The sequence below is a fragment of the Vibrio sp. C8 genome (genome assembly GCF_054051265.1).
On record NZ_JBPAOE010000052.1, the window covers coordinates 57,672 to 173,014 of the forward strand.

Consider the following 115,343-nt stretch of genomic DNA (forward strand, 5'->3'; position numbering starts at 1 on the left):
GTAGGCCCTTGTTCTGTGCACGACACCGAAGCAGCTTTAGATTACGGTCAGCGTTTAAGTGCAATTCAGGAACAATATAGCAATGAATTGTTTATTGTTATGCGAACTTACTTTGAAAAACCGCGCACAGTTATTGGTTGGAAAGGTTTAATTACCGATCCAAACTTAGATGGCTCTTATGCATTAGAAACCGGTCTAAACAAAGCACGTAAACTTCTGTTAGATATCAATAAGCTTGGTCTTGCAACCGCGACTGAGTTCCTGGATATGATCACGGGTCAATATATCTCTGATTTGATTACTTGGGGAGCCATTGGCGCACGTACGACAGAATCTCAAATTCATAGAGAAATGGCTTCTGCCCTGTCTTGTCCAGTTGGTTTCAAGAACGCTACCAATGGCAATGTAAAAATTGCTATTGATGCTATTCGCGCTTCTCATGCCCAACACTACTTTTATTCACCAGATAAAAATGGTCGTATGACAGTGTATCGCACTGCGGGTAACCCATTCGGTCACGTTATCTTACGTGGTGGCGAATCTGGACCAAACTTTGACGCAGCATCCATTGATGAAGCGTGTAAGCAACTAACCCAATTTAATTTACCGGAACGTCTAGTGGTCGATTTCAGCCATGCGAACTGCGAAAAGCAACATCGTAAACAATTAGACGTTGCTCAAAACATTTGTGATCAAATCGAGTCCGGTAGTCATAAAATAGCGGGTATCATGGCTGAAAGTTTTATTGAGGAAGGAAACCAGTCTATGGTTGACCTTGATAATCTGACGTACGGCCAATCTATCACTGACCCTTGTTTGGGCTGGGAAGATACCAAGGCAATGCTGGCAATGCTGGCTGAGTCGATCAAAGTACGCCGCTCCAATCAACAATAAGGAAACTTAACATGCCTTCTTTTGATATCGTTTCTGAAGTCGATACTGTTGAAGTACGTAACTCTGTTGAGAACTCTGTACGTGATCTAGCAACACGTTTTGACTTCCGCAACGTTGAAGCCAGTTTTGAACTTAAAAATGAAACAGTAAAACTTACTGCCCCAGACGATTTCCAAATTACTCAGATGATGGACATCCTGCGTAACAACCTCGCGAAACGTGGTGTTGATCCTCGCTCAATGGAATCGAAAAAATCGGTACCGTCAGGTAAAACTTGGTCTAAAGAAGTGGTTTTCAGACAAGGTATTGAAACCGATTTAGCGAAGAAAGTCGTTAAAATGATTAAAGATGAGAAGCTAAAAGTTCAAGCATCCATTCAAGGCGACAAAGTACGTGTAACGGGTAAAAAGCGTGATGATTTACAAACAGTGATCGCTTTCCTACGTGGTTCTGAATTGGAACAACCATTCCAATACAACAATTTTCGCGATTAATCAGAATAGTTGTCCATACTAAGTTGATAAAAAAACCAGCCACTTGGCTGGTTTTTCTTTGTCCATTTCGATTCGAACTTAAAGTCCAATTTCTTCTGAAAGTGCTTTAATTTGCTCTAAGTCCATCTGATGAATTCTTAGCATTTGATCAATTTGGCTAATTCTAGAACTCGCAGCATCCTGTTTGTCACAAGAGTCAGAGGTCGCATCCCATGATTTGCCTTCTAGATATACATCACACTCTTTTTTTAGTGTTTTTAGCTTTGGTACCAACTCGTCACGTTCTTTCTGCAAGGCTTCAACTTCTTGCTTAATTTTCAGCTCTTGCTGGAATAACTCGCGTGAACGCTCAAGCATAGTTGTTTGCATATCTGACTGGCGATTTAGTTTGGCATTTTGCTGCGCAGTTTGCTCAAGTTGCGCTTTTTGTTCTGCGACTTGCGTTTCTAGAGACATATTCACTTTTTCAAGCTCAGTTAGCTGAGATTCAATATTCGCAATCGCTTGTTGATGTTTCTGTTCTTGCTCTTCCATCGCAGCAGCTAATTGCTTATCAAATTCTTCTTTAGCATTGGCCTTATTTTGCTCTTCAACCGCAACTTGTTCTGTTTTGATTTCTTGGTTCTTTTGATATTGACCTTCAAGAACTTGGTATGTCTTTTCCCACTTTGAAGCCGTTACTGAAGAGCCAATCAGGCCTCCAAGTGCCAACCCCAATACAGCGGTTACAGCTATGTATACAACACCCTTTTTATCACGCTGCTCGATAACGACAACATCATCATGATCATCATCTAAATCTGTTTGATTCATTTTTTACTCCTAGTTCAAACATCAGCGGATCAATTCAGCAACAACAACTGTCACAACGTAGATAACAAAAGCAGAAACCAAAGCTGTGACAATCCACTTCTGAAATTTTGCGTTAGTACCGTAACGGATTAACAGAAAAGCCAGCACCACCAGTACAGCGATAGCAATTAATCTGTTCATGGATTCCTCCAATTTGTTGACTAGCTTATATCACGTATTATTGCCCATAAAGTCATGGGAAAGTATATAAATCCGTAACTTGAACCACAATGTTACATTAAATTGATCTAGTGCGTGACATCACATTTTGATTTCGCTAATATCGCCAACGCAAATTATCCATTCACTTGGATAATTGTTCCGATGAAGACTGCAGGAGAGAGGTTATTAATCTAATAATAAATTGTTAGATTAGTGTTACCCGCCGAAGAAGTAAATCTTTCAGGTGCTTTATTCCGTATTTGGAATAAGCGAGGACTGTAGTTGGAGGAACCTCTGGAGAGAACCGTTAAATCGGTCGCCGAAGGAGCAAGTCCTGCGTTTAGCAGGGTGAAACTCTCAGGCAAAAGGACAGAGGAGTGAAAGGCACTATTGTGTTCGTTGCGTCTTGCGCGGCGGATCTATTTATATTTTTTATACCCTTTCTCTCTTCTCCTTATGTGTTATTTTTTAAGGGGAATTCATGACAAACCTTCAATCACTACTACAAACAATCGACAATTTTATTTGGGGTCCACCACTTCTGATATTACTTGTTGGTACAGGTATCTATTTTACATTTCGTTTAGGCTTACTTCAGTTTCGCCATCTACCAACTGCGTTAAAAATGGTCTTTTCCAAAGACAAAAGCTCAAACAAAGAAGGTGATGTATCCAGTTTTGCTGCCTTGTGCACTGCCCTGTCCGCGACGATAGGCACAGGTAACATCGTTGGTGTAGCGACAGCTATCAAAGTCGGTGGTCCAGGCGCACTATTCTGGATGTGGCTGGCAGCGGTATTTGGCATGGCAACTAAATACGCCGAATGTCTACTGGCTGTGAAATATCGTAAAACAGACGCAAACGGGCAAATGGTCGGCGGACCAATGTACTACTTACAATATGGTGTTGGTTCAAAAACTCTTGCCGTGTTGTTTGCAATTTTTGCTCTGGGTGTCGCGTGTTTTGGTATCGGTACTTTCCCTCAAGTAAACGCTATTTTAGATGCAACACAGATTTCATTTGGTGTATCACGTGAAGTGACTGCTGTGGTGCTTACTCTACTAGTGGCATTCGTCACTATCGGCGGTATTCAGTCGATTGCGAAAGTAGCGGGTAAAGTGGTACCAACGATGGCGGTGTTCTACATTGTTGCTTGTCTGAGTGTGATTATCACCAATTCAGATCAACTGCTGAATGCTATTGAGTTGGTTCTGGTCTCTGCTTTCACTTCAACCGCTGCAACAGGTGGTTTCCTTGGCGCAAGCATTATGCTTGCTATCCAATCTGGTATCGCACGTGGTGTATTCTCAAACGAATCTGGCCTAGGTAGTGCTCCAATGGCAGCAGCAGCAGCGAAAACGGACTCTTGTGTACGCCAAGGTTTGATTTCCATGACAGGTACATTCTTCGATACCATCATCATCTGTACCATGACGGGCTTAGCGTTGATTCTTACTGGCGCATGGCAAACAGATTTGGCTGGTGCCGCGATGACCACTCATGCATTCGCTGTTGGATTAAATGCAAATACGTTGGGCCCAATGCTTGTGTCTATCGGCTTAATGTTCTTCGCATTTACCACCATCTTAGGTTGGAACTATTACGGTGAGCGATGTGTTGTGTACTTATTGGGGACAAAAGCGGTTCTGCCTTATAAGCTAATCTTCATTGCTCTCGTAGCATCAGGCGCTTTTTTGCATTTGGATATGATCTGGATTTTGGCGGATATCGTGAATGGCCTGATGGCGATTCCAAACCTTATCGGTCTGATTGCCCTACGCCATGTTGTGGTCGAAGAGACAAAACGTTACTTTGAATCGCATATGACTTATTCAAAAGCCGTAGCTTAACCAACTATAATCTGACATAAAAAATAGCGCCTTTTTGGCGCTATTTCTCATTAAGTACAAATTAATCCAGACTAAACCGTTTCTTTTTCAAATAACAATTTAATACCTAAAGTCACTAGCACCACACCTGTTGTACCTTCCATCCAGCGCATAAAAGAGGCGTTTTTAAGTAGGTTCTTAGCTGAACTTAGCGCTGCCGCCAAACCGCATTGCCAAATCATCGCAATCACAAAATGAATCGCAGCCATCAATAGAGATTGAAGCAAAGGTGAATGTTCAGGATTAATAAACTGTGGCAAAAATGCTAAGTAAAATACTGCTGTTTTAGGGTTTAATACGTTCGATAAGAAACCTTCACGCAATGAACGTTTCAAATTCAAAGATGAATGCGTCGCCACAGCTACGTTAAGTCCTTGTCCTGAAGCCATAAGCGCTCGAAGACTCGATAAACCCAACCAAATTAAGTAAGCCGCACCAATCATTTTCACAAAATGAAACAGCTCTGCTGACTGAGCCAAGATCGCTGAAATACCGATTGCAGAAAAGGTAGCGTGGACAAATAGTCCCGTACAAATTCCCAAGCTCGTAGTACAACCATCCGCGAATCCCGCTCGAGAGGTGTTGCGAATAACCAGTGCGGTATCCAATCCAGGAGTGAGAGTCAGAATGGTAATAGCAATAAGAAAAGCTTCGAAATTTTGAATGTACATTATCAATCCCTGATGAATTATGAGATCTTCGTTATACAACAAAGATCTCACACTGTCTCTATGACTTTTAAGTTAAAGAATAATTATTTAGCCAGCTGTGCTAAGCGCTTAGCTGCCGCTGAGTGACGCTCTAGCAGTTGAGCCATATCAACGCCCACCACTTCACCATCTAAAACTCGCCATTGACCAGCCACCATCACTTTATCCGCTTGCTGGGCACCACACAGTAAAAGCGCAGCTAATGGATCGTGACTTCCTGAGAAACGAATATCATCAAGCTTGAACATGGATATATCGGCTTCTAAACCAACCTCTAACTCCCCAATATCACTGCGCCCCATTGCCGCTGCCGAACCTTTCGTCGCCCAACGTAATGCGTCGAAATGAGTTATTTTAGCGGAACCATACTGAAGCCGCTGTAAATACATAGCCATACGAACTTCGGCAATCATATTTGATCCGTCATTGGAAGCCGAACCATCTACACCCAGCCCTACTTTCACGCCAGCAGATTCCAGCTCTAAGTTCTTACACATACCAGAAGCCAGCATCATGTTCGAGGTCGGGCAATGTGAGATACCCACTCCAGCTTTACCGAGCCTGATAATTTCTTCTGAGTTGAAATGGATGCCGTGCGCCAACCAAGTTCTGTCATTAAGCCAACCCACATCTTCCAAGTAATCTACAGGCCTCATTCCGAAGCGTTGAATGCAAAAATTCTCTTCATCGATGGTTTCGCACAAGTGTGTATGCGTCATAACACCCTCGCGCTCCGCAATACGAGCGGTTTCCTTCATTAAGTCTGTAGTCACCGAGAACGGTGAACACGGCGCTAACGCAATTTGTGTCATTGATCCATCTTGAGTCTGGTGATAGCTACGAATTAATCGTTCGCTATCATCAATGATGGTTTGTTCTTTTTGTATGGTCTGTCTTGGCGGCAACCCTCCCTCATCCTCACCTAAGCTCATTGAACCACGGGTGAAAATAGTACGCACGCCGAGTTTACGTGCAGTTTCAACCTGTATATCAATGGCGTGTTCAAGTCCCGATGGCAGCAAATAATGGTGGTCAGATGCGGTTGTACAGCCTGAACGCATCAATTCCACCAGCGCCAGTTCGGTCGCAACACTGTGCATTTCATCGTCAAGATTCGCCCATACCGGATAAAGGCTTTTGAGCCAATGAAAAAGCTCTTTATTCAAAGCGGTTGGATAAGCACGAGTTAATGTTTGATAGAAGTGATGGTGAGCGTTGATGAGCCCGGGAGTGACGACGTGATGCGAAGCATCAACAGCATAGTCATAAGATATTGAAGGTGAAGCGTTTAACGCAATGAGTTCGATAATTTTGTTTCCGCGAATTACCACCCCACCACGAGCATCTTTGGTGTTCCCTGTATAAATCGCGAGAGGATTTTTAATCCAAATAGTTTGCATTCATAAATATCCTTAGCCGTTTCAACCATTTCAGGGGAAGCGGACTTTATTTGTCGACATAAGCAGTTCCAACACTTATCTAGGACAACGGTTTTATTGTTAATAAATAGCCAATGGAGTTGGCCCAATGTATTAAAACCTAAGAGGAGTGTTCCTTGTTTCCTGTTGGCATTATCCCTTTAGGCATAAATACCATAACCAATATTCCTGTTTTTAGGAACATTCTTACCGTTTATTATTCTGTGATATTAATGAGAATGAAAAACACTTCAGAAAATGCGCGACAACGACGACGTGTAACGATAAAGTATCGTTCTAATTCTGCTTTAAACTAAGTCACCTTTTACTATGCAAACCAACCCTTTGCTGGCAATTCCTGTCGGCGTACGTTTTATGTTTCTTTCTGCACTCGGCTTCTCCTTGATGACAGCCAGCGTAAAAGCGGTTCATGAATATGGCATTCCTGTTTTTGAAATCGTCGCGGCAAGGGCTCTAGTCTCTTTTGTCATTAGTTACGCTGACGTAAAACGTAAACGCATTTCGGTTTGGGGTAACAATCGCCCATTACTCTTGCTTAGAGGCGCTGTTGGTACGTTTTCACTTATCTGTGTCTACTACTCAGTAACGTCACTACCGCTAGCAGAAGCTACGATTCTTCAATACACGCACCCTATTTTCACAGCATTGCTAGCTGTGTTCTTTTTGAAGGAACGGATTCAACCAGCAACCTTGATCTGTATTGTGCTGTGCATATTGGGACTATATTGCATCCTATTACCAGAACTCGATGGTTCCAGTGAAGTCAACCTACCAACATTCAGCGTGATCGTTGCCCTCATTGGCGCTTTTGGCAGTTCTATCGCTTATGTCATTGTGCGTAAGCTAAGCCAAACGGAAGACAGTTCAGTCATCATTCTATACTTCCCAATGATTGCTACTCCCATTTCAATTCTACTGGTATGGAATGATTTTATATGGCCGGATCTTCATTTGACCTTTATGTTGATTATGATTGGTGTGTTTACACAAATTGGGCAATATGGCTTAACAAAAGCAATGAAAACTCAAGAAGCGGGTAAAGCTTCAGCGTTTTCATACGTTCAAATCGTCTTTTCGATTGTTATCGGATTGGTGTATTTCGATGAAATTCCAGCTGTGTCTACCTATATCGGTGGTGCTCTTATTGTTGTCGGCGCTTTGTTCAACGTGTTTGGACAACGAATTGCTCTACGTAGAGCCTAATCATTGATTGAGTTTATACAGATAAGAAAGTCGCCAAACTAGGCGACTTTTTTGTTGGTTTAACTTTAGGCTTACGCTTCAACGGGTTTTCGCCAATCGTCAGAGCCTGACGTACCTGCATTGACGTGGTCCCAAGTGATTTTACGGTAAGACATCGAAACCGTTAGATTTTGAGTGAAATCTGATTTTGCCGGATCTTGGCAGTGAGGCATTTCACAATGGATATCAACAATCGAAGCATTCTCTAGCTTGGTGACGAAGAAGTTCTCTTGTTTGCCTTCAATGGACGTACGGTACCATTTCAACTCAACAGACTTCATTTTCTCACCTGACGCCAAAGCGTTGTACAACAGAGGTACAGCTTTGTTTAACGCTACAGTGAATTTAAACGGTTTATGAACACGTTGCCCTGAAGGTTGACCCGACTGTGGATCCGTTGGGACAGTCACACTGTGGTCAAATTGCTGCACCAGCATTTCATCTTCATGGCCTTCAACAAATGAATCGCCAATTGAATCTGAAGTGCATGCTCCAGACGTAATCAAGCCCTGGGTTTGACCTTCTATCGAGATATAACATGGAGTTGGCATTTTACATTCCTCTTTATCGGTATAAATATCGCGTTATGCGCTAAGTCGCTGAATAAAGAGCAAGTCAAATGCCAAATAATTATCATCAAAAAATCAATAAGTTAAATTAAACTATTGAGATATAAAGCAATATCCTGCCTAAAAATAAGTAACTTTCTGCTCAATGAGCAACAAGATTACAACAACTTAATTTGGTGATTAGTTTTTCCCTTGATACACTTTCTGCAAATTTCTTTAAGGATAAAGGAACACTTTCTATGAGTGCATTCAACACCTTAGTTCAACACTTTAAAACCATTTCTCATTTCAGCCACCTATCTGCGATCTGTGGTTGGGACCAAGCTTCAATGATGCCAAACGGCGGCGCTCAGGCTCGCTCTGAAGCGATGGCTGAACTCTCTGTTCATATCCACAGTCTTATGACTAAACCACAGCTTGAAGAGTGGTTTGCGTCTGCCGCTTCTGAATCTCTTAATCATCAACAGCTATCTACATTAAGAGAGATGAAACGCCAATGGCAGCAAGCAAATGTGCTTCCGGAAAGCTTAGTTCAGGCGAAATCCCTTGCGGGTTCTAAATGTGAACACGCTTGGCGGACTCAACGTAAAGAGAACGACTGGGTTGGTTTTGAAAAGAATTGGGCAGAAGTCGTTAAGTTGTCACAAGAAGAAGCCGCAATCAGAGCAGACGCTACAGGCCTAACGCCATACGACGCGATGCTGGATATCTATGAACCGGGCACAACCACACAATCTTTGGACGTAGTATTTAATGATGTTAAAAGCTGGCTACCAGCCTTAATTGATGCCGCGATAGAAAAGCAGAAATCTGAACAGATCATTATGCCTAATGGTCACTATGCGACTGAGACACAAAAAGTTCTCGGTTTAGATGTAATGAAGTTACTTCAGTTTGACTTCAACCACGGCAGACTCGACGAAAGTGTTCACCCTTTCTGTGGTGGTGTACCAAGTGACGTTCGTATTACCACTCGCTACAGCGAAGAAGAATTTGTTCAGTCACTGATGGGCATAGTGCACGAAACCGGCCACGCACGATATGAACAAGGGCTTCCAAAGTCATTAGCTGGCAATCCTGTTGGCGAAGCGCGTTCCATGGGCATCCATGAATCTCAATCGCTATTTTTTGAAATGCAGGTTGGACGAAACGAAAACTTTATTCACCATCTAGCGGGCTTAGCTGCGACTCATTTTAAGGATAGTGATAAACACGTTCTTGAAGTGGAGAACATGAAGAAGCTCTACACCCGAGTGAAAAGAGATTTTATTCGCGTTGATGCTGACGAACTCACCTATCCTAGCCATGTCATTTTGCGTTATGAAATTGAACGCGATTTAATGAATGGCAAGATCAAACACACTGATGTGCCAGAGCTTTGGGATACAAAAATGCAAGCCTACATAGGTCTAAGCACCAAAGACAACTACAGAAATGGCTGCATGCAAGATATCCACTGGACAGATGGAAGCTTCGGGTATTTCCCGAGTTACACACTGGGCGCAATGTATGCTGCTCAATTTATGGCTGCTATGAAGAAAACAGTAGATGTAGACAGCGTTATACGCAGCGGTGACTTAACACCAATCTTCACTTGGTTGTCAGATAATATCTGGAGTAAAGGCAGCTTGTTCACTACTGACGAGTTGGTGACACAGGCCACTGGTGAAACACTGAATGCGGAACACTTTAAGAAACACCTGACTTCACGTTACTTAGGTTAAGTTTCCTAATCGCAAACGTAAAAAAGCCAGCCTTACTAGGCTGGCTTTTGCGTATCTGCACTATCAGACTTTTTAAAACTATAAGACTTATAGGAAGTGGAAAGTCGCGTTTAGTGTGAACGAGTCAATATTGTCATTGTCCAGTTCATAGTTGTTGTAGCTTGCGCCTACAGAGAATGGACCCATGATGAAGTACTCAGCACCGAAGCCGTACATTAGGTCAATACCGTCATCAACTTTACTGCCATTGATCTCTTTATCCCAAGAGTGAGCACCAGCACGTGCGTAAACATGCAGCGGACCAAAGTCGATGCTAGGTTTAAGTGCAAAGTATACAGAGCTTGCTGATAATTCTTGGTTTGCAGCAATATCAAAATCACCGTGATCGGTATAACCCGCTTCAACACCGATAAACGGAAGAATACCTGTACCTGCATGCACAGTCATAGACGTAGATGTTTTACCATTAAGGTCAGACTGTCCAACAGACGCACCACCGTAGATCCATGAATCAGCGAAAGCTGTTGTAGACGCTCCGATAAGAGCGAGTGCTAATAGAGTCTTTTTCATAATAAACCTTCTTAAATAACGTGAGGCAACAGTCCCAAATTCGGCGATCCGTTGCCACGTGGCGCCAAATTATAGTGATTTCATTCAGCTATGCAAATCTTATACCGAACATGCATCAATAGCGTTCTTAACACGCTTATCCGAGACAGGGTAAGGCGTGCCGAGTTGTTGTGCGAAGAAACTTACGCGAAGTTCCTCAATCATCCAGCGAACTTCTTTGATATTTTCCGGCAATGCCATTCCCTTCGGAACTTTATTTAACAGCTCTTTGTAGTCATTGCGAATCGATTCCACCTTAAGCATATGCAGACGATCTTTATTCGGATCGATCGGCAATTTCTCTAGGCGGCGTTCTATTGCCTTCATGTATCGCAGGATATCCGGCAGTCGTTTCCAACCACATTCCGTTGCAAAGCCCTTAAATATCAAGCCTTCGATTTGTGCTTTCACATCGGATAATGCAAATGCCATCGTGAAGTCAACCTTACCTTTCAATCGTTTATTGATATTGAATGCCATTGTTAGAATCGCTTCAACTTGCTTCGCAATATCAACCACTGTGTCACCCAGTTCGGCTCTTACATACTCTTTCAGAGACTCAAACTCTTCTGGCGTCCACGCAAGTCGACCACGTTCTTCAAGTAGCTTATCGATACCACATGCAATGCAGTCATCAATTAAGTCCATCACTTTACCGAACGGGTTGAAATATAATCCAAGTTTAGACTTGTTCGGCAAGTTGGTATGCAGATATTTAATCGGTGAAGGCACGTTCAGTAAAACCAAACGACGTTGACCTTCGCGCATCGCACTGATTTGCTCTTGCTCCGTTTCAAACAGCTTAATTTCAACGCTGTCTTTTTTGTCTACCAGCGCAGGGTATGCCTTAACGTCAAAACCACCACGTTTCTGCTGATACACTTTTGGCAGTTCACCAAACGACCAAGTGTGTAAACCCGATTGCTCGATGTCGTCATCAGCAACCTGAGAAAGGGTTTCTTGTACTTTCTCTTTTAAGCTCTCTTTCAGCTCGTAGAGATCTTTGTTCTCTTTAAGCTTGCGGTTTCGGTGGTCTACCGCTCTAAAGGTGACTTTCAAGTGATCCGCCACCTGCGACATATTCCAATCATCACGGGATACTGTAACGCCCGTCATGCGACGTAATTCTTTCTCTAAAGCGTCAAGCAGAGGCAGTTCCATCGCATTTACTCGCGCCAAGAATGCATCTGCATAGTTAGGTGCAGGTACGAAATTCTTACGCAAGGTTTTCGGTAGAGACTTAATCAAACTGACGATAAGTTCATGACGTAAACCCGGTATCTGCCATTCGAAACCTTGTGGTTCAACTTGGTTTAAGATCGGCAGAGGAATATGAACAGTGACACCGTCACTATCTTCACCCGGTTCAAACTGATAGCTGAGTTTTAGCTTGAGGCCATTTTGATACCAGAAGTTCGGGTAATCTAAATCGGTAACATGGCTAGCATCGCCTTTGAAAAGCATCTCTTTTTCAAAGTTCAGTAGCTCAGGTGTCTTCTTGCTAGTTGCTTTCCACCACGTATCAAAATGGCGACCAGAAACCACTTCTGTACCAACTCGTTGGTCATAGAATTGGAACAAGTCTTCATCATCAACCAAGATGTCGCGACGACGTGACTTGTGCTCAAGCTCTTCCACTTCTTGCAGTAGCGAACGATTAAGTTTGAAGAAGCTGTGTTTGGTTTCCCATTCACCTTCAACAAGTGCACTGCGAATAAAGATTTCACGGCTCAATACCGGATCAATATTGCCGTAGTTCACTAAGCGCTTAGGTACAATCGCAATGCCGTAGATCATTACTTTCTCGTACGCCATTACCGCTGCACGTTTCTTCGACCAATGCGGCTCACTGTAGCTACGTTTGATTAAGTGTTTCGCCAGCGGTTCAATCCATTCCGGCTGAATCTTCGCCACGATACGCGCCCAGAGTTTGGATGTTTCAACTAACTCAGCAGACATTACCCACTTAGGTTGCTTCTTAAACAGGCCAGAGGCAGGGAAAATATTGAAGCGAGCGTTGCGAGCACCTTGATACTCGTTCTTCTCTGGATCTTTGATACCAATGTGCGATAACAAACCAACAAGAATAGCGGTGTGAACGCCTTCATAGCTGCCCGGTTCGTCGTTGAGCTTATAATCCATTTCGCGCATTGACTGATGCAACTGAAAGTAAACATCCTGCCACTCACGAATGCGCAAATAGTTAAGATAGTCTTGCTTACATTGACGGCGGAATTGGTTACCAGTGAGCGCTTTCTGCTGTTGCTTGATGTATTCCCAAAGGTTGACGAAAGTAAGGAAATCAGACTCTTCATGCTGGAAACGGCGATGTTTATCATCTGAAGACTGCTGCTTATCACTTGGTCTCTCACGAGGATCTTGAATAGAGAGCGCAGAAGCAATGATCATCACTTCTTTTAAACAACCCATGCGTGGCGCTTCCAACACCATACGAGCTAAACGAGGGTCAATTGGCAAGCGAGCCAGTTTACGCCCCACTTCGGTAAGTTGTTTATTGCTGTTTTTCGATTCTTCTTTAACCGCTCCGAGCTCTTCAAGCAAACGCACACCGTCTTGAATGTTGCGTTTATCTGGCGCTTCGACAAATGGGAAGGCTTCAATATCCCCCAGACCAAGTGCCGTCATTTGCAGAATAACCGACGCTAAGTTGGTACGTAGAATTTCAGGATCGGTGAACTCCGGACGGGAATTAAAATCTTCCTCGGAGTACAGGCGGATACAGATACCCTCTTCCACACGACCACATCGGCCTTTACGCTGGTTGGCGCTCGCCTGAGAAATGGGTTCAATAGGAAGACGCTGAACTTTAGTTCGGTAGCTGTAACGGCTGATGCGCGCTGTACCAGGGTCGATCACATATTTGATACCCGGAACGGTAAGCGATGTTTCCGCCACGTTGGTCGCCAATACAATTCGACGTCCAGCATGCGGTTGGAAGATCTTGTTTTGTTCACCTGCTGAAAGGCGAGCATACAAAGGAACGATTTCAGTATCACGAAGGTTACGTTTCGACAACGCATCCGCCGTATCGCGAATTTCGCGCTCACCGTTCATAAAGATCAGAATATCGCCTAAGCCTTCATCGCAAAGCTCGTCTACTGCTTCAAAAATGCCTTCAAGCTGATCACGTTCGCTATCTTCGTCGCTCGACAACGGGCGGTAACGAGTATCCACCGGATAGGTACGTCCAGACACTTCAATGATAGGTGCATTGTTAAAGTGGTTTGAGAAACGTTCAGGGTCAATCGTTGCCGAAGTAATAATGACTTTCAGATCAGGACGACGCGGCAATAACTGTTTCAAATAACCGAGGATAAAGTCGATATTTAAGCTGCGCTCGTGCGCTTCATCGATAATGATGGTGTCATATTGATTGAGAAAACGGTCGTGCTGAATTTCAGCCAGTAAAATACCGTCTGTCATCAACTTGATTTGTGTTTGATCCGAAATTTGATCGTTGAATCGAACTTTATAACCGACAAAATTGCCCAGTTCGGTTTCCATCTCTTCAGCAATACGAGTTGCGACTGAACGAGCAGCAAGACGACGCGGCTGAGTATGACCAATCAGGCCATATTTACCTCGACCGAGCTCGGCACAAATTTTGGGTAGCTGAGTGGTTTTACCTGAACCTGTTTCACCAGCAACGATAACCACTTGGTTCTCTTGAATCGCTTTCGCAATGTCGTCGCGCTTTTGGCTGACGGGCAGAAGCTCTGGGTATTCAATAGTGACTTTTTGGTTGAATCGCTGCTGCACAACCATCATGGATTGTGCGATATCTAAAGCGATTTCATCAAACACGGCATGACGAGCTGCATCTTTTTTGATTTTACTTGCGCCCGAAATACGCTTGCTTAATCGAAAGCGATCTTTCAGCAAACATTGCTTCAGTGCTTTCTTCAGAGATTCTGCACTGTTCGCTTTTGCTGAGTTATTCGTTTCTGTATTTGGCTGTGACTGAGTCAAAGCGTTTACCTATTCTTTTAATTAACAAAACTGCGCGGATTGTATCACAGAGTACGGGCAGGATTAGCAATTCCTCTTATTCAATTTTTTTGAATGAGTCATGCAAATATTCCTGCTTTTTTTGTGTGTTGCCTCTCATTATTATGCAAGCATCAATGTGATACCTCCATCAAAGGAAAAATTATGTCTCAAGTACTTGCACTTAAATCCAGCATCCTTGGTGATTACTCTCAATCAAGTAAACTGATTGATGCTTACCTAACCAAATTCGATCAAGATAAACTCGTTGTTCGTGATCTGGCTGCTTCTCCTCTTCCAGTACTTGATTTATCAGTAGCAACAGCACTTCGCGCTACGGATGATCTGACTGCAGAACAAAAAGAAGTTGTTGAACTTTCAGATGCACTTATCGCTGAAATCAACGCGGCAGATACTCTTGTTATCGCGGCACCTATGTACAACTTCACTATCCCAACTCAGCTTAAAAACTGGTTTGATTTGATTGCTCGCGCTGGCGTGACATTCAAATACACTGAAACAGGTGTACAAGGTCTAATTGAAGGCAAGAAAGCTGTTGTTATCACCACTCGCGGTGGTATCCACAAAGATTCTGCAACTGACAACGTGACGCCTTACCTAAAAACGATTCTAGGTTTTGTTGGTATTACAAACGTTGAGTTTGTATACGCAGAAGCCCTAAACATGGGCGAAGAACCAGCGGCTAAAGGGATTGAATCAGCACAATCTCAACTAGAAGCTATCGCACTGTAATACCTAAACTACGGCATAGCCAGTAGTCCATAACTCAGTGCATTCAAAGCAGTCCTCAAGGGCTGCTTTTTTATTGGTACTGCCTAAATTGGACAAATTTAGTGGCACGCCCCACATTTATTAAGAGAATGAGGTTAAGAATACTTAGTTTTCATGACGTTTGGCCGTTAATATACGCAGACTGGAATACCAATAAGACCACATTTTGAAAGCATCAGAACTTAAAGCGTTATTAGACTCACTTCCACAAGACTTCGACCCAGACATAGTGATGGGTGAAGATTGGCTGCCAGAACGCCTGATCAATACGCATCTTAATGACGATTTCTTGTTTCTGGAATTCGACAATGCGCCTGAAGAAGATCAAGGCGAAGAAGAAGGCAGAGGATTTGTCGAACATGAAATTGAGATGATCCGTAGCCAAATTGAAGCTCTCCTGCGAGAAGAAGACAAAGGCATTAAAACCAAAGCAGAAATGTTGCTGACCTTACTGGTGATGGCACATGAGCGTACCAGTTCAGAATTTATTGAATTAATTGAACCTTTTGTCTCCGATGACGATTACTGATCTTCCCTTTCTTGCTGATTTAGCGAAACCTGATTGAACTGTTTGGCTTAAAATCGGTCTTTAAAATAATAGATGTAATATATAAGTGAGTGAGATTTCATTATGTTCAACGCTATTACCTCGTTGTTTAAACAGTTACTTGATGGACAAGATCTTAGTCAACAAAAGCACAGTCCAAATCTTGCGATAGCCTGTTTATTAAGTGAAGTCGCAGGCGCTGACTACCAAACTGATAGCAAAGAGCAGGACGCAAAACTGCATCTGGTCCAACGTTTATTGGGTCTGGATGAAGCCGAAGCTGAATCTTTAGTCAACAAAGCAGATGAACAGATTAAACAATCAGCTTCACTGTACGATTTTACTTCGCAATTACGCGATCTTTCACAAGAAACACGCTTTGAACTGATAAAAGCGATGTGGGAAGTTGCCCACGCTGACGGCGAAATTGACCCGTTAGAAGATGCTGTCATTCGCAAAGCCTCAGAACTGCTCTACGTGGATCATAACCAGTTTATTCGCGCAAAACTGATGACGGCAAATAAACAGTAAACCTCAACAGATACAATAAAGGGCACCTTAGTGCCCTTTGTCTTTAAATGTTTACCCATTTACAGCATGGTTAATGCGAGCTTCGCTAAGTTGTAAGCATCCACGTATCCTGAATGCTGGCGACCTTCCCACTCAATTCCTTTTCCTTCTTGAGCAGCACGGTGACCAATACGTTTATCCTTCATTCGATTTTGAATGCGAAAGATGGTAGCGAGATTAAGGAACTCTTTAAACGGAACCTCAATCCCTTTTTTTTGGCACTCTTTGATTAAGATTTGATCATCTCGTCCCCAAGACGCGTAAATCTTATGTGGGCCACCAAAATTCTTCACCATCGACTTTAAAACCTCAGCCAATGGGCGACCTTGCTTCTCTATTTTTCTCGGCGTAATGCCCGTTAGCTCGGTGCAAAACAACGAAATTTCGTCATGTTCAGGTTTCACGTAATACTGAGCGCGTTTTACGATCTCTCCTGCCGATAAATCAATTTCAGCCAGCCCTATTTCAATGATCTCGCCAGTCGTGCCTACTCCGTTTTCATTCCAACAGCACATTTCCAAATCGAAGCAAACAATACGGTTATAGTTCATTGGTAAATCTGGTCCCTTTCTTTTAAAGCTGAACATCTAAAACTGAAAAGCCGCTATGTTACCTTAACAAATACGAAAACTCGACGCTCAAACGTAATTTAGCCTTTCTAAGCCGTCCCCAACGGGCTCATTTGCTTACTTATCCTGCAAAGGTGTTTAAAAGATAGTCTATTGAACGAGATTAATAGTGAGAAAACCGCATTTCTGTAAGCCTTAATCCTTGAATATGGTAAGATTCGCCCCTATTTTTTTGCTAACTTTTATCTAGTCGTGCAGTAATTTTGCTCAACATTTTCTGCATTCATCCATCTATAGAGAATTCATCATGAACTTCGATTTAAACGCCATTCCAACCACTTTCGATATCCTTCATGCTGGTTTAGCCGCGTCTAGCGTTCTGCTTCTACTTATTGCCGTATCTCGTAAATCCAAAGTAGTCGAGAAAGTGGTTGAGAAACCAGTAGAAAAAATTGTGGAAGTGGAAAAGCCGGTTGAAAAGATCGTCGAAGTTGAAAAAGTTATCGAAGTTGAAAAAATCGTCGAGAAAGTGGTTGAAGTTGAATCAAAACTGACATCAGCCAATACAGACTCTGCAATGCAATTACTGTCTCTGTTGCAACAGGAAGCGCGTCTTATTGATTTCCTGAAAGAAGATGTGACAAGTTTCTCAGACGAAGAAGTCGGTGCCGCCGCTCGTGTAATCCACGCTGGTGGTCAAAAAGTGTTAAAAGAGTATGTTTCTCTTGCTCCTATACGCAGTGAAGACGAAGAAAGTCGTATCACGTTGGAAGAAGGTTTCAATGCTCAGCAAGTTAGATTGGTAGGTAATGTTTCTGGCTCTGCGCCGTTCACTGGCACTCTGATTCATAAAGGTTGGAAAGCGGACTCTATGACGCTGCCAAAACTGGCTGAAAACTACGATGCTTCAATTATCGCTCCAGCAGAGGTTGAGCTGTAATGGAACAAAACGCAAAATTCAGTATTGGTATTGACCTAGGAACCACGCACAGTGTGCTCGCTTATGTTGATACGCAAGCGGAAAACCCAGCGGTTAAAGTCATGGGCATCGCTCAGATGACAGCACCGGGTACTGTTGAAACCCGCGAACAGCTCGGTTCGTTTTTATACCAGCCTCATGAACATGAAATGTCAGAGGCTTCCAGAAAGCTTCCTTGGACAGATACACCACCAGCCTTGGTTGGCGCAATTGCTCGTAATCTTGGTGTGAAAACGCCGATTCGTCTGATTGCCAGTGCGAAATCTTGGCTGTGTCATGGTGGCGTGAACCGTCGCGATGCGTTTCTGCCTCAAGGTAGCCCTGAAGATGTGGCAAAAGTTTCGCCACTACGTGCGACGGAGCTTTACTTAGAGCACATCAAGCAAGCTTGGGATCATGAGCACCCTGCTCACCCAATTTCAGAACAAGATGTCACCATTACTGTTCCTGCATCGTTTGACCCTGCAGCACGTGACCTTACCGCAGAGGCGGCACGTAATGTGGGTTTTACCCATTTAACTCTATTGGAAGAACCACAGGCGGCACTTTACAGCTGGATTAACAACAGCAGTGATGCTTGGCGCAATGAAGTATCAGTCGGTGAAGTGATTCTGGTGGTTGATATCGGCGGCGGTACAACTGACTTATCTTTGGTGGAAGTAACCGAAGATCAGGGCAACCTTTCACTGAATCGTATTGCGGTGGGTGAGCATATTTTGCTGGGTGGCGACAACATGGATCTAGCGCTTGCCTACCGTTTGAAAATGAAGCTTGCTCAAGAAGGCAAAGAACTCCAACCGTGGCAAGTACAGGCAATGACGCACGCTTGTCGCGATGCTAAAGAAGCGCTTCTGAAAGATTCTGAACTGCAATCTGTGCCGATTGTGGTGCCAAGCCGCGGCTCTAAACTATTGGGCGCGACGTTAAAAACGGAATTGACCAAAGAAGAAGTACAGCAAACATTGGTTGATGGTTTCTTCCCGCAAGTTGCTATCACCGATCACCCTGTGCAAAAGCCTCGCGGCGCTTTGACTCATATGGGTCTGCCGTATGCACAAGATGCCGGTATTACTCGTCACATTGCCGCTTTCTTGTCAAAGCAGGCTGATGCTCAAGGACACAGCGCTCAGGGCTATGGTGAGCCTGCGCCATTCAATATGGCGGGGATTCCGGGCATGTCTGCGCCGGTGGCAAATTTCATCAAGCCAAACGCAGTTTTGTTTAACGGTGGTGTGCTTAAGTCTGATCTTTTAGCGAACCGACTGTTTACTACCATTAACCAATGGCTAAGCGGCGCGCAAGCTCCTGAGGCGAAACGTCTTACTGGTCTTGACCTAGATCTTGCTGTTGCAAGCGGTGCTGCGTACTACGGTAACGTGCGTCGTGGACAAGGTGTTCGAATTCGTGGTGGTATTGCATCCGCTTATTACGTCGGTATTGAAAGTGCCATGCCTGCTATTCCGGGCATGGCTCCGCCAATGGAGGCTCTTTGTGTTGCACCATTTGGCATGGAAGAAGGTTCACATGTTGAAGTTCCAAGCCAACAATTTGGTCTTGTGATTGGTCAACCGGTTCACTTCCAGTTCTTTGGTTCAACCACTCGCCGTGATGATATTGCAGGTACCCACCTTGATTATTGGGCACCAGAGGAACTGGAAGAATTGCCTGAGATTCAAGTCACACTGCCTGTTTCAGAAGGTCGTCGCGAAGGTGAAGTAGTTCCAGTGACTCTTGCTTCACGCGTTACAGAGTTAGGTACTCTTTACCTCGAAGCCATTGCAGCGGATAACGGCCAAAAATGGCATGTTGAATTCGATGTAAGGGAATCAAGCGAAGATTCTCAGCAGCAACATTAATCTTTAAACGGCATCCCTAGCGATGCCGTTTATCTATACCCAAACTACCTGAAGTTGCAGGTAGGCGGCAAGTGAGTGAATCCCCATGAGCATAGATAACTATGTGATTGGGGTGAACGAGTGAATCCCCTACACCAAAACATAAAGCGCTGCAACTTCAAGTAGGAAGGGTATATCTGAATATATAACGAGGTTTCTATTATTATGGCAGCACCGCGTTTTCTTGTCGGGATCGATTTAGGTACCACTAATACAGTGGTCGCATTCTGTGAACTGATGGATGATCTCGAACATGCCGCTGTAGAACTCTTTCCTATTGATCAGTTAATAGGCCCCGGTGAAGTGGTTCGTAAACCACTGTTACCTTCATTTAGATATCACCCTGCACCGGGTCAAATTGCGGCCAGCGATTTAACCCTGCCTTGGGATAACCGCCCCGTCGAAGGCGACACCGAACTCGCGATTATTGGCCAGTGGGCAAGAGATTTAGGAGCAAAGGTCGAAGGTCGACAAGTCTCCAGTGCAAAAAGCTGGTTGTCTCATCCAAGTGTGGATCGCTCTGAAGCCATTCTTCCTTGGGCTGGTTCAGCCGATGTCGAAAAAGTCTCCCCTGTAGTAGCAAGCGCCAGTTACCTCAACCATATCCGCCAAGCGTGGAACTACCGACATCCTAGTAATCCTCTGGAAGCTCAGGAAGTGGTAGTCACCGTTCCGGCTTCATTTGATGAAACCGCGCGAAACCTGACCTTAGAAGCGGCAAAGCTGGCTGGTTTAAACAACATAATTCTGCTAGAAGAGCCACAAGCGGTCTGCTATGACTGGTATTCACGCCATAAAGATTCTGCTAATGAACAGCTGTCAGAAATTCCACTAATTTTGGTTTGTGATGTGGGCGGCGGCACCACCGACTTAAGCTTGATTGAAGCGAAATTTGAAAGCGGAGAACTGACTTTAAACCGTATTGGCGTTGGTGAGCACCTAATGCTTGGCGGTGACAACCTCGACCTAGCGCTCGCTCATTTAGCAGAAAGCCGATTTAATCAAAGTAAGAAGCTAACAGCGGCGGGATTAACAAAGCTTATTCAGCAAACCCGACAAGCGAAAGAAAACTTGCTCTCCGGTAACGCACCAGAGACAGTGAAAATCACCATGTTGGGCAGCGGTTCAAAACTGCTTGGCGGCACAAAGAGCGTCAGCTTAACCAAACAGGAAGTTCACCAGATTGCATTAGATGGTTTCTTCCCTGTGTCTGATTTCTCTGAACTGCCAAACAAACGTCGTAGCGCGATGATGGAGTTTGGTCTGCCTTATGTCGCCGACCCTGCTGTCAGTAAACATGTAGCAGAGTTTCTTACTCAGCATCAGCAAGTGTCCAAAGCGGCACTAAACGAAACGGAGCTTAGCTCCCCTTCAATTCCTGTTGGCCTGTTGCTAAACGGTGGTGTTTTTAACAGTGACTTGATCACAGACCGCATGCTCAGCCTGCTGGGTCATTGGCGTGGTGAGGCCATTACCCAGTTGGACAACCCTCATCCAGACTGGTCGGTTGCTTTGGGTGCGGTTGCTTTTGCCAAAGCACGCCGTGGCGCGCAACTGAAAATCGGTGGTGGCTCTGCCCGTTCTTATTTCCTTCATTTGCAAGAAAAAAACAGCATGGGCAAAGCGTTGTGCCTGTTGGCGAAAGGTACGGAAGAAGGTCAAGAAATTCGTCTAAGCAGCCGTCGTTTCTCGTTAACGCTAGGTATGCCCGTTCGTTTTAACCTGCTTACCTCAACGCACGACCAAATCGCTGACAACACCAGAATACAAAATGGTGTGCTCGTTGAGATTGATGCAGATAAGTTCCAACCTTTGCCGCCATACATTACTACGTTACAGGGTGACGACAACATTCAATTACAGGCAAACCAAAAGCAACGGGAAGAGGTATTTATTGCTTGCCAGTTGACCGAAGTCGGCACTTTGAAAATGGAGTGTGTATCCACCAGCAATGAGAACAAACGCTGGCTGATGGAGTTTGAAGTACGTAACAGCAGCCAAGCTCAAAGCAATGAAGAATCAGAAAAGCCGAATCCAAAACTTGAACAGGCGAAAACACTGGTGACGCAAATATACAGCGGTAATAAAAACAGCGCTGATAGCAAAGCCGTGAAAACCTTGAACAAAGATCTGGAGAAGTTGCTGGGTAAACGCGACGAGTGGGATTTTTCCGTTTTGCGTTCCCTATTTGATACTTTGGCACAGGGAAGAAAGCGCCGTCGTCGCTCTGAACAACATGAAAAGAACTGGTTGCGACTAGCGGGTTTTGCATTGCGCCCAGGTTTTGGTGATGCCACAGACAGTTGGCGAATCGAACAGATTTGGGGCTTATACCAACAAGGCATTCAGTTCCAAAACCACCAAGGCTGGAGCGACTGGTGGGTATTCTGGCGTCGTATCGCGGGGGGGTTAAACCAAGAGCAGCAAGAGACACTGCTGGCGGATATTGCTAAGTATCTGCACCCCGGAGCTTCACGAAATCCGAAATCTCAGCAAGAAGCGCAAGATAAAGGTTACGAAGCCATGGTTCGCTTAGCCGCTTCGTTAGAACATCTGGACGTGGAAGATAAAGTTCTACTGGCAACTTGGTTTATTAATAAAGCCCTGAACCAAACTCAGTATGAGCAAGCTCATTGGTGGGCTGTCGGTCGTCTGTTGTCTCGTACACCTCTGTATGGCAGTGCACACAATGTCGTTGCTCGTGAGCAAGTTCAGCAATGGTTACCAAAACTGCTAGACAAAGACTGGCTGAAAGAACCAATGATCGCGTTTGCAGCAGTGATGATTTGCCGTAAGACTGGTGATAGAACACTGGATATCTCAGACGATTTTAGAACTTTGGTTCTTGAGAAACTCAAGCAAAGCCGAGCGCCTGAAGCTTGGATACAGTTGGTCGAAAATGTCAGTGAACTGAGTGAAACAGAGTCTAAGCGTATTTTTGGTGATGCCTTACCCCATGGTTTAACGCTCATTTCTCACTAAGAAAATCTAAACTGAAGCCGCCTTAAACGTCTCGTTAAGCGGCTTCAGTTTTTCTTAAAATCTCACCTTTGTTTAAACAAGCCTTACTTAAACGCTCTTTCATCGTTCATTTCTATATATATTTTCTTTCAATTAGACGAAAAAATGCGCATTTTTAGACTCGCATTTGAGCTATGAACCGTTGTAGAATGTGCGCCCTCGCAGCCCGAGTGGCTAACTCACTGTAAGCGGCGAGAAATTCTCTGCTCGATTTGAATTTGCAAACCATAGAGACGTTGCTGAATTAAATTACTTAGCGAATGTGATTTGCCTAAGTGAATACCATCAACCTTATTGCAGATTCAGTTGAGAAGAGTATAAGTTGATTTACACTCAAATGAGTTCAACCCAAGGTGTAAATCGTTTTCGATACCTTATATTCGAAATGGCAATAACTTTCGTATTAACTTCTTACAGCATTACTTAAAGATCGTGAAAGCCAATGAATCAAGATAAGTTTACTAACGTTTATCGTCTGCCGGGTTCTATTCAAGTTCGTATTGCCAAATGGCAAGCGACGTTTCGTGGCACCTCGGATATTGTTTTGCACGATGCACTCATCGTTCGAAACAAGCAATTCCAAAAACCAGATTTTCTACCCAGAGGCTGGTGCCTGACACCTTTCTCTGAAGACGATATTTCTATCACTCATCATGGCAAATACATTCAAACAACGATGCTCACCATGATTGACAAGAAAGTGTCGTACAAACGTGTTTATTTGTCTCGTGTACCTCTTGAGCAGGCAGAGCCAGCTTTACGCCAGTACAAATTAGAATGGATGCGTAAGTACAACGATATCGTCAACAAATACAATAAGATAAAGAAAAAAGAGTTAATGGTTCACGCTTGGGAGGAAGTAGAGACTCTTTACCCTTCTATCCCTAAAGCAGAATTTGATAAGAATCTATGGAACAAGCTGGTGATCTCTCAGTTTGGGCCAGAGCGCAAATACTCTAATCAATACTTTGTAAAGAAAGCCGATTTTTAGCTTTTGTTTATCTGCAAACAAACGAAGCTTAGCTCTAAAATATTTAAGGCTCATGTGAATTCACATGAGCCTTTTTACTTTCAACTAATTACACGTTCAATCTTTTGTTTGATCAGTGTTGAACGCCAGATGGATTAGAGCCGAAATCGGATTGTTTGTAGATATCGGCAAGGGATTTGTTTTTGTGCTTTGCGGTATGACGTCGAGACCGTTTCGGTTCAAATTCTTGCTCGACATGTTTGAGTGTGGCTTCGTGTTCCTTAGCCATTTCTATAAACTCAGGGTTAGACATCGCCTCTTGGCGTAGGCGGTTAATGCGTTCTAATGTTTCTAACAACATAAGTTACCTCCTCTAGCACTGTTTATGTGTACAGTATAGATAAGGTTACCCAATTGTCAATAAAACACTGGTTATTAACACAGTAACTGTGCTTTAGCTCTTACTTCATGATCCTTAAGGATCTTTAACCATTCATGTAGTAAATGTTTGTTTTAAAAACATTAGTTGATATCAGGATGTTGATAGAAGTACGGTGTGGTTTTAGCGATCACTTTAAAACCGTATCGCTCAACAATAGGTCGACTCATCTCAGAAGCATCAATATATAAGTAGTGTTTACCCGCAAGGATTGAATCTCTGATGCGCTGCTTAAGCAATGCTTGATAATGCCCTCGCCCACGGTGAGTTTGAACCGTACTTCCGCCCCAAATCCCAGCAAATGGAGAATTAACACTGTTGAAGATCACCCACGCAGAAGAAACAGGCTGATCACCATCATAGATAACATAAATACGAATGCTTTCAGGACATGTTTGTTTGAGATTTAACAGATGCGAAAAATAACCACTGCAATCTTCACCTGTTTGAGATTGCTTGACGGCAATTGCATCACGGATTCCACGTTCATCAAACGCCTCAACGCACTGGGTCTGGAGCTCCGGAGGGGAATCATAGTCACGAAGATTCATAACCATAAAGGACTCTGGATCTTGTTCGTAAAAACCTTTGTTGAGAAGCGTACTGTCGATATCGCTTGGCTTATCGAAATCGTAGACCTTCCATTCAAAGTTTTTACCTAAGCGGTAGAAATACTCCATTTGCTGATCGATAACTTCAGACGCCTTTGAGCTATCTAAATTGAAATAAGCAATAAAACTCCCATCGTCATCAGGAGAGACCACTCTGACAAGCGTTGTATCCGAATAGATCTCCCAGCCGGGTATATCAATATTCATTCGCTCATAGCAGTTAAATTGAGTCATGATGTCAGTCGCGTTCAAGGCATTTCCTCTCAAAAACAAATTTTAAAACGTCTAAGTTCGAGTGACCTGATATTGTGTTCGGCATTATCTACTTAGTTTTCAAACAGTGTTAGTAATTTCGAACCTACACGTATTTTCTTATTTTAAGTTAGCTGGTTAGCTCTGATTTTGTCCTGAAAACGCAACTTATTTGGAGTGAATTTCGGCGCATTTCACAGATTATTATCTGGCAAAAATAACGAATTGAGAGCCTCTTTCCACAAGCATATAGTTGTTAGGTTTTCCAGCAACTCAGCTTACAGTGCTTGCAATGCTCAATATTTACACCGCAATTCTTTTCTTCTCATTCTTGTTTTTTAACCCTATCAGCCAAGCGAGTGAAAGAGCTGAATGGGAAGCGGTGGTTAACAAAACCCTAAGTCGCAATCCCGACTCTGTGCTGCAACTTTTCAAGGACAGGTATACCTCACTCCCGCCGAGCTCAGAAAAGCTCTACATCGCCAGTCGTATTCATGAATACATGACCAAGCTTGGGCAAGATTATTTTGCTAGTGACAACTCCATTCAACTTTCATACAACGAAGAAGAAAAGCTATTTATACAAGCGCTCAATGAAGAGAAGAACAAGCAATACATTAACGCGAGTGAGCTTTACCAAGAGCTCTATTCGCGAATGAAACAACGACAAGATAGTGATGGCATTTTCTTGTTTGAGTACCATCTGTGCCGCTTGATAAACCTACAAGCAAACAATTTGCACAACCAAAACTTCTGTGACCAGCTTCAGAGCTCGCTCGATCACAACGATAATCCAGTGGTTCCTCGCTATCGTGCTTTCATGGTTATTGCAAAAAATTTCGAACTTATCGGTGACTACAAAAGTGCTCTAAACAACTACAAGCGTCTGCTAGATGATCTTCCAGAAGGAACCAATACTGCAACAATATTCAATGATATCGGCCTTTTACTTTGTACCTTGGGGCAACATCAACAAGCACTTGAATACCTCTACCGTGCTCTGACACTTCACATAGAAAACCGAAACGACGATGGCATCGCACAAACAGAGCACAATTTAGGTGAGGTCTATCATCACAAAGGTGAGTTTCACCAAAGCATCGCCCATTTTAATAAAGCCCGTCTGATCCACCTTAAGAAAAACGACCTCAGAGGGTTGGCTTACGTTCATCTTGGTTTGGGTAAATCACATACAGAATTAGGCTCGTTTCACCAAGGTATAAATGAACTATTAAAAGGACTCGACTACGCCATTCAACACGACGAAATCGGTCTGAAAAGCGATATAGTGCTTGCTCTGTCTAACTCCTATGTTCAAAAGAAGTATTACAGACAAGCCGAATATTACGGGTTAAAGGCGAAAGCCCTTGCTGAAGAGTCGCAAAATATCCGTACGCTAATACAAGCATTGCGCCAGTTAGCAAAGATTGCTGACAAGAGTGGTAAGTATGAAATGGCACTCTCGTATTACCGCGAGTACGTCGAAAATGAGATAACAATTCGCGACCGTGAACACTTCCAAGCTTTGGAAGCGTTGGATCAATCAACCTCTTCTCTCGAACAGAAAAACATTAGGTCAGAACTGCTAGCGCAGAATGAACAGCTTAGTATCCATATAGAGTCAATGAGGCAGGAACAACGTTACTTGCTACTAATTATTGTATTGCTGCTGCTATCCATCGCCTATCTTGTTCACAAATCGGTGCATTTAAACAGTAACCAGCAAGTGGACTGCCTTACTGATGCCCTTCATCGAACAGTCTTCATTCATCATTTGAAAACGGTCGAAAAGCCTCACACATTAGAGACCAGAAATGTGGTAATTCTTTTTGATATCGACAATCTCAAATTAATTAACGATAGATACGGGTACGAAGTTGGCAACAAAGCACTGAGAACAATTTCCAATATGATGAAACAGTGTTTGAAGACGGATGATTTCTGGGGGCGTTTAGGTGGCGATGAGTTTATCACCGTATTAACCAATGTAGATCAGTACGAAGTACAGCAGCGGGTTGAATCGTTACACAAGGCACTAACTTCTAGGCCTTATTGGTATCACACTAACGAGGCAGGTAATAAAAAGCCGCTGTATTTATCCACCAGCTTTGCATTTATAGCAACAGCGGGGCAAATCAGCGACTTTAATCAGCTTTACTCTGTTTTAGATCAGGCGTTATTCAAAACCAAACAAAAAGGACAAAACTGTATTTTCGATGCTTGCAGCGACTCTATTGATTGTTCTTTTGCTTTAAAGACTCAATAACAGCGGCGCGATTATCCAAGTAATCATTCAGCCCTGCCTTACGTAAATGACACGCAGGGCAATCACCACATCCGTCACCGATGATACCGTTATAACACGTCAGTGTTTCATTGCGCACGAGATCAAGCGATTGGTATTGATCAGCCAATGCCCAAGTTTCGGCTTTATTTAACCACATAAGCGGGGTGCGGATTTCTAACTCACGGTCCATCCCTTTGACAAGGGCACTGTTCATCGCCTTGATGAAATCGTTTCGACAATCTGGATAACCAGAAAAATCGGTTTCACAAACACCCGTAATGACCGTTTGCGCACCAATTTGGTATGCATAAATACCCGCTAGCGTTAAAAACAGAATGTTTCGACCAGGTACAAATGAGTTTGGAAGGCCGTTTTCCTGGAGTTCATGGGAAACTGGGATATCGTCACGCGTCAGTGAACTAATAGCGAGTTCATTAAGCAGACCAACATCTAGCACTTTGTGTGCAGTTACGCCTAACTTCTTGGTTAACGCTTGAGCCACTTCTATTTCAAGTTTGTGTCTCTGCCCATAATCGAAGGTAATGGCATGAACTTCATCAAACTCTTGTAGCGCTTGGACCAAACATGTCGTTGAATCCTGACCACCACTAAATACAACAACCGCTTTTTTCATGGGTAAATCCTTTAGGCAATACTGAGATACTTATGTGTTTGAATAGACAAACGCCAGTTACGCGCCACGCAAGTATCAATACACAATTGTGTTGCTCTCGGCTTCTGACTAATAGGCTGCAGAGCAATCACGGTTGATTCGGGAACATTGGCAGACTGGAGCAACTGATCCAAGTTCTCAATATCTTTGTCTGTCGCAACTGGATGTTTAATCTCGTTCGCACGTAACAATGCCGATTCGATAACAGGTAGCTTACCTTTCATTGCTACTTTTGGTGACACTGTCACCCATGTGTCTTTAGTTGCTTTAACTTCAAAGGTTCCGCTGGTTTCGATTTGGCATTGGCAGCCAATCTCTTCAAACGCCTGAGTAAGAGGAACTAGATCATAGATACAAGGCTCACCACCAGTAATAACAATATGCTTCGCTGTGTATCCCTGCGACTGATACATCTCAATGATCTGTTGTGCTGAAGCAGAGCACCAGTTTGGCGAGTCGCCAGTTTTTATAATAATCTGAGCGAAAGACTGCTGGTCTTGCTCATTGGCTTCCCACGTCTGCTTAGTGTCACACCAAGCGCAACCCACAGGGCATTCTTGTAAACGAACGAAAACGGCAGGAACGCCTGTAAATACGCCCTCACCCTGTATCGTTTCAAACATTTCGTTAACTTTGTACAAAGTATTTTGCCTAATTCAAATTTCCGAAAAATCGCAGCCGCAGACCTTAATAGAAGGTCTGCTTCAGGTCAATTTAAAACCTCGCCTGAATCACAAAAATCATCATTGCACTAAATAAATAATCAGTATTCCGGCTCAAACTAATCATGCAATTTGTTTTGCTCTTTGCATCACAAACGAGCAAACTGTCATAAATTATAGATATTCTTTTCCGAATTAATTTAAGCATTCTAGGTATCACATGTACAAAATCATCGCCCTTGATATGGATGGCACTCTTCTTAATAGCCAAAAACAAATTACGCCACGCACAAAACAAGCTATTGCTCTAGCAAAAGAGCAAGGTGTACGAGTGGTTCTTGCTTCAGGTCGCCCAATTGATGGTATGCGTAGCAAACTTGAAGAGCTCGAATTAACCTCAGATCAAGATTATGTCCTTCACTACAATGGCTCTATGGTGCAAAACGTCGCGACTGGTGAAGTTATCTATAAGCAAATCATTGACGGCAAAGCGGCGAAAACCATCGCCAAATTGGCTACTGAGTTGGGTGTAAATACACATGCATTCAGTCAGATCCACGGACTTATCACACCGCGCGTCAGCGAGTTCACAGAACTTGAGTCGAAAATCAACGACGGCTTAAAGATCACTGAGATGGATTTTTCTGAGTTAGAAGACGATCACCCTATCATCAAAACCATGATTGTCGCTGAACCAAGCCTGCTCTCTGAAGCGATCAAGAAAATTCCTGCACATTTACATCAACAATTTACTGTGGTGCAAAGTGCCCCACACTTTCTAGAGTTTTTGAACACACAAAGTAATAAAGGTGTGGGTGTTAAAGCGATTGCAGACCACCTTGGTGTGCCAGCTAGCCAAGTCATGTGTATGGGTGATGCTGAAAATGATCACCATATGATTGAGTACGCAGGAATGGGAATTGCGATGGCTAACGCAATGGAAGAAACCAAACGCATCGCAGATTACATCACACTCAGCAACGATGAAGATGGTGTTGCAGCGGCTATAGAGAAGTTTGTTCTGTAACCGTTTCTGCTAACAATCCGCAACAAGATCAAAAAGGGCTGATTTCAATATATGAAGTCAGCCCTTTTCATTGATAAGAGTTTGAATTAAAGAAGCTTATCCATGCCTACTCGGCTATTTCTTTTCACTGCCTGGCTTTATCACTCTTTGTTGACTGTGCAGCAAAGAAAACTCTTGGGTTAGCTGAGAGACTAAGACACAAATTCGTTGTCTGTCCTTTTTCGCCTGTTTTAAACGCTCGCCCAATTGAGCAGGGCTTGAAAACTCTTCCCTTTCTGCATCTCTGCGACAAAGGTCAATCACATCATATGAACAAGCTTTTTCAAACAACACCAACTCTGCCTGTTGCATATATCGCATCGCTTTCATTGGCAGAAGTTCAACATCGGAACCATATTCTATCCATGTGACTTCACCGATGTTTTCGATATTTTTTTCCAGAGCTGTTAGGTAAAGATTCTCCAATTGTTCACGCGAAACGGCTTCTTTAACTTCTCTGATAGAAAAAAACATTTCCCAAAACTTGCGACGTAGATCAACTGTTGGCAGATGCTCTTTAATCGAAGTTCGTTTAGAAGCACCAAACTCTGCGAGTAGACCTAAATTTTGCGGCAATACCGACTCTAAAGTTTCACGAACATTGCGCACAAGCACGGGAGACGCGCCTCCGCTTGAAATCGCTATCTGAATTCGGCCTCTATTTATCATCGAAGGGGTAATGAAATCACAATAGGGTAAATCGTCTACCACATTGACTAAAACGCCAGCATTTTTTGCATCTTTATGCACTTGATGGTTAAGTTCTGGGTTATCCGTGGTCGCCCATACCTGCACGAAACGATTACTTATAACACTCGGCGAATAGAAGTTTTGTATCCACTCACATTTCCTTTGTTCTACAAGCTTATACAGGTACTGAGCAATCTGAGGGGAAACGATAGTAACACGTGCACCAGCTCGTAATAACGCGTCAATTTTACGGCATGCAACCTCACCTCCACCAACGACTAAAACAGCTTTATTTGAGAGATCCAGGAATAGAGGAAAATATTGCATTTAAATTTCATCACAATGTAAATAACTATTCGCTAATGCTAACAAAAAAGGTGCAACAAAATCACTAGCCAAGAGTCATCAAATAATTAATGACTGAATTTTAAGCCATTATTAGATGATCATATAAGTCTGATTCGTTAACATCATGTTAATCTGTCAAATATTTAGTTAATTATCCCGAAGACATTCTGTTGCACCAAGGGTGAGCCTAGTTGCACTATTTACATTGTCACAACATTTAGCCATTCTAAACCAAGCTTAGGTATGTGATTTCCCTCGAAAGTCTATTTAAATTATGTATTTGAGAAATCCAGAATTTATATCTACGCTTTTAAATAACTGATGAGAAGCACCTTAAAGGTGCAGCCCATTAGGGAACTAACTATAAAACACAACATATATAAAGCTTGTATCAGGTGTCACCTGGTCAAACATGGATCATACAGGAAGGATACAAATGGCGAATAAACTCACACTTCTTGCCACAGTTGTAGCGGCATCTTCTGCTTTCGCAGCGACTTCGGCTTCAGCAGCAGATAGTACTTTAGACAAAGTTATGGCTGCTGGCGTTTTATCTTGTGGTGTAAGTACAGGTCTACCAGGCTTTTCTAACCCTAACTCAAAAGGCGAATGGGAAGGAATTGACGTAGAATACTGTCAAGCGGTTGCTGCTGCGGTTCTTGGCGACAAAACTAAAGTTAAATACGTACCACTTACAGCTAAAGAACGTTTTACAGCTCTACAATCTGGTGAGATAGACGTTTTGTCTCGCAACACAACATGGACGCTACAACGTGATACCGCACTTGGTTTGAACTTCGTCGGTGTGAACTACTATGATGGTCAAGGCTTCATGGTCAAGAAAGACCTAGGCCTATCAAGCGCTAAAGAACTTGACGGCGCTTCAGTTTGTGTACAATCAGGTACAACAACTGAGCTAAACCTAGCTGACTACTTCCGTGCAAACGGCATGAGTTACAAACCTGTAGTATTTGATACTGCGGCACAAACTTCAAAAGGTTTCGATTCTGGCCGTTGTGACGTGCTAACCACTGACCAATCAGGTCTTTACGCGCTTCGTCTGAATTTAACAAATCCTGATTCTGCTGTAGTACTACCAGAGATCATTTCTAAAGAGCCTCTAGGTCCAGTTGTTCGTCAAGACGACGACAAATGGTTCAACATTGCTAAGTGGACTCTTAACGCAATGATCAACGCAGAAGAGTACGGCATCACGTCTAAAAACGCAGATGAAATGCTTAAGTCTGACAACCCAGAAATCAAACGTATTCTTGGCGTTGACGGTCCTAAAGGTTCTGGTTTAGGTATTCGTGATGATTGGAGCTACCAAGTAGTTAAACAAGTTGGTAACTACGGTGAAAGCTTTGAACGTACAGTAGGTAAAGGCTCTCCACTACAAATATCTCGTGGTGTGAACGCATTATGGAATGCGGGCGGCTTTATGTACGCTCCACCTATCCGTTAATAGATATCTAATTGAAATGGGCGGTCTAGGCCGCCCTTTGTCTAAATGGATAAAGAGGTTATCGCTGTATGAAGCCTACAACTAATTCAGTGCAAATGTCAGAGTCAGCTCCGGCTAAAAGCACAAATCTTCTTTATAATCCCACTTTCCGCTCTATCGTTTTTCAGTTCGTGGCAATTGCTGCTCTCGCTTTATTCTTTTATACGATAATTAACAATGCACTAACTAACCTTAGTGCACGCGGTATTGCAACTGGTTTTGATTTTCTTAGCCAACCTGCAGGTTTTGGGATTGGATTGAGTTTAATTGAGTACAACGAAACTTATTCGTACGGTCGTACGTTTGTAGTCGGCCTACTCAATACAGCTCTTGTTTCTTTCTTGGGTATTATCTTTGCTACCGTTATCGGTTTCGTTTTGGGTATCGCTCGACTCTCTTCAAACTGGCTAGTAAGTCGTTTAGCAGCCGTTTATATCGAAACTTTTCGAAATATCCCCTTACTTTTACAGATCTTTTTCTGGTATGTGGCTGTGCTTCAAGCACTACCATCTGCACGAGAAAGTATGAGTTTAGGCGAAGCGATATTTCTTAACGTTCGCGGTCTTTATTTCCCAGCGCCAGTTTTTGAAGCTGGAAGTGGCATTGTTGTTGCTTGCTTCATTATTGGTGTCATTGCGACAATTAGCGTGGGAATTTGGGCCAAAAACAAACAGCGCTTGACGGGTCAACAAACACCTATGTTCCGTATTGGTTTAGGCTTGTGTGTTGGTTTACCACTGGTTGTTTATTTCATCATGGGAATGCCGATTTCTGCGGAATATCCGGTATTGAAAGGTTTCAACTTCAAAGGTGGTATCAGTATTATTCCTGAACTAGCGGCATTGCTGTTAGCTCTCAGTATTTATACGGCTTCCTTTATAGCAGAAATTGTTCGTTCTGGTATCAACGCAGTTAGCCACGGTCAAACTGAAGCTGCGATGTCTTTAGGCTTGCCTCGTTCTAAAACATTGAAATTAGTGGTCATTCCGCAAGCATTGCGAATTATAATTCCACCTTTAACCAGTCAGTTTTTGAACTTAACCAAAAACTCGTCACTTGCTATGGCAATTGGTTATCCAGACTTAGTTTCTGTGTTTGCAGGTACAACCTTGAACCAAACCGGTCAGGCAATTGAAATCATTGCAATGACCATGGGGGTTTACCTAACACTTAGCTTGCTCACATCACTATTTATGAACATTTACAACCACAAAGTAGCATTGGTGGAGAGATAAGATGAAAGTACATCAATTTCAACCAAGTCTCCCGCCGCCAGAGAATACTACTGGTGTCGTTGGCTGGTTTAAAAAGAACCTGTTTAACAGTACGACAAACTCAATAGTCACGATCATTTTGGCGTATTTTGCCTTTATGGGGCTTTGGAACGTTGTCGATTGGGCGATTATTAATGCTGATTGGGTGGGTGCCACTCGTGATGCTTGTACTCGTGAAGGGGCTTGTTGGGTATTCATTAGCGTACGTTGGCAACAATATATGTATGGCTTCTACCCAGAAGCTGAACTATGGCGCCCTCGCCTGTTCTTTATTACCTTAGCCATGTTCGTCGCTGCAATTGCTTATGATAAAACACCAAAAAGAACTTGGGTCTGGCTATTCTTCGTTAACATCTATCCATTCCTAATTGCTGGTTTGCTATACGGTGGCGTATTTGGCTTAGAAGTTGTAGAGACACACAAATGGGGTGGTTTGCTAGTTACTCTTATCATTGCGTTAGTAGGTATTGTTGTATCTCTGCCAATCGGTGTGGTTCTGGCTTTGGGGCGTCGTTCTAATATGCCAATCATTCGCAGCCTATGTACCGTATACATAGAGGTTTGGCGTGGTGTGCCGCTAATCACTGTCCTGTTCATGGCTTCCGTGATGCTACCTCTGTTCTTATCTGAAGGTTCTGAAACGGACAAACTCATCCGTGCTCTCATTGGTGTGGTTATGTTCAGTTCAGCCTACATGGCAGAAGTTATTCGTGGTGGTTTGCAGGCGATACCTAAGGGTCAATATGAAGCCGCTGATGCTCTCGGCCTTTCGTACTGGAAGAAGATGGGTTTAATCATTCTTCCTCAAGCACTGAAAATCACTATTCCATCGATCGTAAACACATTTATTGGCCTGTTTAAAGATACCAGTCTAGTTCTAATTATCGGTATGTTCGACGTACTTGGTATTGGTCAATCAGCAAACACCGACCCAGAATGGCTAGGTTTTGCTACAGAAAGTTACGTATTTGTCGCGTTAGTGTTCTGGGTGTTCTGTTTTAGCATGTCGAGATACTCGATTTGGCTAGAAAACAAACTCCATACCGGTCACAAACGATAAACAATAATTCAGGGAACGTATTATGACGCAACAAACTTCTGAAGATTTGATGATTCAAATTAAGGACATGAACAAATGGTACGGTGAGTTTCACGTACTGAAAAACATCAACCTGGATGTTAAAAAAGGCGAAAAGATCGTTATTTGTGGCCCTTCAGGCTCAGGCAAATCAACCATGATTCGTTGTATCAACCACTTGGAAGAACACCAGAAAGGTCAGATTCTAGTGGCTGGTACAGAGCTTACTGAAGACTTAAAGAACATCGAAGCGGTGCGCCGTGAAGTCGGTATGTGTTTCCAGCACTTTAACCTTTTCCCTCATTTAACGGTTTTAGAGAACTGTACGCTTGCTCCTATTTGGGTAAAGAAAATGCCTAAAGACGAAGCTGAAGCGATTGCAATGAAGTATTTGAAGCGCGTTAAGATCCCAGACCAAGCAGACAAATACCCAGGTCAGCTTTCTGGTGGTCAGCAACAACGTGTAGCTATCGCACGTTCTCTATGTATGAATCCACAAGTTATGCTGTTCGATGAACCGACTTCAGCACTTGACCCAGAAATGGTTCGCGAAGTACTAGACGTAATGGTTGAACTTGCTGGTGAAGGTATGACGATGCTTTGTGTAACTCATGAAATGGGTTTTGCAAAAGAAGTTGCTGACCGAGTGATCTTTATGGATGCTGGCGAAATCATTGAGGAAAACAATCCAAAAGATTTCTTTGAAAATCCTCAATCTGATCGCACACAGAACTTCTTGGCGCAGATTCTTCATCACTAATGCCTCACTGGCAAACCGTGTGAATCATACATATTTTAAAGAGGCGATATAATCGCCTCTTTTTCTTTTGTAACTAATGGTTTATTTCAACAATAACTTACAAAATTGTTGATGATTTAGTGTTAGTATGAACGCAGCTATAAACTTAGATGAGCGGAAATATTGTGTTACAACTTGTCACGCTTATTTTGACCGTTTTTGTTTATTATTTTAAATGTTAGTACAAGACAGAGGCTTGAAAAACGGAACTATTAGCCTCATTAATGTCTATATAAACAAGAAACACCTTTCAATGAGGAAGAGTAAAAGTATGAACACTCCAATGTATTCTCGCACATCGTCTTATGACAGTGCTCTACAAACCAACAAAGTGCTAAGAAACACTTATGCGCTGCTTTCTATGACGCTTCTATGGTCTGCTGTGATTGCTGGTGTTTCTATGGCGATGAATCTACCTCGTCCAGGTATCATCATCATGCTGGTTGGCTTCTACGGCTTGCTATTCTTGACAGAGAAGAACCGTAACAACAGCATGGGCCTTGTATTTACATTCCTATTTACAGGTTTCCTTGGCTACACTATCGGTCCAATTCTTAATATGTATATTGGTGCTGGTATGGGTGATGTGGTCCTAACTGCACTAGGCGGTACTGCGCTGGCATTCATGGGTGCTTCTGCATACGCACTGACAACTAAACGTGACCTATCATTCCTAAATGGCATGTTGTTGGCTGGTTTTGTTGTACTACTAATCGGTATGGTTGCAAATATTTTCCTACAAATGCCAATGTTACACATGGCAATGAGCGGTCTGTTTGTTCTGTTTTCAACTGGCGCAATCTTGCTGACTACTCAGCAAATTGTTCGCGGTGGTGAAACAAACTATATCTCAGCGACCATCACGCTGTACGTTTCTATCTACAACTTGTTCATCAGCTTACTTAGCATCCTAGGCATCATGAACGACGACTAATAAGTCTTTAAACTGATTGATAACAAGAGCCCGAGATTTTCTCGGGCTTTTTTTCTTCTTGAGCAAAGCCACGCCCTTCGCTACCCTATGCGCAATTAGTTAAACAACTCACTATTAAACGCAATGTTTGAATACAACGGAAACACAATCGAAACTGACGCTCAGGGCTATTTGCTTAATTCAACGGAATGGGCTGAAGGCATGATGGATATTTTAGCTGAGCAAGAAGGGATCCAACTGACTGATGCACATATTGAAGTGGTACTTTTTGTTCGCAAGTTCTACGAGGAGTTCAATACTTCTCCAGCGATTCGAATGCTGGTAAAAGCGATGGAAAAAGAACACGGCCCTGAAAAAGGCAACAGTAAGTATCTTTTTAAACTGTTCCCTAAAGGTCCGGCAAAACAGGCCACAAAAATAGCAGGTTTACCAAAACCGGCTAAATGTCTTTAGTCTTTCATTTAGTATTTCTTTCTGTAGGTCTCGCTCATTACGCTAGACAGTTAAAGACCTACAGAATTTCAAATCCGCAGTAACTTTTCTCAATCGTGCTGGTTGTTCGTACGATTTTATCGACTGACGCCGTTCTCGGCCCCTCTTTTAACCATTCGTAAAATTCATCAACGTGTTCTACGGGACCACAAGCTATGACTTCAACATCGCCATTGTTCAGATTTTTAGCATAGCCGGTTAACCCAAGCTTTAAACCCTGATGAGAGGTGTGATAGCGAAACCCTACCCCCTGAACCACACCGGAAACAATAAATTTGTCGCACTTTGTTGCCATTCGAAATCTTCCTTATTTATCGACTTCCTTTAAGGATAGCCAATAGTTAGCTCATTGTTTTACCTAGCACTCACTATTGGATAATGATCTTATTTTCGAAACCAAGTTCGTTTGAAATTAGGCTCAGCTCAATCGGTAACGAACATCATTAAGTCGAGTTGCTTTTCAAGCTCAGTTCCACGACAATACCCGCCCTTTTCTATCATTCTTCAGAGTAGAGCAATGACTTCTGCAATCTATTTGGTCAAAGGCCGCGATAAATCATTACGTCGTAAACACCCATGGGTTTTCTCCCGTGGTATTCAACGCATCGAAGGTGAACCAAGTTTAGGTGAAACCGTAGATGTCTATTCAAACGACGGTCAGTGGTTAGCTAAAGCCGCCTACTCTCCGCATTCGCAAATTCGTGCTCGCGTTTGGAGCTTCGAGAAAGAAGAGATTGATAGCGCATTTTTCGTCAAAAGAATTCAACAAGCGCAAATGCTTCGTGACGATTTCATCGAACGTGATGGATTAACTGGCTATCGCTTAATTGCAGCGGAATCTGATGGTCTGCCAGGTATTACTATCGACAAATACGATAACTACCTTGTATGCCAGCTTTTGAGTGCAGGAGCGGAATACCAGAAAGAAACGTTAGTTCAAGCGCTTAACACCTGTTTCCCTGAATGCCATATTTATGAGCGTTCTGACGTTGCTGTGCGCAAAAAAGAAGGGTTGGAGGAACGTGTAGGCGTTCTTCATGGTGAATTGCCACCTAAGTCTGTAGTGATCGAAGAAAACGGTATCAAAATTAATGTAGACATCGTTAACGGTCATAAGACAGGTTTCTACCTTGACCAACGTGACAGTCGTTTGCAGTCAATGAAATATGTGAAAGATAAAGAAGTTCTCAACTGCTTCTCTTACACTGGTGGATTTGGTTTATATGCGCTGAAAGGCGGAGCAAAACGCGTCATCAATGCCGATGTGTCTCAACCCGCTCTTGATACGGCCAAATTCAACGCAGAACTCAACGAATTTGATATCTCGAAAAAGCGTGCTGTCTTCCTCAACGCTGATGTATTCAAACTACTTCGTGAATATCGCGATCAAGGTACTCAGTTTGATGTGGTTGTTATGGATCCACCAAAGTTCGCGGAGTCAAAAGCTCAACTGAACGGTGCATGCCGTGGCTATAAAGACATCAACATGCTAGCGATGCAAATTTTAAAACCGGGCGGTACACTGCTGACTTACTCATGTTCAGGTTTAATGGACCAAGCTCTGTTCCAAAAAATCATTGCTGATGCGGCTCTCGACGCCGGAAGAGACGTGAAATTCGTAGAGCGTTTTGAACAAGCCGCAGACCACCCAACAGATACCGCGTATCCAGAAGGTTTCTATCTTAAAGGGTTTGCGTGTAAGGTTTTCTGATAGCGGTAAACAAATAAGACACCATAAAAAAACGGTCGCTAATTGCGACCGTTTTTTATTTCTTTAAACGCTTATTCTCTCAACCCTGTTTCTGCCATTACGCTTTGCCTTCAGTAATGCATGGTCTGCTAGTTTCAAAAGATCTTCATAACCAGAAAGGTATTCACTGCTTGAAACACCGATGCTTACTGTGATCCTCAATTGCAAAGCTACATCGTCAAAACTATGTGCTTCTATTGCCGAGCGTAAACGTTCCAAATAGTCGTCTGATTGATGAGTATCACTGACAAACAAAAGAGTAAACTCTTCTCCGCCCCACCTAGCCAACAATGTATTTGGTTCTATATGGCGTTTTAAAACACTGACCACTTCCACAATGGCGTGATCACCCACTAAATGTGAATATTTGTCATTGATACGTTTAAAGTGGTCGATATCAAGCACTGCAAGTTGCAATACTTCACCACTATCTCTCGCAGCGTCAAACAATTCTTGAAGTTTTGAGTCAAATGCTCTGCGGTTAGCTAAGCCTGTTAATTCATCTTCGTGAGACAACTTCTCAAACATGGTTGCCTGAGAGCGAAGTTCATACGTTTGCAATGCAACTTGCTGTCTCAAGCGCTGCTCACTACTTTTCAAGCTTTGAATTCGCCATAACACTCCGGAACCAATCATTGCAAACATTGAAAAAATGAAAAATACGATGACTTCTTTTCTCTGCCAGAATAGAGGTTCTACATCAAACTCATAGAGCACTTTAGCTTGTGTCCAGTTACCATAAGGATAACGGGCACTGACCAAAAACTTATAGTGACCGGGACGTAAATTAGTAAATTCTGCGCTACGAGAATTTCTGCGCTCAGACCATGTATTATCAAAACCTTCCAACTTGGTACGATATTGAATCCGCTCAGACATCACATAACCCAACCCGACATAGTTAATTGATACTCTGCTCGTTCCGGCTGGCACAATAGGCGTCGCTTCAGGGTTAATGTAATTCGAATCAAAACGGACAGACTGCAAGACCAGCGGTAGTGGATTGCTGCTTAAAGTATGAAGTTTATTGGGATGTATGGAAGCGACACCTTTCGCTGTAGCAAAATAGATTGAACCGCTACCGAGTTTAGCCGAAGCAGGGTTAGAACCGCCATTCGCTTGGCTACTCGCCATACCGTCCGTTTCATCAAAGTGCTCAAACACAATAGCTGATTCATTTCCGTCAGCGACTTCATGAGCTTTGGCTGCATTGATCTTCCAGATACCTCTATTACTCGACAACCAGAAGTAGCCATCGTCATCCTTTTGAATCTGGAAAAACTTATCGATTGGCAATCCCTGAGGGCGCCCAACAAGCGCCGCAGATTGGTCAGACAAACGATAGCGGACGATACCCCTGTCTGTTGCAATCCATACATATCCGGGTTCAATATAGAATCCAAAAGCATATTGAGCCTGTTCCAATTGGTCTAGCTCTAGTTTGACGAATTTACTGTTGTCCCAATATCCAACGCCTACTCCTGTACCAACCCAGATATGACCTAACTCATCTTCAGCCAATGCCATGACATAATCGTCACTAAGGCCATTCTGCTGAGTAAAATGTTGCATTCTGCCGTCAGGTTGTTTCTTCACCACGCCAAACGGAGTTCCTATCCAAAGGTTGTATTTGCTGTCTTCTAAAATTGCTCGAACTTCGTTAGTCGGCAAGCCGTCTTTATCAGTCAGAATCGACTCAATCGCACCGTTATTCCATTTCATCAGGCCGTTCTGATAAGTACCTACCCAAGCGCCACCATCTGACGCGTTGGCCAAGCTCAATACCGATAATGAAATATCATCATTTAAAGCAGGTTCTGCACAGCTCTGTTTGATAAGACTTAAACCATTGCTTGAACCGACTAAAAGCGTTTCGTCGGCAATAGACAGAACAGTGCGAACATAATTGCCTACTAAACCTTTATCTTGAGTAATAGACATAAAAGGCGCGTTACGAAGGCGAATCAAACCGCCATTAGTTCCTACCCAAATACTTTCTTCAATATCTTGATACCAGGAAAGCACACGATTATTCGGTAAGCCTTTGCTGGCATCCAAAAACTCTAGTGTATTGTCCGATAAACGCGCTAAGCCTTTATTGATGGTACCCAACCAGATGTTTCCAGCAGAATCCTGCTCGACAACAGTGACAACTGTCTTATCGATTCTTGGATCAATCAGAGACAATTCTTTTCCATCATAGCGCCAAGCACCACGGTTTGTGCCTATAAAAAGATCCCCGTTATGAGCCAACGAAAGATAATAAACTTTATCAAACTGGGTAGTTTCAATTCTCGTAGAGGAATGCTCAGAAAGCTGGTACAAACCTTTCTCAGTACCAACAAATATCTCATTCTCACTATTTTTGATCAGTCGGTAAGCACTGATATTTTCTAATATCCAAGCACTCTCGCCAAAGGAAGTGTCAGCATTTCGTTGCCTACGTACAACACCCTGACCTTCAATCGCCAACCATTGATTGCCAGAGTGATCAATCAGTACATGGTTGACCATACTCGGAGCTGCGTCTTGCGCAAGCCAATTAAAGCCAGATCTTAGACTTAAACTCCCTCTTGCACCGCCAACCCACAGTGCATTGTTATTATCGGAAACCAAAGCTCGGGTGCCCGAGTCCAACATGTGTGTAACAGGGCTACGGTCGAAAAGCTTGAACTCCAAGCCGTTATACCTAGCAACACCTTCCCACGTGGCAAACCAAAGGTAACCATCCTGAGTTTGAGCAATCGCATTAATACTGTTATGAGGCAATCCCTCTGTCGAAGTCCAAGTGTCAACGTAATAGTCAGAGAGCGAATTAGGCGTCATAGGGTTAGCTTTTGCCCAAGCAATGACAGGCAAAAACATTGGTAAAACAATGCAAATAATAAAACGGATGGCAGAAGAATAATGGGAAGAGATCATTTAACGTTTTACTTCCTTCTCTAGTAACGTCAATTACATCACGATTAATAATGATTTACTCACTAGATATCACCACGCTTAATGCAAAAAGTCTATGAGAAGATACTGATACAGTTGCTGATCTCACGAATGAACTAAACGAATATCAGTAAGATACAGTAACAATACAAATTCTCCTGCTAACGAACCTTTATAAAGCTTTCAAAATCGACCTCAGTTTGTTCTAAATCATGAATCCTGATACCGATAAGAAGCCGGGACAAACCACAAATTATTTACGAGTTACTTCACATATATTAACTCAAACTGTATATTTGATTTACATCAAAAATGTTTTTTGGTCAGAAATTGATGCATTTATATAAATAGAACTATAAATATATTTGTAGCCAAAAGTTATTTTTGCAACTTGGCAGTTTTCGTTTCGACGACGTGAGCCTAAAAGATTAGTTACTCAGCTGTTCAATACTCTGGATACATAACTACGTGTCATATAACAAGAAAACAGATTTCATTTTTGCCTTAATTTCCATTGCTTTTTTTGCAATTGCTGCGCCAATTTCAATAGCGATAAAAAACCATTATGTCGGTCAAGAATCGAAAAAAGTGGAAATGGTTGTTGCTAATAGCATCTCTCTTGTTCGTTCCAACTTTGAAGCTTCCATTTTTATGGATACTTTTCTTGCTGATAGCCTGGCAACCCTAATCACCATTGAACCGAACACTACCTTTAAAAAATGGGATTTGGTCGCAAGCCAACTTTTGAGCAAATCCCAGCATGTACGAAATGTAACTGCTTCACCAAACAATGTGATTACCTATATTTATCCACTCAAGGGTAACGAATCCGCGTTAGGGGTTGATTTGTCACGTATTCCAGAGCAATACAAAGCCATTCAATTGGCTAAACAAAATCAACATCTATATATCGATGGCCCTGTCAATCTGGTACAAGGTGGAAAAGGTCTGATCGCTCGCTATCCAATATATTCAGATTTCCCATACAACAAAACCTATTGGGGCACAGTAAGCGTCGTTATCGATTACGAAAAATTAATGGAAAACAGTGGTATTTACGATGTTATCGACGCAGATATTGCAATTAGAAACGTAACCGATGCGCCGAAGCTGATATATGGTGAGAAGGAAACCTTTGATAAGCCAGACATTCAGCATTTCATCAACTTGCCTTATGGACGCTGGCAATTGGTGGCCAAATATAATCTTAGCGATAGTCCACATCTGACATTCATCGAACAAGCGATCATTTCGATTGAGATATTTGCAATATTTCTGATTTATGCACTGTTTTTCTTAATGTATCGGAACTACAAAACCATTCATAAAGCCGCAATGCAAGATGAACTAACGCATCTCCCAAACCGGCGTTATATCAATAAGTTGCTCAAGAAAATGTCAAATCGTGGCTACAATGGGCAATTTTTTACCCTTTTAAGTATCGACGTAAATGACTTCAAGTCAGTGAATGATAATTTCGGACATGATGTCGGGGATAGATTTTTGCAATTTGTCAGTATGAAGTTGAAAGAACATGTTCGTACTACAGATACAGTTGCAAGAATTGGTGGAGATGAATTTCTCGTCATTTTGAACAACATCTACCTCCCAGAAAAGGTAAACAAGGTATCGCAATCGATTAAAGACAAAATAGAAAGTGAATCCTTTTTCCATAACAACAAAGAAATCAAGCCTAGCTTGAGTATTGGCTACGCGATTTATAACGATAAAAACATTGATATTGGCACACTAATCACTAAAGCTGACCATGCTATGTATCTCAACAAAAACGCGAATGCGTTTTCTAAAAATAGTTTCAGCGATACCATTTAAATAAACTCGCAGTAAAGATGTTCAACATAGATAGTCGCCTGAAGATAATGTTGTTGATTCATGTGACTTCAACGGATTTCATCAAGTTGTTTTGGTTTAAATCAGCTAATAAATACGCACCAAAGCGACACTAGCTTGGTCACGTTGGTGCGTATTGTTGTTTAATCTTACGATTTGGAGTTAGCTAAGACTTGGAACTTGCTGCGTAATACAGTGAATATTTCCGCCACCTAGAAGTATTTCTCTGGCGTTCACACCAATCACTTCATATCCGGGAAATGCTTCCTCCAACACACCTTTGGCAAGTGCATCATTATTGGCATCCAGCAAAGGAAAAACGATTCGACCATTTGTGATAAGGAAGTTTGCATAAGATGCGGCAAGGCGTTCTCCAGTTTCTCGCACCATACCTTCACTTTGATCGATGCCAAAGGCTTCATGCTCTTCAATATAAAGAGGACCTGGCATTGGCAATTTGTGAACCTTGATTGACCGCCCTTTTGCATCAAGTTGAGTGCTCAACACATCATAAGCATTCCGGCTAATCACATATTGAGGATCACTTACATCCTCACACCAAGTTAGGGCAACTTCTCCAGGGTTCACCACGTGCAATATATTATCGATATGGCCGTTGGTTTCATCGTTGTATAGTCCGTTAGGCAACCAAATCACTTTCTCTGCACCAAGATATGCTAGCAATAATTCTTCAATCTCAAGCTTCGATAGATGTGGATTTCGACTTGGGTGAAGCAAGCACTCTTCTGTGGTGTAGATTGTACCGTCACCGTCACTATGGATTGAGCCACCTTCCAATACAAGTGGCGCTTTAAATAGGTTATCGCCAGTGATGTTTGCCATTTTGTCCGCAACAACGTCATCCAAATCCCACGGGAAATACAAACCATCGTTCAATCCCCCCCAGGCATTAAAATGCCAATCTACACACATACGCTGCCCATTGTCATTCACTAAGTACGTTGCCCCAATGTCTCGCATCCAGCAATCGTTGTAGGACATCTCCACAACTTTTATGTGATCCGATAACTGAGAACGGGCGTTTGCATATTGCTCACGTGCAACCAGCATCACCACCTGAGTCGTTTGAGAGATCGCGTGAGCAACTTCTACAAATGCTTGCTGCGCCAGTTTTCCACTAAACCGCCAGTTGTCACCGCGAATTGGCCAAGCCATCCAGACTTCACTTTGTGGTTCATGTTCACCGGGCATACGAAAACCAAAATCTTTAGGAAAACCCTCAATAATTTTGCTCATGCTATACCTCTCACACTTGAGGATTTAGTTTGAGAATAAGCACGCTTTAGAAGCAACTCACCAATCATGATTGTTGCAATAACACCCACCAATACTGGCCCTGTGTACTGCCAATCTATCGTACCAGCTATCACATCAGGAAAGATGAAAAGAACCACTGCCTGAAGAATAATGAGCAAGCAAATCAACGTCATAACTGCCTGTACCATTATGCCACCTGGAGCTTTAAAGGGACGTGGACAAGCAGAATCTGATAATCGAAGTTTTAGGTAAGCTGGGAACATGAATAGGTACGGCATTAAGAACACACAGCTAGAGAAAGCGAATATAGACCAGAACAGTTCATCGTTACTATTAGCAAAGAACGCATAAATTACAATGACAGCGCTGGAAACCATACCCGTACACACATTAGCCCCTACAGGTGTTTTATAACGGCTAGAAGTTTTACCTAGAACTTCTGGAAGCTCCCCCTCTCTTGCGGATTCGGCAGCAGCACGACTTGATCCCATCGTCCAACTCACCATATTACCGATGAAAGTAATCAAAGTGACGACGCCTAATGCCATAGTCATAAAATGACCGAATGCACCGTCACCGAACAAGACTCTTAACGTATCGATAATTCCAGTTACCAATCCGACTTCTTCGACTGGTAGTGCCATTAGGATGCCCAAAGTACCAATCACATAAAGTAAAGCAGTTACCGTTATTGCTAAGAAGACCACTTTCGGCATCTGTTTAACATCTTTCATCTCTTTGGTCATTGTGGCAACCAATTCAAAGCCCATAAGGTTGAAAACCAAAGCAGGAAGAAAGGCAACTCCTGAGTCAAAAGAAGGCAAAACTGCTTCAAAACTGAATTCATTCGCCAAACCATTATTTGCGGCATAGATGAAACCACCGATACCTAACACTGAAATGATGATCACTTTCAATACCGCACAGAAGTTTGTTACCCAAACACCAATATCTACAGAGATATTGCACACCCATACCGTTAACCAAGTTAGAGCAATACACATTGCGACTTGAGCAAACAATGAAAGTTCTGAAGCAAACAGTTCGGCAAACGTACCAGCAAACAAGATATATACTGCGGGCATCCACAATCCAACGTTAATCCAATAGAACCAAGTGGTACGAATCGCCCAACTGGAGCCGAATGCTCGTTTAACCCAATCGTATATCCCACCTTCACCCGGATAAGCAGAGCTGAGTTCAGAAGTAATTAAACCGTATGGCAGTACAAATACCACCAAAATTAACGCCCACCATCCTAGCGAGCTAACCCCAATAGATGCAGATGCTGTTAGAGTATCCACTACTAACACTGCACATAGGCTAAATAGTGCTAAAGGCGTTACGCCCATTTTTTTGTCTTCCATGACACCAGTCCTATAGTTGTCCATCAAGTGTTAGAAGGTGCTTGTATTGCTCTGGGCGTCTGTCTCTGAACAGCCCCCATGCACTTCGTTGGAATGCAATTTCGTCTAGGTCGAACTCGTGAACGAGAATACCTTGAGTTTCGCGGTCTGCTTTTGCCAAAATTTCACCGTTGTAATCAGCAATGAATGATGAGCCAAAGAAGTTGATTTCTAAATCACGAGTTTGTGCCTGTTCACGACCAATGCGGTTGGAAGCAATGACTGGCATAACATTAGAAGCAGCATGACCTTGCATTGCATTTTGCCATGCTGGTTGAGAATCGAGTTGCGGCTGACTTGGTTCGCTACCAATAGCCGTTGGAAAAAACAGAAGTTCCGCGCCTTGAAGAGCCATACTTCTTGCTGTTTCTGGGAACCATTGATCCCAACAGATACCCACACCAATACGACCATAACATGTATTCCAAACTTTGAAGCCAGTATCACCAGGGCTGAAATAATATTTTTCTAGGTAACCGTCACTATCTGGAATATGTGTTTTGCGGTAAACCCCCAATAAAGAACCGTCTGCATCAATCACTGCAACAGAATTGAACTTGACGTTCCCTGCTCTCTCAAACCAGCTGAAAGGCAGAACAACTTGCAGTTCTTTAGCGAGGGCAGTAAGTCTTTTAAAAGTGTCATTTTCTTCCAGAGTTGAAGCCAACTTGTGGTAACCCTCGCTAATTTCAATACAAAAATACGGCGTTTCGAATAGCTCCTGTAAAAGAATGATTTGTGCACCTTGTGCAGCAGCTTCACGTACAAGCTGTTCAGCTCTTGCGACATTATCTTCAATATTCCACGAACATGGCATCTGAGTTGCGGCAACAGTGACTTTTCTCATTTTATTCCCTTAATTGATAGTCAAAACTTGTAGATATTTTTAACCCTTGTTAGGTTATTATTGAAATGCAAAATTTTTATTTTTATATGAGAGATTTCGATAACTTATGGATATGGATATCAACCAGTTGCGATTGCTCGTCGTACTGGAAAAAGAAAGAAACTTATCAAAAGCTGCCCAGAAAATGTTTATGAGTCAATCTGCTGCAAGCCATGTGCTTTCAAAACTGAGAGACCGTTTTGATAACCCGCTTTTTATTAAAACTCGCAAAGGGATGGAGCCCACACCTTTGGTTCAAATGCTGTTGCCAGACATTCAAAAAGGGCTATCTTCCATCGATATGGCATTTGCTAAAACCAAACCTTTTAACCCGAGCGTGGATGCAAAAACGTTTTACATTGGCGCAATTGATTACTTTGAGTTTTATGCTTTACCGCGTCTAGGAAAGGCACTGGAAAAGAACGCACCAAACGTCAGAATCGCAATTGAAATCCTTTCTGAAAACATGCAGATGGAACGTGTTGAACAAGGGCATATAGACTTAACTTTGGGTGTTGATCACTTGCAATCAATGCCTCGATATTACCATCGGTATCACTGGCTCACTGACCCATACGTTGGGATTGTCGCAAATAACAACCCACTACCCAACAAGCTGAATTTTAAAACTTTTCTTCAGACTCCACAGATACACTTACCTTTGATCAACTCCGGAGCCGATCCCATTGAACGATGGTTGCTGGAACAACATCAGGCACGTCAGATTTCGATGATTGTGCAGAGTTATGCTGTAGGTGGGTTGGTTACATCAAATACCAGTAATTTGATGTGCGTTCCCCTTAGAATCGCGACGGAACTATGCAAAATGCTACCAGTTAGAATTGTGGAGTTACCCCCAAACATACCCGAATTATCGCTGAGTATTTTTACCCATCAGCTTTACGATAGCCAAGACAGCGTTCAATGGCTTATTAGAGAGGTTCAGAAATGCATTCTATAGGTGAGGAATAAAGTCGTTGGGTATAATCAATGCGCCGAACCGAAAAACGGCTTACCTGCATCCGATAAGCCGTTCTACATATTCATATGTAACAAGTGCCTGTTTCATTGACACTCTTGCAATAAAACAACGTGATTGCGTTTCAACTGTTGCGCTTCCCCACGCTCAACAAACGACTGAATCTCATCAAGATCAATACGTGTAGAGTCATACAGTACAGCGCACACTTTGTCTTTAGAACTCAGTTGATGACTTTCACCGAATAGTGTGTAGCGAGAAGAGCCAAGTGAGATCAAAATACGTTCGGGATAACCCGCCTGACCTAATAATTCCTGAATAGAATGCAAAGCACCTTCGTTTTTCTGTGCATTGCTCTGGCTGACTAGCCACGCTATTAACTGTTCATAACTGTAGCTGTAATCGCCCAATGAAACGTCATTGCAACAGAGATTCCATTGGTTGTCTCTGCCAAGAAAACTGCAAAAACGGTACTTATCTAAGTCGGCATTTTTGCTGAAGTCTGAAAGAGGAATAACTTTACTTGCTATCCCTTTAGACGCAGCCCCCCAGTTCTTCTTCTGAGCCAGCTTATCAGCGACAGCGTTACGGTAAGTTGCATCATTAAACAAGGTCATCCCTTCTGGTTCAAAACCAAGCAAAGAGGTTCCTAAATATTTGACCTTGGTAATTAGCGCAATTTCGGGCTCCATTTGCACTTTCGCGGTAGGATCGCTAGGTAGCATAAGAACATCGAATGAGTATGGATTGAGGTTCAGATAGGATTCATTGGCACCCGGAACATAAAAAGGGAACAACGCCTGTGGACTCTGCGTATCAACGCTTCCCTGTAAACCCTTTTCTTCACCTGTTTGTTGCAGATGCCCTGCAAAATTTCCTGCGATTCCAATACCAAAAATAGGTATTTCAAACATTGGCTGACTCAAGTTTCCCTCACTTTTACCTATGACGTTTCTACCGCTAAACCGCGGATTATTATGTTAACCAAAAAATTCTGTGCGTCTTCAAATTCACTTTCTGACATGGGTGCCCCTTTGATCAACTCAATCTCAGTGTCAAAATCTGCATAGAACTGAGTTGAGCTCCAAATCAAAAACAGCAGATACAAAGGCTCAACAGGAAGAATTAAACCTTTATCCACCCATGTCTGAATCACTGATGATTTACCGGTAGCCCACTCCACCACCGGAAACTGAATTTCATCCCGAATATTAGGTGCACCTTGAATGATCTCCTGTGCAAAGATCTTCGACTCCTGTGGATGTGTGCGGCTGTAGCGCATCTTGCCAACAATATAATTGTGTAACACTGTCTCGGGCGGCATATTGGCTGCGTCTTCCGAAAACCCCTCATTCCATAAGTCTAAAATGTCTTTGAGTAGCGCCTTATACAGCCCTGTTTTCGACTTGAAGTAATACAGAATATTGGCTTTTGGCAAATTAACTCTGTCCGCTATCGCCTGAACTGATGTTCCTTTATATCCGTGTTTTACAAATTCATCGGCCGCGGCTTGCAAAATTAACGTTTCGTTACGCCTGCGTATTTCTCCAGAAATAGTCCGCTTGTGCTGCGCAAGTTCAGTATCCAAAAGAACTCCCTTCAATTTAGGCTTATATTTAAAGTAATCAATGGATAGCCCGTTGTTGTCAAGTGTCTATTTTTTGCACCAATTTCAACACTCTGCACCAATATAAAGCAACGCAAAGGTGAGTTCTCAATGCTAAGCCTTACGCCTGTTGATGTTGAACACTTGGTCAGGTTTTTGCATTTGGCTTTTATAAATTCAATAGAAGAACAAATAATTAAACAAAAATAGCCGTAAAAATAATTGGAAAGGAATCTGCTCAACATGGACACACCACTACTCGAGCTGTGGAACATCAGTAAGTTCTTCCCCGGCGTCGTGGCGAATGACAAAGTGAATTTGAAACTCCATCAAGGAGAGATCCTTGCACTGTTAGGGGAAAACGGCGCAGGAAAATCAACGCTGGTAAAAATGATATATGGCATTAATAGCCCAAGTGAAGGGGCGATCATGTGGAATAACCACGAAGTCACTATCAGCTCGCCAAACCAAGCAAGAGCAATGGGTATCGGCATGGTGTTTCAACACTTTTCCGTATTCGAGACACTGACTGTACAGGAAAACATTCAACTAGGGTTGGACAAGGAATTTCTCGACTCAGTTTCGGATTTACGCAAACTTATCATCGCCAAAAGTGAACAATACAAACTGCATGTGGACCCAGACAGATATGTGCACAGTCTGAGTATCGGAGAAAGGCAACGTGTTGAAATACTTCGCTGTTTGATTCAGGACGTCAAACTACTGATCCTCGATGAGCCTACGTCCGTACTTGCACCTCAAGAAATCGAAGGCTTGTTTGAAGTGCTTAACCAACTTTCGAGCGAAGGTTGCGCCATTTTATTCATCAGTCACAAGCTGAAAGAAGTCACCTCTTTATGCCATCGCGCAGTGATTTTACGTGGCGGAAAAGTCACGGGGGAATGTGACCCGAGCCAAGAGACACCAAACTCGATTGCACGAATGATGGTGGGGGATGAAACCCAGCTATCGGAAAGCTACCCAAAAACCGAAACCAGCGATGTCATTCTGCAAACAAACAATCTGACACTCTCTCCTTCTCACCCTTTCGGTTGTGGTCTAGAGAAAGTAAATCTGCAACTCCGCGCTGGCGAAATTTTCGGTCTCGCAGGTGTTGCAGGTAACGGTCAGGAAGATTTGCTTGCTGTACTCAGTGGTGAAGACACGCGTAGCAACGCAGACAGCATTCAGTGGCAGCAGATCAACATTGGTGATTGGGACGCAGGTAAACGACGCGAGCTTGGCCTTGCCTACGTGCCAGCAAACCGCCTTGGTCAGGGAGCCGTTCCCGAAATGAGTTTGGAAGAAAACACCCTGCTCACTCACTCTCGTGCACTAAGCTCTCGTGGTGTCATTAATTTTCCTAAGCTCAAACAACTTGCCAAGCAGCTTATCAGCAACAACCAAGTGAAATGCCGCAATGAAAACTCTCAAGCTAAGAGCCTTTCAGGCGGTAATTTACAGAAGTTTATTATGGGACGTGAAGTCGCTCAGCAACCGAAAGTTATTATTTGTGCGCATCCAACATGGGGCGTCGACATCGGTGCTGCCAGTGCCATTCACCGTCAGCTCATCGCATTGCGTGATGCTGGCACAGCGGTTCTTGTTGTCTCTGAAGATATCGACGAACTGTTTATTCTGTGTGACCGCCTAGCCGCAATTTATGAAGGTCAAGTGTCAGATGCAGTGAAAACCAGCAATACCTCTATCGATCAAATTGGGGAATGGATAGCCGGTGGTTTCGTTTCTCATGTGGAGGTCGCAAATGCTTAAGGTTCAACCTCGTTTAGAAAGCTCTAAGATGATGTCTTGGCTTTCTCCGTTCATCGCTGTCGCACTAACTATGGCGGTATCCAGCCTGATGTTTGTCTGGTTGGATGTTGACCCAATCAAAGCCTTTCAAGTATTTGTTCTGATGCCATTTTCAGACAGCTACAACTTAGGAGAGCTGTTGGTAAAATCCGCACCACTGATGTTGTGTGCGATTGGTTTGGCGCTATGTTACCGAGCAAACATGTGGAACATCGGTGCTGAAGGTCAATTATTAATTGGTGCCGTTGCCAGCAGCGCGGTAGCGGTAACTGCTACTGACGATTCCGGCTTTGGTACTTTCCTGCTGACCGTTGGTGCGGGTGTTATCGCAGGTGCATTATGGGCAGGCATTCCCACTTGGCTAAACCGCCGTTTTCACACCAACATTATTCTTACCACTATCATGCTTAACTACATCGGCTTGTATATCCTGCTTTGGGCGGTGCATGGCCCTCTGCGTGATCCTTCTGGCTTTGGTTTTCCTGAATCGGCTATGTTCGTCGATGCGGTCATGATGTCACCTCTGACGGAATCTGGGCGTGCAACTATGTCAATTGTGATTGCGGTGATCGTCGCAATAGCAGCAGGATTAATGTTGTTCAAAACATTGCCCGGTTTTAAGTTGCGTGTCATGGGTTCTGAGCGTGCTGCTGCGAAATACGCAGGCTTTTCCGAAAACAAATTGGTATGGGGCGTAATGTTATTCGCGGGTGCAATGGCTGGATTTGCTGGCGCTGCTGAAGTGATGGGACCAATTGGTCAACTTGTTCCTTCGGTGTCACCGGGATATGGATATGCTGCTATCATCGTTGCTTATCTTGGCCGTTTGAATCCAATAGGTGTGATTATCGCTGCCCTGTTTATGGGTGCCCTTTACATGGGAAGTGACCTAGCACAGATTGAACTTAACCTGCCGACAGCCGTCACTGGTTTGTTCCAAGGCACTTTGCTCTTCTTCTTATTAGCGTGTGATTTTTTAATCTACTACCGATTCGTGCCGAATCGTTCTTTAAGCAAGAAAACCGCTAGTTCACTGGTTAATGAGAAAGGAGCCGCATAATGGATGCAATGCTAATTCAGTCGCTGTTTATCGCGGCACTAAAAACAGGTACCCCTTTGCTTATCATCGCTTTGGGCGAGTTAATTTGTGAGAAGACTGGGGTACTAAACCTTGGTCAGGAAGGCATGATGCTGATGGGTGCAATGGCCGGTTTTGCTGGTGCTATGGTTTCGGGCAGCTTGCTCGTCGGCGTCTTGGTTGCCATGTTCGCAGGTATGATGATGGCTTGGTTATTTGGTGTATTAACGCTCACGCTTAGCTCAAATCAGGTAGCAACCGGCTTGGCTCTCACTATCTTTGGAACAGGGCTTAGTGCGTTCTTAGGCGGAAGCTTAGTCGGCAGTACCATTCAAGGGTTTAAGCCAATCGCGATTCCCTTACTCAGTGATATTCCATTCTTTGGTCCGCTGCTGTTTAACCATGACATTTTGGTGTACGCAAGTTTTATCCTTGTCGGCACAGCTTGGTGGACTCTGCACAAAACACGTATTGGTCTTGTTATTCGCGCCGTGGGTGAAAACCCGCACTCAGCGAACGCATTAGGTATTAAAGTGATTAAAGTTCGTTACATGGTCACATTGCTTGGCGGAGCATTAGCAGGTCTTGCGGGAGCTTACATGTCGTTATCGTATACACCGATGTGGATGGAAAACATGACCGCAGGTCGCGGATGGATCGCGTTAGCACTGGTTGTTTTTGCTTCGTGGCGCATTGGTTATCTGGTGTTGGGTGCATACTTATTCGGTTTTACTTCCATCATGCATTTGATGATGCAGGGAGCCGGAATCGACATCTCTCCTAACCTGCTCGCGATGACACCTTATGTGGCAACGGTCGTTGTCATGGTGTTACTGAGCTCGAATGAGTTGCGTCAAAAACTGGCAACACCAATGAGTTTAGGCAAACCGTTCGACCCCAAACGTCAATAACAACAGATAAAAACCAGCCCGCTTTTGCGGGCTTTCTGTTTGGTATATCGCTGCATTTATTCAAAAAGTCTTCTCTATTTAGCTGTATTTATCCAAGCTTTTCAGCGCATCAAAATGGTGCGTTTTGTATACATGTAAGCACCATTGTAAAACATCCACTTAAAGTTAATTTCCCATCAGTGTCTATACTGACTGTATACAATATATCTAACCCCTTTGTGCACAATGCTTACAAGCCCATTCGAAAATAATTATTCAAAACACGACCAGTTGGTCAACTTTTTGCTAACAATCTCGTATCACGAATTTTTTGTAAGCAATTCCCTATCAATACACTTTTGCGAGCAAAAATGGACAACCAAATAGCTATCTTAAAATAGCGATATCTTTGAAATGGAGAATTTCATGAAAATAAATCAGTGGATGACGGTTGCAGCACTTTCAGTGTCTGCAGTGTTTTCAACTTCTACCCTTGCGGAAGATCCGATGAAAGTCGGTTTTGTATACGTAGGTCCTGTTGGCGACCACGGTTGGAGCTATGAGCACGACCAAGGCCGTCTGGAAATGGAAAAACACTTCAACGGCAAAGTGCAAACTACATTCGTGGAAAACGTACCGGAAGGCGCGGATGCTGAACGCGTTATCACTCAGCTCGCTAAGTCAGGCAATGAAGTTATCTTCACTACTTCATTCGGCTTTATGAACCCAACAGCGAAAGCTGCTAAACGCTTCCCTAAAGTAACGTTTGAACACGCGACGGGTTACAAAATGGATAAAAACCTAGGTACTTACGTACTTCGTACTTACGAAGGTCGTTATGTATCGGGTGTTGCTGCGGGTATGGCAACAAAATCAAACACGCTTGGCTACATTGCAACTTTCCCAATTCCTGAAGTTATTCGTGATATCAACGCCGTTTATCTTGGCGCGAAAAGCGTAAACCCAGATATCAAACTAAAAATCGTTTGGGTGAACACTTGGTACGACCCAGGTAAAGAATCGGATGCTGCGAACGCACTGATGGATCAAGGCGCAGACATTATTCTTCAACACACTGACAGCCCAGCGCCACTGATTGCAGCAGAAAAACGCGGCATGATGGCTATTGGTCAAGCCTCTGATATGAGCCACTTTGCACCGAAAGCACATATGTTCTCTGTACGTGACCACTGGGCACCACACTACATCAAAACTGTGCAAGCGGTTATGGACGGTACTTGGAAACCAGAAGACTACTGGGGCGGTCTAAAAGATGAGTTGCTACAAATTGTTGCTATCAACCCTAGCCTTCCTGAAGCAATCAAAAACGCAATTTCTGACACAGAAGCGAAGATCATTTCAGGCGAAATCGTTCCATTTACTGGCCCGATGAAAGATAACCAAGGCAAGGAAGTTATACCAGCAGGTCACTCTTTAACAGACAAAGAGCTAGCAGCAGTGAACTGGTACGTTGAAGGTATCGACGCAAAAATTCCTAATTAATCACGTCGGGACTCGTCTGCTTGCTCACAGCAGACGAGTCTTTTTTTAACCCAATAGTTGACCAGTTGGACAAGTTTAATAACAAAAACCCATACTCATTGAAGCAAGGAAGCGCAGAAAGTAAGGCTAAAGCTACAATTAGAAAGGGAGAGAGGAAGTTATGTTAGAGCTAATGATTAATAGTGAGGTCGTCAAAGTGGCGTCTGCCAAAGCAGATACCATGCTATTGAACTACCTGCGCGAACAAAAGCAGATGACGGGCTCTAAAGAAGGATGCGCAAGCGGCGACTGCGGAGCTTGTACTGTCGTTTTAGTCAGCTTAGAGGGTGATAACGTCAATTATCGCCAAATAAACGCCTGCATTACGCCAATTCACTCACTGCATGGCAAACAGGTCGTTACGGTAGAACATCTAAAACAGGGCAAGCAACTCCACCCTGTTCAACAAATAGTGGTAGATAAACACGGTACACAATGTGGATTCTGCACGCCGGGTTTTGTGATGTCGTTGTACGCACTTTCCAAACAAACCGAAAAACCACAACACCCTGCAGATTTCTTAGCAGGTAACTTATGCCGTTGTACCGGTTATGGCCCTCTGATTGAAGCCGCCAACACCATTGCAACCACTGAGATTGAAGATCCTCTTAGCGCTGAAATCGAAAGCGTTAAAGCATGGATGAAATCTGTTCAGCCGTTAGAAAGTGCTCAGTATATTAAGCCAACCACTCGTCAAGCTCTGGCAAAAGCACGTGCTGAACATCCGAATGCAAAACTGATTGCTGGTGGTACTGATTTGTCGCTGGAAGTCACGCAACAACTGAAATCCATTCCCGAACTGATTGATATTTCACACGTTGATGACCTACTTGGTATTACCGAAACCACCTCAGGCTGGCGTATCGGCGCAGCGGTGCCGATGAACATTGTTCATGAATTTATGAAGAAACACTTCCCAACCACGGATGAAGTGATTGAACGTTTGGGCAGTTTGACCATCCGCCACCGAGCAACACTGGGCGGAAGCCTTGGTCATGCCTCGCCTATTGGTGATATTGCACCACTACTTATGAGCCTTCAGGGCAGAATTGAACTGGATGATGGCGTAAACAAAACCCTTTATGCACCAGAAGATTACATCACTGGCTATCGCGAAACCTTAATCAAACCAAACCAGTGGATCAGTGCGATTCACCTACCGCGTTTAGCTCCAAACCAACTCCATGCTATCTACAAAGTCAGCAAGCGTTATGAGGACGATATTGCAACCGTCACTTTTGCTATCAACATGACCATAGGTTCAGACAAACGCGTTAAGAGCTGCATTATTTCAGCAGGCGGTGTGGCCGCTAAATCTGTGCGTTTATTTGAGTTAGAAGAAGTCTTTGTTGGTCACCCAATCACACAACCTATCGTCAACAAAGCACGTCAAAAGGTTACTCAGGTGATTCATCCGTTAAGTGACGTTCGCGGCTCTGCGGAGTATCGCGTAAAACTGGTACAAAACCTGCTGCAACGCTTTTACCTAGAATCACAGCAAGTTGAAACAAGGTTGGTGCAACATGCGTAAATTAACTTCTGTTTTTAAACAAACTGCTGTTGATACTCAAACTTCTGCGCAACAACCTGTCACTGAGGTTGTAGGCAAACCGCACAAACATGAAAGTGCCGATAAGCAAGTGAGTGGCGAAGCTTTGTTTGTTGATGATTATGTAACTCCAAGAAACTGCCTTCATGCTGCTGTTGTCATCTCATCCATTGCCAAAGGCAAAATTACCAACTTGGATCTTTCTTCTGTTGAGAATGCCGACGGTGTAGTTAAGGTTTTTACTGCGGATGCGATTCCCGGTGAAAAAGACATTGGTACTATTTTCAAAGGCGACCCACTGCTGGCTTTGGACAATGAAATTCGCTATTTCGGTCAGCCTATCGCGCTAGTATTGGCAACCACTCACGACCAAGCATGGAAAGCCGCTCGTTTAGCTTCTGTTGAATACCAACAAGAAGAAGTTGTGCTAAGCCACGAAAACGCCAGTGAGCTGCTTCCTTCTCACCAAATGGGCAAACACATTGAACAGAGCGTTTTTGAAAATGCGGATATCGCCATAGACAGCGATATGCACGTCGGCGGTCAGGAGCATTTCTATCTGGAAGGACAAGTGAGCCTTGCAGAAATCACCGAAGATGGCGGAATTTTTGTACGTTCATCAACTCAAAACCCTTCTGAAATTCAAAAACTGATTGCTGAAGTTCTGCATGTTGATTTCAACCATGTAACGGTTGATATGCGCCGTATGGGCGGTGGTTTTGGTGGTAAAGAAAGCCAGGCCGCACAATGGGCATGTTTGGCATCGCTTGGCGCTTATCACACAAAACGTGCCGTTAAAATTCGACTGCCTCGCGGTATTGATATGACGGCGACAGGTAAACGTCACCCGTTCTACAACCGCTACCAAATCGCGGCGAACAAACAAGGTGAAATCATCGCGGCGGATATCCAAGTGAACGGTATTTGTGGTCACTCCCCTGACTTGTCTGATGCGATTGTCGACCGCGCAATGTTCCATGCCGACAACGCTTATTTCCTTGGTAAGGCATGTATTGAAGGCAATCGTCTGAAAACAGATATGGTTTCTCATACAGCTTATCGTGGATTCGGTGGTCCTCAAGGGATGATCGTGATCGAAAAAGCGATGGAAGAGCTGGCGCTAACCGTCAGACAAGATCCACTCGATATTCGCCTTAAAAACCTCTATCGAGCAGGCAAAAACATCACGCCTTACGGCATGCAGGTGGATCAATACGACGCCATGCTTGAAATCATGAAGCAGCTTGAACAAAGCAGTGACTATCGCGCTCGCCGTGAACAAGTGAACCAATGGAACAAAAGCCATTCTGTATTGAAAAAAGGCTTGTCGTTAACACCGATTAAATTCGGTATTTCGTTTACCGCAACGCACCTCAACCAAGCTGGTGCACTTATCCACGTCTACACAGACGGCACTATGCAGGTTTCTCATGGCGGTACCGAAATGGGTCAAGGTCTGCATACCAAGATTGCGCAAATCGTGGCACAAACTTTTGGTGTAAGCTTAGACAAGGTGCTGGTTACCTCTACCCGTACAGACAAAGTACCAAACACCTCACCAACCGCAGCATCTTCCGGTGCTGATTTGAATGGTATGGCAGCGCACAAAGCAGCGTTAGAGATTAAACAGCGTCTGCTGGAATTTGCACGTAACCACTACAAGGTTGAAGACGTCGATATCGTTAACGGCGAGCTTGTAGGTGTGAATGAAACCGTCACTTGGGCTCAGTTGGTACAAAAAGCTTATATGGCACGTGTATCTCTTTCTGCAACCGGCTTTTACCAAACACCAAAAATTGGTTACGACAGAAAAACCGCGACTGGACATCCTTTCTTCTACTTCTCACTAGGTGCATCTTGTTCCGAAGTCACGATTGATACTCTCACTGGAGAGATGCGTGTTGATCGCGTGGATATTCTGCACGATGTGGGCAACAGCTTAAACCCAGCCATCGACCAAGGTCAGATTGAAGGCGCGTTTGTGCAAGGTTTAGGATGGCTGACCACCGAGGAACTTGTATGGCATGAAGACGGTCACCTGCTCAGTAACAGTCCAATGAACTACAAGATCCCGACGATTGGTGACTATCCGAAACAGATGCAGATTGATTTGTATGAGAAAGCCAACCCAGAGCACAGTATTTATCGCTCGAAAGCGGTGGGCGAACCGCCTTTTATGCATGCAATCAGCGTTTGGTGTGCAACTTATGATGCAGTGGCTTCTATCAGTGGTCACAAACATGCGCCGCAGTTGCATGCCCCTGCTACCGGCGAAACCATTTTGAGAGCGTGTGAAGAGCAGCTTCAATGGCTTGAACACAATGTTGTGGAGGAGACTGAAGATGCCGTCACACCATAATCCTCAAGGTTTTGAGCAGTTCAATGTTGATCAGTTCAATAAGAATGGACTACTCAACAACCCAGGCATGCACTGGCTGAAAGCGTGCCAGATGCTTGAACAACAAGGCGAAGCTTATTGCATCGCAACTGTAGTTGCTTACGTTGGCTCGGTACCGAGATCAAGCGGCGCAAAAATGGTGATTACACCAGCGTGCCAGTTCGACACGCTGGGCGGTGGGAACCTTGAGTTTCAAGTTATTGCTCAGGCTCGAGAAGGATTAGCTTCTCATCAAAGCCAAGTTTCCATTGAACGTTTCTCCCTTTCGGCGGATCTCGGTCAATGTTGCGGCGGCGCGGTTCAGGTGATGTTTGAGTATTTCCGTACTCAGACACCTCAAGTGGTTATCTTTGGCGCTGGTCACGTATGCCAAGCATTAACCACAGTGTTAAATGAGCTGCCTTGTCAGTTAACTGTGGTTGATAGCCGCCACGAATGGCTTGCGCCTATACAGGACAAAGGCATCAAGGTTGAACTGCTGGAAAATCCAATTGAAGCGTTAGGCCAACTACCTAACAACGCATATGTCATTGTGATGACTCAAGATCATGGGCTCGACTTTGAAATTACCCGTCTGGCACTGGAAGAAAACCGCTTCGCGTTTGTCGGTCTTATCGGCTCACAAGGTAAAAAGCAGCGCTTTGAATTCCGTTTGAAAGAACAGCTCACAGACGCAGATCTCATTCATAACCTCACCTGCCCGATTGGTCATCCGGATGTGAAAGGCAAATTGCCAATGCAGGTTGCTGTTTCGGTAGCGGCTCAACTGATTGGTTTATTCAGTGAACAAGAAGCCAACACCATTAACCGTGATACCAACAGCGAAGAAGTGCAATGGAAACAGGCAAATGAAGCTCGTAAGGTTTTAAAGGAAGAAAAGCAATGACAGCAGTACGAACGAGCTTGGAACTCGACGATCAAGCACTGAACAAAATCTGCACCAGTCAGAAATGGGTATCGTTGGTGAAAGCCAAAATACCTTTTAAAAACCCTTCTGAGCTCAAAAACGCGGCAGAGGAAGCATTTGCAGAGCTTGAAGAACAAGATTGGCTAGAGGCGTTCGCTGGTCACCCAATGATTGGTGATATCTCTACTCTGCAAAAGAAATACGCACAGGGAAAATCATTAAGTGAAAAAGAGCAAGGCGGCGTAAAAGGCGCTTCCGATGAAACCTTGCAGCAACTGCTTTCACTGAACAAAGAATACGCAGAGAAATTCGGTTTTATCTTCATCGTATGCGCGACCAACAAAAGCGCAGATGAAATGCTCAGCATGTTAAAAGCGCGCCTTAACCGCACTCGAGAACAAGAGTTGCAACAAGCCGCAATAGAACAACAAAAAATCAGTCAGATAAGAATGGAAGCTTATTTATGAACAAACTCAGTTGCCATGTACTGGACACCGCTAACGGTCATCCCGCTGCAAATATCGTTGTAAAACTTTATCGCTTGGGCAGTTTCGATTGCCTTGCTGAGGAAGCCACAAACGAAGATGGTCGCGCTGTTTTTGAAGGCATTACGCTTGATAAACATAACTTTACTTTGCGCTTTCTCGTTCAGCCTTACTGTGAAGAACAATTCGGAGCGTCTTTCTTCCCAATGATCGACGTGCATTTCACCGTAAGCGACGACAGAAACTACCACATACCGCTACTTCTCTCGCCATACTCATATTCCAGCTATCGAGGTAGTTAGTATGACGTTAAAGGTACACAGAGGAAGCTTACTCCACTTCCCAAAAGTGACATCGTCACCGTCTGAGAACTATCAGTATTGGAATGACGGCGTGCTCGTGGTGGAAAATGGACGTATTACCCACGTAGGAGATGCCAAAGAGTTCTTTTCAATCTCAGCTAATAAAGCGTTGTTGATTCAAGGACATGTGACTCAGCATCACGGACTGCTTATTCCGGGGATGATTGATGCTCATGTGCATTTCCCTCAAATAGAGATGATTGCCAGCTATGGCAAGCAACTGTTGGATTGGTTAAACACATATACTTTTCCGACAGAGCTAATGTTCGCTAATCAAGACTACTGCGATGCTCAGGCAGAGTTCTTCATCAAGCAACTTTTTGCTCATGGCACAACCACAGCCAGCGTATTTGCCACCGTTCATCCGCAGTCGGTTAACGCGTTTTTTACCGCAGCGGAACGACATGATGCACGAATGATTTGCGGCAAAATAATGATGGACCGTTTCTGTCCTGACGAACTGCAAGACACACCTGAATCCGGCTATCGTGAAAGTAAAGAACTAATCGAACGTTGGCACAAAAATGGGCGGGCTCTCTATGCCATTACGCCTCGCTTTGCACCAACCAGTACACCAGAGCAACTTGCAAAAGCAGGACAACTTGCGAAAGAGCATCCGGACACTTTCATTCAAACACACTTGAGTGAAAACCATGGTGAAATGGCATGGGTAAAAGACCTCTTCCCAGAAGAAGGCGATTACCTAGCTGTGTATGAGCGCTATAACCTAGTGCGAGACCGTGCTCTGTTTGGTCATGCTCTGCATCTTAATGATCGTGAATTTAAATCTTTAGCAGCAAACGGCGCTTCTATTGCGTTCTGTCCTTCTTCGAACCTGTTTTTAGGCAGTGGTTTATTTGACTATCAAAAAGCAAAAGAAGCAGGGATTCCGGTCGCTATTGCCAGCGATGTAGGTGCAGGCACCAGTTTGAGTCTGCTGCGTAACCAAAGTGATGCTTACAAAGTATGTCAGTTACAAGGCGTGAGCTTAGATGCGTTCGAATCTCTCTATCTCTGCACTCAGGGAGCTGCGGCAGCCATGGGGCTCGACCACCTCATCGGCAATTTTAATATCGGCACTGAAGCCGATTTCGTGGAACTCGATCTCACAGCATTTCCAATGCTCAAGCAGCGCATTTTGCGTTGTCAGGAATTGTCAGAGCAACTTTTCGCTTTGGTCACACTGGGTGACGAGCGTGTGATCGAGAAAACCTATGTTCATGGAAAATTAGTTTATCAAAAGGATGTAATGTTATGTGGCCACAACTCTACGAATGGATTGCGCTATTTATCAAGTGGTTCCATGTAATCTGCGGCGTCGCATGGATTGGCGCAAGTTTCTATTTCACTTGGTTAGATAACTCTTTAGAAACGCCGCCAAAGTGGAAACAGGACAAAGGAATAAAAGGCGATCTTTGGGCGCTCCACGGTGGTGGCTTCTATGAAGTCGCCAAATACCAAGTTGGCCCAGAACAAATGCCTGAAAAGCTGCACTGGTTTAAATGGGAAGCCTACTCCACGTGGCTGACAGGTACTGCGTTGTTAATTTGGATGTACTACTTCAACGCGCAAGCTTACCTTATTGACCCTCGTGTTATGGAACTGAGCACGCTTCAAGCTGTGAGTTTAGGTATAGGGACTATCTTCCTTGGCGTGGTTGTGTACGAAGGATTAATGCGTTCTCCATTGAACCGTTCAACACCTCTGTTTATTGGCGTGTTAGTGCTATTCGGCGCGCTATTCTTCTATGCTTTCGCCCATATGTTCAGTGGCCGTGGTGCTTTCATTCACATGGGTGCTCTGATCGGTTCGATAATGGTGAACAACGTTTTCCATAAGATCATCCCGGGTCAACGGAAGATGGTAAAACAAGTGGCCGCCGGTGAACCTGTAGATCCAGCTCCGGGCTTAGAAGGCAAACGCCGTTCAATCCACAACAACTACTTCACGCTGCCTATCATCTTTTTGATGATCAGCAACCACTATCCGATGATTTACCAGCACGCACAAAGCTGGCTAATTGGGCTTTTAATTATGCTTATCAGTGCTTACATTCGCCATTACTTCAACCTCAAGCACTCTGGTCAGTCAAAACCGAGCGTGATGTATGTGGGTGCTGGCGCTATGTTTGCGCTGGCAGTTGCAATTAGTTGGCAAGCAACATCACAGCTACACGCACCAAAAGTGGTTGCGGCGCAAGGTTCTGAGTCTGCCTTGACGGAAACAGTGGCGACTGCTTCCGTAGAAGCTGAACTTCAACTCACAGAACAGCAACATTCAGTGTTAGGCATTATTGAAGCTCGCTGCGGCCAGTGCCACAGTTCAACACCTACAGATGATGTGTTTAAAGTGGCACCAAGTGGCGCGGTATTCGATACATGGCAAGATGTGGAACGTTGGAAATCCCGCATTATTGCCCGCGCTGTCGTCAGTGGCGATATGCCGTTCCTCAATAAAACAGAAATGACCAACGCTGAACGTCAAGAGCTGAATAAAATACTTAACGCCAGCGAATAACCCAAAAACCACCAGCGCAACGCTGGTGGTTTTTTATCCCTTCTGAAAATATAGACATCACCACAGCCTTTCTTCTATCTCGCTTAAAATCGTTTAGTAAGTCGTACTCGGACCGAGAACATCGTTAGCAAAGCAAACCAACCTCACTGAATCCGCACTGTTGCATATTAAGAGTGAGCAAGATATAACCTAAAACTCGTCTTACATTTCCAGCAAATGTTTCAAAATAGCTAAAACATCAGCGGTTAATGGAAGAATAAGTATCAGAATACAAGTACGCTAGATATGCATGAATGGAATCAAAGCAACTATCTTATAAGTACTGATAAACAAAAATTCAACATTCAGGAAATACATCAATATCTGACTCGATCGCCTTGGACGAAAGGAATCTAGCTTGGAACTTCGGCTTAACCTTCGTCAATTTATCCAATTTATGCTTATGTTAGTGTCAGAGCTTAATTAATACATGGGGATACCAACATGTCATCAGACTATTATGGAACCAGTGCCAGTTATGCACGGAAGGAAGCCGACTATCGGGAAAAAGCACTTAAATTATATCCTTGGGTATGCGGTAGGTGCGCTAGAGAGTTTGTGTACTCAAACCTACGTGAGTTAACCGTTCACCACAAAGATCATGACCATACAAATAATCCAGAAGATGGCAGTAACTGGGAATTGTTGTGTCTCTATTGCCACGATAATGAGCACAGTAAATACCTTGACCATGAACGTTACGGAAGTGAAATAAAACCCGGTGAAGATGAACACCAAGGGGCGACATACAATCCCTTCGCTGATTTAGCGAAGATGATGAAGAAATGATTCTAGAGAACTAAAGCGATTATGTATTCTGAGTACTTGAGGGACGACTTAGATTTAAAGGGCAATAACCAAGACTAAACCACACCTGATTTAAGCGGACAGGCATCATCCTAAAAACGATCACCTGTCCCTTCGCTGTAACAGCTTTGTTCAGTCAGCTTTGGCTTTTGCTAACGTCACTATTATCTGTTCCCTTTCGCAATCCAACATTCGAAAGTTTCATAGGAACAAAGCCTGGTAGTGCCTCGACTCTTTTGAGCCACGCTTCCACGTCTGGGTAGTCAGCCAAGCTTATACCGCCCTCTGGCGCTAACTTGATATAACTGTAAAGTGCTAAGTCAGCAATAGTCGGCGTTGTTCCTACCAACCACTGGCGGCCATTTTGGTAGTTCTCAAGTTGTTTGAGTAACTTATATGCTTCTTGAGTGAGTGGTTCACGGTCAATGCTTCGATTAAATATGTTCGCTGCGCGCAGTTTGGCTATTGATCCCGCGAGTCGATTAGCGGCTAGAGAGAGAAACTGCTCAATATGCGCACGCAGTTGGGGGGATTCCGGAAGCCATTGTTGCTGTTTATCATAAACGGTGGCGAGATAAACCAAGATCGCGTTTGAATCAGCAATAACCGTTTCACCATCCACCAAAACAGGTATCTGCCCAAAGGGATTAAGTGCTAAAAATTCTGGTTGTTGATGTTCTCCAGCAGGCAAATCGACAGTAATAAGCTCAAAATTCAATTCGAGCATATTTAATAGCATATGTGCGCGGTGAGCATGCCCCGAGATCGGGTGCCAGTATAATTTGAGCATGGTTTTCTCCTATTCGTTTTTTATATTTAAGAACAACTTGCTTAGAAGAAAAAGCCCACTAACATGGAATGATAATTTCAAATATGTTGATAATTTATGGATACTATCGATGGAATGAGAACCGTTGTGGCAGTGATAGAGACAGGCTCTTTTACTGCAGCTTCAGAGCGTTTAGGGATTTCTAAATCTCTTACGTCCAAATACGTTAATCAGGTTGAAGAGCAGCTTGGGGTTAAACTGTTTCATCGCACTACCCGAAGGCTTTCAGTCAATCAGTCTGGTCAAGAATACTACCTTCAAGCGCAACAGGTTTTGACCAACCTTGATAAGCTATATCAACAACTTCACTCAAACAATAAAGATGTCGCTGGACCTTTACGTGTAACCGCGTCTCAAGGGTTTGCAGAGGAATTATTTAGCCCTCTTCTTCCTGAGTTTTATGTGCTCTACCCAGATATCCAGATTGATATGATTGTTACCAATCAAAAACTTAATTTGGTGGAACAAGCCATAGACATCGCTTTTCGTGCCAGTGAACTCGAGGACTCCAACTTAAAATATCGTAAGATAATGCCGCTTCAAAGTTCGGTGTATGCGTCTCCAGAACTGGCAAAGCAATATGAGCGTGATACGGATTTGTCACAATTGCCATGCCTTATAGATACCAATCTTCACCCCACTGCTCGTTGGCCTGTGATTAGCTCTTCGAATCAGAACAATAGCGGTAATAGTCTTGCCGTTCACGCCGTTTTCAAAAGCAATAGCCCAAGGATGATCCGTCAATTGACGCTGTCATCCGTCGGGGCTAGCTATCAACCCGATATTATCGCCGAACCTTATGTTAAAAAGGGACTACTGAAAAAACTTGAAGTCGGATTTAAGCCTCTTGAGTATCCGTTAAACGCTCTCTACCGTGGAGGAGACTACCAACCTGAACGAGTGAAAGTTTTTTTAGACTTTGTTACTGAAAAGTTTGGCAAGTTTAAGTAACAACATTCGAAAACAAGTGTTTATCATAGTGTCAACCAGTTATGCTTTGGGAACACTTATGCCCTTTCATTACTAACTCGAAATTTGAGACAGCCTTCTTTGGGCATGAACTGACCTACTTTTTCTAATAACGAGATATAGCTGTATTAAATTAGGGAGTTTAAAAGGATGTACTTAAGAAAAGCCAAAGTCTCAGAGTTAGACATTGTCTATTCAATGGGATTTGATGTTTGGAATGATGGTCAGCCTTTTGAGGAATACTTAACTGATTGTCGTAACAGTAAAAAATATCAATCTGGCAATTGGTATGTGCTAGTCTCAGGTGAGCAACTTGTCTCTTCCCTTATCGTTCTTTGGCCTCAAAGAAGGGAGCTTTGGCATTGGTTCGTTAGCAACGATTCTCGAGCAACGAAACAAGGGTTATGGCTCGACGTTGATTAACTTGGTTAAAAGAGAACTGTTCAAGAATCCAAGCTGTAACTCAATTTACTTGCACAGTGATATTGAGCGTCAGTATTACAAGAATCTTGGTTTTGTCAGTGTTAATGGCTCAGACTGTATGTGTGCAGTAAAAGACGGTTCGATTGTTGAAAGTTCAATACCAGATTACTTTTAATCCATAGTTTATAGACATAGTTTCAAAATAATCAGAGCGTCCTGATGAACATGAAAATCAACTTAGTACCAGTAAAAAACCAAGAATTCGATACTTTGTTTTCTGTTGTGAAACAAGGACTTTACTCACACGTTGATACCGTCTTTGGTTGGTGTGATGACTTTCAGCGTGAACGTTTAATAAATGAATATGACCCTCATTGGTTTAATTGGATATATGTTGAAGAAATGTGCGTTGGCATGCTTTGTTTTAAGCCTTATGAAGATGCAATCCATGTACATATGCTCGTTATTTTTCCAGAGTTTCAAAAGAAGAAATTCGGTGAAAAGGTTATGAAGCATGTGCATAAAATAGCGAGGAAGCAAAATCGAAATCAGGTGACCCTATCAAGCTTTGTGTGTAATGAATCCGCTACAAAATTCTATAAATCACTTGGCTATCAGGTGATGCCAGATAGTGATGAAAATTTCCTTTCTCTGGCGTTTAGGGTTGGTTTTCCATAAGCCAAACACATGTACTTCCCTGGCCTGCCCTTACTAACAAGCTTTTGCCTAACAATGAATTAGACAGTTTCGCTTTCAATATTCTGAATTGCGATGAGTCCTTATCATTGCTATGCGAGAGTACCTATCCCCTACACCTCAAATTTCATCAAATTTGCGCATATGCAACAGTGAACTAAACTGAATCTAAACGAAATCTGCCACTTAAGTGTGGTCAATATTTGATTGATTAAGAGGTTAGTATGAGACTTCACTCCATAAGACTAAAAATGATGTTGCCTATTATTTTGCTAACTGTGTTAGTGCTGTCAATTTTTGTCTTTATGCAGGTCATAATTAAGATTGAAGATCGAGCGATGGAGAAACAAACCAAGTCTTACTTTGAAGCGATTGCCGTAGTTTTGAATGCGGATAGGGACATCTATCAAGCGCGTTTAGCTCAGGCAGAGATGCTCTCTGACTACGGAGACAAACAGCAACAGCAACAGCAAAAGGATTTCGATGAGAACGCACAACAAGTCTATGACCGTTTCCAAAATTTCCGAAAGTATCTGATAGACGAACCTGAGTTAATAGAACCTTTTAATAACTTTGACACGCTCTATGATGATTGGCTCCAAAGCAGCAAAAATGTTTCTTCCATTTATATTGCAAACCAGTTCGTTAATGACCGCTTGGCTGATATTGATAAAGACTTCTTTACAATGCGTAATTTGCTCGACCAAGCTGAAGCGAAACTGCGTGTTCATGCGTCAGACTGGAGTGAAGATAATACAGACCGACAGGTGCTTAAACGTTACCTAGATGCGCTAGCTGAAGTGCTTAATGCCGACCGAGATCTCTATCAAGCCCGTTTAGCTCAACAAAAGTTTGTCACTGGTATTGGAGATGCGGAGAAAAACCTCAGCGATTTCCAAGAAAATGCTCTGCAAGCAAACAACCGTTTTCAATCATACAGAACCTTAATGTCTCCAGAACCTGAATTCGTCACTCCTTATGAGCAATTTGACGGTCTTTTTTCAGGCTGGTTTAAAGAGAGTTCCAAACTCATGGATTCTGATGAAATAAAAATTTCTGGCAGTCAGAAAGATATACTCTCGGCTACCGATGAGAAGTTTGAACGTATTCGTGACGTACTCGATAAAGCTGGAGAAGCGGTAAAAAATCAAGGTAGGTTGAAAGAGCAAGAGACAGCTCAGGAGATTCAAAGTTATCAACAAGCCACCATTGGTATAGTGGCAATTGGTTTCCTTATTGCGTTCTTGATCAGCTACTACATACCGAAAAACATTACGCAAAATGTAAACAATATCTCGCAGCGTATTCGTGAAATTTCCGAAGGTGATGGTGATTTGACCGCACGAATCAACTCTGCTGCAAAAGATGAATTGGGAGATTTAGCAAAAGAGTTCGATGCCTTCGTTGGAAACCTACAAACGATAATGAAGACTATCCAATCAAAAAGTTCAGCATTAGGTGACTCGACGCAGCGCTTGGAGGCTGTAGCCAACTCCGTCAGCAATATCACGCAAAAGTTAGTGGAATCGAGCGATTCCATCGTGAGTGCTGCCAGCGAAATGTCGATGGCTAACGCTCAGATGGCGGATGTCGCAGCCAATACATCGGATGAATCCACCTCTGCAACCGATCACATTGACCGAGGCCGTGATGTAGTGACGTCTTCTCACGCCAGTATTGATTCACTTGTCGACAACATTGATGTGACGATGACCAAAGCCGAAGAGCTAGAGAAAAACTCAGAGGCCATCTCATCTGTTCTCGAAGTCATTCGTGGAATTGCCGAACAAACCAACCTACTCGCCTTGAATGCTGCAATTGAAGCTGCACGTGCAGGAGAATTTGGACGAGGTTTTGCGGTTGTTGCCGATGAAGTTCGCAAACTTGCCACTCAGACAGGTGAAAGTACCAACCAGATTGAGAAAATGATTAGCCAGTTGACCGACAGCGTTTCTGACGCGTTTACTGCAATAAAACTCAGTAAAGACAACGCCAACAGCGCAGTAAGCAATTTTGACAGCGTTATTCAGGTATTCGACGCGCTGAACAGTTCTCTCAGTTCAGTGCGAGATTTGTCCGAACAGACCGCACTGGCTACTCAGGAACAGTCGAGCGTCTCCAATGAGATCAATCAGAATCTCATCTCAATGAAAGACCAAACTGACGGAGTTGACCGAGCGTCTAAAGAAATTCGACAGCAGTTCAACGATCTCAATAGTGTATACATTGAGCTGAATAACCAAGTGTCGAAATTTAGGGTTTGAGTTATCGAGTTCAATTTAGTGTGTATTCATTTGATTTGAGGCCATTTTTAAGACAGCGCATACCGCTTTCATTGAAATAACTTAATGCTAGCAATAAAAGACTAACCCACTAAAGGCTAGCCTTCAGCTATTTAATGCTGTTAATGATAACGAGACAACACCAGCGCGGTTCCCATACCGCCACCAATACATAAGGATGCAAGCCCAAACTTAGATTGAGAACGCAGCATTTCATAGATCAAGCTTGTGACGATACGCCCACCGGAAGCGCCAATAGGGTGCCCCAATGCAATTGCACCGCCATTCACATTAACGTGTTCATCAAACCAAGCTTGTTCCAGGTTGTGCTGCTCAGAAAGACTCTTCATCACTCCAATCGCCTGTGCTGCGAAAGCTTCGTTGAGTTCCACCTTATCGATATCTGAGAGGTTCAACTTGGCGCGCGTTAGAGCCTGTTTAATCGCAGGAACTGGACCTAAACCCATGACTTCTGGAGCGATACCACCCTGTCCTGTCGAGACCACTTCCACTAACGGTTGCAATCCATGCTGCTTCACCACATTCTCACTAGCAATCACAAGTGCAAACGCACCGTCATTGATACCTGAAGCATTACCTGCGGTCACTGTTCCTTCTTTTTCAAATGCGGGGCGAAGCTGAGAAAGCGCTTCAAGCGTCGCGCCAAAGCGAGGATGTTCGTCAGTTTCTACCGTGACAGAACCTTTACGAGTTTTGATTTCAAGCGGGACTATCTCTTGGTTAAACCGTCCTGCTTTAATTGCAGCTTCCGCTTTGTGTTGGCTGGCTAAAGCAAACTTATCTTGTTCTTCGCGACTAATAGAAAACTGCTTAGCAATGTTTTCGGCTGTAATGCCCATATGAATGCCGCTAAACGCATCCGTTAATCCATCTCTCAATATGGTATCTGTGGCTGAGAAGTCGCCCATTTTATTGCCTGAACGCAGGTTGCCATTCATGACAAAGGGCGCATTACTCATGCTCTCCATTCCTGTAGCGACGACAATCTCTGCGTCGCCAGATCGAATAGCATTCACTGCATTCAATATGGACTTCATGCCGCTGCCACAAATCATATTGAGTGTGTATGCGGGCGTCTCGGCAGGAATACCTGCATGCATTGCTGCTTGTCGTCCAACACCCTGTCCTTGTCCAGCACTAAGCACATTTGCAGCAATCACTTCATCCACAATTTCAGGTTGTATACCAGATTGTTCCAATGCGGCTTTAATTGTGGCGCTGCCTAGTTCTACCGCTGACAGTGGCGACAAACTGCCCATAAAAGTGCCGATTGCGGTGCGTTTCGCTGCAACAATATAAACTTTGTTAGCCATAGTTTTATTTCCCCAATTAGAGCACCAATCCACCGTCGATTTTTAGTACTTGTCCGGTAATAAAGCTCGACTTATCACTTGCCAAGAACTCTACGCCATTGGCGATATCCTCAGTGGTTCCCATACGCCCTAACGGTGCTTTCTCTTTCATCATGTTGAGAACTTTTTCAGGCAGATTCGCCGTCATTGGTGTTTCGATAAAGCCCGGTGCAACACAGTTTGATCTCACTTGCGCACCTTTGCGTGCAAACTCTTTCGCCCAGCTTTTGCTCATTGCAATCACGCCACCTTTGGTTGCTGCGTAATTGCTTTGGCCAATGTTGCCATCGGTACCAACAACAGAAGACATAGTGACGATCGAACCATAATTGTTTTCCATCATTAAAGGAGCAACGGCTTGAGTAACGTTAAACACCCCCTTCAAATTGACATCAATGACTAAGTCCCATTCCGCTTCGGTCATCTTATCGATGAGTGCATCACGAGTGACACCTGCGTTGTTAACAAGCACATCCACTCGTCCGAATTGCGCCTGAATACTGGCGACAAGCTCTGCTATCGCCCCTCTGTCGCAGATATTAATAGTGACAGGCACCACTCGCTCAATATGGGAATACGCTTCCATCAACGCCTTATCATTCATGTCCAACGCATAGACCATTTCAGCGCCTTGAGTATAAAAGCGCTCAACCACTGCTTTACCGATGCCTTGTGCGGCACCCGTGACAATGCATATCTTGTTTTGAAACATATTTGCTGACCTTTTTTATCTTTCTTATTGAAATGTAGGGATTTAATCCGCTTCTGATATCTAGTCAGAGTGCAGATTTAATAAAAATTTGGGTTGAAAAATTGCACTATTCATCGTTGTTAGCTCAGGACTAATCAAAGGCTTAAACGCCATGTGACCAAGTATGTCGCGTTCAACATCAATACCGGGAGCAACTTCTATCAGCTCTATACCTTGCGCTACCATCCGAAATACCGCCCTTTCAGTGATGTAAATCACTGGCTTGTTCGCTTTTAATGCCTGATTGGCACTGAAGGTGATTTGCTCGACTTTGGAGATGAACTTGCTTTGGCTGCCTTCAGTAGTGATTTGCAGTTGCCCGCCTTCGACCTGAACATCCAAACCTTTGGCGGTGAAAGTGCCGCAGAAATACACCTCTTTGGCGTTTTGCGTAATATTGATAAAGCCGCCACAACCGGCGATTTTGGTGCCGAATCGGGAAACATTGATATCACCTTTGGCATCACATTGAGCAAGCCCCAAAAACGCTTGATCGACACCACCACCATCATAGAAATCAAACATTTGATCTTGCCCGATAATGGCATCAGGAAATGCGGACGCGCCAAAATCTAATCCACTGGCTGGAGAACCACCCACGGCGCCCGGTTCCACTGTTAATGTGAATTTATCCAGAATGCCCGCTTGCTGAGCGACTTTCGCAATATATTCAGGAGCACCAATGCCTAGATTAAGTACTGAGTTTGCTTTGAGTTCCATCGCTGCACGTCGAGCAATAATGGTTTTCGCGTCGATGACAGGTTCAACCATCGGTTCAACATTCGAGGCGTTAATGTTGCTGTGAGATGATTTGTTGCCGCGCCCGATAAACTCAGGATTCATTTGGGTCGCGAACGTCTGCATGTGCTCGCTTAAGTCTTCACACACCACAACCGCATCAACGAATATGCCTGGAATTTTGACCAGATGTGGGTCTAGCGTACCCGCGGGCACGATTTGCTTAACCTGAACAATCACTTTGCCATGGTTGTTGGTTGCAGCCTGCGCCGCGGCGAGGCTTTCAACAATCAGACACTCATCTTCCATAGTGATATTGCCGTTTTCATCGGCGGTTGTGCCTCGCAAAATAGCCACATCAATAGGGATTTTTTTGTAAAACAGATACTCTTCACCATCAATTTCCGTCACTCGAACCCAGTCTTGTGACGTAATGGAATTGAGCTTTCCACCTTCAATACGCGGGTCAACGAAAGTGCCCAATCCTACTTTGGTAAACAAACCAGGCTTGCCGGCTGCGCTATCTCGCAACAAATGAGAAATTACGCCTTGAGGCAGGTTGTAACCTTCGATCAGATTATCAACCACCAGCTGTTGCAGTTTAGGTACAAGTCCCCAGTGCCCACCAATGGCTCTTTTCACCAAGCCTTGCAGTGCAAGATGGTTAATGGCTCGTGATTTACCATCGCCCTGACCGGCAGCGAAAACCAGAGTGAGATCTTTCGGCAAGCCTGACTGCTGAAACCGTTCTCCAATCGCCCGTTCGATGGCTTCTGGCACCACACTGCCAATAAAGCCTCCGAGCATGACTGACTGCCCGTTTTCAATCCATTGCGCTGCTTGTTCTGCTGTAAGTTGTTTAACCACAATTCACCTTCCTTGATTTGATGAATTTCAGGTTAGACGTAGAGAGTCTGTTTGATAATTGCACATATAGAGATTGTGAATTTCGAATTTGCAACAATCATCCGAGCTAGCACATTCCCTCGCTGCGCATAACACTCACTCGCTCTAACAAGTACTGTTTGAAGCGAGCGCAACGTTCGGGCATTGGCGAACGAGGACGATACAAAAGGTCAATATCAAAGCTGGCGCAACGATAATCGGGCAAGATCTGAATCAAATCGCCACTTTCAATGCATTTGTGCACCAGTGAATGAGGCAGATAAGCAATTCCCGCGTGTTCCCTTGCGAAATCGAGCAGCATTTCGCTGTTGTCACACTCTAGTGTGTCCTGAATGGTGACGAATTCTTGCTTGCCATTCAGTTCAAAGCTCCAGCGATTTCCACCCAATAAGGTTCTCGCATACAGGCAACGATGCTGTGTTAAAAACTCTGGGGTTTCAGGCACGCCATGTTCCTGCAAATAGTGTTTTGAAGCGCAGAGATAAAGTGGCTCCGTAAGAACGCGCTTTCGCACAATCAAAGAATCTGGAGAGATGTCGCCGTCATAATTGGCTGTGGCTCTGAATGCAAAATCGATAGTGAGAGGGTCAAAATCTCCTGCTTCTATAAAGATTCGGAAATGCACTTGAGGATGCATTTCCATGTATTCAGCCACGATTTTGGTCAGGTACTGGCGCGCAAACAAAGGTGTTGAAGAGATCTTGATTTCACCTTGCTGCTCTGCAGCTAGGTTCTGTACCTCTTCGCACAGATTATTAATGTCCGGCAGCAGCGGTGAGAAACGTTCATAAAGAAGCTGCCCTGCCTGAGTCGCCACCAACTGTCGGGTACTTCTTTTAATAAGCTCAACGGACATGGCTTCTTCAAGTTCTTTCACCCAGCGGCTTCCGGCTGCAGGAGACAGCCCTTGTTGAAGAGCCGCTTCGCGAAATGAACCGGTTCTTAATACCGCACAGAAAAAGACGATCTTATCCAAAATAGGTTGTCGGCTGGACAGCAATTTTCCTGTCATCAGCTTACCAGCCCTTTATCTAACGCGAGCTTAACCAGCGCTGCTGTAGAGGTAGCCCCGAGCTTTTTCTTAATTCTCAGTCGGTGAGTTTCAACAGTTCTCACACTGATGTGCAGTGTGTCGGCAATGTCTTTGTTACAAGCACCATTGACAATAAGGCGAAGAACATCAAATTCTCGCTTGGAAAGTTCATCATCTTGCGGCTCTGGCTTGTCGTTGATTTGTTCAAGCAAACGATCGGAAGCCTGAGGGCAAAGATATGAACGCCCCTGAGCTACCTGATTAATCGCCATAACCAGCTCTTCAGAACCCACATCTTTCAACACATAGCCCTTTGCTCCCGCTTTTACCGAGCGAACCACGTAGTCTTTACTGTCGTGCATCGACAGCATAATCACTGCCGTTTCTGACTTTGATTGCGAGAGCTTTTCTAACATCTCGATACCGTTCATGTTAGGCATATTAATGTCTAACAAAAGCACATCCGGTTTGAGTGTGAGTGTCGCTTTGAGTGCATCAGCACCCGTACCGACGCATGACAGAATCTCAAGGTTTTCTTCTCTTTCCAAACGAGATTTTAAACCGTCCTGCATCAGACGATGGTCATCGGCCAGTACCAACTTAATCATACAAACTCCATATTTAAGCTGACGCGAATCTCTGTGCCTTCGCCCTGTATGCTTGATACGGCGAACGTTCCGCCAATCGCATGAATACGATCCTTCATATTCTGTAACCCCATATGTTCCAAATTTGGTTTATTGCGTTTAACCGGCTTTGCTATAGTAGGTGCGATGCCAATTCCGTCATCACTCACGGTCAAAATCAGCAGTTGCCCTTCTCGCTGCATAATGATGTCGATACCTTGTGCCTGAGCATGTTTTTCTACGTTGTGTACCGCTTCTTGTATAACGCGATATAAGGTTGTTTCTACCTCTTGAATCATTTCAACGCCGTCAATGTCATGTTCAAACACTAACTCTAGGTCAGTACGCTGACGCAATTCATTAATGTAAGCTTCAATGCCTGCCACTAATCCTAGGTCATCAAGCTGTGGCGGTCGTAAGTCTCGGGAGATTCTGCGCAATTCTACAATGGCTTGTTCCATGACCCGCTTGCTGGCATCCAGCTCTCTCATCTGTTGTTCTTGATTCAACTCTTTGCCGACGTTATCGAGACGATATTTCGCTGCCACTAAAAGCTGGTTAACACCGTCATGCAACTCGCGAGATACACGCTGACGTTCGTTTTCCTGAGAATCGATGATCTGCTGATTCAACACGCTCAACTGTTCATTGGCTAAACGTCGTACATTTAGATTTAAAGAAGCGCCTAGAGCGGCAATAACAGAAATGGAAATAAGCATAACAAAGAACAAAGCACTGCTAGTTCTGCCTACGTTTTGATCATAGCCGTTTTGCATATGGGCGACTTGATGTTCAATGTCATCGAGATACACACCAGTTCCAACCATCCATTGCCATTTATCTAATGAAATGGCGTAACTGAGCTTAGGTAGTGGTTCTTTGGTCGACGGTTTATGCCATAAATAATCGACAAAACCACCGCCAGCCCTGCCTACGCGAATCAGTTCTTGCAGCAGTTTTTTACCCTCGACATCTTCAACTTCCCACCAATTAAGACCGATGCGTTCAGGCTGATAAGGCAGTACAATCGCATCACCCTGCCAGTTATAGGCAAAAAAGTAACCATCCACGCCATATGTTAACTGGCTCAACTTTTCAGCAACTATTTGCTTCGCGCGTTCATCACTTAACGACTCGTCTAGGTAGTAAGGCATGATGCTTTTCACTGCCATTTCTACGTACTGTTTCAGTTCTTGTTTTTTGGCGGCCAGAATATTGTTTCTAGTGAGTTGAACTTGGTCTTCAACTAATTGTTTTGCTTGGCTAAATAGAATGGCAGCGACAATCGCCACCACAATAATCAAGGGGACAATCGACAGTAAGATGATATTAACGGTTAGCTTTCTGTTCCTGACAAAGCCCATATTTGCTTCCAATTTTTATACGTAGTTTTACGGATTCTCTGTATCAAAAACTGCCCAAACTACTCACACAATTTGCGCACTTTCACCAATAGAGCATCCGTTTACCCCTGCTTATACTCAGCTCAAATGTAACATTAAATTAACATCGTTAAATACGAAATGTTCACATTTATTCGCACGTATAAACCAAACAAGGACTATGTTATGAATTTGAAAAAAGCTGCCATTGCAACTGCCATTGCTTTAACGTCAGTTGGACTCTCGCTTAGTGCACACGCTGAAGACAAAAAGATCCTTCTTAAAACTCCGATTGCTTTTGGTAGCCACTTGCCTGCGTTAGGTACGCCAATCCAGTGGTACGCAGACCACATCACTCAGACGTCTGGCGGCACGATAAAAATGAAAATCTATGAGCCAGGTAAACTGGTAAATCCTGCTGAGATTTTAGATGCGGTATCGACTGGCAAAGTGAACTCTGGTTATTCAACAGCAGGTTACTGGCAAGGTAAACTCCCTGCTTCGGCGCTATTTTCTGCGGTTCCTTTTGGCCCTGAAGCGGGTGAATACATGGCTTGGATGTACTTCGGCAACGGTCTGAAGCTCTATCAAGAAATGTATGACCAAGGTGGTTACAACGTAAAAGTTTTACCTTGTGCAATCATCTCACCTGAATCTTCAGGTTGGTTTAGAAAACCGATTGAAAAACCAGAAGACTTGAAAGGTCTGAATATGCGTTTCTTTGGCTTAGGAGCTTCCGTGATGGAGAAACTTGGAGCTGGAACGGTGCAACTTCCGGGTGGCGAAATCTTTGGCGCACTTGAGAAAGGGGCTATCGATGCATCTGAGTTCTCTCAACCAGCCATTGATGAGCGTTTAGGCTTCTACAAAGTTGCTAAGTACAACTATTTCCCTGGTTGGCACCAACAATCCACCATCTTTGAACTGCTGATTAACAAAGATACGTGGAACGAAATGAGCCAAACACAACATGATGCTATTGAAACTACCTGTATGGCATCCATGACTTATTCCATTGCTGAAGGTGAAGCTATGCAGTTCACTGCAATGGAAAAAGCTAAACAGAATGGCGTAGAAATCCGTTACTGGAACAAGGAAATGTTGGATCTGTTTAAGAAAACATGGTTGGAAGTGGTTGAAGAGAAAAAATCTGCGGACCCTTTCTTCGATAAGGTTTGGGCGGACCTAAGCACATTCCGTCAAGGATATGCTTTGTGGCAAGCGAACGGTTTCCTACCTCGCGCAACGCTTGAGTAATCCTTACATATATCGGAAAAACATGGGCTGGACTTAATCATCCAGCCCTCATCAGGCAAGGAGAAAGCAATGAGTAAGGTGTTATGCTCAACCCCACCTATCCCTGTTTACTACCACATCGAAAGAGTCGTTCAGTCTGCAAGCAAGTTTATTGCTTGGACCAACATCATTCTTATTGGTGTAATTGTTCTTCAGGTCATTCTGCGCAAAGTGTTTGCTAACGGTCAGATAACTTTAGAAGAGTTACAATGGCACTTATATGCGACCGCCGTTATGTTCGGCACCGCATATGCGCAAATAAGCGATATGCATGTGCGAGTCGACCTTTTTTATCACAAATTTAGCGAGCGCAAAAAAGCGATGATTGACCTTTTAGGTCTGCTACTTTTGGCTGCACCCTTTGTAATTGTGGTGATCATCCATTCCTACGACTTCACCTATGAGTCTTGGCGTGTCAATGAAAGCTCCGCTTCACCTTCCGGTTTACCTTATCGCTGGTTAATAAAAAGTGTTATCCCAATCAGTTTCTCACTGTTGCTGCTTTCCATGCTGGCAAAAGTGCTGCGCAATTTAGACATCATTTACAAAGGAAATAGCTATGGAACCAAATGAGTGGATTGTCATCGCGATGTTTGGCTCGTTTATCTTGCTTTTGTTTACCGGAATTCCCGTAGCCTATGTCTTGGGTGGTATTGGCGTATTCTTCGCGGGTGTTGGATACCTCGCTGATATTTATCTCGATACGTTTACCGGATTAAACTTCACTAGCCTCGGCTTAGTGGTGAACCGTATTTACAAAATCATGGATAACTGGATTTTGGTCGCGCTTCCAATGTTTATCTTTATGGGCAACATGCTCGATAAATCCGGTATTGCCGAGAAACTGATGGCATCCATGCAAGCTCTGTTCGGCAAAGTTCATGGCGGACTTGCGGTCACAGTAATGGCGATAGGCATTATTCTCGCAGCGTCAACGGGCATCATTGGTGCGTCAGTTGTGCTTCTGGCGGTGATGTCACTGCCTACCATGATGCGCCAAGGTTACCACTTGCCTCTTGCACTTGGCACAGTAGCATCCGCAGGTACTCTGGGAATCCTTCTTCCACCTTCAATCATGCTGGTGATCATGGCTGACCAACTTGGATTGTCTGTAGGCGACCTGTTTATGGGCGCCGTTATTCCAGGTCTGCTTTTGGGTCTGTTTTACATCGTTTACATCTTGATTGTAGGCAAAATGAACCCTATCAAAGCACCGGTTCCGGAAAATATTCAACCTGTTGAGTGGAGTTTGATTCTGCGCGTGTTTAAAGACATCACACCAACTGTACTACTGATTTTTGTTGTACTAGGTTCTATTTTTGCTGGTATTGCTACACCAACTGAAGCCTCCGGCATTGGTGCACTTGGCGCGACGTTACTTGCTGTTTACAACAAGAAACTCAATCTCAAAGTGGTCAAAGAAGTGGTGTTGGCTTCCTACGGCACAACGGCATACATCTTTATGATTTTCTTAGGTGCTTCTTGCTTTGCGCTAGTTCTGCGTGAACTGGGTGGCGACGAACTGATTGAAAGCTTCCTAAGTGGATTACCGTTTGGTCCGTACGGCATTATTGCGTTTATTTTGATGATTGTGTTCTTTCTAGGGTTCTTCCTAGACTGGATTGAAATCACCTTAATTGCGCTGCCATTACTCGCACCTGTAGTAAAAAGTTTAGGTATCGAATTGGACGGTCACGGCGTGGTGGATGATCCTTCATTGGTTTGGTTTGTGATGTTGGTCGCCATGGCGCTTCAAACCAGCTTCCTAACACCACCCGTGGGATTTGCTCTCTTCTATCTCAAAGGTGTTTGCCCTGAAGGCGTAACACTTAAAGATATCTACCGTGGCGTAGTACCTTTCATTGTGATTCAACTGTTTGCTCTGGTTTGCCTCGTCGCTTGGCCACAACTGGTATTGTGGTTCCCAAGTGTGGCTTATGGGTAGCTAGAGACATAACAAATTGACATTGATAAAGAAAAAGCCAGCGGTCATCGCTGGCTTTCTGTGTTCTCTCTAACTAACTACATGATTGAATTAAGCAATCTTAGTTAGCCAGTTATGTGTATCTGGTGCTTTACCCCACTGAATGTCGTTCAGTGCTTGACGAAGTTTCTGTGCAATTGGACCAACTTCACCGTTACCTACTTTCACATCTTCACCGTTGTGAATCAAAGTACCAACAGAAGTCAGAACTGCAGCTGTACCAGAAAGCATTGCTTCTACACCCGGTTTAGCGGCACGCTCTAGAAGTTCTTCTACAGATACTTCTCGCTCGCTTACTGTCATGCCAAGATCTTTTGCGATAGTCAGGATACTTGAGCGAGTAACACCGTGTAGGAAGCTTGAATCCAATGCTTTAGTGATGATTTCGTTACCATCAACCAATAGGAAGTTCGCAGCGCCTGTCTCTGTAATGTAGCCGTTTGGACAGAACAGAACTTGGTCCGCTTTGTATTTTTCTTTCGCTTCTAGCGTCGGAGAAAGTGCACTTGCGTAGTTACCGCCACTCTTAATCATACCCATGTGTGGCGCACAACGTTGACCCGTTTCGTCTAGAAGCAGGCGCAGTGCACTTGCACCACCCGCAAAGTAATCGCCAACAGGAGAAAGTAGTACATACATCATAGATGAAAGAGATGGCGCAGCCGCTTTACCAACCGCTGCTTCAGTACCGATGTGAGTTGGACGAATATACATAGAACCCGGAGGCGCAGGTACTTCTGACGCGAACTCTGCAACAACATCAACGATCATCTTTGAAAGTTGTTCTTTATTCACTTCTGGTAGAGAAAGTAGTCGGCTGCTTTGAGCAAAACGCTCGACGTTTTGGTCCATTCGAAAGACGTGCACGCTACCGTCTTCGTGACGGAATGCTTTTAAACCTTCAAAACACGTGCTTGAGTAATGCAAGACGTGAGCACCTGGGTGAAGCGCGATGCTGTCAGAAGCGACGATTTCTGCGTCTGACCATTGATTATTTTCGAATGTTGCTAATGCCATCTTAGGCATAAATACAGTACCAAAAGCCGCCATATGTTTTCCTACAAATAAGTTACTACTAAAGATAAGTCCGTTAAGTCTGGGCTGGCGATGTGAGATGCATGTCCAATACTTAGTGTTCTGATACTAAAACAAGTTGAACCTGTAAGAAAAGAGGTTTGTTGGATTAAATACTCATTAACACCAATTAATAGTTTTTTTACAAATCAAGCCATGTCTAAAATGGTTTAAATTAGGATGTGCATAAAACTAATCGTATTTTATGCGGTCAGTAATATACTGAAATCAAAGATACCCTGACTCAAATTAATAAAGGATGGGTATTACGTGTTGTCATCAAAAGGAAGTTGCCGTGTTTAGTTCTTTTTTTCCAAGACCCAAATTGTTTTTTCTGAGCTTTATTCTTTGGGCTCTCGTTTGTGTTATTGGTTGGTATACCGTTATTGAGGATCTTGGCCCTCACATCAGTTTGGCTCATATTTTCGGTGTTGATTATCCACCAGCATTAGCTGAAGGTGCTAGTGAAGTGGCTACTGCAGAATTTCAAGCGGCAACACAGTTCGCGATTAACGCTTGGCTATATCAGTTTATGACGCTGTGCTATGCATTGTTTATTGGTGGCTGGATGATGCTCGGTGGACAAAAATGGGCGAAATGGTCGGTACTTGGCTCAGGCTTGATTGTGTTTATCACTTGGTTCCAAGTAGAAGTCAGCGTCATGCTTAACGAATGGTACGGTGACTTTTACAACCTAATTCAAAAAGCACTAACTGCTCCAAACAGCATTACCCTCACAGAGTTCTATTCTGAACTATCAACTGTAATGGTACTGCTGATGATTGCCATTATGGTGGCAGTTGGTAACGCCTTCTTTGTTAGCCATTTTGTGTTCCGTTGGCGTACCGCTATGACCGAGCATTACACTTCAAGATGGGAACATGTACGACATATTGAAGGTGCTGCACAGCGTATTCAGGAAGACACCATGCGTTTTGCCAGCATTATGGAAAGCTTAGGTGTTCGCTTGCTCAACTCCATTATGACGTTAATCGCCTTCCTGCCAATTCTTTGGGGCTTGTCTGGTTACGTCACCACGCTTCCGTTTGTCGGAGAAGTACCTCAAGCGCTGGTTTTCGTCGCTATTATTTGGTCGATTTTTGGTACTGTGCTGCTTGCTTTTGCTGGTATCAAACTACCGGGTCTGGAATTTAACAACCAGAAAGTAGAAGCGGCGTATCGTAAAGAACTGGTTTACGGTGAAGACTATGAAGACCGCGCACATCCTCTGACTTTGGAAGAGCTGTTCGGCAATGTTCGTCAAAACTACTTCAAACTGTACATGCACTACGTGTACTTCAACGTGGTTCGCTACGGCTACTTACAGTTTGGGGCATTTATCCCGTTTATCGCACTTGCTCCGTCAATCGTTGCTGGCGCATTTACTCTGGGTGTAATGCAACGAATTATGAATGCGTTTAACCAAGTAGAAAACTCTTTCCAATACTTGGTGAACTCATGGACAACGATTGTAGAACTGTTGTCTATCTACAAACGTCTTAAAGCGTTTGAACACGCTTATGAAGAGAAAACAGCTAATTTAATTCAGGCAGAAGAACTGAATTAAGCATAAAAAAGAACCCCACAGATGTGGGGTTCTTCGTTTATCATTTCGATGCTATATCATCGTTTTTCATTAAGCATTAAAGCTACGAATCATCTCTATAAAACAAGCCAAACCAACCTTAACATCCGAAGTCAAAACCTGCTCTCTAGGGTTGTGACTAATGCCTTTTTCACAGCGAATAAACAGCATCGCTGTATCAGTCAAGTCAGCCATTACCATAGCATCATGCCCCGCGCCACTTGGCAGAAAACGGGCAGACGAATTGGTCACTTTTTCAATTGCAGAGGCCCACTTCTGTTGTAGCTTGTTGTTACATTGAACCGCTTTTGCTTTGTAGATGTTTTCATAATCAAAAGAGAGTTTACGTTGCTGCGCAATATGTTTGAGCTGCTCCAACATTTCATAGGCCGCGTTCTCTAATGCTGATTGGGAAGCGCTACGAATATCAATCGTAAATCTCGCTTTGCCAGCAATAACGTTTACCGCGCCGGATACAATTTCACACTTACCAACGGTTGCCACAACTCCATGATCTTTCGCCAACTTTTCAATGGACAAAATCATTTCGGCAGCGCCGGTCATTGCGTCTTGGCGTAAATGCACAGGTACTGTACCTGCATGCCCTGCCATGCCCGTTACTTCACATTGAAAACGCTTTGCTCCAGCGATACCAGTAACCACACCAACGGCTAAGTTCTCGGCTTCTAACACGGGACCTTGCTCGATATGTGCTTCCAAATAAGCCTGAACATCTTGCGCATTGCGAGCATCACAGCCAGCTTTTGCAGGATCAAGACCGAACTCTCGCATCGCCTGTGCCATGGTGACACCGTTCGCATCAGGCACCTCTAACCAGTTAAAATCAAAGCAGCCAGCGACTGCACTTGAGCCAATTAACGTTGTGTTAAACCGCGTGCCTTCTTCGTCAGCAAAGGCGACAACATCGATATGAAATGGAAAGGTTTCTCCACTCAGTGCTGCCAATGTTTCAATTGCGAGCAAGACACCTAAGTTACCGTCATATTTACCCGCATTCACCACCGTGTCGCTATGAGAGCCTAAGATCAACGTTGGCTTAGTCGGGTTCGCTGATACTTTTCTGCCCCACTGGTTACCAACGCTGTCTTGCCATGTTTGTAAACCTGCTTGTTGCATCCAGAGCGAGATCTGATCATGAGCCGCGCGATGTTGTGGTGTTAAATACGCACGCGTTAATCCCGTTTCACTCTCGCTAAATGAAGCAAGCACATCCGCCTGCTCCATAAGTCGTTCAGCGCGACTTTGCGTGTCCATCTCATTAAGAACAGTCATACCACTCCCACTATTGATAAAATTCCATTGCCGCAGCAACAGCTTGACCCGGATCGATTTTCGCTTTGTGCTTAATCAGCAGCGCTTCTAACGCAGCCAAAGTTGAAAGCACGCACTCTTGGCGAGCGTTATAACCCATAGTGCCAATACGCCAAATCTTTCCATGCAGTGGGCCGAATGAAGTACCAATTTCGATACCAAAGCGGTTTAGCAATTCTAGTCGAACCACATCACCATTCACATTTGCAGGAATATAAACACCGACAACGTTGTTCATCTTGTATGTTTGATTGCCGAACAGCTCAAGCCCCATCGCACGCAAACCTGCAGCCATAGCATCACCGGCCTGTTTGTGGCGTCCAATCACCTTATCTGGGCCTTCTTCAAGGAAGAGTCTCGCACATTCACGAGCCGCGTATAACATACTGGTTGCTTCTGTATGATGGTTAAGACGTTCTGGTCCCCAGTAATCCATGATCATTGCTAAGTCGAAATAGTTCGACTGAATCATCGCATCTTCACCTTGGGTGTGGTGATCGGCACGAATACCCGCTTCAACGTGTTTGCGTCGATTGATCAACTCCGCACATCGGTCACTTAAAGTGATAGGTGCCGAACCAGAGGGACCACCGAGACATTTTTGCAAACCCGCCGATACTGCATCCAAATGCCATTCATCGACTTTGAGATCATTACCCGCAATGGATGCTGTCGCATCACAGTAGAACAGAACACCGTGGCGTTGACAAATCTCACCCATCTCTTGCAACGGCTGATTCATGGTTGTGGATGTATCACCCTGAACGGTAGCAAGTACCTTCGGTTTAAACGCTTTAATTGCTTGCTCAACTTTCTCCGCTGGGCATACTTCCCCCCATTCGATATCAATGGTTTGGACCACAGCCCCGACGCGTTGTGCTATTTCACACAACAGATGACCAAATCGGCCAATCACCGGAACCAACACTTTGTCACCCGGTTGAAGAACCGACACTAATACCGCTTCAATACCAGAGCGCGCAGTGCCATCCACCAACATAGTTTGTTGGTTTTGGGTAAAAAACACACCACGATACAGCGACTGAACTTGGTTCATGTAACCTGTCATCACAGGATCATACTGTCCAATCAGTGATTGAGAGATAGCTTGATGTACGCGCGGATACGCGTTGATTGGACCCGGCCCCATAAGCAGACGTTGTGGCGGGTTGAGCGTTTCAAAAAGATTGCCAGTTGAATGCAATTCATTATGGGCTGTCATTTTATTCTCCAAGTAAATAAGTTCCATCGCTACGAGGATCACTGGTCGCCGAGGCTTTTCCATGCGTATCAATAATGATTGCGCCAGCGTGTCCCATTAATTCATTGTTATCAGCCACGTAAGTAACATCGTGGCCTTTTTGTTTAAATTGCTCTCCGTACTGGTGATACAAAGATTCTTCTAGGCGTAAGTTGTTGGTTGAATCACCCCATGTACGACCTAACAACCATCTCGGCAATGCTACTGATTCATCCAATGCATAGCCCTGATAGTGATAGCGGCTAAACAAACATGCCTGCGTTTGTGGTTGGCCTTCGCCTCCCATAGTCCCGTAAACCATACGTCGATCATCACCTAACTCTGCGTAAGCTGGGTTTAATGTGTGGAATGGTTTCTTACCACCCGCCAGCACGTTGTGATGTTTGGCATCCAAAGAGAAGCTTTTCGAACGGATGTTCCACAATATGCCGGTACTTGGCAGCACAAAACCTGATCCGAACTCCCAGTAAATACTTTGAATAAAGCTCACCATAGTGCCGTACTGATCGGTTGCTCCCATCCAGATGGTGTCTCCCGGTTGCGCTTGGTGTGGCCAAGGTAACGCCTGTTCCATAGACACTTGCTCAGCGCAACGATCAATCACTGATTCATTGAGCCACTCTTGCAAAGGCTGAGTCAGATACTCTTCATCACATACTTCTTTATCGCGAATGATGAAGGCTTGCTTGGTTGCTTCTACTAACAGGTGAATATGATCAACTTCGCTTTGCGCTTGTGAAGAGAGGCGATCATAAATCGCCAGAATCAACAACGAAGCCACCCCCTGAGTCGGAGCACCGAAGTTGTACAGTTTACCTTTCGAGGTATTGACACTCAGTGGTGCCATTACTTTGGCTTGGTGGTGATGAAAATCTTTTAAAGTAATCGGGCTGCCTGCCTGCTGAAGTTCTTCTGCCGCACTTTTAGCTATTTCGCCACGATAAAAATCATCCAGCCCGTTTTCTGCTAGAGTTCTGAGCGTTTCGGCTAACGCCTGATTAGTGACAACGTCACCTAATGTAAGTGTTTTTCCTTCCTTCAGGAAATGTTCAGCGAACGTTTTGAGCTGAGCTAATCTACCGAAGGTTTTTTCGCTGGCATTAACTAAGCTTTGAGTCACTTCGACGCCTTGCTGCGCAGCTTCAATGGCTGGTTCTAGTAGCGTGTGTAAACTGATATCGGTTGAGTCCAGTTCTAGCGCCTTTTGCCACGCAGCAACAGTGCCTGCCATGGTAATCGCCGCTTCACCACCAAATTCCGGAAGTTCTTCACCTTGACTGCGGTAGTGTTCAACATCAACCTCCAACGCAGCAGCACCGCAACCATCAATGGCGACGGGAGTCTGCCCTTTTTTGGCGATCAACCAAAAGCTGTCACCACCAATACTGTTCATATGTGGATACTGCACAGCGATCATTGCTGCGGCTGCAACCATAGCTTCGCTCGCGGTTCCACCTTGGTCGAGAATCTTCTGACCGACTTGAGCGGCCTTGTAATGCGGAGCTGTGAAAGCGGTTTGATATTTCATTTACTATCTCCTTGAACAAGCTTTTCTCCTTGAATCAGCGTTTCGCCCGTCGTAATCAGATCTTCTTCACGATTCGTTAAGCCCATAACGGAAATGCCGCATGGCCCTTCTTGCAATCCTTGCATAGGTAAATGCAATTGCGGTAAACCACTTAAGCCCGCAATACTGGTTAATCCCATAAGCTGAGTTCGGTAATTGGCTAACGCCTCACCAGACATAGCGAGTGCCGGAGGTCCCGATGGTGTAGTCGGAATAGCCCAAACCAGTGCGTATTCAGTCAGGTGATAAGTTATGAATTCTTTGAACTTCGCTTGCTTATCCAAGGCTTGTAAGTAATCTTGCTCGGAAATGGTACGTGACCATTTCACTCTCTCTAAAATGGTTGGGTCTAAACTATCGCCATGCTGCTCAAGCCATAAACCGTGCTTTTGAATAATCTCAAAACCTTGAATGGTTCTGAACAGTAAGCTTAGGTCACTCAGTTGCCAGCCGTTCTCATGCAGCAAATCGCCACATATCAACTCAATATCAGCTTGTTTACACCAGTGTTTCAGGCGAGCTAATCTCTCTTCACTGAGCACTTGAGCGCACTGACTGTCCAAATACAAATGTGTGGCACTGCGACTTTCTGATTTTGACCCAGACAGCACACGCCAAACTTTGCGTAGTAATGGTAATTCGCGACTGAAAATGCCTGCGGTATCGAAACTTTTAGACAATTCAAAACAAGCGTGAAGATCAAGCGAACCGAGGGTTGGACGAAGACCAAACAAGCCACAGTAACTGGCGGGAACACGAACCGATCCTCCGGTATCGGTTCCGATTGAGAACTCACATTCGCCGTTTGCGACTGTGACTGCGCTGCCACTCGACGAACCACCCGGAATACAATCTGGAGCGACAGGATTAACTGGCGTACCGTAATGGATGTTCTGTCCGTTTAGGCTATACGCCAGTTCGTCGGTCTGCACACGGCCGACACATTCAGCACCATTATTAAGCAACTTTAATATCAATGAAGATGTGGTTGGCGCACAGGGATGCGTGGCCAACCATTGTGGATTTCCTGCGCCTGTTTTAAAGCCTTTAACATCAAATAGGTCTTTAAATACAAACTGCGTGCCGCTTAAACTTCCTCGTTCTTTGGCAGGTAACTGTTCTGGCCCTTGAGAGCAATAGACTCGACTATCCTTAGTCATTTCGCTTCCTTACTTTTTAATTGTTTTAGTTTGTTACTGCTGCGCCTTCTGTTTGGCGAGCATAGCGATTCGCTAATATTGCACAGTAGAAAATCTGGATTGGGTGGTAAAGCATGATAGGTAATAAGATCATACCGAGTGTTGGATCAGTTCCAAAAATCACTTTTGCCATTGGAATACCCGCCGCCAGTGTTTTTTTCGTTCCGCAGAAAACCGCTGCGACTTCATCAGGTAGATCAAAGTTTACTCGACGCGCGCCCCACTGAATGAAATGCACCATAAACAAAAGAACCACTAAACAAATAGCAATAGAACTTGCCAGCAGACCAATAGAGAACTCATGCCAAATGCCGTTCTCCACTGAATCACAGAATGCGTTATAGACGATCGCCAAAATGACATACTTATCAACCTTGCCTACAGCACTTTTGTGTTTACTAATCCAGTTAACAAGGTATGGACGAAGAATTTGACCAACAATCATTGGTAACAAAAGCAGTTTGGCGATGGAAAGAACAGAAGCCATCAGATCGAGCTCAACCCCTTCTACGCCCATAAAAAGCTGAATAAGAAACGGTGTGATGAAAACACCAATAATACTTGAAAGTGAAGCGTTGAAAATCGCGCCCGGAACGTTACCTTTACCGACACTGGTCATCGCAACAGAAGATGAAATTGTGCTTGGCAGTACGAGCAAATAACAAAAACCAAACGCCAAAGCCGCTGGCATATACGCCATAAATGCTTCACCAAAGATGACCCACAATAGTGGATAAACAACAAAGGTCGCCGCTTGAATGTACAAGTGAAGACGCCAGTTGGTCATGCCCGCTTTGATTGCTTGAGGAGAAAGCCCCAAACCGTGTAGAAAGAAGACAATGGCCACACCAATACCCGTCAGCTGATCTAGGTGAATCCATCCTCCAGATTTACCCACATCTGAACTCACTGTTGCCAATGCAATAGCGACCACCATGCCAACAAGAAACCATTCCTTTTTCAACTTTTCTAATACGTTCATATATTTTGTCTGCTCTTTAATTATTCCCTACACTTCCATGTAAGCTTTTATTCGCGTCAATTGTATACAATTACAAATACAAGTAGTGTGCCAAACTCACAAGCTACCATATCACTAGCTTACCGAATATTGTACACACAGTTTTGTGCACCAGAGTCGAACAAGTGCTACATCATAGTGCAAGATATTGGTGACTTGACCGCCAGAGATTGACTGGTGCTTACGGAAAACAATAAAAGCCTGTTTGGTATACATATTGCACTACCGCTTTGTATACAAACGTAATTAGAGAGTTCCGCATGTCTAACGACGAAATCATTTATCATAAAATGCTAAAGGCCATTGTTGAACACCAAATTCCACCGGGTGAACGTCTGCCAGAAGACAAACTGTCTGAAGCTTTTGGTGTCAGCCGTACGGGTATTCGCAAAGTTCTGCAAAGATTAGCGTTGGAACGATTTGTCGTTATTCAGCCAAACAAAGGTGCGCAAGTAAACCGCCCTAGTCGCAGAGAAGCGTCTGAAGTCTGGGATAGCAGAATTATGCTAGAACCTCTGCTTATCCCTTCAATCAGTGAAAACTGGAACGACAAGCTGTCACAACAGTTTCGGTCAATGGTAGAACTGGAAAAACGAGCCAATCATAACGGCGATATGGCACAAGCTATTCAGCTTACCGCTAAGTTCCATTATGAGCTTGCGCGTGTCGGTCACAACTTGGTTCTGGCTGAGTTTGTCGAGCAGTTATGTTACCGCTCATCTCTGGTAATTGCCGCTTATGGTACTCGTGAAAGTGTCAATTGCGACTGTGGTGACCATTCGAACTTGATTGATTTGCTCGATAGAAATTTGATCAGCGAAGCTCAACATTGGATGCGCCATCACTTGGAACAGATAAAAGCTTCAATATCTTTAACCAGCAAACAAGAAACACATGTTGATTTCAGCAAACTCTTCACCTAACGCATAACATAAAAACGTGGACGATTAGATAAGGAATTCGAATGAAAGATTTTAATCCTCGCGATTATATCGGTTACGGACGCGATAATGTCCCAGACGCCAACTGGCCAAACAAAGCAAAAATAGCCGTTCAGTTTGTTCTTAACTATGAAGAAGGTGGTGAGAACTGCGTGTTGCACGGCGATTCACACTCTGAGATTTTCTTGTCTGAGATAGCAGGCGCAGAGGCTTACCCTACCCGCCACATGAGCATGGAATCACTGTATGAATATGGCTCTCGTGCAGGGGTTTGGCGCATTCTAAACGAGTTTAAAAAACGCGAACTGCCGTTAACCATTTTTGGTGTGGCCACCGCATTAGAACGCAATCAAGAAGTCACCAAAGCGATCATGGAAGATGGACATGAAATCGCCTGCCACGGACTAAAGTGGATTCACTACCAGAACATGCCCGTTAAAAAAGAACGCAAACACATGAAACAGGCACTCGACATCATCGAGCGCCTGACAGGTAAGCGCCCTATTGGCTGGTATACAGGAAGAGATTCACCCAATACGCGCGAGTTAGTCGCAGAACAGGATGGGCTCTTGTATGACTCAGACTACTACGGTGATGACCTGCCTTTCTGGACTCAAGTACCCAATAGCCAGAAACCCGGAGAAACTAGGCCACACCTAGTGATCCCATACACGTTAGATACCAATGATATGCGTTTTTCCTCGCCCTACGGATTTAGCCACGGTGAAGAGTTTTTTCAGTATCTTAAAGAGAACTTTGATTGCTTATATGAAGAAGGCAAAGATAAGCCAAAAATGATGTCGATTGGCTTACACTGCCGAATCATAGGCAAACCAAGCAGGTTTATGGCGCTGAAGAAGTTTTTGGATTACATGCAATCTCACGAAGGCGTTTGGGTTGCAACCCGCGAACAAATTGCCCGCCATTGGATCGAGCACCATCCGCCTAAGTAACCATTAAATATTGGTATATAAGTTCTGTCGCCGCTGAGCATCACCTTATTCTCAGCGGCTTATTTTTCTTACTTCCAATACTACGAGCTTGAGTCGTTATAAGCTTCAACCGTCACACCGTTAATCAGATAACCCGCTTGCCCCAAATCAGACTCAACCATCTCCACGTTCAACTTACCCACGATGTAAACCACATCCCAAAGTCCTTGAATAGGCACGCCCTTATCGAACTTTACATAAAGAATTTGATTCGGTGGCGGCGGCGGAACATGAATACAAGCACCAAAATAAGGAACCAAAAGTAGTTCTGTTACCACTTTATCGTCCCCTTCCAAAGGAATAACAAAGCCCGGAATACGCACTTGTTTTCCATCTAAATCATCACGAAATCCTCCGGCCATATTCTGAGGTGGAGTATCACTATCATGATTTAGCGGCGCTTTATTTGGTAACGGCGCAACGTTGCGCTCAGTTTCTGGAATCAAGTCGATCCAATCCAAAGTGACAACATCAGAACTCGTGATGTTGATGTCTTCTTGAGCATAAGTACCAGAAGCACAACCAAGTGCCAGTAATATTCCTAACGCGCTAATGCGGCCAAAACGTTTTAACAAAGTCAGTTTCATAAGTTGCAATTTCTATTGATATCAAAAAGATACGTTATTCATTGTTGCTAATAAAAGTACCCGCAGCATAAGACAGTAATATGACAATAATAAAAACTTCATCCATCAGTAACGCATTATTCATAAAGATGTTGGGTAATTAGACCCCGTTAAGCCTTTGAGCAACATGGAAATTCGAGAAAACAATTGGAGCCTATGCCCGTGAAAAGTAAAAAACTTCTATTAGTCAGTGGTATTTTGACAGCCCTAGCTGGCTGTTCTACACAGAGCCAAACCGCTGGTGTTGACGCGCCACAGAAAGATGACGTGTGGTTCAAACAAGCTCAGGAAACTATCGCAAAAGCAAAAGCGAACATGCCTATCGATAAACCCGCTAAGAACGTGATCTTATTTGTTGGTGACGGTATGAGCGTAGGTACGATTACCGCAGCGCGTATTTTTGAAGGCCAGCGTCGCGGTTTAATGGGCGAAGAATACCGCCTGAACATGGAAACTATGCCTAACATGGCTTTGTCAAAAACATACAATACTGATGCACAAACGCCAGATTCAGCAGGTACGGCTTCTGCAATGGTAACGGGTGTGAAAACCAAGCAAGGTGTCATCAGTGTTGATGACAACGTTAAGCGCGGTTTCTGTAATACAGTGAAGGGCAATGAAGCGAAAACAGCTTGGGAAATGGCCGCTGAAAAAGGACTGTCTGTTGGTGTTGTGTCTACTGCGCGTATCACTCATGCGACACCAGCAACCGCATATGCTCACTCAGCCGACCGTAACTGGGAAAATGACGCAACGCTTCCAAACATCGCCAAGAATCAAGGTTGTGTCGATATCGCACAGCAGCTAATTAGCTTCAACGAAGGTAAAGGTATGGATGTGGTATTTGGTGGTGGACGTCGCGAATTCCTGCCTGTCGATGTCGTCGACCCTGAAGGTAAAAAAGGCAAACGTAAAGACGGTCAAAACCTCGTTGAAAAATGGCAAACTCAACACCCAGATGGTCAATATGTTTACGATCAAAAAGGTTTCGAAAGCATTCCAGCAGACGCAAAGAAAGTGTTTGGTCTGTTTGAGAGCAGCCACATGAAGTATGAAGCGGATCGCCGTGGCGACGAGCCTTCACTCGCAGAGATGACTTCAAAAGCAATCGACCTATTATCTAATAACAAGGATGGTTATTTGTTATTAGTTGAAGCAGGTCGTATTGACCACGCTCATCATGATGGTAACGCTGCGCGTGCACTTTGGGATACGGTTGCTTATGACGATGCAATCAAGGCAGCTCTTGATAAAACAAACCCAGAAGATACGTTGATCATTGTCACTGCTGACCATGCGCACACACTGATTTCAAATGGTTACGCAGAGCGCGGCAATCCAATTCTTGGTCTGTCTAAATCAAACGGTAAATTGAGTGTCGATGCTTATGGAAAACACTACACCACATTGAGCTACGGTAATGGTCCTGGTGCGGTTGAGAAAGGCGGTGCAGATCGCCCTAACCCAGCTGAAGAAGAAGTGATGAACATTGATTACCGTCAACAGTCTCTAATCAAACTTGATTCAGAAACTCACTCAGGTGAAGACGTTGCTATCTTCGCTCGTGGTCCTCAGGCTTACCTGTTCCAAGGCGCAGTTGAGCAAAACTACATCTTCCACGTAATGAATGAAGCATTAGGTTTAACGAAGTAATACCACTATTCTTCATCTGAAAAGTTACATCAAGCCACCTTCTCAAAATCAAGAAGGTGGCTTTTTTGTTTTAAGAGATAACGGTGACTAAAACAGGCTCTCCATTTGAATAAACCTAGCCATTGACAAAGAGGCACCTACATAAGCTCAGTAGCCCTCAAAACCACATCAAATTTGAATTTAAAATATGTTTTTGATTTTTTAACAACATCCAATTCACCGCAAAAACTAGAGATCAGTTATATTTTTTGAAACGCCCTTTCATTTTTATTTGTTGAAGTGTTTTTTTCTTGTTATATTCCTTATCATGATGTTCAGGGCGTTCCTGTTCATATTTAATTAGGTACGTTGAGGAAAAAGTAATGATTCTTGATTCATTTAATGTGAAGGGTAAAGTTGCCATCGTAACCGGTTGTGATACTGGCCTAGGTCAAGGTATGGCTTTAGGTCTTGCACAAGCAGGTTGTGACATCGTTGGTGTAAACATTGTTGAACCAACTGAAACCATCGAACTTATCAAAGCAACTGGCCAAAAGTTCATCGACATTCGCGCGAACCTAATGAAGCTGGACGACATTCCTTCCATCATTAGTCGCGCTGTAGAAGAGTGTGGTCACATTGATATCCTAGTAAACAACGCAGGTATCATCCGTCGTAACGACGCAATCGACTTCTCAGAGCAAGACTGGGACGACGTTATGAACATCAACATCAAGTCTGTATTCTTTATGTCTCAAGCAGTCGCTAAGCAATTCATGGCTCAAGGTAACGGCGGCAAGATCATCAACATCGCTTCTATGCTTTCTTATCAAGGCGGTATCCGTGTTCCTTCATACACAGCTTCTAAGAGCGGCGTAATGGGTATCACTCGTCTGATGGCGAACGAATGGGCTAAGCACAACATCAATGTGAACGCGATTGCACCGGGCTACATGGCTACTAACAACACTGCTGCTCTACGTGCAGACGCAGACCGTAACCAAGCGATCCTTGAGCGTATTCCTGCTGACCGTTGGGGTACGCCAGAAGACCTAGCGGGTCCATGTGTGTTCCTAGCTTCTAAAGCTTCAGACTATATCAACGGCTACACTATCGCTGTTGACGGTGGTTGGTTAGCACGTTAATACGTACTGCCCTTATCAGATAAATCCATCTGATTTCTTAGTCTCTATACTCTATCAACATCATAGAGTTAGAGGCTAAGAGTGTTAGTTGTGAGCATTGTGCTTCGGTGCTTAGAACTAACAGTATTGATTACGTTAACGTTAGTGAGCTTCATTGAAGCGTACTAAAAGTTTAAATAATTTAAGCAACTGCGGTTGCAGGAGATTCTGATGAAAATTGCATTGATGATGGAAAACAGCCAAGCAGGCAAAAACGCAATGGTTCTTAATGAACTGAACACGGTTGCGGGCCCTCTTGGTCACGATGTTTTCAACGTGGGTATGAGCGATGAAGCGGATCACCACCTGACTTACATCCACCTAGGCATCATGGCGAGCATCCTTCTTAACTCTAAAGCGGTTGACTTCGTTGTGGCAGGTTGTGGTACTGGTCAAGGCGCAATGATGTCGCTAAACCTACACCCAGGTGTGGTATGTGGTTACTGCCTAGAACCATCTGACGCTTTCCTATTCAACCAAATCAATAACGGTAACGCTATTGCTCTAGCATTCGCGAAAGGCTTCGGCTGGGCTGGTGAACTGAACGTTCGTTACATGTTCGAAAAAGCGTTCACGGGCCCTCGCGGCGAAGGCTACCCGAAAGAGCGTGCAGAACCACAACAACGTAACGCTAGCATCCTAAGCCAAGTTAAATCTGCAGTAGCGAAAGACAGCATCGTTGAAGCTCTACGTTCAATCGACCAAGAACTAGTGAAAACTGCGGTTGGCGGCGCTCGATTCCAAGAGTGCTTCTTCAATAACTGCCAAGACGCAGAAATTGAAGCTTACGTTAAGTCTCTTATTGCTTAATCGAATGCAAATCGTTTATCGGGAATAAATGATTTGAAGCCAACCAGCTCTGGTTGGCTTTTTTCAGTTAAATATGGTCGAAATATTATAATTTTTTATAAAGCAGCTGTTTTATATAACCATATGAATAGTTGTTTTATTTTTACGCCTTATTTCATTACGTGCGATGCCCTCTTAAAAGCCATGCATGTAATACATATGGAGTTTTCCTATGAACCAAATCAAGAGAGTTGCGATCATTGGCGAATGCATGGTCGAGCTTAGAAAAAACGAAGGTGCAGTTGAACAAGGATTTGGTGGTGATACGTTAAATACTGCTGTTTACCTTTCTCGTCTTACTCACTCTGCTGGTGTAACGACATCCTACGTCACAGGCCTTGGTAAAGATCCTTTCAGTGCTGAAATGCTATCTGCTTGGAAACAAGAAGGGTTGAATACCGATATGGTCTTCCTGTCTGAGAAGAAATTACCGGGTATCTATACCATCCAAACTCGTGAAGATGGCGAAAGAAGTTTCTTCTACTGGCGTAATGATGCAGCAGCTAAATACTGGCTACGTGATGTACAACTTGAAGAGCTAGAAAAGCAGCTTTGCGAACATCAAATAATCTACCTAAGCGGTATCAGTGTTGCGATTCTTCCAGAAGATTGCCTGAAGTCACTTATCGAAGTTCTCACAAAATGCCGAGCAAAAGGTGTCAAGATTGCCTTTGATAACAACTTCCGCCCTGCTCTGTGGTCTTCTATTGAAGATGCTAAGAAAGTGTACACTGAGATCCTAAAAATCACTGACGTTGCTTTCCTAACCTTCGACGATGAAGTGCTACTTTGGGGAGACAGAGAAGAGAAGCAAGCCATCGAACGTACTCAAGGCTTCGGCGTTGAAGAAATTGTTGTTAAACGCGGTGCCGATGCCTGTTTCGTTATTTCAAATGATGAGCTATACACTGTTGCAGCAAATAAGATTTCAAACGTCGTTGATACAACAGCAGCCGGTGACTCGTTCAGTGCGGGTTACCTAGCGAAAAGAATTCTTGGAGGCAGCGAACAACAGTCTGCTTCTGCTGGCCATTTAGTGGCTGGAACCGTTATTCAGTACCGTGGTGCTATCATTCCCTCTAGCGCTATGCCAACACTTTAAGGAAAAAAGATGAAAGATTTAAACCAACAACTTGCTGAAATCAAAGTCGTTCCTGTTATTGCAATTAAAGATGCAAACAAAGCCGTGAAGCTTGCGGAAGTTCTTATTGAAAATGGTCTTCCATGTGCAGAAGTGACTTTCCGTACTGAAGCTGCAGCACAAGCTATCAAAAACATGCGTGAAGCTTTCCCTGAAATGCTGATCGGTGCTGGTACCGTTCTGACAACGGCACAAGTAGACGAAGCTATCGATGCTGGTGTAGATTTCATTGTCAGCCCAGGCTTTAACCCAACAACAGTGAAATACTGCCAACAACGTGGTGCGACAATCGTACCTGGCGTAAACAGCCCAAGCTTAGTAGAACAAGCAATGGAAATGGGTCTACGTACTCTTAAATTCTTCCCAGCTGAACCTTCAGGCGGCGTAAACATGCTTAAAGCATTAACAGCCGTTTACCCAATTAAATTCATGCCAACTGGCGGCGTTAGCCCTAAAAACGTTAACGACTACCTAGCTATCCCAAGCGTTTTAGCTTGTGGTGGTACTTGGATGGTACCAAACGATCTTATCGATGGCGAAAAATGGGATGAACTGGCGGCACTGGTTAAAGACGTAGCGAACGTTATTGCAAAGTAATCTGCAACCTTCCCTATTAGAAGCTTTCAAAGAGTTCGCTCTTTGAAATCAATGTCGTTCGGGTATAAATACATACTTATCCGAACGACATTTTACTTTCAGGCTATCGTACGTTTCGATTATCCGATAGGTAAGCTATTGAGAAGGTAAATTACTGAAACTCTTCACCATGATTCTCCAGAGATTGTTTGCCACACTGAGTACACACTATGTACCTGTCTGTTAACTCCAAAGAAGCCCCTGCTGGCAAAGAGGCCGCAGACCCGCTGAAAAAACCATCCAGAAATGCTTTGAACTGTTCTTTTCTAGATTTCCCGTATTTAGATGGCTTTTGTTTCATTACCTCTTTGTGTGTTGTTTCCTCACCGCACTGCTCACAAAATCTAGTGTTCATATACTCTCCCTAAAATAAGGCACACATAAAAAATACTCATACGCTTGTAAAGCGAGTAACAGACTGAGTTGCATCTGAGCCGAATATGTCTGCCTTGTAACCTTAGGAAATGAGAAAACTAAGCGACCTGAACCGATTACTGTACTTACTTTAACTTCACAACTTTACCTGTTAGAGCCACGCCCGCAACCATAGTACCAGCGCCACATTGGAAGGTTTTCTCACTTGAAGTTAGATTGCTCTTATAGTTCGATTTTATATCAATGACGGCATTCCCCCCCTCTTTTACCGCTCTGTCCTTCAATGCAATCATCGCTGACAAAAAGACCCAGTCACACGCTTCTTCATCGGTTTTATTAAAAGCGTTGGTTTTTTTATTGGTTTTGAATTCACCCAAATCTGAAAGGACTTTAGGGTGTTTCTGCTCACCAAAATAAAACTTAATATCTGTGCCCAATTTTGCTTTTGCCACTTCTGAATTCAACGCTGTTTCAATTGAATAAGAGCCGATATCATCTCTAGCAAAAGAGTTAGTCGAAAAGAAAGCTAAAGAAAACAACGTCAATATTGCTAGCTTTTTCATATGTTAAATCTCCTTGATTAATATTTCCTAAATTCAGCCTGTAAAGTGCGCTAAAAACAAGACGCCCTCTTTAGCAAAACTGTAAAGAGGGAAAGCTTATATTTGAAATGAATAAAAATGTACTATTTACGACAAGTTCTGATTCAACTTGCTCGCAAGCTCTATTAATTCGCGTTTGGTATTTTCTAAATCTTCAATATGGTGGTGAACGGTGCTGGAGTTCAGTGTCATATATGGGATTGTGATGGTCGCTAACACACCACCCAGCACACCAAAAATTGGCACACTGATGTTGGTTACGCCCATAATTTGCGGACTTTCACCCACGTAATAGCCACGCTCTCTTGTTGCTTCCACATGGCTTAGCGCATGCGCTTTTTCTTCTGGTGTTGCATCCAATCTGTCTAACACAGATTGACGTTTCTCTTCACTCAGGAAACTCAAGAAAACGATGCCCGAACCCGATGAACAGATATCAATAATAGAACCTAGTCTTAAGCTGAAGCCCATTTTATAGGGGCTCTCTTGGCGCGCGATAACGGTCATCTCACCATTGCTGTATGCCGACATATGGCAAGACTGATTTACTTTGTTGCAGATATCTTCCATCAATGGCGTAGCACGCTTCAATAGCTGAGCGATTGGTGGATGCTGGTTAGATAATGCAAACATTTTCAGCGTTAACGCATAAGTTGATGTGTAGCTGTCATATTCAATGAACTGCTTTTCCACCAGCACAGACAACATGCGAAAAATTTCATTGATACTTCTATCTAAACTTTCCGCTATCTGCTTTTTTGTGAGTGGCTCATCTTGCTGAGCAAGCAGTTCAAGAATATCTAAGCCTTTCTCTAGCGCGGGCGCTCTATATTCAGTTTTCTTAACTGATTCCATTACTTTTTACTCAATACATGTGCGTGCAAACGAGCCGATAGTACTCGAAATGAAGTTTGTTTGTCTCATACCGATGCCCGCTATTTTGAAAATGGTATGGGTATAATTTCACTTTGTTAACAAGCGCACTTGATCAAGACCAAAAGAAAACAACCCCAGACAAAGCTGAGGTCGTTTTAGATAAATCATTGTACTTACTTAATCAAACCCATCGCTTGTGGAAGCGTCATTGAGATTGCTGGAATATATGTCACTAACATCAGTACCGCAAAAATCACGAAGAAGAACGGTAACAGTGTTTTGATTACTGAATCAATGCTGATACCACTCACCTTACAACCGGTAAACAGAATCGGCCCCACTGGTGGTGTAATCGTACCCAGTGAAAGGTTGAATACTAATAGGATACCGAACTGTACTGGGTCCATACCTAAGCCCATACAAATAGGTAGGAAGATAGGCGTAAAAATCAGTACTGCTGGCGTTGGGTCCATAAATGTACCCACAAACAGCAAGATCACGTTAATGATCAATAGAATGATTATTGGGTTATCAGTCAAGCCTAAAAGCATGTCTGCAATCATTCCAGGAATTTGTGTGAAAGCCATTACCCAAGACATGATTGACGATGTTGCCAGCATGAAGATAACAATAGCCGTCATTTTTGCCGATTGTAGGAAGATTTCAGGCAGTCTTCTGAAATCTAAAGAACGGTACATTGCACTCAGAAGCAGAGAATAAACAACCGCGATGGCTGAAGCTTCTGTTGCTGTAAACACACCGCCTAAGATACCGCCGATCACCACGATGATCAGAGACAAACTAGGGATGGCATCAATCGTTACTTGGCCACACTCTTTAAGGGTCATTCGGTTTTTAGCGATATAACCACGACGTTTTGCCATGATACCAGCAACAAGCATGACACCTAGACCCCAGAGGATACCTGGGATGTAACCACCCATGAACAATGCAGAGATAGAGACACTCCCCGCCACTGTCGCATAAACGATCAATGTGTTACTTGGTGGAATCAGCATACCTGTTGGTGCTGACGCGATGTTTACTGCAGTACTGAAACGCTTGTCATAACCTTCTTTTTCTTGGATTGGTGACATGATGCCGCCAATAGCCGCCGCAGAGGCTACACCAGAACCACTGATTGAACCGAACAGCATATTCGATACAACGTTAGTTTGAGCAAGAGAACCAGGGAAGAAACCACTGACAATCTTAGAGAAATTAATCAACCGTATTGCTATACCGCCGTTATTCATGATGTTACCAGCAAGAATAAAGAACGGAATTGCCAACAGAGCAAAGGAGTCTAAGCCCACGAACATACGTTGAGCAGAGGTTACCATTGCACCCTGAGTTGGCAGAATAACCATCATTGCGCCGAAAGAGGAAATACCTACAGCGATGGCGATCGGTGCGCCAATCACGAGAAAGAAGACCACACCGGCGAACATAATTAAGGCAGCTGTTAATGCTAAGTCCATGACTCACTCCTACTCTGCCGAAGAACGTAATTGCTTCCAGCGTTCAACTAGCTGCAACTCGTTGTGAATAAAATAGAAAACCATTAACGCACCGCTGATTGGAATCGCTGCGTAAATCGTTCCCATTGGAATTTGTAATGCAGAATCTAACTGCCACATTTGGCGCGTTGCACTGCTGTATCCACCAAAAATCATGATTGATAGAGCGAAAGTTACAATCGCTAGTTCGATAAACGCTTCAACGATGATTTGTGTTTTTTGGGAGAACTTCTCTTTGATAAAAGAGATAGCCATGTGTTCTTTCAAACCGAAAACAAGTGCACTACCGAACAACACTAACCAGATAAACAGGTAGCGAGAAAGTACTTCACTCACCGCGCTTGGATCATTGAATACGTAGCGGACAATAACTTGATAAGTCACAAGAATGGTCATTAAGGCGATTATGGAAATACAGAACCAAGAAACAATCTTGTCTAACCAATGCTTAACGACAGAAAAAACTTTAAATAAGCCACTTGGCGTATGGGCTAACATAACATCTTACCTTTATATGGCTAAAGCCGAAGGCTAATGAGGCCGAGCAAATGCCCGGCCATTTTGCAGGTGAAAATTATTGCAGTGCTGCAACTTTTTCGAATAGATCTTTTTGTGCCGGAGTCTTGATTAGATCTTTTTGTAGAGAGCTACAAGACTCTTGGAAAGGTTTGATATCAACTTCTACGAAAGTTGCACCTTTATCCATCGCTGTTTTCTTAGCTGTTTCGATTTGAGCATTCCATAGTGCGAATTCGCTTACTGTGCTCTCTTTCGCTAGCTTTTTGAACGTTGCTTGGTCTTCTTTGGACATCGTTGATAGGAAGTAGCTGCTTGCAACTACTAGGTCAGGAACCATTAAGTGACGAGTCGCCGAGAAGTATGGTGCCACTTCGTATTGCTTAAGATCCGCGTAAGTGATTTCGTTGTTTTCTGCACCATCGAGAACACCTTGTTGTACTGCAGTGTAAACTTCACCTTGGCTCATTGGTACGCCAGTACCGCCCATGCAAGAAAGCATCTTGATCATAGTGTCAGATTGCATTACACGGATTTTCTTACCTTTCATGTCTGCAACGTTTGCTACAGAGTTACCTTTTGTGTACATGCTACGTGCACCAGCGGTGTAAGCGGTTAGTACTTCAAAACCAAATTTTTGAGTTGATGCAAATAGGTTATCGAGTACGCCAGAAGTAAATACTTTCTCTTGGTGTGTTGAACCTGTGTAAACATAAGGCATACCGATAACAGCAAAAGTTTTGTCGTAATTCTCAACCAGTGGATTTGCTACAACCGCCATTTGAATCGCGCCGTTTTGGACTAGCTCAAGTGCTGCACGTTGGTCGCCCAATAGTTCGTTAGGGAAAATGTTCAGTTTGTAACGACCATCAGTTTCTTGGTTTAGCTTCTCACCAAACTCTTTAAGAGCTAGGTATTGTGGGTGTTTGTCAGATTGGTTGAAAGCAGCTTTGATTTCAGTTGCTGCAGACGCAATTGAAGAGTAGCTCAGTGAACTACCAACGACAGTCGCGATAGCAGCTAATTTTAGGGCAGATTTCTTAAACATCATGTTTCTCCATGAAATACAAATAGTTTTTATTATCGAATTTCGTTCATATCAACGAAATCCATATCGTCGAATGTTTGGTTTTCACCCAACATTCCCCACACAAAACTGTAGTTTTGAGTGCCACAACCAGAGTGAATTGACCAGCTTGGCGATAGTACAAGTTGATGGTTTCTCACTACGATGTGACGCGTTTCTGTTGGCTCACCCATGAAGTGGAATACCACTTGAGATGGTTGAACGTTGAAATAAAGGTAGGCTTCCATACGGCGCTCATGAGTATGAGCTGGCATAGTGTTCCAAACGCTACCTGGTTTCAGATGAGTAACGCCCATGCAAAGTTGGCAAGTTGGCAGTACATCAGGATGTAGATATTGGTTGATCACACGATCGTTAGCGGTTTCGAGAGAACCCAACTCAACTACGCGAGCTTCGCTACGCAAAATAGTGCGTGATGGATATGCGTGATGAGCAGGAGCGCTTAAACAGTAAAGTTTTGCGAAGCCACCTTCTAATGCTCGGAACTCGATATCTTGTTCGCCTTTACCTAGATAAACCGCATCTAGGTGGTCTAACTCGTAAACTCCATTTTGAGTACGAACTTCCGCTTTCTCACCTAAGTTCACAATGCCTAGTTCGCGGCGTTGCAAGAAATAGTCAGTACCAAACGCTTTATTATCAACAAAGTCTTCGAGTTTAAGCGCAGTGTTACTAGGGCTGATGCCCATCGCCACAACACGGTCAATGTGACTGTACACAAGTGTAATTTCACCTAGTTTGAACAATTCTTCAGTTAGAAATTCTTCTCTTAAACGATCCGTATCGTACGACTTCGCGTCTTTTGGATTGTTGTTGTAATTAATGTGCATAGCACCCTCCTTTAAGATAGTGCAAATCTAACACCTGTTTATATGTGAATATATTCATTCATATTTGATTTGTGATCGTTTGGGTAGTTTTGAAACGCCGTTCCTTTTATTTTTTGAGCTAGCGCAAACAAAATGCAGATAAATGGACGCGAATACGGAAGAATTCTAATTAAAGTTCATGCGGCAAATGACTTACCCACTTAACAATCATTAATTGATATGCAAATAGACGTTCACAAAAGAAAAGCACATCTTTTATGCAACAGTGATTAAAAAAGTACGCAACATGGTATAGAATCAATAAATCAAAAAATACAAACCATCGTTTCAAAAACGATATATTCATTTTTCAGCCTTTAGGTAATCTGCCGTATGCCGTCGCAATCAGCTCATTTCTTCTCTAAACCAATGGTCGTATATGCAATAGCTATACTCTGCACAATGTTGTGGGGAAGCGCTTATCCAGCCATTAAAACTGGTTATGCTCTGCTTAACATCGAAGCAAGCGATGTCGCATCACAAATGGTGTTTGCGGGGCAACGTTTTCTATTGGCGGGCATTTTCTTGATTATTCTGTCGGTATTATTTCGACGTCACACTGGAACCATCACCAAAACCAAAGTACGTCAGATTGTTGTATTGGGTTTAACTCAAACCAGTTTGCAGTACATCTTCTTTTATTTGGGTGTAGCCTTTGCTACAGGCGTGAAAGCGTCAATTTTGAACGCGACGGGCACGTTCTTTAGCGTTTTGCTGGCGCATTTTATCTACCACAATGACCGCTTAACAAAGAGAAAGGCGATTGGCTGTACGGTTGGCTTCTTAGGTGTGTTCATAGTGAACTTCAACCAGTCACTGCTCGACTTCCAGTTCAGTCTTCTGGGTGAAGGTTCTGTGATTTTTGCCGCTTTCATTCTTGCCGCGGCTTCAATTTACGGAAAGAAAATATCGCAAGGCATTGATGCTATGGTGATGACGGCATGGCAATTGGCTATCGGTGGATTGGCGCTATTGTGTGTGGGTTATCTATTCGGCGGCCACTCTGGCGACTTTGATTTTGCCAGCCTGTCACTACTGATCTATCTTGCTTGTTTGTCTTCTGCGGCGTTTGCGCTGTGGAGTGTATTGCTAAAACATAACCCTGTGAGCATGGTGACTATTTTTAACTTCCTGATCCCTGTGTTTGGTAGCAGCTTGTCTTCCATATTTCTGGGCGAAACGATATTAGAATGGAAAAACATGATTGCGTTGATGTTGGTGTGTAGCGGCATTTATTTAGTGACAAAGAGTAAAAAACCAAGTTCGCAGTAATCAATCTCTACTCTCAAAGAAAAAGGGTTAAGTACTAGTCGTTAAAGAGCAGCACAAGCGAAGGCGAGTTCTGCTCCTTTTAACTGTTTGCCACATTCGCCTCTTGTTCTTCTTTATAGTGCTTCGGTAGCTTAATAATAAAAGTCGTACCTTTTAGTAGCTCAGATTCCACTTTAATTGAGCCGTTCAAAGAATTGCTTACCCATTGATGAACAAAATGCATACCCAGACCGGTATTTCCTTCCGCTCGATTAGTAGTAACAAATGGATCAAATAGATTGAGCAATACGTCAGGAGCGATACCCTTACCGTTATCCGACACTCGTATTTCAACATCACGCTCGTTACTGCAAAGCTTTGCACTCACCGAAATCTTACCGCCAATTTCCTTTTTGAAAGCATGTTGTATTGCATTTACCAGCAAATTTTGCAGTACATGAGAGATACTGCCTGGTCGCCCAACCATCTCAATCGGATCAACCTGAATGTCGTATTCAATCTGGCTTTCTTTGAAACGAGGAGACAAAGTGGCTAGAAGATCGCTGACAACCATATCCAAGCGGTATGAAACCACATCTTCTCTAACCCTATCTATCGCCAAACGTTTAAAACTACGAATTAACGCCGCCGCTTTTTTCTGGCTTTTATCAACAAGATCAAGCCCTGTTTGAGTTGAAACTAGATATTGTTCTAAATCGCTCTTGCTTAAGCCCTGTAACACAGCAGTAGCCAGACGCTTGTGGTCAGATTTCAGACGCGAAGCCGCCAGTATTGCAGTACCAATCGGCGTATTAAGTTCATGGGCAACCCCAGCGACCATCATGCCTAACGCCGAAAGTTTGCGTGACTCGACAAGATCATTTTGCAATAGCTGTTGCTGATTCAGTAAGTTTCGATTGTATGCAGCAGACTCTTCGATTTGCTTCTTATCTCTTTCCTGCACTCGATAAAGCCTAATTAGCTCCATTTTGAGGTTCCATTCTCGTTTGAGAATAAAAATCCCAAACAACACAATGGTTGTGCAGAGAGCAAGCGAGGGTATCAGTGCATCAATCTTCAACTTATTCAATACAGAGACCGATGTGGTAGCGACAAAACATAATGATGGGCTGCGAACGATATCTTCGGATAACAGGTTGCCCGTTAAATTACTACATTCGTAACTGGCAAAACCCAATGAGTGATTGAAACGACTAAAGGACTTTTGCTTGTTTATTTGAGACCAAATTTCTGGATTATGGACTGTAATGTTGTGAGTCGTTTCTTTGAGATCACGCCCCCATTCTAGTTTAGGGTCAACGTTCTTCAGCCAGTACCCGTCAGTATCGATGAGTTGCAGATTCACTCTGTCCGAGTCAAAGGAACGGATGACGTCAAGCAAGCCACCGACGTCATAATTAAGAACTAATAACCCCGTGTGAAGACCGTGAGTTGATCCAGTTTTAATCGTTGCTCTGATCGTAGGTCGAAAAGGTACTTCGATCTTTCCGTTTTCTACGTTTAGGTCAACATTTGAGAGATATATTTTCCCGTCGCCTGCCTTCATGCCTTGCACGACATAGTAACGACTGCTTTTGTCCTGTAGTGCATATTCCTCAGCGACAATCACTTTGCCATTTTTGATATCCACCCTAACCTTTTCGATTCCATTTTCATCGAGCCAGCGAACCTGCATGAGTGGATCAACACTTTCTACGAAAGAGATGAAGATACGTTTGATCAGGTCACTGTTTGGTGGCGCTTCCGAGGCAAGAGCATAGGTAAAAGCCGGAGAACGAAATAGAATCTGAATGGTATTCCTGATATCACCAATATTCTGCCCCCAAAGAACTTCTGCCTGAGCAATTTTTCGTTGCTGCTCAATAGCGACCGAATCTAAACGATTATTTATGTCATTGCGATACAGTAAGCCACCTAGCAGCCCACTAATCACTAAGCCAAATAACAACAACACTAAGATATTTCGTCGCGCTGACTGCTCTAATTTTTTTACTTTCATTCGCTGCAATCAGATTCGTTTTGTTTAAGCCAATCCAACAACTCATCAACGACCATAGGTCGAGCATACAAATACCCTTGGCCAAGCGTGCAGCCTCTCTCTATCAACGCATCGCGCTGAACATCTGTCTCTACGCCCTCTGCTACCACAGAAAAATCAAACAAACTGGCCAGACTCATCACCAAATCAACCACTTGCTGACTCGCCATATCTTCATGAAGACGTCGAACAAATGAAATGTCGATTTTTATAGTGTCTACCGCAAGCTGAGAAATATGTGAAAGTGACGAGTATCCGGTACCAAAATCATCAATACTGATCTTAATACCTGCGCGATGTAAGTGTTCTAGAGCAGGCTTAATTTCGAGGTAAGACTCCATGGCCTGACTCTCTGTAATTTCCACTTCAATTAGGTCAGGGTTCAGGTTTTCTCCGCGCACTAAATCCAGCAGTAAGCCGATATATTCTGGATCGGTCAGATCTTTCACCGTCGCATTAATTGAGGTCGGCAGATTAAAGCCAGCATCTTCTAGCTGATGAAGTGCTTGAAACGTTAGTTTCGCCGCAATCGCATCTAACTTATTGATGAGGCCACTGCGTTCAGCAATAGGAATAAAAATATTTGGTGGAATCGTTGTTTCTTGTTTTTTCCAGCGTAGCAGAGCTTCCAAACCCACCGCTCGCCCAGTTTTTAGGTCGCACTTCGGTTGCAGAACGATATAAAATTCATCGCTTTCAATAGCAGCTTTTAAGTCTCCGAGGATTTGATAATCGCGCATCAAGCTTTCACGATAGGAAGGCTCGTAAACCATGATTTTAACTTTATTCTCTCTTGCACAGCACAATAAGCTTCTCGCCATATGAAGGATTTGTTGAGCGGGATAATCCGACAGTTGACTCAACTCCACTCTTGCAAAAGTCAGTGTGCAGCGCACCTGATAATCCCCTACGCGGTGTGAAATACTCGAAAGGGCGAACAATTCATCGTCTGACAAAGCAAAACTCTTGTTATATAAAATCGCAAAACGGTCGGACCCTACACGAGTAACGACAGCTGAATCATGGAAAGACTCAGTCAAGCGCTGGCAAACCGAGCTCACGAGCGCCATCATAGCCTGCTGATTAAACGAGATAGCGTGGGTGTCATAGTCATCCAGCTCTACAACCAGCATCTCTAGCTGAGCCATATCGTCTTGGTTCATCATTTCGAGTTCGCGCAATAACCAGTTGCGGTTCTTTACCTCTAAATCGGCATCTTGATACGCCAGCTTAGAAAGCTGATTCACCAGCGCAATTTGCATAAACCCAGAACTGATGTTTTCACTGAATACTTGTAGCAAACGAATGTGATAGTCACTTAAGCACTTTTTGCTTTCAGCTAATACGAGATAGTTATAGCTACCGTGGTTGTCACCAGAGAAATACAGAACGGATAGATTGCTTCTAAATTTATGATTTTGATGGGCGGTAGACTCTCGGATAAGCTCTTCAAACTCAACTCTTAGTTTATCTGGCAGTGTATCGCCTTGTTCTACATCGGCGATCCCATATGAGGCAACGATGGGTGCATTGTTGATAGTGTTACCCTTATCCATCCGTAACACACAAAGAACGGGCTCACCAAAATCACCGAATAACCCAACAATCTCTTTGATAACGACCTGAATGAAAGTGTTGGTATCGTATTTACTGGCAATATTGCGAGAAGCATCCACCACCAGCTGAAGCCCCATTCTCGCCTTATCCAGTTCATACATTGACTGCCAAGAGCGAAAATTGGCAGCTGCAATCGACTTTAATGTCTCATGGTCAACTTCAGATTTATTCCAGTACTCATTGATATCGTACTGCAACATAACATCTTTGCGCGGAGCAAAGCCCGGCTGCCCAGTGAGCAGAATAATACGTATGAGTGAGTTGCCCTGAACATTACGAATCGTCTCGACGAGACGAAGCCCTGCGTCATCTTGTTCCATCACCACGTCAAGCAGCACGAGTGCAATATCATTGTATTGGGTTAGGACGTACGCGGCTTCAGTTGCTGAACTAGCGGAAAGGACTTCAACGGGGCGTCCGTTTACCTCTAAGTCATTCAAACTATAAATAAGTGATTGTTGATAACCATGATCATCATCAACCGTGAGTACTTTCCAACTAGGTTGAATGTCGTACTCAATAGCATTTATAGATAAAGAACTACTTGAGTCGTCTGCAAAGACGAAGCGACCATCTGACATGATTTTAAAGCCTTTAGTTTATGAACCGGTGTGCGGTTTCTTAATTCTGTTCCTATAAACGTCTAGTTCTAATTTTTTAAGGCTGCAAGTAATTACGACTAAATATGTATCAACAGTCATATGCCAGATGTAACACTTATTTAACACTTGATTGATTTTTTGAATCTATCCACAACGCAATGTCGCTGATAAACAAGGGAAAATATAGCAAGGTTGAATGGCTTTGATTTCAAAGCCATTACTGTGGAAAAGAGGGTGCAGGTAATACTTTTAGGCTACAGAGAAAAGAAATTCATAAACTCGCCATATTCCTTTGCTTCAAGCTCAATATCACCGCGAAAGAAATGGATCGTACTACCCGGTCGCGCCTGAGCAAGTTTCATTAAGCTCATTCTCGACACGCAACCAATCTTTGGGTATCCCCCAAGAGTCTGGCGGTCATTGAGCAAAATAATCGGCTGACCGTTAGAAGGAAACTGGATGGAGCCGTAGGTTATACCTTCTGATATTACGCCGCTCAAATCCATTCGAACGGGATCGCCCTGTAACCGAATACCCATTCGGTCAGATTTATCGCTTATCTGATAACGATTGGCGTAAAACGTCTGCTTCGCTTGGCGACTAAAAAGGTGTGACTGATAAGATTCAATCACGGACAAACTTACTTCATCGGAGTATTTGGGAATAAAAAGCCTTGGTACCCAGTTAAATGGCTTACGATCATTTGTATACGTTCGAGAAACGGGTAATAGGTCGCCTTTTTGCAGTGCTCGACCCGGTTCGTCGCCTAATCCGCCCAATTGATTACGTACTACAGTTGCACTGCTGCCAAAAACCTTCGGCGTATCAAAGCCGCCAGCAACGGCTAAATAACAACGAAAACCCGTTTTTGCATAACCAAGCTTGAGTATCTGTCCTTTGCGTAGCAGAAAGCTTCGCCAAGTAGCAATAGGCTCCCCATCGACGTGCGGTTTGGTGTCGGCTCCCGTTAGTGACATGAGAATGTCGTCGAGCGCTAAAAATGAGGCGTTGCCCATGGTGATTTCTAACACAGAAGCATTACTTGGATTGTCCAGCAATTGATTGGCCCAACAGTGCGCATGAAGATCTGCCGGCCCACCAGCGCTTAACCCATGACGGGCCACACCGTATCGACCTAAATCCTGAATAAGGCTTAACATGCCTGACGACATAACTTGCAAGCCGCTCATACAACACCTCCAAGATCCAAAAACTTATCCCTTGAAATAGGTTCGAAACGCACTTTATCCCCCACTTCAAATGGCATCATTGGTTCGCTGTTGATATTGAACAACTCTACGGGGCAATTACCAATAATCTTCCAGCCGCCCGGTGTTTCTTGAGGGTAAATGGCCGTTTGTTGGTCTGCAATTCCTACACTGCCTTTCGCTACTTTCAAACGCGGTTCTGCATGGCGAGGCGTTGCGATTTGCGCGTCAACCGTTCCCAGAAAAGCAAAGCCCGGAGCAAACCCTACTGCGCAGACGGTGTATTCTCTCTGACTGTGAAGTTGTATGATTTGCTCGACACTTAATTGCTTTTCCGAAGCTAAATTCTGCAAATCCGGCGCGACTTCGGGGTGATAGTAAACGGGAAAAGTCACTGTTTTGGACTTCGATGACAAGATATCGCTATTGGCGATTTTGTCCGCTTGCCTTAGACACCACTGGGTCAACTCTTGAACATCGACTTTCAGAGGATGGTATTCGATCAACAGCGTGGTGTATGAAGGAACCACTTCATAGATTTTGCCTTGATATCTTTCCTGCACCATTTGACTAAACGCAGCAATTCGCTCTATCAACTGCAAATCAATTGAATGACCAAAATAGATAATTAAACTTGTTTCGGAAACCCGACAAACCTCTACCTTCATCGGTCAATTACTCTTGTCAGTTCCAGCTTCATTACAGATTTTCCCTATCTCAAAAACTCGTCAGATTCGTTCTTTACGTACTTTATGTCGTCAAAATCGTAATGACTTTTAACATGTTGTCAATTTGTTTAGATATGGTTATTGTGAACACGAAGACGCAGAGTCTTTGGCGTGACAAGCCTCACGAGCAGTACGCTCTTTATAAGTGAATTAACGGATTAATAAGATGCAGGTTCATGCAAAGCACTATTTGATGCTTCTATTTTTAGCAGCGATTTGGGGAAGTTCTTTCCCTTTCCTTAAGATAGCTCTAGAAAGCTACTCTCCCATATTGACTGTTGCTATGCGTTTAACTCTATCCGCTATCGCTATGTCCGTATTTATCTGGGCCTTTAAATTACGTATTCCGGCTGAGTTAAAAGTTTGGAAGCACTACGCTGTCGTGGCTGTTATCGGCAATATTGTTCCATTCTTTTTGATTACCTGGGGAGAGCAATACATAGATGCCGCATTGGCTTCTGTGCTTATGGGGCTAATTCCTCTCGCGACCTTAATCTTCGCTCATTACTTAACGGATGATGAGAAGATGTCGTTGAACAAACTGCTGGGTGTAGTACTCGGCGGAGGTGGAGTGGTTGTTCTAATAGGTGTCGATGCTCTGCAAGGATTTGGCGCGCATATATTGGCACAACTGGCAGTTATTTTCGCGGCTTGCTGTTACGGTTTATCGGCTGTTTATGCGCGCAGAAGCAAAATTACCCAATATCACCCTCTCGCGAATGCAGCAGGCATTTTGATTTGCTCTGCAGTATTGTCATTACCAATTGCGTTGTTGGTTGATGACATCAGCTCGTTCACTTTTAACGTTCGCTCTCTTTCTGCACTATTGATTTTAGCGCTAGCTTGTACCTGTTTTGCTTACTTCTTACTTTACAATTTGCTGGCACAAGTAGGAGCAACCTTCACTTCGTTCAATAACTATCTTGTTCCTGTATTTGGCATGATTATCAGTGTCATGTTACTTGGAGAACCAATAAACTCGTCCACCTATACTGCACTAACACTGATATTCATCGGCCTAGTGCTATCCCAAAAGAAATCAAAACGACTCAGTTTCATGTCCAGATAATACGAATTGAAAAAGCCAAACCGCCTCTTACATCACCTGTAGATCCGGTTTGGCTTTTGATTTAGCTTTGAGCAAGACTCTATGCGAACACAGTGGTTTGATTTCGCCCTTGCCCTTTTGACTCGTACAGCGCTTTATCTGCATGTTCTAGCCATTCCGAATGCGTACGGAATTTTTTATCGAATGCACAAACGCCAAGACTAATGGTGTATCGAATTTCACCTTGTTCGGTACTCACAACCTCGGCTTCAATTCGCTTGCGTAATCTTTCCGCAAAGTACCTCGCTTGGTCAACAGTGGTGTTTGGCAATAGCACAGTGAATTCCTCTCCGCCATAGCGTCCACAATGATCAGAAGATCTCGCAGTCTTGCGCAACACCTCCGCTGTTTTGCGAATAACATCATCACCGGCAGCATGACCAAAAGTATCATTGACCTTCTTAAAATGGTCGATATCAAAAATAACTAATGACGCAGGAGCTTCAGTCGCAATGATTTTCTCGTACTTTTTCATCAGTAGAGATTCCCAGTAAGAGCGGTTGAGTAATTGTGTCAGACCATCGGTGCGACTCATGGTTGATAAATGCTGATTTGATTGTTCTAAATGCAGTTTATTCTTTGCAATATCAGAGACATCTTGAATCATAATGCACACATGAGAAACATCGCCATTGAGTGATTTCAACGGAGTGACCACCATGTTCTGATACATAATTGTGCTTTTGTTAGTGTACGGAGAGTAGTTTTTAAAATGGAAGACGTAAGGTCTGTCTTCCCATCGGGAAAAGGTTCTTGTGTCTAATTTGACTGCAGCATCTATTTTGGCTTTGAGCCACTCTTCAGGAAGATCCTGCACGACTTCGAACAGGTTTTTGGTCATAATTTTGGTAGAAACAATACCCGAATAGTTTTGCATAAAACTGTTCCATAGGCACACTTCATAGTTGATATCTATAACCACTAACCCAACGTCTATAGTGTCTAACGCTTGGATCCCCCAATGGAAATCCCGCACATTTACAGTCAAATTCGGCATTAGAAAGATTCCATCAATTTATCGATTACTTTTACGGATTCCATGTCTATCAACAGCAAGATGTCGCACTGGAAATCAAGATTTTCAGCGGAATAAGAAAACTCGACCGTAAAAGCAGACTTAGTTATCTTTTGCTGTGAAAGAAGCTCTTTTTCGTAGCTGTTAATTAAAACTGGTTGACGCAGAGTAAAGCTGACCATGATAAGTTCCGCTAATACACGCAGAAATGTCGAAACCGCAAGGTTAGAAATGTTAAGTAATGATTCGTTACTGTTTGCATCTTGCAGCGGATAACCAAGACGCTCGCCCACTTTGGCGAATTCTTTGCCTCTGATAGTCACCAGAGACTCACCGTGAATACCTGCACCTGTAAATCGCTGTGTTACGGCATTCACATTGTCTCGGTATAAGACATCGTGAACGGCCATTTCCAGCTCTGATGGTTCTAATATGCCAACCGCAGGTAAAGGCATGTTGATAAAATCTCCTACGCTATCTGAAATAAGCGCAACACAGCGACCTAACGCTATATTGGTCAGCTCTCTAAATTTCGAATCTGAATCAATATAGGGTTCTGAAGTTATGCTTTTATGAATGGAATTTCCAACATGACAACCTTTGAAGACTGCCTCTAGTTGCTCTATTTTAAAAGGCTTTTCGATGAAGTCAGATGCGCCCAATGCAAAACAACGTTCTTTCGCCGCTTTCTGTACATCACCTGAGATAATAACGACTTTGGTCGGATATGAATTAACAGGTAGCATGCCCAATACGTCATAACCGTCCATCACTGGCATAGTCAGATCGAGGAACAAAACATCAATTCGGTTATGAGCGAGTACACTTAGTGCTTCTCTGCCATTTTCCGCAAAAAAAATCTCAATATCGTAAAAATTAACAAGAGTCCGACTTAAAGATTTTCGAGCTAATGCAGAGTCATCACAGATTAGAACGTTCATAGTTTAATGTTGCACACTGGGCCATTCGTAAAAACTGTTAAATAATACTCACATTAGAAAGTCATCTTCAATGCCGCAACACCCTCATTAATAATCAGAAACTGCTGATTTTAAACTATCGAATTAGACAAAAAATGAACTAAAGTCTTTCTGTCAAAGGGATCTAGCGAGCTGATATTGTTCAGCATTTTGTTTTTGTAAACAGAATTTATTTGCAAGTCGTATCATTATTGAGACAAATTGCTTGCGATATTTCGGATCAACGTGACGAAATAACTAACCAAATCTGATTCTTTTATAAATTAGTTAAGTACGCGATGTCTTCGTCAGAAATTTCATTTCCTTCCTGCACCATAAAGCCGCACATATAACCACCGTCTCGTTCGTGACGCCATACTACTTTGCCTTTCACGCCTTCTTTTAATGCATCAATGCGGATAGTCGCGTTTGATAACTTTAAATAATCCTTAGTAAAAAGCTTCATACCATGGTTAGAGACATCAACAACTTGAAGTTGGATTACAGGTTTAAACCAGCGGTTAAACAAACAAGACGCGGGAATCATTGCTTGTAGTTCAATGCGGGACGATTTTCGACGGTTGGTATAGGATGTGACTGACACGGCGTTACTCTAGATTTGACTACAAAAATTAACTGCGAGTTTTCACTCTGCACTGAATAAACTTTAGTTGCTGGTTTAAGTGGGCGCTACACCATATAGATTAAAATGTGGGATGTAGAGGCGAAGGTTTCACTTTATTTGTCGGAAGCATCGTACAAGGGCAAAGAGTGTAATCCAAACATAAGAAAACATTAACTGCTTAGAGAGAGCTCCGGATAGCTATCGCTTTGCGGTTCAACACGATTCCGCCCACGACTTTTCGCAATATACAGTTGCTTGTCTGCAAGCCTAAACAGTTGATCGAGATTTTCATTTTTCGTTCGGCTAGAAATACCAAAACTGGCAGTCAAAGAAATGATTTGATCGTCGATTGTCAGTGGCGTAGTTTCTATTACTAAACGTAAATTTTCAGCACATCTTTGCGCTTCTGACATTGCTGTATTTGGCATCAAAATAACCATTTCTTCCCCACCCCAGCGGGCAACGACATCACTGTTCCTACAGTGTTTTTGCAATAAGTTAGAAATATGGCAAAGTGCCTTATCTCCAATATGGTGGCCATAATTATCATTGACAGACTTAAACAAATCCACGTCCAAGATTACAAAACTTAGTGGGGCGTTAAGCCTTGCCCCATCTTGTAGAATCTTAGTGCCTGCCTGAACAAATGAGTGGCGATTAAACAGTTGCGTTAAAGGATCAAACGAAGAAAGGAATTTTGCGGTGATACGTTCGTTTTCGATAACCTTTAGTCGATTAGCTAAAACAAACGCCAATATTAACGCTTCCAACAACACACCATAAACGGCACCGTTATAGCCGTGATAAGTATAGGGAATCAAACCCCAGACAGATAATGTGGTAAACAAAAGACCCGTCATGCTACAACACACTGCCAACAGAAAATAATGAGCGTCGCGGACTTTGCCCAAATTAGCAAAACCAATCACTATCATGACTAAGGTCGTTAAGGAAAGATAAGCAAATGCGAAAACCGCACTAAGTAAGTGTTGCTGAAGTAGAACGAACAGCGAAATACCCACAATACCAAGCGTAATATAGACACGTAATGAACGTTGTAACTTAGGCAGATGAGTCGATAGGTGGAGAAAGTGAGAAGCAAAAACTATACCGCACACCCCATGCAGTACCATGAAGAAAAGCGTACTGTAGTTCTGTATTACGGGAAAGTTGGGATACAACCATAAAAACGCGTAACCGCTATACCCCATATTCATTACCACAAAACAGGTAATATAAAGACAATAGTAGAGGCTATCAGCCTGCTTCAAGGTGAAATAGAGAATAACGTTATAACCAATCAAGGCTAACAAAATACCGTATAGAATGCCTGACATCACATGGTTAACCGTGTCTTTCTGCCTTGCTTCTTCATTGGTGATTAATTCTATCGGTAACGCCATTGGGTCAAATGACTGAGTTCTTATTAAAACCGTGCTTTCACCCGGAGGCAGTTCAAGATCAAAAACAACACCCACATCCGGAACTAGGTGATGGTTTGCTTTTTCACCATCTCCAGAATGCCAATGCTGCTTGAGCGTTTCACTCACTAGATAGACATCTATACTTTCTATCCAAGTTTGTCCTGCTGTTAATCTTCTATGAACAACATTTTCATTCGGATTGTTCAGTGACAGACGAATCCAACTGGGCCTGTCGCTTATCCCAAAATTAAGAAAACCATTTCCCACTGAAGTTACAGCGTTACTTTGAAAATACTGTTGAACCTGCTGTAAATTAAAAGGCTCAACTGAAGATTCTTGAAAATACTCAACACCAGTAACGATGTCGTTAGTTTCACCATGCGAAGCAAAAGCAAAGTATGGATGTAACATAACGGCGAGTAAGAGAGGAACCAAAAATCTCAGCATTC

Annotated in this window: 100 protein-coding genes, 1 pseudogene and 1 riboswitch (1 of these 102 only partly in view); of the genes and pseudogenes, 52 read left to right on the forward strand and 49 right to left on the reverse strand. The window is 43.6% G+C overall.

Features of this window, described 5'->3' with window-relative positions; genetic code table 11:
* A protein-coding gene (locus ACRQQK_RS19715; protein ID WP_457514253.1) for a 3-deoxy-7-phosphoheptulonate synthase crosses the window boundary here: on the forward strand, positions 1–894 show its 3' portion. 171 nt of this gene lie to the left of the window's left edge; only the last 894 of its 1,065 coding nucleotides appear in the window; its start codon lies beyond the left edge, outside the window; the stop codon is at positions 892–894.
* Positions 895–905: 11 nt separating this feature from the next.
* A complete protein-coding gene (locus ACRQQK_RS19720; protein WP_457514254.1) occupies positions 906–1,388 on the forward strand; it encodes a YajQ family cyclic di-GMP-binding protein in 483 nt (160 codons plus the stop codon).
* A gap of 78 nt (positions 1,389–1,466) precedes the next feature.
* Here ACRQQK_RS19720 and ACRQQK_RS19725 read toward each other — a convergent pair whose 3' ends face one another.
* The gene (locus tag ACRQQK_RS19725) at positions 1,467–2,201 is read right to left on the reverse strand and encodes a chromosome partitioning protein ParA (protein WP_457514256.1); all 735 of its coding nucleotides are present in this window, start codon (positions 2,199–2,201) and stop codon (positions 1,467–1,469) included.
* 21 nt (positions 2,202–2,222) lie between these two features.
* Positions 2,223–2,381 (reverse strand): hypothetical protein, encoded by a 159-nt coding sequence (locus ACRQQK_RS19730; RefSeq protein ID WP_457514258.1) that lies wholly within the window; start codon positions 2,379–2,381, stop codon positions 2,223–2,225.
* A gap of 305 nt (positions 2,382–2,686) precedes the next feature.
* Positions 2,687–2,785: riboswitch (glycine riboswitch) on the forward strand.
* A 98-nt stretch (positions 2,786–2,883) separates the two neighbouring features.
* On the opposite strand from ACRQQK_RS19730, the gene ACRQQK_RS19735 reads away from it, so the two are divergent.
* Positions 2,884–4,251 (forward strand): alanine/glycine:cation symporter family protein, encoded by a 1,368-nt coding sequence (locus ACRQQK_RS19735; RefSeq protein ID WP_457514259.1) that lies wholly within the window; start codon positions 2,884–2,886, stop codon positions 4,249–4,251.
* A 71-nt stretch (positions 4,252–4,322) separates the two neighbouring features.
* Here ACRQQK_RS19735 and ACRQQK_RS19740 read toward each other — a convergent pair whose 3' ends face one another.
* Together ACRQQK_RS19740 and ACRQQK_RS19745 are read right to left on the reverse strand one after the other, a co-directional pair.
* Positions 4,323–4,961: a LysE family translocator gene (locus tag ACRQQK_RS19740; RefSeq protein ID WP_042482506.1), complete on the reverse strand. Its 639-nt coding sequence runs from the start codon at positions 4,959–4,961 to the stop codon at positions 4,323–4,325.
* Between the two features lie 83 nt (positions 4,962–5,044).
* Positions 5,045–6,400 (reverse strand): 8-oxoguanine deaminase, encoded by a 1,356-nt coding sequence (locus ACRQQK_RS19745; RefSeq protein ID WP_457514262.1) that lies wholly within the window; start codon positions 6,398–6,400, stop codon positions 5,045–5,047.
* A 348-nt stretch (positions 6,401–6,748) separates the two neighbouring features.
* Between ACRQQK_RS19745 and ACRQQK_RS19750 the strand changes: the two genes are divergently transcribed.
* A complete protein-coding gene (locus ACRQQK_RS19750; protein WP_457514264.1) occupies positions 6,749–7,642 on the forward strand; it encodes a DMT family transporter in 894 nt (297 codons plus the stop codon).
* Between the two features lie 71 nt (positions 7,643–7,713).
* On the opposite strand, the gene hcp-2 is transcribed toward ACRQQK_RS19750, so the two are convergent.
* Positions 7,714–8,232, reverse strand: coding sequence for a type VI secretion system effector Hcp-2 (hcp-2, locus tag ACRQQK_RS19755; protein WP_042482515.1), 519 nt, complete (start codon positions 8,230–8,232; stop codon positions 7,714–7,716).
* Positions 8,233–8,489: 257 nt separating this feature from the next.
* On the opposite strand from hcp-2, the gene ACRQQK_RS19760 reads away from it, so the two are divergent.
* Positions 8,490–9,974: a carboxypeptidase M32 gene (locus ACRQQK_RS19760; protein WP_457514266.1), complete on the forward strand. Its 1,485-nt coding sequence runs from the start codon at positions 8,490–8,492 to the stop codon at positions 9,972–9,974.
* Positions 9,975–10,061: 87 nt separating this feature from the next.
* On the opposite strand, the gene ACRQQK_RS19765 is transcribed toward ACRQQK_RS19760, so the two are convergent.
* Entirely contained in the window at positions 10,062–10,544 is a 483-nt protein-coding gene (locus tag ACRQQK_RS19765) for an outer membrane beta-barrel protein (protein WP_457514268.1), read from the reverse strand.
* A 99-nt stretch (positions 10,545–10,643) separates the two neighbouring features.
* The gene (gene hrpA, locus ACRQQK_RS19770; protein WP_457514270.1) at positions 10,644–14,573 is read right to left on the reverse strand and encodes an ATP-dependent RNA helicase HrpA; all 3,930 of its coding nucleotides are present in this window, start codon (positions 14,571–14,573) and stop codon (positions 10,644–10,646) included.
* Positions 14,574–14,756: 183 nt separating this feature from the next.
* On the opposite strand from hrpA, the gene ACRQQK_RS19775 reads away from it, so the two are divergent.
* The 3 genes from ACRQQK_RS19775 (at position 14,757) to ACRQQK_RS19785 (ending at position 16,461) form a co-directional block, all read left to right on the forward strand.
* Positions 14,757–15,344, forward strand: coding sequence for an FMN-dependent NADH-azoreductase (locus ACRQQK_RS19775; RefSeq protein WP_457514271.1), 588 nt, complete (start codon positions 14,757–14,759; stop codon positions 15,342–15,344).
* A gap of 205 nt (positions 15,345–15,549) precedes the next feature.
* Complete coding sequence (locus ACRQQK_RS19780) at positions 15,550–15,912, forward strand: VC1380 family protein (protein WP_457514273.1); 363 nt, start codon at positions 15,550–15,552, stop codon at positions 15,910–15,912.
* A 102-nt stretch (positions 15,913–16,014) separates the two neighbouring features.
* Positions 16,015–16,461 (forward strand): tellurite resistance TerB family protein, encoded by a 447-nt coding sequence (locus ACRQQK_RS19785; protein ID WP_167411856.1) that lies wholly within the window; start codon positions 16,015–16,017, stop codon positions 16,459–16,461.
* A 59-nt stretch (positions 16,462–16,520) separates the two neighbouring features.
* Here the strand turns inward: ACRQQK_RS19785 and ACRQQK_RS19790 are convergent, their stop codons facing one another.
* Complete coding sequence (locus ACRQQK_RS19790) at positions 16,521–17,051, reverse strand: exonuclease domain-containing protein (RefSeq protein WP_457514275.1); 531 nt, start codon at positions 17,049–17,051, stop codon at positions 16,521–16,523.
* A 325-nt stretch (positions 17,052–17,376) separates the two neighbouring features.
* Here ACRQQK_RS19790 and ACRQQK_RS19795 point away from each other — a divergent pair, with 325 nt between their 5' ends.
* The 4 genes from ACRQQK_RS19795 (at position 17,377) to ACRQQK_RS19810 (ending at position 23,955) form a co-directional block, all read left to right on the forward strand.
* A complete protein-coding gene (locus ACRQQK_RS19795) occupies positions 17,377–18,009 on the forward strand; it encodes a DUF2760 domain-containing protein (protein ID WP_457514277.1) in 633 nt (210 codons plus the stop codon).
* Positions 18,009–19,904 (forward strand): Hsp70 family protein, encoded by a 1,896-nt coding sequence (locus ACRQQK_RS19800; RefSeq protein ID WP_457514279.1) that lies wholly within the window; start codon positions 18,009–18,011, stop codon positions 19,902–19,904. The genes ACRQQK_RS19795 and ACRQQK_RS19800 overlap by 1 nt, the downstream gene beginning before the upstream one ends.
* Positions 19,905–20,108: 204 nt before the next feature.
* A complete protein-coding gene (locus ACRQQK_RS19805; protein WP_457514280.1) occupies positions 20,109–22,925 on the forward strand; it encodes an Hsp70 family protein in 2,817 nt (938 codons plus the stop codon).
* A 481-nt stretch (positions 22,926–23,406) separates the two neighbouring features.
* Positions 23,407–23,955 carry an MSHA operon transcriptional regulator gene (locus ACRQQK_RS19810; RefSeq protein WP_457514283.1) on the forward strand — a complete coding sequence of 183 codons (549 nt, stop codon included), beginning with the start codon at positions 23,407–23,409 and terminating at the stop codon, positions 23,953–23,955.
* A 112-nt stretch (positions 23,956–24,067) separates the two neighbouring features.
* Here the strand turns inward: ACRQQK_RS19810 and ACRQQK_RS19815 are convergent, their stop codons facing one another.
* Both ACRQQK_RS19815 and ACRQQK_RS19820 read right to left on the reverse strand, forming a co-directional pair.
* Positions 24,068–24,295 (reverse strand): hypothetical protein, encoded by a 228-nt coding sequence (locus ACRQQK_RS19815; RefSeq protein WP_457514285.1) that lies wholly within the window; start codon positions 24,293–24,295, stop codon positions 24,068–24,070.
* Positions 24,296–24,456: 161 nt separating this feature from the next.
* Positions 24,457–25,236, reverse strand: a complete 780-nt coding sequence (locus ACRQQK_RS19820; RefSeq protein ID WP_457514286.1) for a GNAT family N-acetyltransferase — start codon at positions 25,234–25,236, stop codon at positions 24,457–24,459.
* A 292-nt stretch (positions 25,237–25,528) separates the two neighbouring features.
* Here ACRQQK_RS19820 and ACRQQK_RS19825 point away from each other — a divergent pair, with 292 nt between their 5' ends.
* The gene (locus tag ACRQQK_RS19825; RefSeq protein WP_457514288.1) at positions 25,529–27,502 is read left to right on the forward strand and encodes a diguanylate cyclase domain-containing protein; all 1,974 of its coding nucleotides are present in this window, start codon (positions 25,529–25,531) and stop codon (positions 27,500–27,502) included.
* Here the strand turns inward: ACRQQK_RS19825 and queC are convergent.
* Together queC and queE are read right to left on the reverse strand one after the other, a co-directional pair.
* Positions 27,468–28,157: a 7-cyano-7-deazaguanine synthase QueC gene (queC, locus tag ACRQQK_RS19830; RefSeq protein ID WP_102968000.1), complete on the reverse strand. Its 690-nt coding sequence runs from the start codon at positions 28,155–28,157 to the stop codon at positions 27,468–27,470. The genes ACRQQK_RS19825 and queC overlap by 35 nt on opposite strands.
* An 11-nt stretch (positions 28,158–28,168) precedes the next feature.
* Positions 28,169–28,837 carry a 7-carboxy-7-deazaguanine synthase QueE gene (queE, locus tag ACRQQK_RS19835; protein ID WP_457514290.1) on the reverse strand — a complete coding sequence of 223 codons (669 nt, stop codon included), beginning with the start codon at positions 28,835–28,837 and terminating at the stop codon, positions 28,169–28,171.
* A gap of 241 nt (positions 28,838–29,078) precedes the next feature.
* Here queE and yidA point away from each other — a divergent pair, with 241 nt between their 5' ends.
* A complete protein-coding gene (gene yidA / locus ACRQQK_RS19840) occupies positions 29,079–29,885 on the forward strand; it encodes a sugar-phosphatase (RefSeq protein WP_457514292.1) in 807 nt (268 codons plus the stop codon).
* A 114-nt stretch (positions 29,886–29,999) separates the two neighbouring features.
* On the opposite strand, the gene ACRQQK_RS19845 is transcribed toward yidA, so the two are convergent.
* Positions 30,000–30,941, reverse strand: coding sequence for an NAD(P)-dependent oxidoreductase (locus tag ACRQQK_RS19845; RefSeq protein ID WP_457514294.1), 942 nt, complete (start codon positions 30,939–30,941; stop codon positions 30,000–30,002).
* A gap of 457 nt (positions 30,942–31,398) precedes the next feature.
* Between ACRQQK_RS19845 and ACRQQK_RS19850 the strand changes: the two genes are divergently transcribed.
* From ACRQQK_RS19850 to ACRQQK_RS19875, 6 genes are all read left to right on the forward strand, one after another.
* Positions 31,399–32,427, forward strand: coding sequence for an amino acid ABC transporter substrate-binding protein (locus ACRQQK_RS19850; RefSeq protein ID WP_457514296.1), 1,029 nt, complete (start codon positions 31,399–31,401; stop codon positions 32,425–32,427).
* Positions 32,428–32,495: 68 nt separating this feature from the next.
* Entirely contained in the window at positions 32,496–33,701 is a 1,206-nt protein-coding gene (locus ACRQQK_RS19855) for an amino acid ABC transporter permease (protein WP_457514298.1), read from the forward strand.
* A gap of 1 nt (position 33,702) precedes the next feature.
* The gene (locus ACRQQK_RS19860) at positions 33,703–34,800 is read left to right on the forward strand and encodes an amino acid ABC transporter permease (protein WP_457514300.1); all 1,098 of its coding nucleotides are present in this window, start codon (positions 33,703–33,705) and stop codon (positions 34,798–34,800) included.
* Positions 34,801–34,822: 22 nt separating this feature from the next.
* On the forward strand, positions 34,823–35,578 hold the full coding sequence (locus tag ACRQQK_RS19865) for an amino acid ABC transporter ATP-binding protein (RefSeq protein WP_457514302.1): 756 nt from the start codon (positions 34,823–34,825) through the stop codon (positions 35,576–35,578).
* A gap of 310 nt (positions 35,579–35,888) precedes the next feature.
* Positions 35,889–36,551 carry a Bax inhibitor-1/YccA family protein gene (locus tag ACRQQK_RS19870; RefSeq protein ID WP_457514303.1) on the forward strand — a complete coding sequence of 221 codons (663 nt, stop codon included), beginning with the start codon at positions 35,889–35,891 and terminating at the stop codon, positions 36,549–36,551.
* A gap of 123 nt (positions 36,552–36,674) precedes the next feature.
* Complete coding sequence (locus ACRQQK_RS19875; protein ID WP_457514305.1) at positions 36,675–37,004, forward strand: TusE/DsrC/DsvC family sulfur relay protein; 330 nt, start codon at positions 36,675–36,677, stop codon at positions 37,002–37,004.
* Between the two features lie 58 nt (positions 37,005–37,062).
* On the opposite strand, the gene yccX is transcribed toward ACRQQK_RS19875, so the two are convergent.
* Entirely contained in the window at positions 37,063–37,338 is a 276-nt protein-coding gene (gene yccX, locus ACRQQK_RS19880) for an acylphosphatase (protein ID WP_457514307.1), read from the reverse strand.
* A 222-nt stretch (positions 37,339–37,560) separates the two neighbouring features.
* Here yccX and ACRQQK_RS19885 point away from each other — a divergent pair, with 222 nt between their 5' ends.
* Positions 37,561–38,754, forward strand: a complete 1,194-nt coding sequence (locus ACRQQK_RS19885) for a class I SAM-dependent methyltransferase (RefSeq protein WP_457514309.1) — start codon at positions 37,561–37,563, stop codon at positions 38,752–38,754.
* 63 nt (positions 38,755–38,817) lie between these two features.
* Here the strand turns inward: ACRQQK_RS19885 and ACRQQK_RS19890 are convergent, their stop codons facing one another.
* Positions 38,818–41,715 (reverse strand): ligand-binding sensor domain-containing protein, encoded by a 2,898-nt coding sequence (locus ACRQQK_RS19890; RefSeq protein ID WP_457514310.1) that lies wholly within the window; start codon positions 41,713–41,715, stop codon positions 38,818–38,820.
* Between the two features lie 486 nt (positions 41,716–42,201).
* Here ACRQQK_RS19890 and ACRQQK_RS19895 point away from each other — a divergent pair, with 486 nt between their 5' ends.
* Positions 42,202–43,566 carry a diguanylate cyclase domain-containing protein gene (locus tag ACRQQK_RS19895; protein ID WP_457514312.1) on the forward strand — a complete coding sequence of 455 codons (1,365 nt, stop codon included), beginning with the start codon at positions 42,202–42,204 and terminating at the stop codon, positions 43,564–43,566.
* A gap of 180 nt (positions 43,567–43,746) precedes the next feature.
* Here ACRQQK_RS19895 and aguA read toward each other — a convergent pair whose 3' ends face one another.
* Genes aguA through aguB form a run of 3 tightly spaced genes read right to left on the reverse strand, consistent with a single transcriptional unit; the run spans position 43,747 to position 47,115 of the window.
* Positions 43,747–44,841 carry an agmatine deiminase gene (gene aguA, locus ACRQQK_RS19900; RefSeq protein ID WP_188233843.1) on the reverse strand — a complete coding sequence of 365 codons (1,095 nt, stop codon included), beginning with the start codon at positions 44,839–44,841 and terminating at the stop codon, positions 43,747–43,749.
* Entirely contained in the window at positions 44,838–46,229 is a 1,392-nt protein-coding gene (locus tag ACRQQK_RS19905; protein ID WP_457514314.1) for an APC family permease, read from the reverse strand. The genes aguA and ACRQQK_RS19905 overlap by 4 nt, the downstream gene beginning before the upstream one ends.
* 10 nt (positions 46,230–46,239) lie before the next feature.
* Positions 46,240–47,115, reverse strand: a complete 876-nt coding sequence (aguB, locus tag ACRQQK_RS19910; RefSeq protein WP_457514315.1) for an N-carbamoylputrescine amidase — start codon at positions 47,113–47,115, stop codon at positions 46,240–46,242.
* A gap of 106 nt (positions 47,116–47,221) precedes the next feature.
* On the opposite strand from aguB, the gene ACRQQK_RS19915 reads away from it, so the two are divergent.
* A complete protein-coding gene (locus tag ACRQQK_RS19915) occupies positions 47,222–48,115 on the forward strand; it encodes a LysR family transcriptional regulator (RefSeq protein ID WP_167413586.1) in 894 nt (297 codons plus the stop codon).
* 104 nt (positions 48,116–48,219) lie between these two features.
* Here ACRQQK_RS19915 and ACRQQK_RS19920 read toward each other — a convergent pair whose 3' ends face one another.
* Together ACRQQK_RS19920 and ACRQQK_RS19925 are read right to left on the reverse strand one after the other, a co-directional pair.
* The gene (locus ACRQQK_RS19920; protein WP_457514317.1) at positions 48,220–49,047 is read right to left on the reverse strand and encodes a DUF5718 family protein; all 828 of its coding nucleotides are present in this window, start codon (positions 49,045–49,047) and stop codon (positions 48,220–48,222) included.
* A gap of 29 nt (positions 49,048–49,076) precedes the next feature.
* The gene (locus ACRQQK_RS19925; protein WP_457514318.1) at positions 49,077–49,721 is read right to left on the reverse strand and encodes a TetR family transcriptional regulator C-terminal domain-containing protein; all 645 of its coding nucleotides are present in this window, start codon (positions 49,719–49,721) and stop codon (positions 49,077–49,079) included.
* A 261-nt stretch (positions 49,722–49,982) separates the two neighbouring features.
* On the opposite strand from ACRQQK_RS19925, the gene ACRQQK_RS19930 reads away from it, so the two are divergent.
* The 12 genes from ACRQQK_RS19930 to ACRQQK_RS19985 all read left to right on the forward strand — a co-directional run bounded on the left by ACRQQK_RS19930 (position 49,983) and on the right by ACRQQK_RS19985 (position 64,107).
* The gene (locus tag ACRQQK_RS19930; RefSeq protein ID WP_457514319.1) at positions 49,983–51,512 is read left to right on the forward strand and encodes an ABC transporter ATP-binding protein; all 1,530 of its coding nucleotides are present in this window, start codon (positions 49,983–49,985) and stop codon (positions 51,510–51,512) included.
* On the forward strand, positions 51,505–52,611 hold the full coding sequence (locus ACRQQK_RS19935) for an ABC transporter permease (RefSeq protein ID WP_457514320.1): 1,107 nt from the start codon (positions 51,505–51,507) through the stop codon (positions 52,609–52,611). The genes ACRQQK_RS19930 and ACRQQK_RS19935 overlap by 8 nt, the downstream gene beginning before the upstream one ends.
* Positions 52,611–53,540, forward strand: coding sequence for an ABC transporter permease (locus tag ACRQQK_RS19940; protein WP_102942098.1), 930 nt, complete (start codon positions 52,611–52,613; stop codon positions 53,538–53,540). The genes ACRQQK_RS19935 and ACRQQK_RS19940 overlap by 1 nt, the downstream gene beginning before the upstream one ends.
* Before the next feature lie 405 nt (positions 53,541–53,945).
* On the forward strand, positions 53,946–55,022 hold the full coding sequence (locus ACRQQK_RS19945) for a BMP family ABC transporter substrate-binding protein (protein WP_457514322.1): 1,077 nt from the start codon (positions 53,946–53,948) through the stop codon (positions 55,020–55,022).
* 160 nt (positions 55,023–55,182) lie between these two features.
* Entirely contained in the window at positions 55,183–56,592 is a 1,410-nt protein-coding gene (xdhA, locus tag ACRQQK_RS19950; protein WP_457514324.1) for a xanthine dehydrogenase small subunit, read from the forward strand.
* Complete coding sequence (gene xdhB / locus ACRQQK_RS19955) at positions 56,585–58,969, forward strand: xanthine dehydrogenase molybdopterin binding subunit (RefSeq protein WP_457514325.1); 2,385 nt, start codon at positions 56,585–56,587, stop codon at positions 58,967–58,969. The genes xdhA and xdhB overlap by 8 nt, the downstream gene beginning before the upstream one ends.
* Entirely contained in the window at positions 58,953–59,894 is a 942-nt protein-coding gene (gene xdhC / locus ACRQQK_RS19960; RefSeq protein WP_457514326.1) for a xanthine dehydrogenase accessory protein XdhC, read from the forward strand. The genes xdhB and xdhC overlap by 17 nt, the downstream gene beginning before the upstream one ends.
* A complete protein-coding gene (gene uraD, locus ACRQQK_RS19965) occupies positions 59,891–60,382 on the forward strand; it encodes a 2-oxo-4-hydroxy-4-carboxy-5-ureidoimidazoline decarboxylase (protein WP_457514328.1) in 492 nt (163 codons plus the stop codon). Before xdhC ends, uraD begins: the two co-directional genes overlap by 4 nt.
* On the forward strand, positions 60,379–60,702 hold the full coding sequence (uraH, locus tag ACRQQK_RS19970) for a hydroxyisourate hydrolase (protein ID WP_457514330.1): 324 nt from the start codon (positions 60,379–60,381) through the stop codon (positions 60,700–60,702). The genes uraD and uraH overlap by 4 nt, the downstream gene beginning before the upstream one ends.
* Before the next feature lies 1 nt (position 60,703).
* Positions 60,704–62,071: a guanine deaminase gene (gene guaD, locus ACRQQK_RS19975; RefSeq protein ID WP_457514332.1), complete on the forward strand. Its 1,368-nt coding sequence runs from the start codon at positions 60,704–60,706 to the stop codon at positions 62,069–62,071.
* Positions 62,017–63,279: a urate hydroxylase PuuD gene (locus tag ACRQQK_RS19980; RefSeq protein WP_457514334.1), complete on the forward strand. Its 1,263-nt coding sequence runs from the start codon at positions 62,017–62,019 to the stop codon at positions 63,277–63,279. The genes guaD and ACRQQK_RS19980 overlap by 55 nt, the downstream gene beginning before the upstream one ends.
* A gap of 483 nt (positions 63,280–63,762) precedes the next feature.
* Positions 63,763–64,107, forward strand: a complete 345-nt coding sequence (locus ACRQQK_RS19985) for a YajD family HNH nuclease (RefSeq protein WP_457514335.1) — start codon at positions 63,763–63,765, stop codon at positions 64,105–64,107.
* A 154-nt stretch (positions 64,108–64,261) separates the two neighbouring features.
* On the opposite strand, the gene ACRQQK_RS19990 is transcribed toward ACRQQK_RS19985, so the two are convergent.
* Positions 64,262–64,915, reverse strand: coding sequence for a glutathione S-transferase family protein (locus ACRQQK_RS19990; protein ID WP_457514336.1), 654 nt, complete (start codon positions 64,913–64,915; stop codon positions 64,262–64,264).
* Positions 64,916–65,011: 96 nt separating this feature from the next.
* Between ACRQQK_RS19990 and ACRQQK_RS19995 the strand changes: the two genes are divergently transcribed.
* The 4 genes and pseudogenes from ACRQQK_RS19995 to ACRQQK_RS20010 all read left to right on the forward strand — a co-directional run bounded on the left by ACRQQK_RS19995 (position 65,012) and on the right by ACRQQK_RS20010 (position 69,306).
* Entirely contained in the window at positions 65,012–65,905 is an 894-nt protein-coding gene (locus ACRQQK_RS19995; RefSeq protein ID WP_457514338.1) for a LysR family transcriptional regulator, read from the forward strand.
* A gap of 168 nt (positions 65,906–66,073) precedes the next feature.
* Positions 66,074–66,521: pseudogene (locus ACRQQK_RS20000) on the forward strand (GNAT family N-acetyltransferase).
* A gap of 50 nt (positions 66,522–66,571) precedes the next feature.
* Complete coding sequence (locus tag ACRQQK_RS20005) at positions 66,572–67,024, forward strand: GNAT family N-acetyltransferase (RefSeq protein ID WP_457514445.1); 453 nt, start codon at positions 66,572–66,574, stop codon at positions 67,022–67,024.
* A 269-nt stretch (positions 67,025–67,293) separates the two neighbouring features.
* Positions 67,294–69,306 (forward strand): methyl-accepting chemotaxis protein, encoded by a 2,013-nt coding sequence (locus ACRQQK_RS20010; protein WP_457514340.1) that lies wholly within the window; start codon positions 67,294–67,296, stop codon positions 69,304–69,306.
* 140 nt (positions 69,307–69,446) lie between these two features.
* On the opposite strand, the gene ACRQQK_RS20015 is transcribed toward ACRQQK_RS20010, so the two are convergent.
* The 6 genes from ACRQQK_RS20015 to ACRQQK_RS20040 form a co-directional block, all read right to left on the reverse strand.
* A complete protein-coding gene (locus tag ACRQQK_RS20015; RefSeq protein ID WP_457514342.1) occupies positions 69,447–70,658 on the reverse strand; it encodes an acetyl-CoA C-acetyltransferase in 1,212 nt (403 codons plus the stop codon).
* A gap of 16 nt (positions 70,659–70,674) precedes the next feature.
* A complete protein-coding gene (gene fabG, locus ACRQQK_RS20020; RefSeq protein WP_457514344.1) occupies positions 70,675–71,409 on the reverse strand; it encodes a 3-oxoacyl-ACP reductase FabG in 735 nt (244 codons plus the stop codon).
* 60 nt (positions 71,410–71,469) lie between these two features.
* Complete coding sequence (locus ACRQQK_RS20025; RefSeq protein ID WP_457514345.1) at positions 71,470–73,053, reverse strand: acyl CoA:acetate/3-ketoacid CoA transferase; 1,584 nt, start codon at positions 73,051–73,053, stop codon at positions 71,470–71,472.
* Between the two features lie 106 nt (positions 73,054–73,159).
* Complete coding sequence (locus tag ACRQQK_RS20030) at positions 73,160–74,104, reverse strand: LysR family transcriptional regulator (protein WP_457514347.1); 945 nt, start codon at positions 74,102–74,104, stop codon at positions 73,160–73,162.
* Positions 74,104–74,733 (reverse strand): response regulator, encoded by a 630-nt coding sequence (locus ACRQQK_RS20035; RefSeq protein WP_457514349.1) that lies wholly within the window; start codon positions 74,731–74,733, stop codon positions 74,104–74,106. Before ACRQQK_RS20035 ends, ACRQQK_RS20030 begins: the two co-directional genes overlap by 1 nt.
* Positions 74,730–76,115 carry a cache domain-containing protein gene (locus ACRQQK_RS20040; RefSeq protein ID WP_457514351.1) on the reverse strand — a complete coding sequence of 462 codons (1,386 nt, stop codon included), beginning with the start codon at positions 76,113–76,115 and terminating at the stop codon, positions 74,730–74,732. Before ACRQQK_RS20040 ends, ACRQQK_RS20035 begins: the two co-directional genes overlap by 4 nt.
* Positions 76,116–76,319: 204 nt before the next feature.
* On the opposite strand from ACRQQK_RS20040, the gene ACRQQK_RS20045 reads away from it, so the two are divergent.
* From ACRQQK_RS20045 to ACRQQK_RS20055, 3 genes are all read left to right on the forward strand, one after another.
* A complete protein-coding gene (locus ACRQQK_RS20045) occupies positions 76,320–77,390 on the forward strand; it encodes a TRAP transporter substrate-binding protein (RefSeq protein WP_457514352.1) in 1,071 nt (356 codons plus the stop codon).
* Positions 77,391–77,459: 69 nt separating this feature from the next.
* Positions 77,460–78,002, forward strand: coding sequence for a TRAP transporter small permease subunit (locus ACRQQK_RS20050; protein ID WP_457514354.1), 543 nt, complete (start codon positions 77,460–77,462; stop codon positions 78,000–78,002).
* Complete coding sequence (locus ACRQQK_RS20055) at positions 77,989–79,374, forward strand: TRAP transporter large permease (protein WP_457514356.1); 1,386 nt, start codon at positions 77,989–77,991, stop codon at positions 79,372–79,374. The genes ACRQQK_RS20050 and ACRQQK_RS20055 overlap by 14 nt, the downstream gene beginning before the upstream one ends.
* 90 nt (positions 79,375–79,464) lie before the next feature.
* On the opposite strand, the gene ACRQQK_RS20060 is transcribed toward ACRQQK_RS20055, so the two are convergent.
* Positions 79,465–80,463 carry a branched-chain amino acid aminotransferase gene (locus ACRQQK_RS20060; protein WP_457514358.1) on the reverse strand — a complete coding sequence of 333 codons (999 nt, stop codon included), beginning with the start codon at positions 80,461–80,463 and terminating at the stop codon, positions 79,465–79,467.
* Positions 80,464–80,782: 319 nt separating this feature from the next.
* On the opposite strand from ACRQQK_RS20060, the gene sbmA reads away from it, so the two are divergent.
* On the forward strand, positions 80,783–82,054 hold the full coding sequence (gene sbmA, locus ACRQQK_RS20065; protein WP_457514360.1) for a peptide antibiotic transporter SbmA: 1,272 nt from the start codon (positions 80,783–80,785) through the stop codon (positions 82,052–82,054).
* A 69-nt stretch (positions 82,055–82,123) separates the two neighbouring features.
* On the opposite strand, the gene ACRQQK_RS20070 is transcribed toward sbmA, so the two are convergent.
* From ACRQQK_RS20070 to ACRQQK_RS20090, 5 genes are read right to left on the reverse strand one after another with little or no spacing between them, the layout of a single operon-like run.
* Entirely contained in the window at positions 82,124–83,365 is a 1,242-nt protein-coding gene (locus ACRQQK_RS20070; RefSeq protein ID WP_457514362.1) for an allantoate amidohydrolase, read from the reverse strand.
* Between the two features lie 10 nt (positions 83,366–83,375).
* Positions 83,376–84,626: a pyridoxal-phosphate-dependent aminotransferase family protein gene (locus ACRQQK_RS20075; protein WP_457514363.1), complete on the reverse strand. Its 1,251-nt coding sequence runs from the start codon at positions 84,624–84,626 to the stop codon at positions 83,376–83,378.
* Between the two features lies 1 nt (position 84,627).
* Positions 84,628–86,193: a gamma-glutamyltransferase family protein gene (locus ACRQQK_RS20080; protein WP_457514365.1), complete on the reverse strand. Its 1,566-nt coding sequence runs from the start codon at positions 86,191–86,193 to the stop codon at positions 84,628–84,630.
* The gene (locus tag ACRQQK_RS20085; protein ID WP_457514367.1) at positions 86,190–87,392 is read right to left on the reverse strand and encodes an amidase; all 1,203 of its coding nucleotides are present in this window, start codon (positions 87,390–87,392) and stop codon (positions 86,190–86,192) included. Before ACRQQK_RS20085 ends, ACRQQK_RS20080 begins: the two co-directional genes overlap by 4 nt.
* A gap of 25 nt (positions 87,393–87,417) precedes the next feature.
* Positions 87,418–88,413 carry a bile acid:sodium symporter family protein gene (locus ACRQQK_RS20090; protein WP_457514369.1) on the reverse strand — a complete coding sequence of 332 codons (996 nt, stop codon included), beginning with the start codon at positions 88,411–88,413 and terminating at the stop codon, positions 87,418–87,420.
* A 299-nt stretch (positions 88,414–88,712) separates the two neighbouring features.
* On the opposite strand from ACRQQK_RS20090, the gene ACRQQK_RS20095 reads away from it, so the two are divergent.
* Positions 88,713–89,375: a GntR family transcriptional regulator gene (locus ACRQQK_RS20095; protein ID WP_457514370.1), complete on the forward strand. Its 663-nt coding sequence runs from the start codon at positions 88,713–88,715 to the stop codon at positions 89,373–89,375.
* Between the two features lie 41 nt (positions 89,376–89,416).
* Positions 89,417–90,346, forward strand: coding sequence for an allantoinase PuuE (puuE, locus tag ACRQQK_RS20100; RefSeq protein ID WP_457514372.1), 930 nt, complete (start codon positions 89,417–89,419; stop codon positions 90,344–90,346).
* Positions 90,347–90,426: 80 nt separating this feature from the next.
* Here puuE and ACRQQK_RS20105 read toward each other — a convergent pair whose 3' ends face one another.
* Positions 90,427–90,972 carry a DUF3299 domain-containing protein gene (locus tag ACRQQK_RS20105; RefSeq protein WP_457514374.1) on the reverse strand — a complete coding sequence of 182 codons (546 nt, stop codon included), beginning with the start codon at positions 90,970–90,972 and terminating at the stop codon, positions 90,427–90,429.
* A gap of 201 nt (positions 90,973–91,173) precedes the next feature.
* Here ACRQQK_RS20105 and ACRQQK_RS20110 point away from each other — a divergent pair, with 201 nt between their 5' ends.
* The 5 genes from ACRQQK_RS20110 (at position 91,174) to ACRQQK_RS20130 (ending at position 96,414) form a co-directional block, all read left to right on the forward strand.
* The gene (locus ACRQQK_RS20110) at positions 91,174–92,664 is read left to right on the forward strand and encodes an alkaline phosphatase (protein ID WP_457514376.1); all 1,491 of its coding nucleotides are present in this window, start codon (positions 91,174–91,176) and stop codon (positions 92,662–92,664) included.
* A 362-nt stretch (positions 92,665–93,026) separates the two neighbouring features.
* Positions 93,027–93,788, forward strand: a complete 762-nt coding sequence (gene kduD, locus ACRQQK_RS20115) for a 2-dehydro-3-deoxy-D-gluconate 5-dehydrogenase KduD (protein WP_457514378.1) — start codon at positions 93,027–93,029, stop codon at positions 93,786–93,788.
* 210 nt (positions 93,789–93,998) lie between these two features.
* Positions 93,999–94,637, forward strand: a complete 639-nt coding sequence (locus ACRQQK_RS20120) for an RpiB/LacA/LacB family sugar-phosphate isomerase (RefSeq protein WP_457514380.1) — start codon at positions 93,999–94,001, stop codon at positions 94,635–94,637.
* A 211-nt stretch (positions 94,638–94,848) separates the two neighbouring features.
* The gene (gene kdgK, locus ACRQQK_RS20125) at positions 94,849–95,778 is read left to right on the forward strand and encodes a 2-dehydro-3-deoxygluconokinase (RefSeq protein WP_457514381.1); all 930 of its coding nucleotides are present in this window, start codon (positions 94,849–94,851) and stop codon (positions 95,776–95,778) included.
* A gap of 9 nt (positions 95,779–95,787) precedes the next feature.
* Positions 95,788–96,414 carry a bifunctional 4-hydroxy-2-oxoglutarate aldolase/2-dehydro-3-deoxy-phosphogluconate aldolase gene (locus ACRQQK_RS20130; protein WP_042482680.1) on the forward strand — a complete coding sequence of 209 codons (627 nt, stop codon included), beginning with the start codon at positions 95,788–95,790 and terminating at the stop codon, positions 96,412–96,414.
* A 151-nt stretch (positions 96,415–96,565) separates the two neighbouring features.
* Here the strand turns inward: ACRQQK_RS20130 and ACRQQK_RS20135 are convergent, their stop codons facing one another.
* The 7 genes from ACRQQK_RS20135 to kduI form a co-directional block, all read right to left on the reverse strand.
* Entirely contained in the window at positions 96,566–96,808 is a 243-nt protein-coding gene (locus tag ACRQQK_RS20135; RefSeq protein WP_457514383.1) for a hypothetical protein, read from the reverse strand.
* Between the two features lie 145 nt (positions 96,809–96,953).
* The gene (locus ACRQQK_RS20140; protein ID WP_457514384.1) at positions 96,954–97,391 is read right to left on the reverse strand and encodes an excinuclease; all 438 of its coding nucleotides are present in this window, start codon (positions 97,389–97,391) and stop codon (positions 96,954–96,956) included.
* Positions 97,392–97,517: 126 nt separating this feature from the next.
* Positions 97,518–98,285, reverse strand: a complete 768-nt coding sequence (locus ACRQQK_RS20145) for an IclR family transcriptional regulator (RefSeq protein ID WP_457514386.1) — start codon at positions 98,283–98,285, stop codon at positions 97,518–97,520.
* Between the two features lie 194 nt (positions 98,286–98,479).
* Positions 98,480–99,787: a TRAP transporter large permease gene (locus tag ACRQQK_RS20150; protein ID WP_457514388.1), complete on the reverse strand. Its 1,308-nt coding sequence runs from the start codon at positions 99,785–99,787 to the stop codon at positions 98,480–98,482.
* 9 nt (positions 99,788–99,796) lie between these two features.
* On the reverse strand, positions 99,797–100,324 hold the full coding sequence (locus tag ACRQQK_RS20155) for a TRAP transporter small permease (RefSeq protein WP_457514389.1): 528 nt from the start codon (positions 100,322–100,324) through the stop codon (positions 99,797–99,799).
* Positions 100,325–100,400: 76 nt separating this feature from the next.
* Positions 100,401–101,390, reverse strand: a complete 990-nt coding sequence (locus ACRQQK_RS20160; RefSeq protein WP_457514390.1) for a TRAP transporter substrate-binding protein — start codon at positions 101,388–101,390, stop codon at positions 100,401–100,403.
* 32 nt (positions 101,391–101,422) lie between these two features.
* Positions 101,423–102,259, reverse strand: coding sequence for a 5-dehydro-4-deoxy-D-glucuronate isomerase (kduI, locus tag ACRQQK_RS20165; RefSeq protein ID WP_457514392.1), 837 nt, complete (start codon positions 102,257–102,259; stop codon positions 101,423–101,425).
* Positions 102,260–102,631: 372 nt separating this feature from the next.
* On the opposite strand from kduI, the gene ACRQQK_RS20170 reads away from it, so the two are divergent.
* A complete protein-coding gene (locus ACRQQK_RS20170; protein ID WP_457514393.1) occupies positions 102,632–103,570 on the forward strand; it encodes a DMT family transporter in 939 nt (312 codons plus the stop codon).
* 79 nt (positions 103,571–103,649) lie between these two features.
* Here the strand turns inward: ACRQQK_RS20170 and ACRQQK_RS20175 are convergent, their stop codons facing one another.
* From ACRQQK_RS20175 to pxpB, 4 genes are all read right to left on the reverse strand, one after another.
* Entirely contained in the window at positions 103,650–105,569 is a 1,920-nt protein-coding gene (locus ACRQQK_RS20175; RefSeq protein ID WP_457514397.1) for a sensor histidine kinase, read from the reverse strand.
* Positions 105,566–107,806, reverse strand: a complete 2,241-nt coding sequence (locus ACRQQK_RS20180) for an EAL domain-containing protein (protein WP_457514399.1) — start codon at positions 107,804–107,806, stop codon at positions 105,566–105,568. The genes ACRQQK_RS20175 and ACRQQK_RS20180 overlap by 4 nt, the downstream gene beginning before the upstream one ends.
* 275 nt (positions 107,807–108,081) lie before the next feature.
* Positions 108,082–109,017, reverse strand: coding sequence for a 5-oxoprolinase subunit C family protein (locus ACRQQK_RS20185; RefSeq protein ID WP_457514401.1), 936 nt, complete (start codon positions 109,015–109,017; stop codon positions 108,082–108,084).
* A complete protein-coding gene (gene pxpB / locus ACRQQK_RS20190) occupies positions 109,014–109,703 on the reverse strand; it encodes a 5-oxoprolinase subunit PxpB (protein WP_457514403.1) in 690 nt (229 codons plus the stop codon). The genes ACRQQK_RS20185 and pxpB overlap by 4 nt, the downstream gene beginning before the upstream one ends.
* A gap of 253 nt (positions 109,704–109,956) precedes the next feature.
* Between pxpB and ACRQQK_RS20195 the strand changes: the two genes are divergently transcribed.
* Positions 109,957–110,832 carry a DMT family transporter gene (locus tag ACRQQK_RS20195; protein WP_457514405.1) on the forward strand — a complete coding sequence of 292 codons (876 nt, stop codon included), beginning with the start codon at positions 109,957–109,959 and terminating at the stop codon, positions 110,830–110,832.
* 79 nt (positions 110,833–110,911) lie between these two features.
* On the opposite strand, the gene ACRQQK_RS20200 is transcribed toward ACRQQK_RS20195, so the two are convergent.
* The 4 genes from ACRQQK_RS20200 to ACRQQK_RS20215 all read right to left on the reverse strand — a co-directional run bounded on the left by ACRQQK_RS20200 (position 110,912) and on the right by ACRQQK_RS20215 (position 115,341).
* Complete coding sequence (locus tag ACRQQK_RS20200) at positions 110,912–111,868, reverse strand: diguanylate cyclase (RefSeq protein ID WP_457514406.1); 957 nt, start codon at positions 111,866–111,868, stop codon at positions 110,912–110,914.
* Positions 111,868–112,827 carry a response regulator gene (locus ACRQQK_RS20205; protein ID WP_042482721.1) on the reverse strand — a complete coding sequence of 320 codons (960 nt, stop codon included), beginning with the start codon at positions 112,825–112,827 and terminating at the stop codon, positions 111,868–111,870. The genes ACRQQK_RS20200 and ACRQQK_RS20205 overlap by 1 nt, the downstream gene beginning before the upstream one ends.
* 295 nt (positions 112,828–113,122) lie before the next feature.
* The gene (locus tag ACRQQK_RS20210; protein WP_457514408.1) at positions 113,123–113,449 is read right to left on the reverse strand and encodes a PilZ domain-containing protein; all 327 of its coding nucleotides are present in this window, start codon (positions 113,447–113,449) and stop codon (positions 113,123–113,125) included.
* Between the two features lie 191 nt (positions 113,450–113,640).
* Positions 113,641–115,341, reverse strand: coding sequence for a sensor domain-containing diguanylate cyclase (locus ACRQQK_RS20215; RefSeq protein WP_457514409.1), 1,701 nt, complete (start codon positions 115,339–115,341; stop codon positions 113,641–113,643).
* Positions 115,342–115,343: the final 2 nt, after the last annotated feature.

Excerpts from the sequence above, each read along its gene's own strand:
- ACRQQK_RS19720 (WP_457514254.1), top strand. The coding sequence starts at position 906 with ATGCCTTCTTTTGATATCGTTTCTGAAGTCGATACTGTTGAAGTACGT.
- ACRQQK_RS19725 (WP_457514256.1), bottom strand. The coding sequence starts at position 2,201 with ATGAATCAAACAGATTTAGATGATGATCATGATGATGTTGTCGTTATC.
- ACRQQK_RS19730 (WP_457514258.1), bottom strand. The coding sequence starts at position 2,381 with ATGAACAGATTAATTGCTATCGCTGTACTGGTGGTGCTGGCTTTTCTG.
- ACRQQK_RS19735 (WP_457514259.1), top strand. The coding sequence starts at position 2,884 with ATGACAAACCTTCAATCACTACTACAAACAATCGACAATTTTATTTGG.
- ACRQQK_RS19740 (WP_042482506.1), bottom strand. The coding sequence starts at position 4,961 with ATGTACATTCAAAATTTCGAAGCTTTTCTTATTGCTATTACCATTCTG.
- ACRQQK_RS19745 (WP_457514262.1), bottom strand. The coding sequence starts at position 6,400 with ATGCAAACTATTTGGATTAAAAATCCTCTCGCGATTTATACAGGGAAC.
- ACRQQK_RS19750 (WP_457514264.1), top strand. The coding sequence starts at position 6,749 with ATGCAAACCAACCCTTTGCTGGCAATTCCTGTCGGCGTACGTTTTATG.
- hcp-2 (WP_042482515.1), bottom strand. The coding sequence starts at position 8,232 with ATGCCAACTCCATGTTATATCTCGATAGAAGGTCAAACCCAGGGCTTG.
- ACRQQK_RS19760 (WP_457514266.1), top strand. The coding sequence starts at position 8,490 with ATGAGTGCATTCAACACCTTAGTTCAACACTTTAAAACCATTTCTCAT.
- ACRQQK_RS19765 (WP_457514268.1), bottom strand. The coding sequence starts at position 10,544 with ATGAAAAAGACTCTATTAGCACTCGCTCTTATCGGAGCGTCTACAACA.
- ACRQQK_RS19775 (WP_457514271.1), top strand. The coding sequence starts at position 14,757 with ATGTCTCAAGTACTTGCACTTAAATCCAGCATCCTTGGTGATTACTCT.
- ACRQQK_RS19785 (WP_167411856.1), top strand. The coding sequence starts at position 16,015 with ATGTTCAACGCTATTACCTCGTTGTTTAAACAGTTACTTGATGGACAA.
- ACRQQK_RS19790 (WP_457514275.1), bottom strand. The coding sequence starts at position 17,051 with ATGAACTATAACCGTATTGTTTGCTTCGATTTGGAAATGTGCTGTTGG.
- ACRQQK_RS19795 (WP_457514277.1), top strand. The coding sequence starts at position 17,377 with ATGAACTTCGATTTAAACGCCATTCCAACCACTTTCGATATCCTTCAT.
- ACRQQK_RS19800 (WP_457514279.1), top strand. The coding sequence starts at position 18,009 with ATGGAACAAAACGCAAAATTCAGTATTGGTATTGACCTAGGAACCACG.
- ACRQQK_RS19805 (WP_457514280.1), top strand. The coding sequence starts at position 20,109 with ATGGCAGCACCGCGTTTTCTTGTCGGGATCGATTTAGGTACCACTAAT.
- ACRQQK_RS19810 (WP_457514283.1), top strand. The coding sequence starts at position 23,407 with ATGAATCAAGATAAGTTTACTAACGTTTATCGTCTGCCGGGTTCTATT.
- ACRQQK_RS19815 (WP_457514285.1), bottom strand. The coding sequence starts at position 24,295 with ATGTTGTTAGAAACATTAGAACGCATTAACCGCCTACGCCAAGAGGCG.
- ACRQQK_RS19825 (WP_457514288.1), top strand. The coding sequence starts at position 25,529 with ATGCTCAATATTTACACCGCAATTCTTTTCTTCTCATTCTTGTTTTTT.
- queC (WP_102968000.1), bottom strand. The coding sequence starts at position 28,157 with ATGAAAAAAGCGGTTGTTGTATTTAGTGGTGGTCAGGATTCAACGACA.
- yidA (WP_457514292.1), top strand. The coding sequence starts at position 29,079 with ATGTACAAAATCATCGCCCTTGATATGGATGGCACTCTTCTTAATAGC.
- ACRQQK_RS19845 (WP_457514294.1), bottom strand. The coding sequence starts at position 30,941 with ATGCAATATTTTCCTCTATTCCTGGATCTCTCAAATAAAGCTGTTTTA.
- ACRQQK_RS19850 (WP_457514296.1), top strand. The coding sequence starts at position 31,399 with ATGGCGAATAAACTCACACTTCTTGCCACAGTTGTAGCGGCATCTTCT.
- ACRQQK_RS19855 (WP_457514298.1), top strand. The coding sequence starts at position 32,496 with ATGAAGCCTACAACTAATTCAGTGCAAATGTCAGAGTCAGCTCCGGCT.
- ACRQQK_RS19860 (WP_457514300.1), top strand. The coding sequence starts at position 33,703 with ATGAAAGTACATCAATTTCAACCAAGTCTCCCGCCGCCAGAGAATACT.
- ACRQQK_RS19865 (WP_457514302.1), top strand. The coding sequence starts at position 34,823 with ATGACGCAACAAACTTCTGAAGATTTGATGATTCAAATTAAGGACATG.
- ACRQQK_RS19870 (WP_457514303.1), top strand. The coding sequence starts at position 35,889 with ATGAACACTCCAATGTATTCTCGCACATCGTCTTATGACAGTGCTCTA.
- ACRQQK_RS19875 (WP_457514305.1), top strand. The coding sequence starts at position 36,675 with ATGTTTGAATACAACGGAAACACAATCGAAACTGACGCTCAGGGCTAT.
- yccX (WP_457514307.1), bottom strand. The coding sequence starts at position 37,338 with ATGGCAACAAAGTGCGACAAATTTATTGTTTCCGGTGTGGTTCAGGGG.
- ACRQQK_RS19885 (WP_457514309.1), top strand. The coding sequence starts at position 37,561 with ATGACTTCTGCAATCTATTTGGTCAAAGGCCGCGATAAATCATTACGT.
- ACRQQK_RS19890 (WP_457514310.1), bottom strand. The coding sequence starts at position 41,715 with ATGATCTCTTCCCATTATTCTTCTGCCATCCGTTTTATTATTTGCATT.
- aguA (WP_188233843.1), bottom strand. The coding sequence starts at position 44,841 with ATGAGCAAAATTATTGAGGGTTTTCCTAAAGATTTTGGTTTTCGTATG.
- ACRQQK_RS19905 (WP_457514314.1), bottom strand. The coding sequence starts at position 46,229 with ATGGAAGACAAAAAAATGGGCGTAACGCCTTTAGCACTATTTAGCCTA.
- aguB (WP_457514315.1), bottom strand. The coding sequence starts at position 47,115 with ATGAGAAAAGTCACTGTTGCCGCAACTCAGATGCCATGTTCGTGGAAT.
- ACRQQK_RS19915 (WP_167413586.1), top strand. The coding sequence starts at position 47,222 with ATGGATATGGATATCAACCAGTTGCGATTGCTCGTCGTACTGGAAAAA.
- ACRQQK_RS19920 (WP_457514317.1), bottom strand. The coding sequence starts at position 49,047 with ATGTTTGAAATACCTATTTTTGGTATTGGAATCGCAGGAAATTTTGCA.
- ACRQQK_RS19930 (WP_457514319.1), top strand. The coding sequence starts at position 49,983 with ATGGACACACCACTACTCGAGCTGTGGAACATCAGTAAGTTCTTCCCC.
- ACRQQK_RS19935 (WP_457514320.1), top strand. The coding sequence starts at position 51,505 with ATGCTTAAGGTTCAACCTCGTTTAGAAAGCTCTAAGATGATGTCTTGG.
- ACRQQK_RS19940 (WP_102942098.1), top strand. The coding sequence starts at position 52,611 with ATGGATGCAATGCTAATTCAGTCGCTGTTTATCGCGGCACTAAAAACA.
- ACRQQK_RS19945 (WP_457514322.1), top strand. The coding sequence starts at position 53,946 with ATGAAAATAAATCAGTGGATGACGGTTGCAGCACTTTCAGTGTCTGCA.
- xdhA (WP_457514324.1), top strand. The coding sequence starts at position 55,183 with ATGTTAGAGCTAATGATTAATAGTGAGGTCGTCAAAGTGGCGTCTGCC.
- xdhB (WP_457514325.1), top strand. The coding sequence starts at position 56,585 with ATGCGTAAATTAACTTCTGTTTTTAAACAAACTGCTGTTGATACTCAA.
- xdhC (WP_457514326.1), top strand. The coding sequence starts at position 58,953 with ATGCCGTCACACCATAATCCTCAAGGTTTTGAGCAGTTCAATGTTGAT.
- uraD (WP_457514328.1), top strand. The coding sequence starts at position 59,891 with ATGACAGCAGTACGAACGAGCTTGGAACTCGACGATCAAGCACTGAAC.
- uraH (WP_457514330.1), top strand. The coding sequence starts at position 60,379 with ATGAACAAACTCAGTTGCCATGTACTGGACACCGCTAACGGTCATCCC.
- guaD (WP_457514332.1), top strand. The coding sequence starts at position 60,704 with ATGACGTTAAAGGTACACAGAGGAAGCTTACTCCACTTCCCAAAAGTG.
- ACRQQK_RS19980 (WP_457514334.1), top strand. The coding sequence starts at position 62,017 with ATGTGGCCACAACTCTACGAATGGATTGCGCTATTTATCAAGTGGTTC.
- ACRQQK_RS19985 (WP_457514335.1), top strand. The coding sequence starts at position 63,763 with ATGTCATCAGACTATTATGGAACCAGTGCCAGTTATGCACGGAAGGAA.
- ACRQQK_RS19990 (WP_457514336.1), bottom strand. The coding sequence starts at position 64,915 with ATGCTCAAATTATACTGGCACCCGATCTCGGGGCATGCTCACCGCGCA.
- ACRQQK_RS19995 (WP_457514338.1), top strand. The coding sequence starts at position 65,012 with ATGGATACTATCGATGGAATGAGAACCGTTGTGGCAGTGATAGAGACA.
- ACRQQK_RS20005 (WP_457514445.1), top strand. The coding sequence starts at position 66,572 with ATGAAAATCAACTTAGTACCAGTAAAAAACCAAGAATTCGATACTTTG.
- ACRQQK_RS20010 (WP_457514340.1), top strand. The coding sequence starts at position 67,294 with ATGATGTTGCCTATTATTTTGCTAACTGTGTTAGTGCTGTCAATTTTT.
- ACRQQK_RS20015 (WP_457514342.1), bottom strand. The coding sequence starts at position 70,658 with ATGGCTAACAAAGTTTATATTGTTGCAGCGAAACGCACCGCAATCGGC.
- fabG (WP_457514344.1), bottom strand. The coding sequence starts at position 71,409 with ATGTTTCAAAACAAGATATGCATTGTCACGGGTGCCGCACAAGGCATC.
- ACRQQK_RS20030 (WP_457514347.1), bottom strand. The coding sequence starts at position 74,104 with ATGACAGGAAAATTGCTGTCCAGCCGACAACCTATTTTGGATAAGATC.
- ACRQQK_RS20035 (WP_457514349.1), bottom strand. The coding sequence starts at position 74,733 with ATGATTAAGTTGGTACTGGCCGATGACCATCGTCTGATGCAGGACGGT.
- ACRQQK_RS20040 (WP_457514351.1), bottom strand. The coding sequence starts at position 76,115 with ATGGGCTTTGTCAGGAACAGAAAGCTAACCGTTAATATCATCTTACTG.
- ACRQQK_RS20045 (WP_457514352.1), top strand. The coding sequence starts at position 76,320 with ATGAATTTGAAAAAAGCTGCCATTGCAACTGCCATTGCTTTAACGTCA.
- ACRQQK_RS20050 (WP_457514354.1), top strand. The coding sequence starts at position 77,460 with ATGAGTAAGGTGTTATGCTCAACCCCACCTATCCCTGTTTACTACCAC.
- ACRQQK_RS20055 (WP_457514356.1), top strand. The coding sequence starts at position 77,989 with ATGGAACCAAATGAGTGGATTGTCATCGCGATGTTTGGCTCGTTTATC.
- ACRQQK_RS20060 (WP_457514358.1), bottom strand. The coding sequence starts at position 80,463 with ATGGCGGCTTTTGGTACTGTATTTATGCCTAAGATGGCATTAGCAACA.
- ACRQQK_RS20070 (WP_457514362.1), bottom strand. The coding sequence starts at position 83,365 with ATGACTGTTCTTAATGAGATGGACACGCAAAGTCGCGCTGAACGACTT.
- ACRQQK_RS20075 (WP_457514363.1), bottom strand. The coding sequence starts at position 84,626 with ATGACAGCCCATAATGAATTGCATTCAACTGGCAATCTTTTTGAAACG.
- ACRQQK_RS20080 (WP_457514365.1), bottom strand. The coding sequence starts at position 86,193 with ATGAAATATCAAACCGCTTTCACAGCTCCGCATTACAAGGCCGCTCAA.
- ACRQQK_RS20085 (WP_457514367.1), bottom strand. The coding sequence starts at position 87,392 with ATGACTAAGGATAGTCGAGTCTATTGCTCTCAAGGGCCAGAACAGTTA.
- ACRQQK_RS20090 (WP_457514369.1), bottom strand. The coding sequence starts at position 88,413 with ATGAACGTATTAGAAAAGTTGAAAAAGGAATGGTTTCTTGTTGGCATG.
- ACRQQK_RS20095 (WP_457514370.1), top strand. The coding sequence starts at position 88,713 with ATGTCTAACGACGAAATCATTTATCATAAAATGCTAAAGGCCATTGTT.
- puuE (WP_457514372.1), top strand. The coding sequence starts at position 89,417 with ATGAAAGATTTTAATCCTCGCGATTATATCGGTTACGGACGCGATAAT.
- ACRQQK_RS20105 (WP_457514374.1), bottom strand. The coding sequence starts at position 90,972 with ATGAAACTGACTTTGTTAAAACGTTTTGGCCGCATTAGCGCGTTAGGA.
- kduD (WP_457514378.1), top strand. The coding sequence starts at position 93,027 with ATGATTCTTGATTCATTTAATGTGAAGGGTAAAGTTGCCATCGTAACC.
- ACRQQK_RS20120 (WP_457514380.1), top strand. The coding sequence starts at position 93,999 with ATGAAAATTGCATTGATGATGGAAAACAGCCAAGCAGGCAAAAACGCA.
- kdgK (WP_457514381.1), top strand. The coding sequence starts at position 94,849 with ATGAACCAAATCAAGAGAGTTGCGATCATTGGCGAATGCATGGTCGAG.
- ACRQQK_RS20130 (WP_042482680.1), top strand. The coding sequence starts at position 95,788 with ATGAAAGATTTAAACCAACAACTTGCTGAAATCAAAGTCGTTCCTGTT.
- ACRQQK_RS20135 (WP_457514383.1), bottom strand. The coding sequence starts at position 96,808 with ATGAACACTAGATTTTGTGAGCAGTGCGGTGAGGAAACAACACACAAA.
- ACRQQK_RS20140 (WP_457514384.1), bottom strand. The coding sequence starts at position 97,391 with ATGAAAAAGCTAGCAATATTGACGTTGTTTTCTTTAGCTTTCTTTTCG.
- ACRQQK_RS20145 (WP_457514386.1), bottom strand. The coding sequence starts at position 98,285 with ATGGAATCAGTTAAGAAAACTGAATATAGAGCGCCCGCGCTAGAGAAA.
- ACRQQK_RS20150 (WP_457514388.1), bottom strand. The coding sequence starts at position 99,787 with ATGGACTTAGCATTAACAGCTGCCTTAATTATGTTCGCCGGTGTGGTC.
- ACRQQK_RS20155 (WP_457514389.1), bottom strand. The coding sequence starts at position 100,324 with ATGTTAGCCCATACGCCAAGTGGCTTATTTAAAGTTTTTTCTGTCGTT.
- ACRQQK_RS20160 (WP_457514390.1), bottom strand. The coding sequence starts at position 101,390 with ATGTTTAAGAAATCTGCCCTAAAATTAGCTGCTATCGCGACTGTCGTT.
- kduI (WP_457514392.1), bottom strand. The coding sequence starts at position 102,259 with ATGCACATTAATTACAACAACAATCCAAAAGACGCGAAGTCGTACGAT.
- ACRQQK_RS20170 (WP_457514393.1), top strand. The coding sequence starts at position 102,632 with ATGCCGTCGCAATCAGCTCATTTCTTCTCTAAACCAATGGTCGTATAT.
- ACRQQK_RS20175 (WP_457514397.1), bottom strand. The coding sequence starts at position 105,569 with ATGAAAGTAAAAAAATTAGAGCAGTCAGCGCGACGAAATATCTTAGTG.
- ACRQQK_RS20180 (WP_457514399.1), bottom strand. The coding sequence starts at position 107,806 with ATGTCAGATGGTCGCTTCGTCTTTGCAGACGACTCAAGTAGTTCTTTA.
- ACRQQK_RS20185 (WP_457514401.1), bottom strand. The coding sequence starts at position 109,017 with ATGAGCGGCTTGCAAGTTATGTCGTCAGGCATGTTAAGCCTTATTCAG.
- pxpB (WP_457514403.1), bottom strand. The coding sequence starts at position 109,703 with ATGAAGGTAGAGGTTTGTCGGGTTTCCGAAACAAGTTTAATTATCTAT.
- ACRQQK_RS20195 (WP_457514405.1), top strand. The coding sequence starts at position 109,957 with ATGCTTCTATTTTTAGCAGCGATTTGGGGAAGTTCTTTCCCTTTCCTT.
- ACRQQK_RS20200 (WP_457514406.1), bottom strand. The coding sequence starts at position 111,868 with ATGCCGAATTTGACTGTAAATGTGCGGGATTTCCATTGGGGGATCCAA.
- ACRQQK_RS20205 (WP_042482721.1), bottom strand. The coding sequence starts at position 112,827 with ATGAACGTTCTAATCTGTGATGACTCTGCATTAGCTCGAAAATCTTTA.
- ACRQQK_RS20215 (WP_457514409.1), bottom strand. The coding sequence starts at position 115,341 with ATGCTGAGATTTTTGGTTCCTCTCTTACTCGCCGTTATGTTACATCCA.